Raw genomic sequence first — 114,109 nt, 5'->3', positions numbered from 1 at the left:
CCGAGGAAAATGGCGATATCGCCAGCAAGTTCCACGGCTGGAACCAGGCCATGCTGCAGGTGCGCAACGATGCGGACATGCCGCGCGTGCTGGTCGACGCCTTGCAAAGCAATTTCGACGTGCCCTACGTCAGCCTGCGCCTGTGGCAAGTGCTGCCGGAACATGCCGACGGCTGGTTCACGGAAGATGTGACGGCCGACGTGCGCATGTTCGCCAACAGCCTGCAAACGCCGTACTGCGGCAGCAACCGCGATTTCGAAGCCGTGCACTGGTTGCAAGCGGACAAGATCGAATCGACCGTCATGATCGCCCTGCGCGCCCCGAACACCACGGGCACCTTCGGCTTGCTGGTGCTGGGCTCGCCCGACAGCGAACGCTTTACGTCGAGCATGGGCACGGACTTCCTCGTGCATATCGGCGCCACGGCCAGCGCCGCCCTGGCCGCGCTGCGCGCCGGCTCGCCAGCCTGAGAACGCCGTGGGTGACGCGCGCGGCAAGGCCGAGTGGCTCGATGCCTACCTGGCGCAACTGGCCACGCAGCGCAAGCTGTCGCCGCATACCCTGGACGCCTACGGGCGCGACCTGCGCGCCTTGCTGGAGCTGAGCGGCAATACGCCGTGGACGGCATTGGCGCACAACGAAGTGCGCCGCTACACGGCCAAGCTGCACGCCGGCGGCCTCGACCCGCGCTCGATCGCCCGCAAGCTGTCGTCGTGGCGGGGCTTTTTCAACTGGCTCAGCGGTGAAACGGCGCTCGACGCCAATCCCGTCGACGGCATCCGCGCCCCCAAGCGTGCCAAGACCTTGCCCAAAGCCCTGTCGGTGGACGACGCCGTGCGCCTCGTGGCGCCTGCGCAACACCAGCAAGGCGCCGCCGAGCCGGAGCAGCTATGCAACCGCGCCATGTTCGAGCTGCTGTACTCGAGCGGCTTGCGCGTGTCTGAACTGACCAGCCTGGACACCCATTACTGCAAGGCCGAGAACGGCCGGGACGCCTCGCTGGGCTGGCTCGACATGGCCAGCTTCGAAGTCATCGTCACGGGCAAGGGCAGCAAGATGCGCAAGGTGCCCGTCGGCAAGGCGGCCCTCGTGGCCCTGACCGCCTGGCTGGGCGTGCGCCCGCCGGCTGCCGATGGCAGCGCTGCCTTGTTTTTAAGCACGCGCGGCACGCGCATCTCGCCCCGGGTGCTGCAGCTGCGCCTGAAGGCGCACGCGCTGGCCAGCGAAATTCCCGCCAACGTGCACCCGCACGTGCTGCGCCACTCGTTCGCCTCGCACGTGCTGCAATCGTCGGGCGACTTGCGCGCCGTGCAGGAAATGCTGGGCCATTCCAGCATCACCTCGACCCAGGTCTACACGGCCCTCGATTTCCAGCACTTGGCGCACGTGTATGACCAGGCGCACCCGCGCGCCAAGGTCAAGTAGACAACCGCGCCCCTTGGCCAGCCTGATCCATATCAAGCGGATCGGCCCGCATTTGCAAGCTTTTGCAAAATTCCGGCATAATCGTCCGCATTCTTCCGCTTGCGCGGCGGCACCACCGATTACAGCATAGGCATCCTTCATGGCACTGATTCCAACCACCATCCTCACCGGCTTCCTGGGCGCAGGCAAAACCACCTTGCTCAACCGCATACTGCAGGAAGACCATGGCATGCGCATCGCCGTGATCGAAAACGAGTTTGGCCAGGAAAACATCGACAATGAAATCCTGGTGCAGGATAGCAACGAGCACATCATCGAGATGAACAACGGCTGCATCTGCTGCACCGTGCGTGGCGACTTGATCGTGGGCCTGACGGAACTGGCGCGCAAGCGCGACGCCGGCCTGCTGGCGTTCGACCGCGTCGTCATCGAAACGACGGGCCTGGCCAATCCCGGCCCCGTGGCGCAAACCTTCTTTGTCGACGAAGAAGTGGGCAGCCACTACATGCTCGACGCCATCATCACGGTGGTCGATGCCCGCCATGCCATGAAACAACTCGATGAGTACGAGGAAGCCCAGCGGCAAGTGGGCTTTGCCGACAAGCTGCTGCTGTCGAAAACCGACCTCGTCAGTGAAGACGACGTGGCCACCCTGACCCGCCGCCTGAAACGCATCAACCCCCGCGCCCCGATCGCCAAGGTTGATTTCGGCCGCGCGCCGCTGGCCGAGGTGCTCGACATCCGCGGTTTCAACCTGAATGAAAAGCTGGAACTGGACCCGGATTTCCTGGCCACGGAAACGGCGCACGTGCACGATCATGACCTTGCGCACGACCACGATCACGCACATGAACATGGCCATGAGCACAAGCATGAGCACGCACATGAGCACACCGAAGCCTGCGCCACCGATTGCGGCCACGCCGACCACCACCATGCGCAGCACAGCGACGATATCGCCGCCTTTGTTTTCAAGAGCACGCAACCGTTCGACAGCGCCAAGCTCGACGAGTTCCTCGGCGGCCTGGTGCAAGTGTATGGCCCGCGCATGCTGCGCTACAAGGGCGTGCTGTTGATGCAGGGCGCCGAGCGCAAGGTGGTCTTCCAAGGCGTGCATCAGCTGATGGGCAGCGACCTGGGTGCCAAATGGGGCGAAAACGAAGTACGCGGCAGCAAAATGGTGTTTATTGGCAAAAATCTACCAAAAGACATTTTTATTCGCGGACTCGAACAATGTTTGGTATAAACTAGCCGGGTTTTGCAAAGTATCCGTTGCAAAGCAGAAACAAAAGGGAAAGTTAAGCACGCTTTCCCGCTGTCCGACACCCATCTTGCTGGTATAAACCAACAAGTAGCCGTCTCTGATCGGCTAGTCAACAAATCGGGATGGCAATATAAGGCAAAGCGTGCCAAAATCAGCGACGAAAACGGCCCATGTCGTTCGCCTGTCATGAAATGCTGGCAAACTGCCGCTGGCCGCATGCCAGGCATGCAACCGATCCACCCAACACGCCTGTTGACGCGCGCATAGCGCGACTGGCATAGAGCGGTAAAAAGTTATCAACATGGCACCTTAGCCGGCCGGTAGTCCTGGCTTACACCGGCAAGCCAAGGTCGCACGCAGTACAGCGGGACAGCAATGCCAAGCGGAACCTGTACAGTTGCTCGGTATCGCCGCATCAACTGATCAATTTGAAAACTCTGTCGTATCGAAGGTAAGCGAAGTTATGACCAAAACTAATAAATCGACCCCGGCCGCCAACCAAGACATCCCTCTCATCAGCGAAGATCAAATTCGCGCCATGAGCGAAGATGACTACATGAATCCGGCACAACTGGCATTCTTCAAGGCGCGCCTGCAGCAGCTTGAAAAAGACCTGCTGAAAAACGCCGGTGAAACCACGGAACACTTGCGTGAAACCGTGCTCGTACCGGACCCTGCCGACCGCGCCACCATCGAGGAAGAGCATGCGCTGGAACTGCGCACGCGCGACCGCGAGCGCAAATTGCTGAAGAAAGTGCAGCAATCGATCGCCAGCATCGACGCCGGCGACTATGGCTGGTGCGAAGAAACGGGCGAGCCTATCGGCATCCCGCGCCTGATCGCCCGTCCGACCGCCACCCTGTCGCTGGAAGCCCAGCAACGGCGCGAACTGAAGCAAAAACTCTACGGCGACTGATCGCCCTGCCCCTTGCGCGGCCGCCCCGGCGGCCCCGCGATGGCGAAAAAAAAGCATGCAACCTTCGGTTGCGTGCTTTTTTTTCGTCCCGCGCCGACTACACTGAAGCAGGCACGGCAGCGGCAAGTGCCGCTTGCAATTGCCTTTTCCATCCCCACTTTTGAAGCATGGGCGCGCAATCGCATGGCCTTGCACGCATCGGCACGAATCTTTTGAGGTCACTATGGAACAATTTCACGGCACCACCATCCTCTGCGTCCGGCGCGGCAAGCAAGTCGCCCTGGGCGGCGACGGCCAGGTAACGCTCGGCAACATCGTCATGAAGGGCACGGCCCGCAAAGTGCGTAAGTTGTATCAGGGCAAAGTCCTGGTCGGCTTTGCCGGCGGCACCGCCGACGCTTTTACCCTGCTCGACCGCTTTGAAGGCAAGCTGGAAAAACACCAGGGCAATCTGCTGCGCGCCTCCGTCGAACTGGCCAAGGACTGGCGCACCGACCGCGTGCTGCGCCGCCTGGAAGCGATGCTGCTGGTGGCCGACAGCGAATCGACCCTGGTCATCACGGGCAATGGCGACGTGCTGGAACCGGAAGACGGCATCGGCGCCATCGGCTCGGGCGGCACCTACGCCCAGTCGGCCGCCAAGGCGCTGCAGGAAAACACGGACTTGTCGCCGGCCGACGTGGTCAAGAAATCGCTGACCATCGCCGCCGAACTCTGCATTTATACGAACATGTCGCACATCATCGAGACGCTCGACTAAGCGCGCCCCGAGCACAGAATAGAAAGCCAACTATGATCATGAACATGACCCCGTCGGAAATCGTTACCGAACTCGACAAGCACGTGGTGGGCCAGGCCAAGGCCAAGCGCGCCGTCGCCATCGCCCTGCGCAACCGCTGGCGCCGCCAGCAGGTGGCCGAGCCCCTGCGCCATGAAATCACGCCAAAAAATATCCTCATGATCGGCCCCACGGGCGTCGGCAAGACGGAAATCGCGCGCCGCCTGGCTAAGCTGGCCGAGGCGCCGTTCATCAAGATCGAAGCGACCAAATTCACCGAAGTCGGTTATGTGGGCCGCGACGTCGACACCATCATCCGCGACCTGATCGACATCGGCATCAAGCAGACGCGCGCGCTGGAAATGAAGAAAGTGCGCGCACGCGCCGAAGATGCGGCCGAAGACCGCGTCATCGACATCCTCGTGCCGCCGGCGCGCGACTTCGGCTTCACGCCGAATACGGCCGCGGCCGTGGACACGGGCAGCGGCGACAGCACGCGCCAGACCTTCCGCAAGCGCTTGCGCCAGGGCGAGCTCGATGACAAGGAAATCGAGATCGAACTGGCCGAGGCGGGCCCGCAGATGGAAATCATGGCGCCGCCCGGCATGGAAGAAATGACGGAGCAGATCAAGTCCATGTTCTCGGGCGTGGGCGCGCAGCGCAAGAAGGCGCGCAAGGTCAAGATCAAGGAAGCCTTGAAACTGCTGGTCGAGGAAGAAGCGGCCAAGCTCCTCAACGAAGATGAACTGAAACAGAAGGCCATCCAGAACGTCGAGCAGAACGGCATCGTCTTCCTCGATGAAATCGACAAGATCGCCTCGCGCTCGGAGTCCGGCGGCGCCGACGTCTCGCGCGCGGGCGTGCAGCGCGACCTGCTGCCGCTGGTCGAGGGCACGGCCGTCAACACCAAGTACGGCATGATACGCACGGACCACATCCTGTTCATCGCCTCGGGCGCCTTCCACCTGTCGAAACCGTCGGACCTGATCCCGGAACTGCAGGGACGCTTTCCCATCCGCGTGGAGCTGGAATCGCTGTCGATCTCGGACTTCGAGCGCATCTTGACCAGCACCGACGCCTGCCTGACGATGCAGTACGAAGCCTTGCTGGCAACGGAAAACCTGAAACTGCAGTTCGCGCCGGAAGGCATCACGCGCCTGGCGGAAATCGCCTACTCGGTTAACGAGCGCACGGAAAACATCGGCGCGCGCCGCCTGCACACGGTGATGGAAAAACTGCTGGAAGAAGTGTCGTTTACGGCCAGCGAAGGCAGCAGCAGCACGGAAAACCTGCTGGTGATCGATGCCGCGTACGTCAACGAACGCCTGGAAGCGCTGTCGGTCAACGAGGACCTGTCGCGCTACGTGCTGTAAGAAGGAAGGGGGAAACCGATGGCAAACAAGGCATTGGCGACGCGGCAGAAAATGCAGTTCCGCGTCGAACCCTCGCAAAAACCGCGCAACCCGGTCGCCACTGCAGCCCTGCAGCGCGCCGCCGGGGCGCACGTGAAAACCGTGTCAGGCCAGCGCCAGCAGGAAAAACGCCTGCTGGCGAAACTGCTGTTGAAAGTAGAAACGGACAAATAGGCCGCCCGCGGACACCCCTTTTATAGGGCGTCCGCCATCAGGCCACTCTCTGCCGCAGCAGCATCCCCTTAGAAACGGTAGGACGCGCCCAGCGAAAACATGTCGACCTTGGTCGTTTGCTTGCTGTTGTACTTGACGGGCACGCGGTCCCAGTCGAGGTGCAGCGACCAGTTCTGGTTCAGCGCATACGCCGCGCCAAGGCCGTAGGTCAGGCCGATCTTGCTCTTCTTGTCCGAACCGCCGCCCAGATAATCGACCTTGCCCTGCGTGTAGGCCGCGCCGGCGCGGCCACTCAGTGTAAACGCGTCAAACTGGTAACCGAGCACGCCCTGCATGCCGAGGCCCGTGAACTTGCCGCGGCCAGCGCGCTTGCCCGCGTCCGTGTCGAAGCCGGACTTGACCTCACCGCCCATATACCCCACCAGCTCAATCGAAGGCAGGGCCACGCCGCCCTGAAACGGCAACGCGTCGAAACTGTAACCCAGGTAGGCCTTGCCATTGCGCTTGCTGCTTTTATCGCAATCGCTTTGTCCGGCGATGCAATCGAGGCCCGTGCTGGCGCGAAAGCCATAGCTGGCGCCCGCATAGAAGGGACCTGGTGCAGGCTCGGCTGCGGTGGCATGCAGTGGGGCGATGGTGGCCAGCGCCAGCAGCGCTGCGGGGAAACGGAAAGATGGGAACATGGATAACCTCTACAAGTGGATGGATTGCCTGGTTGTAGCGCGCTGCGCGAGCCACAAGCGGGAGTGTCATCTCTTTTGCAGAAAAGTACTATCAGCTTGTGCAAAGTGCCATTAACGGCTACATTCGGTACCGTCATCCGCTACCAAACTTGTAAAAAAGGATATCCCGTGAGCTCACCTGAACTGGTTTTGCGCGTGCTGCGCACCCAACTGCGCGCCGCCGGCATCACGTACAAGGTACTGGCCGAACGCATCGGCATGAGCGAGTCGAGCGTCAAGCGCATGTTTGGCCAGCACGACATGTCGCTGTCGCGCCTGGCCCTGATCTGCAAGGCCTCGGGCATCGCCATGGAAGACGTGCTGCGCGGCGCGGCCGACATCACGCCGCATGCCGACACGCTCACCCTGGTGCAGGAAAAGTCGCTGGTGGCGCATCCGCGCCTGCTGCTGGTGGCGATCTGCTGCCTCGGTCACTGGAGCCTGGAGCAGGTGGTGGAAACGTATGCGCTGACGCAGGCCGAATGCATCGGCTGCCTGGCCGAACTGGACCGCCTGGGCTTGATCGAACTCAAGCCGCTGAACCGCTACAGCCTGCGCGTCTCGAACGCCTTCCACTGGCTGGCCGACGGCCCGGTGCAGCAGTACTTCCGCGAACACGTGGTGGCCGATTATTTCAGCGGGCATTTCGACGGCGCCGGCGAAACCCTGATGTGCATCCCGGCACGCCTGTCGCTGTCGAGCGCACAGGAGCTGGTGCAGAAGATCCGCCAGCTGGCCGAGGAACTGGCGCGCCTGCACCAGAACGACCGGCGCCTGGCGCCCGCCGAGCGCGATGGCTTTACCCTGCTGCTGGGCTTTCGCTCATGGGAATTTGCCGCCTTCACGGCCCTGCGCCGCAGCTCGGCGGCAGCAGCTCCGGCGGCTCCTTACCAGACCGGTCCCAGGAACAGATAAAACGTGCTCTCGCCACCCTTCGATGCGCCCGAAGCCACGTACACGGGACCGAAGCGCGTATCGACGGAAATGAAAGCGCTGCTGGCCTGCGTGAACTTGGTGGATTTCCAGCGCTCGCTCTGGTCGAAGCCGCCACCCATTTCCAGCGAAAAGCCGGCCCGCACGGCGCCGCCCAGGGTGCTGGGCAGGGAACCGATGCGGCGCGCCATCACGAAGCGCGCCAGGGCCACGCTGCGCCCCGTCACCGATTCGAACTGCGTGCCTGACAGGCGCAGGAAGCCGCCCAGGCTGAGCGGCGCCTCGCCCCGCTGCGAGCGCGCCCATTCGCCATACACGTGACCGGCCCAGTTGCCGCGGCTAAAAGCCTGCATGCCGGTGATGGAAGAGCGGCCCAGGGCCGCTTCGCCCGAACCCGTGCTCGAATCACGCGTCCAGGTGGCGTCCACCAGCATGCCGCGCGTGGGGAAACCCGGCGAATCGAGCGTATCGACGCGCAGCTGCACAAACTGCGTGGTGCCCAGTGCGCGCGACTCCGGCAGCGTAGGGTCGGCCGGAATCGCCAGCCTGCCCTTGACCTCCGTGCGCGTGACGCCAAACCGCAGATCGCCCCAGGTACCGAACTGGCGTCCCAGTACCAGCGCCGCCGTCTGGCCGTTATATGTCACACGGGAGCTGCGCCGGCCCTTGTCGAACAAATCCATCGCCGACGAGCTGTACTGCAGTTCCGGCGCGATATACCACGGGTTGCCGGCCCCAAGCGGCTGCCAGAACTGCACCCCATAGCCGCGCGCATTGCCGATCTGCGCCATGCTGCGCAATTCGCCGCCCCAGCTGTTCAAGTTCGAGCGCACGTGCAGCAGCTTCAGGGCAAAGGTATTGCTGTCCCTGAAATCGCTGGCCATTTCCAGGCCCACGCGCAGGCGGTTGCTGGCCCATGGCGCCTCGACGGCCTTGATATTGACCGTGCGCTGGTCGCCCGCGTCGACCACTTCCGTCTCCACGCGCGCCACGTCGCCGCGGCCATACAGTCTGGCGGCCGCCTTGAGCACATCTTCCTGACTGACCGACTGCCCTTCCACCAAGCCCGATTGGGCCTGCAGGATGCGCGGATTGATTTCGCCTTCGCTCTCCACTGCCAGGCGCGTAAGCGGCAGGGCCACGTCCAGCAGGGCCGGCGCCGCCAGGCGCAGCTGCTCGCGCGCCGCATACTGCTCCGGCGGCAGGGCCAGCGGCGCCAGGCGGGCGGCCAAGGCTTGCGCCGCCTGTTCGCCCGCGCGCATGGCGCGCGCATAGTTTTCAAAGTCGAGGAAACTGACGCCCGTCAGGTCGGGCGCCACCAGGATATCCTGCGGCTGCAGCTCCTTGAGCGAGCGCTGCACGTTCTGCTCCGTGAGGATTTGCAGCATCTGCTGCGCCACACCGATGGCGCTGCCCAGCTCTTTTTCCGGCGCCAGCGGCGTGCCCACGTTGACGGCGATGATGATGTCGGCGCCCATGGCGCGCGCCATGTCAACGGGCAGGTTGCGCACCAGGCCCCCATCGACCACCAGCCGGTTATTCACGCGCACGGGGGCAAACACGCCCGGCACGGCCAGCGAGGCGCGCATCGACAGGAACAAAGGCGTGTCGACCAGTTCCACCAGTTCACCATTGACCAGGTCCGACGCCACCGAGCGGAAAGGCAGCGGCAGCTGGCTGGCGGGACGATCGCGCATGCCGGCCGGCAGCAGCCGGTTCAAGGCCATTTCCAGCGCCGCATTGCTGGCCGCCGCCGGCGGCGTGGAAATGCCATTGCGGCTGGTGCCAAACTCGATGCGCGACGGCAGCAATAAATCTTCCTCGCGGCGGCGGAACGCCAATTCGTCGCGCGGCGGCCGGTCGGCCACCACGCGCGCCCAGTTGGTCTCGCGCGCCATCTTTTCCAGGTCCGCCACGGAAGCGCCGGCCGCATACGCGCCGCCCACCACGCCGCCCATGCTGGTGCCGACCACCATGTCGATCGGCACATGCAGCTCCTGCAGCACTTTCAATACGCCGATATGCGCGAGGCCGCGCGCGCCGCCGCCCGACAGCACGAGGGCGATGCGCGGACGCGCCGGCACGGGCGCGGGAACGGCCACGGTGGAAACAGGGGAAAGCGTGACGGCGGGAACGTCGGCTGCGGCGCCGGCTTGCGGCAAGGCGCACAGCGCCGCCACGCAGCCCGCCAGGACGGCACGGATCGAAAACATGAGGACTCCTGTCGCGATGGCGGCACGGCGCCATCGGCAAAATACGATAAGAACGGCGTTAATTCGACGGCGGCGTGCTGCTGGTCACTTGCGGCGCCGCCGGCATGATGGTGGCCGGACGCTGCTGCTCCATCGGCAGCGGCGGCGGCACCAGGTTCGATGCCGGCGCCGGCGCCGCTGCAGGCGTTGGGGTGGCGGACACTGGTCCCGGCAAGGCCAGCGCCTTGTCGTCGGCCACCAGGTCGATGCGCTTGCTCACGCCGCCATCGCGCAGCAGCACGTGGCGCGCATGCACTTCCAGCACCGTCACGCCGGGCACCACCTCGGCGCCCTCCGGCAAGGCCACGGACGGCTTGCCATCGGTCGAGATGATGGCCACGCTGCCGCGGCCATTGCCGGCGGCGACCACGCCCTTGAGCTGGTAGTTGCTGGCCGTGGCCACGCTGACCTGGCCGCCGAACAGCGAAGCACCCGCCTCCACGCTGGCATCCTGCACCACCGGCACGGCGGGCGGATTGATGGGGCGCTGCGGCGCCTTGAACAGCTGCATGGCCCAATAGGCCAGCGACACGGACAGCGCCACGACGGCGAGCAAACTTGTAAATTGAGGCAAACGCTTCATGGCTTCCTTGGGTTTCTTATCTGACGAGCTGATTGATTTCGATAATCGGCATCAGCACGGCCAGCACGATCAGCAGCACCACCACGCCCATGGCCAGGATCAGGGCCGGCTCCAGCAGGCCGGCGATGGTCAGCGTGCGGCGTTCCAGGTCCTGCTCCTGCGCGCTGGCCGCGCGTTCCAGCATGGCCGGCAGCTCGCCCGTGATTTCACCGGCGCGTATCATGTGGATCAGCATCGGTGGAAAGTGCTTTTGCGCCGACAGCGCGCGCGCCAGGCTGACGCCCTCGCGCACGGCGCCGCTGGCGTCAGTCACCAGTTCCTGCATCGCCACGTTGGTAAGCGTGTCGCGGCTCGTGTCGAGCGCGCGCAGGATCGGCACGCCGGACCCCGTGGTGATGGCCAGGGTGCTGGCAAAGCGCGCCGTATTCAGGCTGCGCTCGAATTTCCCATACAAGGGAGCCGTCAGCAGCCAGGTATGCCAGCGCCGTTTCAGGGCCGGCTGCTGCAGCGCGCGGCGCCAGGCGAACCAGGCGCCGGCCAGGATCACGGCCACGATGAGGCCATAGTTGCGCACGAAGTCCGACAGCGCCAGCATGATCACGGTGAGCATGGGCAGCTTTTGCTTGGTATTGGCGAAAACAGAAACGATCTGCGGCACCACGTAGGTAAGCAGGAAAATTACGATGGAAAACGCCACCACGGTGACGATGGCAGGATACGTAAACGCCAGCTTGACCTTCTGCACCAGCGCATTGCGCCGCTCGATATAGTCGGCCAGGCGCGAGAGCACGCGCGACAGATGGCCGATCTGCTCGCCCGACGCCACCAGCGCCCGATAGATCTCGGCAAAATCGCGCGGATGGCGCGCCAGCACGTCGGAAAACGCGGCGCCGCCGATCACTTCCGAACGGATCGAGGCGATCAGGTCGCGCAGATACGGCCGCTCGGCCTGTTCCAGCAGCGCGGAAAAGGCCTGCTCCAGCGGCAGGCCCGCCTCGAGCAAACTGGCCAGCTGGCGCGTAAACAGGGCCAGCTCGGTGCTCGACAGGCGCTCGCCGAAGCCGCGCCGCTTGGTGACGCCGGCGGCGTCCACCTGCGCGGCGATCGGTTCGACGGCCAGCGGCACCAGGCCTTGCACGCGCAGCTCGGCGCGCGCGGAACGGGGACTGTCGGCATTGAGCACGCCCTTGCGGGTGGCGCCCTGGGCGTCGACGGCTTCATAGCGGAATGCGGGCATGGTGGCGGGCCTAGTCTTTGGTCACGCGCAGCAATTCAGCCTGCGTGGTGGTGCCGTCGCGCAGCCAGCGTTCGCCGTCGTCGCGCATGCTCAGCATGCCGTCCTGCAGAGCCACCGTGCGCACTTCCGCCTCCGACGCGCGGTTGTGGATCTGCGCGCGGATCTGCTCCGTCGTGCGCAGCAGCTCGTACACGCCCACGCGGCCCTGGTAGCCCGTCTGGCCGCAATGCTCGCAGCCGACCGCCTGCCAGTACTGGCCATCGAAGGTTTTGCAGGAGCCGCACAGTTTGCGCACCAGCCGCTGCGCCAGCACACCGAGCAGGGACGACGACAGCAGGAACGGTTCGATGCCCATGTCGAGCAGGCGCGTGACGGCCGCCGAAGCGTCGTTCGTGTGCAGGGTCGCCAGCACCAAGTGGCCCGTCAGGGAGGCCTGCACGGCGATCTGCGCCGTTTCCAGGTCGCGGATCTCGCCGATCATGATCACGTCCGGGTCCTGCCGCAAAATCGCCCGCAGGGCCTTGGCAAACGTCATGTCGATGCGCGGGTTGACCTGCGTCTGGCCCACGCCGGCCAGGTCGTACTCGATCGGGTCTTCCACCGTCAGGATGTTCGTCGTCGTCGCGTTGAGCATCGACAGCGCCGCGTACAAGGTGGTCGTCTTGCCCGAACCGGTGGGGCCCGTGACGAGCACGATGCCGTGCGGCTGCGTGATCAGGCCATCGAACTGCGCCAGCATGGGCGCGCTCATGCCCAGGTGCTGCAGGTCGAGGCGGCCCGCCTCCTTGTCCAGCAAACGCAATACGGCCCGTTCGCCATGCCCCGTGGGCAGGGTCGAGACGCGCACGTCGACGGGTTTTCCGCCCACGCGCAGGGTGATGCGGCCGTCCTGCGGCAAGCGTTTTTCGGCGATGTCGAGCTGCGCCATGATCTTGATCCGCGAAATCAGCGAGCCGTGAATGGCTTTACGGGGGCGCACGACGTCGCGCAGGCTGCCGTCGATGCGGAAGCGCACGACGGAGGTCTGTTCGAACGGCTCGATGTGGATGTCGGACGCGCCTTCGCGCAGCGCCTGCGTGAGCAGCGCGTTGATCATGCGGATGACGGGCGCGTCGTCGGACGATTCGAGCAAATCCTCGATGGCCGGCACGTCCTGCAGCAGCTTGGTCAGATCGAGGTCGGCGTCGAATTCATCGGCCATCTGCGAGGCGTCGCCGCCGCCGCCCGCGTAGGCGCCGGCAATGGCCGCATCGAGTTCGCCGCGCGGCAAGACCGTCAGCTGGATCTGGCCGAAACGGCGCGACACTTCGGCAATGGCCGCCGGCGCCGTCGATGCGGCCACCAGCACGTCGACAGGGGCGCCGTCGACAGCGCCGGGCCGGGCCAGCAAGCCGAAATCGCGCGCATAGGCGTAGGGAAGCAGATTACTCATGGCGACCCGATCACTTCTGCGGCTGTTGCTGTTGTTGATATTGCTGCAGCAGCGGCTGCGGCGGCGTGGCCGCATTGGCCGGCGCGCCTGGCGGCGGCGTCGGCGCCGGCGGCACGGGACGCGTCACCATGCTGCCGCCCACCGGCTGGCCATCCTGCAGGGCCGGCAGCACCGGCGTGCCAAGGTCTTTCAGCATCAAATTGCCCGTGGCTGGCACGGCGGCCGTTTCGGCCGAACGCATGTAGTCGTAGCGGTCGGCCGCCAGGCTGCCGCTTTGCTCCTTGTTGCGCACGATGACGGGGCGCAGGAAGATCATCAGATTGGTTTTCTTGCGCTCGCGCGTCTGGTACTTGAACAGGTTGCCGATCAGGGGAATGTCGCCCAGGCCGCGCACTTTTTCCGCGTTGTCGCCCGTGCTGTCCTCGATCAGGCCGCCGAGCACGATGATCTGGCCATCGTCGGCCAGCACATTGTTTTCGATCACGCGGTTGTTGATGGTGATGCCGCTGACGGCCGACGCCGTGGATTTGTCCACGCTCGACGTCTCGTGATAGATGCCCAGCTTGATGGTGCCGCCCTCGGAAATCTGCGGACGCACCTTCAGGGTCAGGCCCACTTCCTTGCGGTCGATGGTCTGGAACGGGTTCGTGTTGGTGCCGGCCGTGCTGGTGTACTGGCCCGTCAGGATAGGCACGTTCTGGCCCACCTTGATGGTCGCCAGTTCATTGTCCAGGGTAATCAGGTTCGGCGTCGACAGGATATTGGCGTTGCCGTCCGATTCCAGCGCATGCGCCACGGCGCCCAGGCCCAGCGCGCCGTTGATCTGCTTGAAGATGCCGACCGTCAGGCCGCCCGTCGGCAAGACCTTGCCGCCGCCCGTGGCGATGGCGGCGATGTTGTTGCTGGTGCCCGAAGCGAACGACTGCAGCGCGCCCACGCGGTAGTTGCTGGTGCTGTCGCCGGAAAGCCCCAGCCACTGCACGCCGAATTCGGATGCCTTGGCCGACGTCACTTCGACGATCAGCGCCTCGATGTAGACCTGGGCGCGGCGCACGTCAAGCTGGTCGATCACGGCGCGCAGGTTGCGGTAGACGGCTTCGTTGCAGGTCAGGATCAGGGTGTTCGTCGACGCATCGGCCTGGATGAAGCCGGCCGCGCCGCCCGACGACAGCTGCTGCGGCCCGTTGTTCAGCGACGCGCCGCCCGTGGTGCCGCTTTGCGTATTGCCGCCCAGGCCAGTGCTGTTCATGCCGCTGTTGTTCTGGCTGATCTGGTTGTTCGTGCTCTGGTTGCTGGTGCCCTGCTGCGCCGACGCGGCCGTGCCGTCCGACGTCACCACCGAGCGCAGGGTCTGCGCCAGCTTGGTGGCGTCCGCATTTTTCAAGTACACCACGTGCACATTGCCCAGCTGCGTGGTGGGCTGGTCCAGCTTCGAGATCAGCGACTTGGCCAGGTTGGCACGCGCCGCCGATGGCGCGCGCAGCACCAGCGAATTGGTGCGCGGGTCGGCCAGCACGGACACCTTGCCCGCGTCCGCCCCTGCGGCGGCGCCCGCATTGCCGCCTTCCATCAACTTGTTCACCATCGAGGCCAGGTCGGACGCGATGGCGTAACGCACGGGGATCACGTCCAGGTCCGTCGACGCGGGCACGTCGAGCGCGGCGATGATCTTCGCCAGGCGCTTGAGGTTATCCGCGTAATCGGTGATCACCAGCGAGTTGTTGCCCGGGTTGGCGTTGATCGTGTTGTTCGGCGAAATCAGGGGCCGCAGCACGGCCAGCAGATTGGCCGACGATTCGTAGTTCAGGTAAAACACCTGGGTGGCGATCTGGTCGCCCTTCACCTGGCTGGCGCCATTGCCCACCTGGGTCGGCACGGATTGCAGCTTGGCGTCCGCTTCCGGCACCACTTTTGCATAGCCGTCGCCGGAGACCACCGCATAGCCTTGCAGGCGCAGCGCGGAGGCCAGCAGCCCGAACGCCTGGGTCTTGCTGATCGACTTTTCCGACACCAGGGTGATCGTGCCCTTGACGCGCGGGTCGATGACGAAATTGATGTTGGTGTAATGGCCCACCGCCTTGATCACCGACTCGATGTCGGCGCCGACGAAATTGAGCGCCGCTTCATCGCCGGGCGCGGCCCAGACGGGCGCCGGCATGCAGGCCACGGAACAGCACAGCAAGGCGGCGGCCGACAGGCGGCGCAGCGAGAAGGAGGAGGTAATGGGGCTCACGGATGGTTTTTTCATTGTCTGAACTCTAAGGCGATGATGTTTTTTTCGCTATTGCTACGGCGCTGTCCCAGCAAATTCAACAAACTCGCCAAGGTCTCTTCATATCCTGCTGCGGCCTGGGCCTGGCCGGAAAACTGCATGCGCCCCTGTTGCAGGCTGCCGCTGCCGTCAAGCAGCAGCGGTCCCTTGATGGAGCGCAGTGTCAACGTCGCCTGCTGCCCCTGCCAATCGAAATCGAGCTCGTAGCTGCCCAGCGGACGCAAGGACGACAGGCGCGACGCCATGTCCGTCATCTGCAAGGTGGTGCGGCCGACGGCGGAAAACTGCCGCTGCTCCAGGGCCAGCTGCAAGGTGCTCCACGACAGGCGCATGCTGCCCGTCGGCGCCACCGTATTCAATGGCGCACCAAGGCCGCCGAGGCCATCGGCCGGCAGCAGCAGGGCCGCCGGGCTCACTTGCCAGTGCGACCACGAGCCGCGCAGGTTCACCGGCTGCGACAGCGCCTGCGGGTTTTGCAGTTCCACGTCCGCCGATCCCCACAGCACCGAGGGCGAAATGCGCCAGCTGAAACGCCCCGGCAGCAGCGGCGTTACGGCGCCATTCGCGCTGGCCGCCCCGCCGATAAAGGCCGAGCCGCGCCACAGGGTACCTTGCGCGTCGCCCAAGGTCAAACGTCCGCCCGTCTGCTTTTCCACGATGCCAGCGACCCAGCTGGCCGGGAAAAACACCAGCAGGGTGACGCAGACGCTGACGATGATGGCCAGCAGCCAGCCAAGCAGGCGCATCATCGTGCCGCGCCCGGGCTCTGGTGCAGGGTCAGGCTGGCGTCGACCAGCCCCGCCTTGCCCTGCGCCGTGATCTTCGCTTCCTGCACGGCCACGCGGCCTTCGCGGCGCAAGCCGTCCAGCCACAGCATGACGCTGGCGAACGGCACGCCGTTCAGCTGCACGCGCGCATATTCCCCCGTCAGCGACAGCGATTGCGGCGTCAATCCGCGCGCTTTCAGCGAGGCGTCGAGGCTTTCACGGGCCATGGGAGCGACCTGCACGGGCGTCTGGCGCGCCAGTTCGCCCGCTTCACGCGCCAGCGCCTGCAACTGGGCCGCGTTCTGGCGCAGCTCGGGCAAGCTCTTTTGCAAGGCGATGCGGCCTGTCCAGGCAGGCTCGAAGAACACGGCATAGACGAGGGCCAGTCCCGCCACGACACCGCCGATGGTCAAGAGCTTGCGCTCCTGCGGCGTGCGCTCGGCCCAGAAGGCCTGCACGGCCTGCTGTTGTCCCGCCAGCGCGGCGCGCGCCTTGTTGACTGCTGCACTCATGCTTTTGCTCCCGTGGCCGGCGTGATCTTCCACACGCCCGGCGCCGTTTCATTCAAGGCCAGCTTGCGCGCGGCCAGGCCGTCGCGCACCTGTGCCTGGGCGCTGGCGTCGACCATGTCCGGTTTCAGCTTGACGATCAGGCTGCGCTCGCGGTATTCCAGCGACGCCACCACGCCGCGCCCGGCCAGGCCGCCCAGCGCCTCGCCCAGGGCCGCGCTCATGCTCGTGAAATCATCCATGCTGGCTTGCCCGCTTTGCAGGCGGGCGGCGGCGATATTGCGCCGCATCTGTTCCGCTTCCAGGCCGTACACGGGCGCTTCGTTCGGATACGCGGCCTTGAAGGTTTGCTGCATCGAGGTGCGCACGGTGGCGGCTTCGCGCTTCAGCCGCATCCATTCAATATTCATGCCCGCCAGGTTGACGACCACGGCCAGCAGCGCCAGGCGCAGCGGCCAGCGCCAGCGGCGCCATTCGGTGGCCGATCCCGTGGCCGTGCCCAGGGCACTCGCCAGGTCCAGCCCCGCATTTTTGGCGCCGGCGATCCAGTGCGCCCAGTGATCCGGCTCCACCGTCACGCCATCCATGCCGGCGGCCAGCTGTTGATACTGCGCCAGCTCGGCCTGCGCCACATAGACCGTCAGCGGCACGTCGCCGGCAAACGCGCGCGTCGTCAGCAGCGCCTGCTGCGGCTGGGCCGGCAATACGAGGCCCAGGCCCTCTTGCGGCGCCTGGCGCAAGGCCAGTTCCAGGCTGTCGCCGCTGGCCTGCAGGGCAGCCGTCACGCTGCCCGGCTGCAAGGGCAGGCACAGCTGCGACGGCAACAGCGCCACCTTGCGCGCGCCCTGCGCCAGCAAGGCTTTCACGAGTACCTCGGCCCAGGCGCGCTGCGCCACGGCCACCGTGCGCATGCCGGACGCGTCGGGCGCACCGGCGGCCAGCAGGCAATCCTGGGCGTCGCCAAGAATGTGTTCTTCCACCAGGCCCGGCAGGGCCGCGCGCAAGCGGGCGCCAGCAAGAGGCGGCGTTTTCAGGCGCAGCAGGGTCACGTCGGCCGCCGCCAGCAGCAGCACGACGCGCTGCGCGCCGGCGATCAGCTGGCCCAGGCTGCCCAGCGGCGCGCTGCCCTGCTGCAGCAGGGCGCCGCCGTCGCCGGCCAGCACGAAGGAGCAGGCAGGCGCGCTGTCGGTGGACGCCTTGGCCGGGTGACGGATATACAATATTGTCAAAGTGACTCGCTTTCAGCTGTTAATTTTCCCGCAACCAGACCAGGCTGGTGGTGCGCTGCGGATCCGTTTTTCGATTGACGAGCGCCACGGCATCAAGGGCGGCACGGTCCAGCCGCACACGGATCACGGTGAGGAAGTAGCGGCTCTTCACATCAAGCTCGATACCTTCGATCACTTGCTTAGCATCAATATTATTCTTGAAGTTTGCCAAATCAACAAACTTTTTACGCGGATTGCTCAAAGTCAGGGCACTGGCCTCGGACAGCGACATCATGGTCACGGCCGACAGCACCTCGGCCGGCGCCGTATTCACGTTCACGGGTGTGATTTCCGGCAGCACGATGACGAAGTCGCGCAGTTTCTCGATCATCTGCGGCGTATAGCCGGGCACGGCCAGCAAATCCTCGACCTGCGTGAACGCCACCGGCTCGCTGCTGCCGCCCGTGGCGGGCTTGGCAACGGGCGTCTTGCCATCGGCACCGCTGTCGGCGGTGCGTGGTTTCGGCCGCGCGCGCAGCACGGCGTCGGCCGTCGCCTGCGCCAGGGAACTATCGAGCTGCAAGTTGGACAGCAGCCGCTGGTACGCCTGCACGTGGGGCTGGCTGACGATGCCCGTGGCGGTGGCCAGGTTGGTGATGTTAAACCGCGCCTGCGCATCGAGCGCGCGGCCCGAGACGGTGGCGTCGAATTTTTCCGTGTCGACCTTTTCGCGGTCCACATAATCGTCAAGCCGCGCTTCCTCGATGGGCGTGGCCCAGACACCATCGGCCGCCGTCAGCATGGGATTGTCTTGGCGCAACCAGAAACGGGCAAAGTCGACCATGCCGCGCATGGCCCACTGCGTCTGCAGGCGCAAACGCTGGTTTTCCATCGAACGCACTTGCACCTGCTGCTGCCAGAACAGACTGGCGACGACGGTGATGGCCAGCGCCGTCAGCAGCAAGGCCGTGATGACGGCCACGCCGCGCTGACGCGAGGGACGTGTAAAAGTCTTCATCCCGGCCCCAATAAAAAGACCTTGGACAGGCCCGCATCCTGGCCCGGCATCTGCAAGGTCACTTCCAGGCCCGGCACTTGCGTGGAGATGGTGGCGCCCGCCGTCAGCACGTTCCAGGCGCCATTGCTCCAGCCGCGCATGACCATGCTGTCGACGCCGCGCATCAGGGCCACGTCGGCGTTCGAGCTATCGGTATCGTCGCGCGCCGCCTGCCACAGGGTGTCGAGCACGGCCAGGTCGCGCGTGCCGTTCGACTCGCGCCGCGTCAGCACGCCGCCGCGCAGGCGGTAAGTGACCACTTGCAACTGCTGCGGCTCCTGTTCCGACGCGGCCAGGCGCACCAGGGTCAGGCGGTCGTTTTCTGCCGTCAGGTTGGTGCGGCCATTGAGCAGACTGGTATTCTGGCCGGCGCCGGCCAGGTGGTCGCAATCGCTCTGCATCTGGGCAAACGCCAGCTGCATGCCGCGCGCCTGCTCGAGCTGGCTGGTCAACACTTCGCGCGAACGCATGATGCTGTCCAGGCCGCGCCAGCCCAGCACGGCGACCATGGCCAGGATGCCGATCGCCACGAGCAGCTCGATCAGCGTGAAACCGTCGGCAGGGACAGTGCGGCGCGCCATCAGTCGTTAAAGGAAAGTAACACCAGGCGCACGATGCGCCGGGCTGGATATTGCACGTCGTACACGTTCACGCGCACTTGCCGGATGCGGGGATTCGGCGTGGCCACCACTTCCTCTTCACAGATCAGTTTCAGGTCGCCCTGCGGGCAGTCGACCGTGCGCTTGCCCGTCTGCGGGAAGGTTTTTGCAAGGCGCAGGCGCACCAGATGGTTTTCCGCCGACCAGGTGGCCATCATGGCGCTGCGCAAGCCGTCGCTGTTTTGCGTCAGGCTGCCGACGGCGCGCAAGGAGGCGCCCAGGGCCGTGCCGACGATGACGAGGGCGACCAGCACTTCCAGCAAAGTGAAGCCGGATTGCGAGCCGCGCTGGCGGCGGTGAAATGAGCGCCCCATCATTGCTCGACCGTGAAGTGGCCGATGCCGTCGGCGCGGATGGCCACGCTGCGCTCGCCGCTGGCCAGGGTCAGCACGAAAGGCTTGTCGACCGGTTCGCGGCCGAAGATGATGCGCAGCGGCTGGGCCACGCTGTTCGAGGGCTGCACGCTGAGCAGCATAGGCGTGTTGGCAAACGCCCGCTCGCGCAGCAAATCGTCCTGCGTCACGGGTTGCCACAGCTTTTCATTGAGGACCAGGAAACGGTATTGATTTTCGTCCGCCTCGAACGCCACCTGCCGGCTGCGCACGATGGCTTCATCGCGCGCCAGCTGCAGCAGCAGGGCGATGCGCTCCGCTTCCTTCTGCAGCGCTTGCTGGCCATTCGGCATGGCGTTCAGCGACACCAGGCCCAGGGTGACGCCGATGATGACCATCACCACCAGCAATTCGATCAGCGTGAAGCCGCTGGCGCGTGGCCGGGGCAGTGCGCGACCGGTGGTCATGGCAGGCATGCAATGGAAAACTTACAGTTCCCAGGAACCGATATCGGCGTCGTCGCCGCTACCGCCAGGCTGGCCGTCGGCGCCCAGCGAGATGATATCGACTTCACCCTTCACGCCCGGCGACAGGAACTGGTAGGGGTTGCCCCATGGGTCCTTCGGCATCTTTTCCAGGTAGCCGCCCGCTTTCCAGCCATTCGCGGCCGGTCCCGTGGTCGGTTTTTCGATCAGCGCCTGCAAGCCCTGCTCGGTGGTCGGGTAGCGCTGGTTATCCAGGCGATACAGTTTCAACGCTTGCATCACGGTGGCGATGTCGACTTTCGCCGCCGCCACTTTCGACTCGCCCGTGCGGGCAATCAGCTTGGGCACCACCAGCGACGCGAGGATGCCCATGATCACCACCACGACCATGATTTCGATCAAAGTGAAGCCGCGCGCGCGGCGCTGGCGTATCGGATGGTTTGCTGCGTTTTGCATAAGAAAGAGAGAAGAAGGTGAGTAATGAGAGCAGAGTATAAAGCGGAAATATGACAAAGCCTGTCATATAGGGAAAAATTTCTGCGGGGGCTGTCAGGCCGGCAAGACCACTTTGCCGCAAACGGCGCAGCCGGGGTCGCGCGCGACGCGCATGCTGCTCCATTCCATGTGCAAACCATCGAGCAGCAGCAGCCGTCCGGCCAGCGATTCACCCGTACCCATGATCAGTTTCAGCGCCTCGGCCGCCTGCATGGCGCCCACCACGCCCACCAAAGGCGCGAACACGCCCATGGTCGAGCACGCCTCGTCCGTGAACTGCTGCTCCTGCGGAAACAGGCAGGAATAGCACGGCTGGGTGCCCGTGCGCGGGTCGAATACGCTTACTTGCCCGTCGAAACGGATCACGGCGCCCGACACCAGCGGCACCTTGTGCGCCACGCAGGCGCGGTTGACGGCGTGGCGCGTGGCGAAGTTGTCGGTGCAGTCGAGCACCACCGTGGAGGACAAGACCAGTTCGGCCAGGCGCGCGCCGTCGAGACGCTCCTGCAAGGCCACTATTTCAATCTCGGGATTAATACCAGTCAAGGTTTCGCGCGCCGACAGCACTTTCGGCTGGCCCACGCGGGCCGTCGTGTGGGCGATCTGGCGCTGCAGATTGGTCAGATCCACCGTGTCGTCATCGACGAGGGTCAGCTTGCCGACGCCGCTGGCGGCCAGGTACATGGCCGCCGGCGAGCCGAGCCCGCCCGCGCCGATCACCAGCACGTGCGCTTCGAGCAAGGCTTGCTGGCCTTCGATGCCGATCTCGTCTAACAGGATGTGGCGCGAGTAGCGCAGCAGCTGATTGTCGTTCATGGTGGCGGCTATGGCTTCCGCACAGGAATCTTCTTGTCATCGGCCTTGATGTCGGAAGCGATTTCCGGCTTGGCGCCGATTTTTTCAACCTTGGCGTCCGCCTTGGCCAGCTGCACCGGCAAGCCCTGGAAGTGGTTCAAGGCTTGCTGCAGCTGGAAATCGTCCTTGGCGCCGTACTCGAGCGGCTTGCGCTTTTTCGCCGTGGCGATCAGGCGCTGCTCTTCTTCCAGCTGATCCTGCATGCCTTCCATCGTCGGCTTGGCCGCTTCCGGCTTGCCGTCGTTGCTGCTCAAGTGTTTTTCCAGGTCCGCCTCGCGCACGCGCAAGCTGTTCCAACCATCCCCCTCGGCCGTTTCATCGACCAGCAAGTCGGGCACGATGCCGCGCGCCTGGATGGCCCGGCCTTTCGGCGTGTAGTAGCGGGCCGTCGTCAGCTTGACGGCCGTGTCGGCCGTGATCTGGCGCAAGGTTTGCACGGAACCCTTGCCGAACGTCTGCGTGCCGATGACGGTGGCCCGCTGGTAATCCTGCAGGGCGCCGGCGACGATTTCCGAGGCGGACGCGGAACCGGCATTGACCAGCACCACCAGCGGCACGGTTTTCAGCGCGGCCGGCAGCTTGGCCAGCGGGTCGGCCTTGGCGCCCGGCGGCGCATAGAATTCGCGGCGGCCGTAAAACACCTGTTTCGACTCGGGCAACTGGCCCTTGGTCGAGACGATCACGGAGTTACCTGGAAGGAATGCTGTCGCCACGCCGATGGCGCCCGGCACGACGCCGCCGGGATCGTTGCGCAAGTCCAGCACCAGGCCCTTGAGCTTGGGGTCTTGCGCATACAGCGCGTTGATCTTTTTGACCATGTCATCGACGGTCGGTTCCTGGAACTGGGCGATGCGCAGCCAGGCATAGCCGGGTGCGACCATCTTGGCCTTCACGCTTTGCACGCGGATTTCCTCGCGCACGATGGGGAAGACCAGCGGCTTGCTTTCACCCTTGCGCGACATCGTCAGCACCAGCTTGCTGCCGGGCTGGCCGCGCATCTTCTTGATGACTTCTTCCAGCTGCAAGCCTTTCAGCGGGATGTTGTCGAGGCGGGTAATCAGGTCGCCCGCCTGGATGCCGGCCTTGGCGGCGGGGCTGTCCTCGATGGGCGAGACGACTTTCACGTAGCCGTCTTCCATGCTCACTTCGATGCCGATGCCGACGAACTTGCCCTGCACGCTTTCGCGCATTTCCTTGAAGGCATTTTTATCGAGGTAGACGGAGTGTGGGTCCAGCGACGAGACCATGCCGGAAATGGCTTCCGTCAAGAGTTTCTTGTCTTCCACCTTCTCGACGTAATCGGACTTGATCAGGCCGAAGACGTCGGACAGCTGGCGCAGCTCGTCGAGCGGCAGCGGGGCATTCGTAATTTTTTGCGCCACGGCCGGGAACTGCAGCGACATGCCGATGCCGGCCAGGACGCCCAGACCGATCAGGCCGATACTTTTGACTTTGATACCCATGTATTCTTCGCAATCTACAAATTCGCTGCCGCAGCAATGGTGGGAACTTAAAACTTCACCCAGGTGGCTGGATCGAAGGCGCGGCCCTGATGACGCAATTCAAAGTATAGCCCTGATTCCTCGTTGCCGCCGCTGTTGCCCGCGCTGGCAATGGCGTCGCCGCCCTTGACGGCGTCGCCCACCCGTTTCAGCAGGGATTGGTTATTGCCATAAATACTCATGTACTGGCCGCCGTGGTCGACGATGATCAAATTGCCGAAACCGCGCAGCCAGTCGGAAAACACGACGCGGCCGCCGGCGATGGCGTGGACCTCGCTGCCTTCCCCCGTGCGGATGAACACGCCCTTCCAGCTGGGGCCGTCACCACGCTTGCTGCCGAAGCGGGCGGCGATCTTGCCGGCCACGGGCGCGCGCAGCTGCCCTTTCAGGCTGGCAAAGGCGCCGGCCGGCGCGGCCGGGCCCAGGCTCGGGCGTTCCGGCTCCGGTTCCGGCTTGGGTTCCGGTTTCGGCGCCACCTTGGCCACTTGCGGCGGCTCGTCGTCGTCGATCGGCTCCAGTTTCACGGGCGGCGAAGGCGGCGTCTGCGGCTTGATCTTGCCCGATTTGTTTTGTTGCTCTTTCGCAATGCGTTCGCGTTCGGCCTGCGCCTGGGCGGCCTTGGCGCGCGCAGCCAGCAGGCGTTCGCGTTTTTCCGCCGCGATCTTGGCGTCGGCGGCCGCTTTGGCGGCGGCGCGTTGCTCGGCCAACAATTGCTGGCGTTTCTTTTCGGCCGCGGCGGCCGCGGCCTGCTCTTCGATCAGTTTTGCCAGCTTGTCGACCAGGTTGCCCATGCGCTGTTCGTCGCGCTCGACATTGCCCACTTCCTTGCGCTGCGCCACCAGGCGCTGCGACAAGCTCGTCAGCAAGGCGGCGCGGCGCGCCTTCTCCTGCACCAGCAAGGCCTTTTGGTCGCGCTCTTCCTGCGCGATTTCTTCCAGCTCGTCCTTGGCGTTCTGCACGTCCGCCTGGTTTTTCTCCACGGCCAGCAAATTGGCGCGCAAGGCTTCCAGCAGGCGCGCCTGCGCCTGCGACACGTACGCCATCAGTTGCAAATCGCGGTTGATGCGGTTCGGATTGTCGCCCGACAAGAGCAGCTTGATGCGGTCTTCGTTGCCGGCGACATATTGTTCACGCAGCAACTTTGACAGCTGCGTCTTTTGTTTCTCGACGGTGGCCGTCAATTGCTGGTGCTCTTGCCCCAGCGCATTGAGTTTCACGCCCGTCTCGCTTTGCTCCTGCGCCAGGTCGCGCAAGGCGCGGTTGGCGTTGGAAATGGCTTCTTCCGACTCGGCCAGGGTATCGGCCGCGTCGTCCTTGGCGCTTTCCGTACGGCTGATGTCGCGCTTGAGCGCCGTCAGCTTTTGTTGCAATCCAGCACGTTGTGCTTCCGCGACCGCCTTCTGTTTGCTGCGTTCGGTGGGCTTGGCGCCCTGCGCGGCGCCGCTGGAAAGCAGCAGCGCCAGGCACAGCATGGCACCGGCGCGCCACGCCGGCAGGGATCGTTCAGCAGAGGGGGCGATGGCTGTGCCGCGGAAGAAAGACGACAAGTTACTTGGCCTTCCCTTGGTTCGCCACGGCTGCTTGCGCTGCCGCAATCGCTGCCGGGTCGCCCAGGTAGTAGTGACGGATCGGTTTCAGGTCGGCATCCAGTTCATACACGAGCGGCTGGCCGTTCGGAATGTTCAGGCCGACGATGTCGCTGTCGCTGATGCCGTCGAGCATTTTGATCAGCGCGCGCAGGCTGTTGCCGTGGGCCGAAATGATGATTTTCTTGCCAGCGCGGATGGCCGGGGCGATTTCTTCATCCCAGGCCGGCATCACGCGCGCCACGGTGTCTTTCAGGCATTCGGTCAGCGGAATCGACGCTTTCGGCAAGCCGGCATAGCGCGGATCGTTGAACGAGGCGCGGTCGTCGTCTTCCGCCAGCGGCGGCGGCGGCGTGTCGTAGCTGCGGCGCCATACCAATACTTGCTCGTCGCCATACTTGGCAGCCGTTTCGCCCTTGTCCAGGCCTTGCAGGGCGCCGTAGTGACGCTCGTTCAAGCGCCAGTCGTTCTTGATTGGCAAATACATCATGTCCATCTCGTCGAGCGCCAGCCACAGGGTGCGGATGGCGCGCTTCAGGACGGAAGTGTAGGCCACGTCGAACGTAAAACCTTCCTGCTTGAGGATCTGGCCGGCGGCCTTGGCTTCGTTGACGCCCTTTTCCGTCAGATCGACGTCGGTCCAGCCGGTAAAGCGGTTATCGAGATTCCAGGTGGACTCGCCGTGACGCATGAAAACGATTTTGTACATAGTTCTATCTTCTCAAGGGGTTCAAATCAAAAAAGCAAAACGTAAAAAGACCTCGTCCAGCTTCTATTTTATAATGCGCGGATTGACTTAAACCATTGGACCCTACGTGAAATTCATTATCGACCACATTTTTCTGTTTGCCATCGTCATTATTTCCGGCGGCGCCCTCCTCTGGCCACTGCTGTCGATGCGCGGCAAGCGCGCGACCGTGCTGGAAGTCACGCAACTGATCAACCGCGGAAAAACCATCATCGTCGACGTGCGCAGCGCGGAAGAATTCGCCACGGGCCACTTGCCTGATGCAAAAAATATTCCGCTGCCGGAACTGGCAAAACGCCTGGGCGAGCTGGAAAAATTCAAAACGCGCCCCATTGTAGTGGTTTGCCAGAAAGGTTCGCGTTCGGCAACCGCCGTCGGCCTGCTGGGCAAAGCTGGTTTCGCTGAGGCAACGAGCCTGGAAGGCGGCCTCGACGAATGGAAGAAACAAGGTTTGCCATTGAAAACCTTGTCGCTGGCGAAATAAGCCGGCCTTAACTGAAGGAATCATCATGACCGTACCTGTTATTGTTTACAGCACCGCCGTGTGCCCGTATTGCGTGCGCGCCGAGCGCCTGTTGGAATCGAAGGGCGTCGCCGTGCAAAAGATCCGCGTCGACCTCGACCCGGAAGAGCGCATCAAGATGATGGAACGCACGGGCCGCCGCACGGTACCGCAAATCTATGTGGGCGATACCCACGTGGGCGGATTCGACGATTTGTATGCGCTCGATCAAGCTGGCAAGCTCGACCCCTTGTTAAACGGCACGGCAGCCTGATATAAAGCGGGTTCGAGAAATTGCTTGGTTTTTTGTCGTATTGTTTTGATACAATTGCCCTCGCACCTGATCTGGCCGTGCCTATCCGGCACGGTTTGAATACCGCAAGTACCATATTTGAACGGTGTGCCGTTCTTGTCCCTTACAACGAAAGCGTTCCATGTCTGACGAAAATCTGCAACCAGTCTTCCAAATCCAACGCGTCTACCTGAAAGACATGTCGCTGGAACAACCAAATTCCCCAGCTATTTTCCTGGAACAAGAAGCACCAGCGATCGAAGTGGCTCTGGACGTGGGCGCTACGCCTCTGGCCGACGGCATCTTCGAAGCCACCGTCACCATCACCGTGACCGCCAAAGTCGGCGAAAAAGTCGCTTTCCTGGTTGAAGGCAAGCAAGCCGGTATCTTCGAAGCACGCAACATTCCTGCCGATCAACTCGATCCGCTGCTGGGAATCGGCTGCCCGAACATCATCTACCCTTACCTGCGCGCCAACATCGCCGACGTGATCACCCGTGCCGGCTTCCCGCCAGTGCACTTGGCCGAGATCAACTTCGAAGTGTTCTACCAACAACGTCTGCAAGCTATTGCTGACGCCGCTGCCGCAGCACCAGCAGCCAGCGAAACGCACTAAGCTCTTGCAAGACCCCGCTGGCCGTCAAGGCTGGCCTGACACGGCGGCCTGGCCGCCGTGTTTCGTTAAGGTTCAAAATATCATGTTGAAAAGTGCGCTCTTGAGCAAGTTCCGCTGGATGGCCGGCGCCGTGTTGCTGCTGGCGACCACCGCCAGCCACGCCGTCGATTTCAAAACGGTGGGCGCCGCCCCCGTGATCCTGTACGACGCGCCATCCTCCAAGGGCGGCAAGCTGTACGTGGCGCCACGCGGCATGCCGCTGGAAGTCGTGCTCAGCTACGGCGAATGGGTCAAGGTACGCGACGCCAGCGGCGAAATGGCCTGGACGGAAGCCAAGGGACTGTCGGCCAAGCGCAACGTCGTGGCGCGCGCCGCGAACCTCAAGGTTCGCGCCAGCCCCGACGACACCGCCTCCGCCATCCTCCTCGTCGACAAGGGCGTGCTGCTGGAAATGAGCGAGCAAGCGAGTTCCGGCTGGGTCAAGGTGCGCCACAAGGATGGCCAGAGCGGCTACGTCAAGACCAGCGAAGTGTGGGGCCTGTAAGCACCGCGTCCGTTCCCCCTGCCCGTTTGAGGTTGCATGCAAGTTTCTCCTGAAGTCACTCCCGATAGCATTCCCGCCGCCCGCAAGATCACCATCCTGGGCGCCGGCGCCTGGGGCACGGCCGTGGCCATGGCCCTGGCCGGCCGCCACGACGTGCTGCTGTGGGGCCGCAACGGCGAGGCCATGGCCGCCATGGCCGCCAGCGGCGAAAACAGTTATTTGCCGGGCTTCCCATTGCCGCCGCAACTGCGCATCAGCGCCGATTTCGACGCCGCCGTCGCGCATGCCGCGGGCGAACAGGGCCTCCTGATCGCCGCCTGCCCCGTGGCGGGCTTGCGGCCCATGCTGCACCAATTGAAAGACAAAGCCATCGGCAACCTGGTGTGGCTGTGCAAAGGGTTTGAAGGCGGCACGGGCTTGCTGCCGCACCAGATCGTGCAGGAAGTGCTGGGCGACAAGATTCCCGGCGGCGCCCTGTCCGGCCCTTCGTTCGCGCAGGAAGTGGCGCGCGGCTTGCCGTGCGCGCTGACCATCGCCTCGCACTGCCCCGCCTTGCGCGCCGGCGTCGTCTCGGCCTTGCATGGCGGCACCATCCGCGTGTATGCGAGCGACGACCTGGTGGGCGTGGAAGTGGGCGGCGCCGTCAAGAATGTGCTGGCCATTGCCACGGGCGTGGCCGATGGCCTGGGCCTGGGCTTGAATGCGCGCGCCGCGCTGATCACGCGTGGCCTGGCGGAAATCACGCGCCTGGGCACTGCCTTGGGTGGCCAGACGGAAACGTTCATGGGCTTGACGGGCATGGGCGACTTGATTTTGACCTGCACGGGCGACCTGTCGCGCAACCGCCGGGTCGGCCTGGGCTTGGCGCAAGGCAAGGCGCTGGACACCATCGTGGCCGAACTCGGTCACGTGGCCGAAGGCGTCCCCTGCGCCAAGGCCGTGCGCGAACTGGCGCGCCGCATGGGCGTCGACATGCCGATCACCAATGCCGTGGCCGGCGTGCTGTTCGATGGAGATTTGCCGCACGTGATGGTGCAGCAGCTGCTGTCGCGCGACCCGCGCGCCGAGGCGGCCTAAGGCGTCCTGACCAGCCAGGAAAACCTAGCGCCCCGCCTTGTGCATGAGTATGGTGAGCAGCAATAAGCTGTCTTCGCGCGCTTCCAGGGCATGCGCCTGGCCGCCGAGCAGGTACAGCATCTGCCCCGGCCCCAGCACTTGCACGCCGCCATGCGCTTCCACCGCCACCTGCCCTTGCAGGCACAGCAGGGTGATTTCACCGAGCACATGATGCTCGGGCATGGTCTTGCCTTTGGGCATGCACATGCGGATCAGTTCCAGTTCATCCGTCTTGGCCAGCGCAATGGCGGAAAACTGCGACAGGTCGTCGCCGTCCCTGCGCAGCACCTCGATCACCTGTCCTGAACTTGCGTGCTCCAGTGCCATCATGTGCTCCTTCAGCAATTACTCGGTGACTTCCTCCGGCTCTTTCGCGCCGCGCATCCACTCGACCAGCGGCCACGCATCCTTCAAGCCTTCCGCCAGGGTCGGCAGCAGTTTCTCGGGGGCGTTGACGGGCAGCGGCACTTCGGTCCAGACAAAAAAGCTCTTCAGCTTGATGAATTCGATATGTTCGGCGTCCGCGTCAAACCCCTTCGGTGGGCGCTGCAGCTTGCCCTCGTTCTGGATGGTGCCGAAGCGGGCCTTCAAGCGCTTATTCTTCAGCATTTTGGAAAAACCTGGCGCATCGTTGACCATGTGCTCGCGCAACGCCTTCAGGCGGCCAGGCGGCGGCATGTATTCGCCGGCGCCGAACAGCAAGTTGCCCTGGCCATCGATCTGCAGGTAATAGGTGGGGCCGCCCGCCTTGCTGGGTCGGCGCATGTCGTTCGGCGCGATGGCGGCCGAAAAACGCGTCTTATACGGGCTTTTATCATGGGCAAAGCGCACGTCGCGGTTGATGCGGAACAAGGCCTTCTTCGGATTGCAGTATTTCACGGCCGGATCGAACTTGCCCAGCTCACCGATCAGGCTGGTGACCAAGGCGAGGAATTCCTCGCGCAGGATGTCGTAGCGGGGCTTGTTCATCACAAACCAGGGACGGTTGTTGTTGTCGCTCAGTTCACGTAAAAATTGGGTCAAATCACGCACATGCATGTGTCAAATTCCGATCAGCAACTATTTGGAAAGCTCTTTCGGGATGGGGCGCTTGCCCACCATCACGTCGAGTGCCGCTTCGCGATTCTTGCGCAGCACCGTCATTTTAGCTTTTTCGCCGGGCGGCAGTTGGGCGATCAGGTTCAGCATTTCCGTCGTGTCGCCCACGGGCTTGCCTTGCACCGTCAGCAGGATGTCGCCGGGCACGATGCCCGCCTTGTCGGCCGGGCCGTTGCGCACCACGCCGGCGATGATGGCGCCGCTGGTGCGCTGCAAGTTGAAGCTTTGCGCCAGTTCGGGCGTGATGTCCTGCGTTTCCACGCCGATCCAGCCGCGCACCACGTGGCCATCCTTGATGATGGCTTCCATCACCGTCTTGGCCGTCGAGACGGGAATGGCGAAGCCGATGCCGACGGAACCGCCGCTTTGCGAGTAAATCGCCGTATTGATGCCGATCAGATTGCCGCGCGTATCGACCAGGGCGCCGCCCGAGTTGCCGAAGTTGATCGCCGCATCCGTCTGGATGAAGTTTTCAAAACTGTTGATGTGCAGGTTGTTGCGGCCCAGGGCGGAGATGATGCCCATGGTCACCGTCTGGCCCACGCCGAACGGGTTGCCGATGGCCAGCACCACGTCGCCCACGCGCGCCAGTTCCGACTGGCCCAGCACGATGACGGGCAGCTTGTCGAGGTCGATCTTGATGACGGCCAGGTCCGTTTCCGGGTCCAGGCCCACCACCTTGGCCGGCGCCTTGCGGCCATCGGTGAGCACCACTTCGATTTCATCGGCGCCTTCGACCACGTGGTTATTCGTCAGCACATAGCCTTCATGGCTGACGATGACGCCGGAGCCGAGGCTGTTTTTCAAGTCGTCGTCATCCCCGTCGTCCGGGTCGCGGTCGCCGAAGAAACGTTTGAAGAAGGGATCGCGCGCCAGCGGATGGGCGCCACGCTTGGGCACTTGCAGGGTGAGGATGTTGACGACGGCGGGCATGGCGCGCGCCGCCGCGTCGCGGTAGGAGCCGGGCGCCAGGCTGCTCGACGCCGTTTCCACCACGGGCACCGGTTTGGCGGGAGAGCCCAGTTGCTGTACCCGGCTGGCCGGGCGCAGCGCGCCGTACACAAAGTACAGCGCCAACGCGATCGTCACGGTTTGCGCAAACAATAACCAGAATCGTCGCATACAGTTCTCTGCCCAGGTCAGCCGGCCCGTGCCGGAACGACTTATTTTGCCAGATCGTTGCTATTCTGTCCGTTCTTCTGCAGGGAGTCGCGGATTTCACGCAGCAGCACGATGTCTTCCGGCGTGGCCGGTGCTGGCGCCGGCGCGACCGGTTCGCTGCGGCGGGCCTTGTTCATCAGGCGCACCATCTGGAAGATGATGAAAGCGAGAATGACGAAATTGAGCAGAATGGTCAGGAAGTTGCCGTAGGCCAGCACGGCGCCCGCCTTTTTCGCTTCCACCAGGGTCAAAGTGGTAGCTTGGCCATTCAGGGGCAGGTAGTAATTGGCGAAATCGAGGCCGCCGAAAATGCGGCCGATAGGCGGCATGATCACGTCTTGCACCAGCGAATCGACAATCTTGCCGAAGGCGCCACCGATAATGACACCGACCGCCAGATCGACGACGTTACCCTTCATTGCAAATTCTTTAAATTCTTGCATCATTGCCATGAATTTCTCCTTCGGATAGATATAAAAACATGCCGATCATACTATTGATTCCTGGTGACACCAACTTGTGGTTGCCAGCAGGACCAATTCCGGCACAGCCATGCGCATCTAGTTCGAAAGAACTAGCCACCTCCTGCAAAAGTATATAAATTATGGTACAAGCAACGTTTTTGTTTTATTCGTTGTTTGCTTCACTTATAATTTGCGGTTGCCAGAAGTGGCTTTTTCACTTCCGGATAATCAACAAGAAACTGGCACGGGCTGCGCCATTGGCCGAAGTTCCGCAGGGATGTTGCCACGTTACCGTACAAAGATGCGGATCGCGGCAATCAGTGGGATAGAGCTTCGGCGACGGGTTTTTCGCGGCTGCCACTCATAATAAAGATTCGCATTTTGACTGATTGGGGTTTGCATGAGTAACGAAAAGCAGGTCGATTCAGGCCGTCGCGGCTTGCTCGTCGCCACGTGCGCGGCGGGCAGTGTAGTTGGATTGGCAACCGCGGGAGCCTTGGTAAGCACCTTCCAGCCGTCGGAGCGCGCGAAAGCGGCTGGCGCGCCGGTCGAAGTAGACATCACCACCTTGCAACCCGGCGAAATGCGCACCGTCGAATGGCGCGGCAAGCCGGTCTGGATCCTGAAGCGCACGCCGGAAATGATCGCGTCCCTGAAAAAGACCGACGGCAAAGTCGCCGATGCCAATTCCCAACGCAATCCCGCCGAATTCACGCCTGAATACTGCATGAACGAGGCACGCTCGATCAAGCCTGAAATTCTCGTCGCCGTCGGCATCTGCACCCACCTGGGCTGCTCCCCTTCCTCGAAATTTGCCCCCGGCCCGCAACCGTCGCTGCCCGATGACTGGGAAGGCGGCTTCCTGTGCCCTTGCCACGGCTCCACCTTCGACATGGCTGGCCGCGTGTTCAAGAACAAGCCGGCGCCGGACAACCTGCAAGTGCCGCGTCATATGTATCTGAGCGACACCAAATTGCTGATAGGTAAAGACGAGAAAGGCGAGGCTTGATCATGGCTGCTTTCAAAGAAACGAAATTCCCGGCAGACGCTCCCGTCGCCGAAAAAGCGCTGGGCTGGGTCGATGACCGCTTTCCCCTGACCAAGCTGTGGAACGACCAATGGGGCAAGTACTACGCCCCGAAAAACTTCAATTTCTGGTACATCTTCGGCTCGCTGGCCATGCTGGTGCTGGTCTTGCAGATCGTCACCGGCATCTTCCTGACCATGCACTACAAACCGGATGCGGCCCTGGCCTTCAATTCCGTCGAGTACATCATGCGCGAAGTACCGTGGGGCTGGCTGGTGCGCTACATGCACTCGACGGGCGCCTCGGCCTTCTTCATCATCGTCTACCTGCACATGACGCGCGGCCTGCTGTACGGCTCGTACCGCAAGCCACGTGAGCTGATCTGGCTGTTCGGTTTCGCCATCTTCCTGTGCCTGATGGCCGAAGCGTTCTTCGGCTACCTGTTGCCATGGGGCCAGATGTCGTACTGGGGCGCCCAGGTGATCGTCAACCTGTTTGGCGCCATCCCGCTGATCGGCCCTGACCTGTCGCTGTGGATCCGCGGCGACTATGTTGTTTCCGACGCGACCCTGAACCGCTTCTTCGCCTTCCACGTGATCGCCATCCCGCTGGTACTGCTGGGCCTGGTTGCAGCGCACTTGATCGCCCTGCATGAAGTCGGTTCGAGCAATCCGGACGGCATCGAAGTGAAGGAAAACCTGGGCGCCGATGGCCACCCGGTCGATTCGATCCCTTCGCATCCGTACTACACCGTGCATGACCTGTTCGGCGTATCGATCTTCCTCGTCATTTTCAGCGCCGTCGTCTTCTTCGCGCCGGAAATGGGCGGTTACTTCCTGGAATACAATAACTTCCTGCCAGGCGACTCGCTGAAGACCCCGCTGCACATCGCGCCAACCTGGTACTTCACGCCGTTCTACTCGGTGCTGCGCGCCACCACGGCCGACTTCATGTACGTGCTGATGGGTGTCGTGGCTGCCTACGTGGTGTTCATCTGGCTCAAGTCGCGCCTGTCGACGATCGTCAAGTCGGTCATCGCCGGCATCGCCATCGTCGCCATCATCGGCATGCTGCCGCAGGTGCTGGATGCGAAATTCTGGGGCGTGGTGTTCTTTGGCGGCTCCGTCGTGATCCTGGCGTTCCTGCCATGGCTGGACCATTCGCCCGTGAAATCGATCCGCTACCGTCCGACCTGGCACAAATACATCTATGCCATCTTTGGCCTGTCGTTCCTGATCCTCGGCTACCTCGGGACCCAGGCGCCAACGGATACCAAGACCATCGTGTCGCAAGTGTGCACCCTGATTTACTTCAGCTTCTTCCTGCTGATGCCATGGTGGAGTGCCATGGGCAAGTTCAAGACCGTGCCGTCGCGTGTGACGTTTCACCCGCACTAAGCCGCTCTCACGCCACGCTCAAAGGACATACATCATATGAAGATTGCAAAAAAACTGCTCGCCATCCTGGCCCTCGTGCCCGCCATGGCTCTCGCCAGCGAAGGCGGCTTTCCGCTGGACAAGGCGCCTGACCGCCAAACCAACATGGCAGCGCTGCAGCATGGCGCCAAATTGTTCGTCAACTATTGCTTGAATTGCCACTCTGCCGTGTCGATGCGCTACAACCGCCTGCGCGACCTGGGCTTGACGGAAGACCAGATCAAGCAGAACTTGTTGTTTACCAGTGATAAAGTGGGCGACCTGATGACGACAAGCCTGGCAGCGCAGGACGCCAAGGCCTTCTTTGGCGTCGTACCGCCCGATTTGTCGGTAATTTCGCGTGCGAAATCATCTTCCGCTGGCACAGGCGGCGACTACCTGTATACTTACCTGCGTACGTTCTATAAAGACGACACTCGTCCGACCGGCTGGAACAACATGGTCGTGCCGAATGTTGCCATGCCGCATGTATTATGGGAATTGCAAGGTGTCCAGACTGCCAAGTTCGTGGAAGAGAATGATCCGCACGAAGCTGGCAAGAAGATCCACAAATTTACCGGCTTCGAGCAGGTCAAGCCAGGTACGTTGAACAAGATCGAGTATGACAATGCGGTAGCCGACCTGGTCGGCTACATGGAGTGGATGGCCGAACCGGCACAGCAAACACGCAAGCGCTTGGGCGTGTGGGTGCTGCTGTTCCTGTCGGTCTTTGCTCTGCTGGCATGGCGCCTTAACGCGTCGTTCTGGAAGGAAGTCAAATAAGTGAGGCGCCGGCCATAGGCCGGTTTATGCCTGTTTCTGCGTTGTCCGCATGAGTGGACAAGCGACCTGGGGTGAGCCGTTCGCGGCTTCACCCCCTTTGTTTCTAAGGAACTATAAAAAATGATGGTTCTCTATTCGGGTACAACCTGCCCATTTTCGCAACGCTGCCGCCTGGTTCTGTTTGAAAAAGGCATGGACTTCGAAGTGCGCGACGTCGACCTGTTCAACAAACCGGAAGACATTTCGACCATGAACCCGTATGGCCAAGTGCCTATCCTGGTCGAACGCGAACTGATCCTGTATGAATCGAACATCATCAACGAGTACATCGATGAGCGCTTCCCGCATCCGCAACTGATGCCGGCCGATCCGCTGATGCGTGCCCGCGCGCGCCTGATGCTGTTCAATTTCGAAAAAGAACTGTTCGTGCACGTGCACGTGCTGGAAAGCGAACGCGCCAAGAGCAACGACAAGGCCCACGACAAGGCACGCGCGGAAATCCGCGACCGCCTGACGACCCTGGCGCCACTGTTCCTGAAAAACAAGTACATGCTGGGCGACGAATTCTCGATGCTCGACGTGGCTGTCGCGCCGCTGCTGTGGCGCCTGGACCACTATGGCATCGAACTGTCGAAGACGGCTGCACCGCTGATGAAATACGCCGAACGCATCTTCTCGCGTCCAGCATATATCGAAGCGCTGACGCCATCGGAGAAGGTCATGCGTCGTTAAGATATTCCCGGCAAGCCACGCTTGCCGGGACATCTTGGGCCACGTGTTAAAGCCGTTTTTTGCGCGAGCCAAGTCTTTTGAATTACCGGTGCGCCCGCCTTGCGGGGGCGCTCCCGCCTCACAGTGCCTACCATGTCTGAAATCTCAACCAAACCTTATATGCTGCGCGCCATCTACGAGTGGTGCACCGACAGCGGCTACACGCCTTACCTCGCGGTCAAAGTCGATTCGCGCACCACGGTACCGATGGAATACGTGAAAAAGGGCGAAATCGTGCTCAACATCAGCTTCGGCGCCACCAGCGGCCTGAAGATGGACAACGACGCCATCCGCTTCCACGCCCGCTTCGGCGGCGTCTCGCGCGAAATCTACGTGCCGGTCGACAACGTGATGGCCATCTACGCCAACGAAAACGGCCAGGGCATGGCCTTCGAGCCCGTGCTGGGCAACGATGACCCCGACGCGCAACCGACGGACAGCCCGGCGTCCGCCGACGTCCCGCCGCCAGTGCTCGCCCCGACCGCCAGCGCCCCGACCCTGTCGTCCGTGCCGACCAGCTCCCCCGAACAACGCGACAACGCCACGCCCGGCGACGACGAGCCACCAAAAAAAGGCGGCCGCCCGACCCTGACACGCATTAAATAGCGTATAATTCGCAACGCGCAGTTTTTGCCGACTTAGCTCATTTGGTAGAGCAGTTGATTTGTAATCATCAGGTGGCCAGTTCGAAACCGGCAGTCGGCACCAATAAATTCAAGCACTTAGCCCAATCCTCAGGATTGGGCTTTTTGCTTTCTGGATGCCATGTAACCCCTGTGTAACCCGGCTTGATCAATCAAGCCGGACTAACCAGCGGCCTGTCGCACCATGCACAGGTGACCAAAGAGCCCAAAAGGGCTCTTATCGAATAAGTCGCATGCACAGGTGCGACACCCTTGTCTCAAGCACCAAGAACGCGCCGGATACACTCTACCGGCCAGGCCAGCCGGCCGTTCACCCGAACCGGTCGCAGAGGTCCATTTTCGGCGGACGCCCATACCCGCAATGTCTGCGGTTTTCTCCCCAAGTGATAAGCAGCACATGCGGTATCGACATGTGTCCGCCGTTCCAGGTCAAGCGGCATGAAACCCTGCCAAGATTGAGAACCTGCCATCTGGTGTTGTACTGCTCGCGGTTGTTGCTGATCCATCCATCGCCTCGAAATTTGAGCGCTGGACAACAGGCCAACCTCAATGGTCAGCGCCATATTGTCCGGCACATGTCCGACAACGCCAGGGCACTGCCCCAGCCCAAGAATACTGTTCCGTATCGACGCCGCCTCTGATGCGCGGTCAATACGCAAGCGCCTTTCAGCGCTTGTCCCCCACCCGGCTTCAGGCACCGGGAGCAACTGCCATGCGGTCTCCCGCGTCGCGCTACCTGCAAAAGAGACAGGTCATTGGTGGCGCCACACCGATTTTTCAGATTCAGAGATGGGGACGGCAAACGTCGTCCGGCCAATGGCCTGGCTCATGTGTTGGATCGACACACGACCAGTTAAAGCTGATGAGGAGAAGCGCCAGGATGAGAAAAACAGGCGTGCCGGGTGCTGGAGGCAATGCTCCGCTTGTGACACATCGATGGCGTCTGCTATGTGTCGCTCATTGTTCTGCTGGACCGAGGTAGAAAGCAGTTCGTTGGTCAGTCAAGAGACGAAATAGAAATGGTGCGCCATTCAAACTGGCGTTACTTGAAGAGCAATTCCCACCATAGCGGGCATTGTGTGTTGAGGTAGATATTTCAGTTTTCAGGAAGTAAATCCCTGGCCATTCCGCAGAGCGAATCAGCATCATGAAGCAACATATATTGCCTGTCAACAAGTTTCCAATCATGACCTTGAGGCACTGATACCCGTCCTTGCCCCCTGCAGACGCTGCGATCAAAATGATCGTTGCCACAGAGAAATTGGGGTGATATGATTTAAGTGTCGCCATGCGGCCTTATTGTAAATGCAATTTCCTGTAAAAAGTAAGCAACAAAGCAGTTCACAAAATCGTCAGCTTCTGACGCTTCTTCCAGCAAACGCTTGGCGATTGCTCGGCTGAACACGCTCAACATCAGCAACTCTTGGCACATCGGTAATTGCCGTATCCCTGAATCTTCTCGTGTATACGCCTGACGTTTCGTGATCTTCACGATTTGTCATCTTGCTCGACCATCTGCAACGTAGTGCCAACGTCAGCCCGGGCAGGAACTTATACGTCTGTGCTCCACCAACGCTAGCGCGCCCAGCATCGCCATCTTGGGCAATTCCTTTTCCGCCACGCTTTCTCCTCAACTCCTCTGCGTCTGCCTGGACCTTTCGTGATCAGCTTCACGACTAGAGCCATCAGGTCGATCCGTATGCAATGCAGTATCCGGGTGCGACCGGGCAGATGAGAGCAGTTCCTCGTCTATTCGCACACAACCGTGGGTACGTTTTACTCATACCTGTATGCATATTGGATCAAGGAGGATGGCATGTTTTTTAGCACCAACGAAATAGCGCAGCTTGCTATTACGTTCCCCTGGGGACACACGGCCCAAGTCAAAATCAAAGCAGCAAAACACGGCGTGGCACCGGACGACATCATCCAAGAAGGACGCGAAATAATTCTGGAAAAAGCTCCGGTATTTGACCCAGCCAAAGGCACCCTGTGCCAGTTCGTATTTGGCCACCTGGAGAAAAGAATGCTCCGTCAGCTGGGCGCACACACGTTTGCTGTTTCCATCGACAGCGACGAACATTTTGGTGACAGTACACGCAGCATCATCGCCAATCTGGAGGCGCCAGCAGTGTACGACGACAATTTACCTCCACCTTCAGATCAATCCAAAAGTTCTAAGGCCTTGTCAATCGCCAGTTTTGTGAGCGGAAAGTCGACTGCGGATCTTGCACGGGCCCTTGGCGTCACCCCGCGGCGAGTACGACAAATTCTGCAGCAATTTCGTGAGCAGTACGCGACATCGAACCAGTCTGAGCTTTTCTTTGACGAGGTGTGCGAATGACGTCAGGTAATTATCAAAAACATGCGGACTCTCGCGGCCCATCTCGCATAATCATCGCGCTTGACTCTCTCTACGCGCGAAAACTGGGGACAACGACGGCCGTATGGTTGCGTCAGGCTGAATACACTCAAAGAAAAGCTGGGAACGGTTGCTGGTGGTTCAAAAAAATTCTCGCAGATAGGGATGATAATAATCAGATGATTTCACCCCGATGGGAAATCGACCAAAGTTTTGAGTATGAAACGGGCCTGACTCGTTCACACCAGGGGAATGCCCGAAAGGCAGCGAAAAAGCTCGGCGTGCTTCAGGAGCGGCGCTCGCGTAATGGAGGCCGACTTGAATACCGGATCGATCTGGATCTCTTGGCTAAGATCGTGTCCAAGTGGGCCGATGAAGAGCGCAATTTCCAACGTTCAGAAGCGTCGGAAATCACATTCGGCAACGGCAAATCTGGCGCCCTGGAAAGCGAAATTTCGCTTTCTAGTACAGAGAGTATACAGATTAAAAAAAGTAGAACTGCGCCATCAGGCTCGTCAGCCAAGCACGAGAACAGTAGCAAGAAGCGACAACCAAGGGCGAAGATCGCAGGCGTCCATTGCTGGAACGATCTCGACCAGAAACTTGCCAGTTCTATATTGGAAAAATATGGCGAGAAGGCGGTTTGCGACGCCGTATCACAACTTGAAAACGAGGGCGCAAAGCCATTGCCATCAGTCGTCGAAAAAATATTGTCACGCTCAAGCGCCAAGAATATGGTCGAAGAAACGCGCCAGCGGCTTGACAGCTATGACATCAGCGAAAGCGACCGAAAGAGGCGAACAGCAGCACGTGACGCAGTGGACATGTTATCGCCAAGCGAACGCGGCAAGCTCATCAAAAAATTCATTGATGAAAACATCGGCGGGGACGCGACATCATTCGAACCTATCACAGGTGAGTTTCGCAAATTGGATGAAAAATTGCATTGCAAACGCTGGCTGGAGGCACAGTTTATAGGTGAATTTTGATGCCAACGACGAATTGATCCTGGATGCAGACTCTAACTTCCCAATTAAAGCCTTTGAAACCGTTGCTGCACCTAAGGTTACTGGCTATGGGAATAGATCACCGAAAATCGGCAGCTTCGAGCATAAACTATAATAATCCTGACTTGACCTAACTATGACTGTCAGATGAGTTAAAGTCCTCATTGTCCGCTACTGAGAGGAGCGGACGTTGATCATTAGTCTGTGAATGTCCGGTCCAGGCTGGGTCGGGCAAACTTAGCGGAGCGCTAACATCAATTCAACATTATCGCCCTCTTTGAGCGAATTGATTTTTCGTCGACGATTGCTTCACTTGCTGACTCGCTGAAGAAGCGCTTTAAACCAAAGCACGTACCGCTTCAGAGGCGAATCCTTGTGAATGCAGTTGAAGGTCGTCTACCAATTCGGCCAGCTTGATCAAGCGCTTTTGTTCAACCAGCGCACTGCAATGTACATGTAGCTTCGAGCCGCTCCGTATGATCACTCGAGACCGCCCGAGGAATATATACGGAACACCGAGAGAACTCTCGAAATTGCGCGAATACAAAGCTCCTGCCCATCGCCCTTGCACCTGTGCAATTATTTGATGCTCGTCTGGATCCAGAGTCAAGTTCTGCAGACGCCATCTCTGCATGAGCAGATGGACATTGCTACCACCTGGCCCGATAGGTAAAGCTACCGTCTGTACCATACTTGTCGGGTCCGCATCGAAAAGCATAGAGGCACGTCGATTTGCCTCAAGCAGATACAGGGGTTCGGACGATCCCTGCTGACGTTTAATCATCGCCGCCGCGCTATACGCTAACTCCGTAAGCTGCTCTGGATAGAAGCCGATGAATTGCCCATCTGGCGCCGGAAAGCTCAACGTCGTCTGAGCTACGACGCAAGATCCCGACAGCTTCCGCAGACCCGACCAATCCAGATGGAGGACATTTGCTTCTTGGAGCCTACTTGAGGGATTGACCTCATAGAGCCTAAAACACAGTAAATCCGGATAGTCCTCGGCCGCTACGGAAAGTTCGCGCCCGGTGTACTGATCGAAGACATTGCCTCCACTGAGCTCGGACTCCACTGTGAGGCGGTAAATCGAAGCTGGATCGTAGGCACCGAGCTCTTTCAAGAATGTCCGATAGCCATCATGTATGCACTGGGTGATCACCCGACCCATCTTAATGCTCTGCTCCGATTCAAGGATCTGGCCGCGATCGAGAGAGTACTCCATTCCCTGAGGTGAATAAATATTCGCTACAGCATTGCCGACTCGCCATAGATCAATACATATGGTAGATGGTCTCAAGGGCGCAAAAAATCCGCAAACGGCCGTGGTGTACGTTCCCGACGTACGAACGAGTCTCGACATGACCGAGGTGTGTTCATTTAGGCGAAACGTGACGTTTTGCCCTTCCAAACGGTAGACCAGTCCTATGGCGACATCAACGCCTTGGCGTTCTCCTTGCCATTCGAACACATGCAGGCCATCTGCCTCCATTGTGATCATCTTGGGCCCCAGAAGCTGCGTAGCGGTGATGCCGGGAACAGTCGCCGGAATTGCGTCCACGCGCCCGTCAAGGACCAAATCAATAGGCACAGCCGCAGACACCAGAAGATTACGGCACTGCTCGAACGCATCGTCAATGGCAATGTCTTCACTCAGGGACAGTGTTACGGATGTCCCTGGATTCATTGGCCAGTCCCGGAAAACCGTATAGTCTTTGAGTTCATTGAGGGAGACTTCGAAATTAAGTCCGATGCCCTTGGCATTTCCATCTTCGAAAGCCAGAGACCGGATATCCGCCTTAGTCGCGATTGTAAAAACGGACCAAAAACCTGTTCCGAAGCGTGCTATTGGAGCATACGATTTTGTTGCATAAGCAGGCTCCTTAGCCCTGCTGCTCGCTACGCTCAGGAAGTGGTTCAGGATAGTCCTGAGCGACATTCCGCAGCCGTTGTCCGACACAGTAACTCTATGCCTCGCACGATCAAACTCAATCCTGATCTGCGGCTGGTAGTCATCGGCAGGGCTGGAATGATGCCTTCGGAACCGGCACGCCTCCACAGCGTTCTGAACCAATTCGCGAATCGGCGCGCCCGTTGATCTCTTCCAGACCGCGCTCGACGCTATCAAGTCGATTACAGCCCGTTTGCTCATTCTTACGCCCAAGCGCTCGAACGTAGCACCCGGCAAATCTAACCTCCGCACAAAGGGCTCAGGTCGAATTTTCAGCCGGGGGACTTTCGACTGTCGATCGATGTCGCAGTAACCACGAATCCACCCCTCCATATCATCAAACGTCCGATGTGCGAGCGCAAGGACGTCGCCATCGTCGAAGGTTCCACTCACGACCACCTGACCATCATCTGCCACCGCCAAGCTATCACGGATGCAGTCGTGCTTCCTATTCTCCCGGAAAGAGATCGCAGCCGCATTGCCTGAGGTCTGTCGAGCCAGATCGACCACACCATCCAGAACGCGCGTGTCACTGAACTCTATGGCGTCGGCGCTGCACAGAATAGCTGCAAGTTGCCGAACATCCAAGACACGGCCATCCGCAGCGAACGGTTTCCGCAGATTCACTTCCAACTCCGAAACGCTCAGGTTATGCGACTTCATAATCCAGTCCAGGGGGGCGACTAGATTTTCAGGAACCCCCATCGCCAAGGCATTTTCGTGGATATATGAGCCTCCCCGCTTGGAATGTTCTCGACGTAGGTAGTCCGTCAGCGGAACACTGGTTTTCCATCCATCCGTCGGAAGGCCTAACATCGCTCTAAGGGTTGGTTCCTCGTCAGGAAATACGGTCATGCCAAGATCATGAGCATAGGATGCAGCAATTAGGAGAAAAAGTTCAGGGTACCCAAGCGACTTGCTCGCCCCAATTTTTAGGCAACCAATCTGTAGCACGTCTTCCAGACGCCGCACAACTTGGAATCCGTGGTGTGCATCATGGCGGGTGTACAAAGGAAAGTGCTGGATCGTCGTTTCGAGGATAGGCGCGATCGTCTGCACAAAATGGACGGCCCGATCCGCATATTCCGGGCTTTGTAAAGCGAGGTGTGAAAATACTTTTGTACTTTTTAGTTCTTCGATGGGATCTCTCACCAGCACGCTTACCTCCTCGTTTAATTTCTATCTTCCTATTCTTTGGAAATCTGTCAATGAATGCACATTCCCCAGAACTCCCAGCTTGTGCCGGCCAATAGCCGAGTTGGCCCTTCACAGTACCACGTGGCAAGAGCAGACGTGAATTCGATTTTAACCTCGGAAGCAGACTATCTGGGCCACAAGAACAGTGGGTGCAAGATGACCACTTCGGTGCTGCGGGTGCAGTCAACCGGAACCGCTGGATGCGACGGCTCAAGATACCAGAGTAAGCTGCCACTTCGAGGCGAACCCTTCGTTTACTTGACATGTGCTGTCAGGTACCGTAGCGCGCCATCAAGGCAAGCAAATTCAGCGAGCGCAACGCAATAAAGCCTCCTGCGAAGTTCTTTTCTTCAAAGCTCACCACCGTCTTTGTCGGATCGGAGTCGTAGTCGGGGATACAGAACTCGCTGCTGATTTTCGTCCCATTCCCTAGCTTTGATTGCAATTGATGTTCGTAAACGAACTGCTTTCTCACAGAACGATCACGCAAAGCAGCAATGTTCTGTGGATCATACAGATAGCCCGACGTCAAATATTTGAAGTCTACTATTACAGCTTTATTGGTGTCTTCCATGACTAAATCATGCAAATTCTCCAATAAATCCAGAACGGCTGACTGGTGTTTATTGATCTTCATTGCTTTCATCGCCAAATCGTAGCTAACCAGTCGTTTGCGAGCATCGCGGTGATCAACACTTCGCAAAGTATCCTGCTTATCAAATAAAACCTCCCACACCATGCCACATAAAAAATCATCATATAATTCGCGTGTCGGATCGTTTAGCAATTCCTTGGTGAGCTTTTGTCTTGACCATGAATCCGACATCTCCGACTGAGAGCTGGCAGACAATGCCCTTCCCATATGAAAAGCAGTAATGGAATTGGGTATCCTCGCTGCTTGAAGCAATGGTCGTAACTCATCAGCACCTTTGTTTTGAACGTTTCCGTCGCCTGATCGTATTTTTTTCAGCACCGCGACATAGGCAGCCGGAATTGCCACTGCGAGTGTTGCGTCCGCGAGGGTGGCCACGCCATGTCTTTTATAAAACGCATCCTTGATATTCTCTACAGTATTTAATAACACAGCATCTGGAAACATGTCTTTGAATACACCATCTAGCTTCGCTATGCTGCGCAGAGTTATCTTCTGATTTTCAATCAGCATTGTCTTCACGGCGGGTAACAAGGATAGGCTGGTAGCTAATCGCGGCGAAATATTGCTAACATCACAAGCCGCCAGCGTCGACGATTTCCTGCGCAATAAGTCCTCTAGGCATATGGATTCCCACACTGGTGCGAACGTACTAATGCCCCACTGCCATCCTTGGCCGGCTTGCATTAGGCTGCCACGCAAAAATCGATCGAGCACCTCATGGAAATCATGAAAGGCAGGATCTTTGTAAGCAGTGGTGCGTTCAATCGCATCCAATCTATCTAGCATCAGTATACGCGTGGCTTGCCAGCTATCAAAAGCAAACAAGCCATAACCTGGATTCAAGTGCAACTCGGCAAATTGGGTCGCCAGCACTTGGATATCGCGATGCAAGTCTTCATCTTCTCCGAGCCAACGCTTTACTTCCAACAATGCATAGCAATACATCTGCACCAACTCTACTGGCTCGTGATTCACCTCCAAACGAGGCATATTCATCGCATCGACGAAAAAGCTGTGATCTGCTGTAAAGGTTGCGCGCTCTAGCTCCCGATGAAGCCGTGTGACGTCAATGCGCTCACTACGGCCGTAGCGCTGTGCCAATGTCAATATTTCCAGTTCATCGAATCGCTGGAGGATGCCGTCAAGGATATCGAGCCGGCGATAGTAAAGCACTTCACCATGTTCCGCTCCTTGTGCTAACAACTCGGCACCACCATCGGAGCGCTGCGCAGAATCCCGATCATCAGCTAGCAGCGAGTTGCAGGTAACGCGAAATGTTTTCAAGGTGCGATACAACAGAAGAAAAGCTTCTTTCACCAACTGAAATTTCAGTGAGGGTTCGGCGCTATTAATCCGGTCCGCCCATGCCTCGCACCCCTTTGGCAGGTGCAATACCTTGTCACGAATGCCTACAAACGAGTACTTCTTGTCCCTATCATTACCGGCCTCGGCGCGTAAAGATGCAAAGTCGATCACTTGCCACTCCACGCCTGAATACGCTCAACAAACAGTGCAGATTTAGCACTGAAGTCACCAAACGTTTTCAATTCTTTGTTATCGCCAAAAAATTGCTCCAAAAGGCGTTTGTCCCGTATAAATACAGTGTCCCATAGAAAGAACATCAGCTTATTCTGAATCTCGCTGCCAGCCACGACACCTTTTCGGGTACGAATAAAGTAGTAGCCAATTAGCTTGTCCTCCACCTTACGTATTGATGCCGCATGACTCAAGATGAAAGCGTTTAATTTTCTAACAAACGCGCGCCAACTATCTTCATTCAAGTCATCGGGCGGGCTGCATGGATTACCATTGTCGATAGGAACATATTCCCAAGACCAGCGGCGTTTAAATGCGCTGTCCATATAATAAATTGACTCGTCGGATGTATTCATTGTCCCCGCCAAGCGCAAGTTCGGTGGTAGTTTTATTTTCCGTTCAGCCAGGAAGTCCAAATCTCCAGCAAATAACTCATTCAGTTTTTTGCGCCCTTCCTTTTCCGATTCATACATGCTGGGATATCGTATGCATTGATGAACACCCATCATTTGAAGCAGGGCATCATGCTCCATTTCCGAAAGGTCCACGTCGTAGCTGGACCACCCGTCCTCTCTGCGGTCAAGTAACTGAAACGCTGTTCCGAAAATAGCAGCACTGTTGCCACGGTTGATTTCATCGATAACCAGTAATACCTCCTTAGGTGGTACCGGCGGATTAACTTGTATCGCTTCATGATGATAGCTTAGTGCCTTCGCCAACGCACGCATAAAATGCCCAGGATAATAACGATAGCTCACTCGTCCATCCGGCTGACTGAGTGGCATCAACCGCCCCATAAAATCGCCGTGTGTATATTCAGGATGAAAAATTGTCTTAACCACGAACGGTGACGGCACCATCGCTTTGACATGCTCGTCTATTTTATGGCTTTTTCCGGTACCCGGCGAGCCAAAAAGAATCCATTGGTAAGGGTGTACAGTGACTGGGTCCAAAACATTCGTTTACATAAAAGCAATTCCATTGAGAAATAATTGCTTTGATTGTACATCGCAAACATTCATGGTTCAATATCTATTATAGGCTGAGACCTTAAGCTGTCTGATATAGAAAAATTTCCCCCCTTATTTTTAATCACGCACTGATCTTATGATCGCCCCTTACTGAATTGACGTAAACCCTGGGATAGCAGGGTACTCGGATAAGTTTTAAAAATAACCAAGATCGTCCGCTGGACTGACTTATTTAGCAATTGAATCCGCAGGCATACGCGTCGTATCACAGCCAGCAAAGTCGCGCTAGTGAGCATAAATTGATTGATGGCCAGCACTGATTAACTTTAGTCTGCTCTCTTAGCCGCGCTCTGACAGGCTTCAGTGCGGCTTGGAGCGTGTCGCTGCTTCCGGACGCCTCGAATGCTTGGGAGTGAACACAAATTGAAGAAGGCTTCAGGAATCTTCTGCAACAGAGAAGTCGGCGGCCATGGAACTAAATAAAGTACGAGATACATACTTTCTTCTAATCTAAGCCCCCTCCCTCGTCACAGTGAAGCCCATCGCCAGCATGGTGAGCCGTCCTTGGCCATACATACTCAAGCTAAGCCGCAACACACTTTTTTATAAGGGTACACAACTGGCACTAAATTATGCCCGTTGAATTCATCAAAATACTTAAAGTTTTCGATACATTAGACGCGACGGTGCTTGGATAAATGTGGTTTTCCCAGAATCCATTCCGCCGCAATGACGCTTGCTATACAACGGACTTCCCTTTAATCATAGGTATCGGTACCGGCATCAAGCTAATCCAGGGGGCCTATTCCGACTGACTCAACTCAACGCCTCTGGAAACATCGTTGAACGCGAGTTTAGTGACTATGGACGTGGATCACAAAAAAACATCTATCTACTTGGACAAAAAACCATCGGAATCGACACTCTTCCTCAGAACTTAACTCGACTTGCACAAGGACGAACGGGACTTACGATAACTCTTGTCGCGGTCACATATGCCGCTCAACCAACCCTATTAAGGGAGTTATTTGATGAGTACCGATAAAGTCACAAACCTGACCATTTTTACTACCGACTGGGCCAAAGTAGACCCCCGCTCAGTGAAGGCCTATCTCAATGGAAAAGGCGACGGCAGGGTCCTGTGGTGGAACATCAATCGTTGGCTTCACCAACATTTCAGGCCCAAAGCTTCGCTCGAGAAAATTATGTTTTGCTTCCACTCACGCCATCACACTCTCACCTTGTTGAGCCTGGAATATCGAGCCTACGTCCAAGAGGTGGCAAAGGCAATCCAGTCTGAGGGGGTCGTGGTAGGCATTCGAAGCGCAATTTCCTCAGTCCGTAGTAATCCATTTGTCTGAAGGATCCGTTTGCTCACAACTCGCCTGGGATGAGCACGCCAAGCCATGACCGAGGTTGGCGAAGGCCGGAGATAGTGGTTTCACCCTGAACATCATGAAGACAAAAAATGAACAAACTTATTGAGCATATTAAAAAAGTAGCGATCGACGACATCCGCCTTTTTTTCGAACCGTTCACCATAATGACACGCCTGATTCGCCGCTTGGCCACAGCCATGATTTCTCGTTTCAGACGATCCAAAACAAAGGACGAGAAGGAAGGTGATCAATGAGAAGTAGCGCTTTCTACTTGTTACTTTATTTCCATCCGTTAGTGAAAATGCTCCTCACAATTGTGTGTCGGGTTTTCGGCTTCCTCTCGGTCATCATGCTGATCGCGATATTCTTCAACGACTCATGGGCGGACATTCTTGCGATTGCTGCACTATTCTTTGTAGTGTCGATCAGCGCCTCGATTCTTCAGGCAAGGTACACCAGGCTTCTGCTAAAACTCCAACCGGATGAGACTGAATACATTTTCTACGACTGATTGAACAGCCAAGGCCGACCGTCCCGTGATACTCGGCCCTGGTACCTCACATACCTCGGTGAAACACGAGGAGAATCTGCAGCATCTTCCGGCCAACTGTGCGTTATCTCTTCCCTGCTTTATCTGTCCCTCAGCTATTTCTGACACATCCGTTATTCAGATATCTTGACTTTATCTGCATTTCAGATAATATTGATATATCTGAATAACGGATACCACACATGTCCTTCTCGCCCACCACCCACCGTCTCCTCACGGCATCGCAGCTCGGCCAGTTGCTCGCATCGACCCGCAAACTGCATAAGATCACCCAGGCGACTGTAGGTACGCGTGTCGGCTTGAGCCAGAATCGCATCTCCTACCTGGAGAGTCATCCTGACGAAATCAGTGTCAAGCAGTTACTCAGCTGGTGCTCCGCACTCGAGCTGGAGCTGCAGTTGGGCGAGCGCGATACCTCCGCCGCAAGCAATTCGGCCGAGTGGTAATCATGGGCCGCCGCTCACACAGCCAGACGCTCCATCTTTGGGCAAATGGCGACTATGTAGGACGCTGGACGGTCAAGGCCAACGGCGACTCCGAACTCCAGTACGATGCGTCCTGGCAAAGCTCAAGGCTCGGGCGCCCGATCTCGCTGTCGCTGCCGTTCAATCTACGCAATGAACCGCTCAAGGGTGCCAGTGTTGCAAACTACTTTGAGGGCTTACTGCCGGACAGTGACATCATTCGCAAACGCGTTGCGACCCGGTTCAAGACAGGCTCTCTCGAACCGTTCGACCTGCTCGCGGCTATCGGCCGGGACTGCGTCGGCGCCTTGCAGCTGCTGCCCGAAGGCGGCAGACCGGAAGGACTGGCCCATGTCGATGGCATCGCCCTTAACGAGGAAGACATCGAGCGGCACCTGCTCGAAGTGGTTAGCTCAGAGCGGCACGGCGCCGCAGATGACGCGGACGATGATTTCCGCATTTCGCTGGCTGGCGCGCAAGAAAAAGACGCCTTCTTGTGGTGGGATGGGAAATGGATGAAGCCGCGTGGCGCGACGCCCACAACGCACATCTTCAAGCTTCCGATTGGGATGGTAGGCGGAAAAAAAGCCGATTTCACCACGTCGGTCGATAACGAGTGGCTATGCCTGCGGCTGTTCAAGGAGTACGGGCTGCCTACGGCAAATGCCGAGATTGCGACGTTCGGCGAGCAACGGGTGCTCGTCGTCGAGCGTTTTGACCGCGTGCGATCAAACGATGGCAAGCAGCTGTTCCGGCTGGTTCAGGAGGATTTTTGCCAGGCGACGGGAACATCACCGCTGCTGAAATACGAAAATGACGGTGGACCGGGGTTAAAACAGATGTTTACGCTGCTGCAGCAATCGCAGCAAAGCGCTGCCGACATGCACACGCTGATGGCCTCCCAACTTCTGTTCTGGATGCTGCGCGCACCCGATGGCCACGCCAAGAACTTCAGTATCCAGCTACTGGCGGGCGCCGGCCGGTTCAAGCTGACGCCCATCTATGATGTGATGTCCGGCTATCCTGTGATCGGCCCTGGCCCCAACCAGTGGTCCGAACGCAAACTCAAGATGGCGATGGCGCAACTCGGAAGCAACCGGCATTACCTTGCGCATGGCATACAGCGGCGACACTTCAACAGCACTGCAAAAGCGGTCGGCTATGGCGCGGACGCCGAACCGCTCCTGCTCGATTTCATTGCCCGCACACCCGCAATTGTAGATAAGGTCCGCGGCGAACTGCCTGTGGGGTTCTCGGAAAAGGTGGCCGACAAAATTCTGGGCGGCCTGCTTGATGCCGCAGCCGCCCTTCAACGGATGCCGCCAGCCTGACCAGTGCCTCGCAGACGGCACGGCCGCGCACCGGGCACCGGGCACCGGGCACCGGGCACTAACACGAAAATGGCCAGTATTTTAACCTCGGTTAAACATGAGGAAAATCAGCAGCATCTTCTGGCCAGCTATTCCGTTATTCCTCCTCTAAAATCGCACACGCCTCGAACTGCAGCTCAGCCGGATCAATGCACAACTGGTACCGATCGTGTTCGACAAGGAGGTCATGAAACGAGCCATCCGGGGACTGTGCGACAGCTGCCTTGATCTTCTCTTGAACAATCCGTGTTGCCTCACCCAGCAGATCATGCCAGATGAGTGGAATGAATACATTGGCAAGCCAGGACCTGAGGGCTTCTCCACAGCCATCTTCACTGTAAAACGAAATGACTGACCAGTGCTCATTTCCCTCATCACAGGGGAACCTGGCATCATAGTACGGATGGTTGTGGTACAGCCACATGAAAAGGTCTTCCAGTTGCGCGCTTTGCGGGAACGCCAACAAGAGTTCCGTTGGCATGAACTCAAAACGCAACATCGGGGGGCTCTTGTCATCATCGGGATCACTCGGGTTCGACTCCTCGCTCAGCGTCCCCCAAGGAAAAACATACCCCTGCTTATCAAGGTACTCGTCAAGCATGCTGAGTCCCCATCCATCTTTGGATAAATTGCATACCTGCTTGGCAGTAAAAATAGAATATTTGCCGTGCACAAGCTCTCGTATGAGCTTTGCTGGCATCCCAAGTTGTACAGGACACGCGCTGATCAACAAGTTCATCGCCGCGTCGTTCACTACCATATCTCGATTGGTATTCACTCTACTTCTCCTATTAACAGAACAAAAAATCGTTCAACATTGCTTCAGCGCTGATGCGCAGCGCCAAAGGAGTCTCCAGCCCTGGAGACATCCATTCCACCCCGTGACGCCGGGCATGCTTCGCAAACAACATATGTGCCTGGTCTGCAGTCAAGACCAGGCCCGTGTGAGCCATCATTTCCTGAATAAACCGACAGTCCTCCAACCGCGCGGCGGGAACTTCGGGCAGTGCAACAGCGTCAAGAATCCGAAGTGCTTTCTGAATCGTCACGATCCCTTGATCGCTGTCCGGAAAAAGTGCTGAGGACGACTCGAAGGAACCGATGTACGCACTTGTCACAGACTGCCGGTTGTGTCCCAATGCCTGTGCCACCTTCGCCTTCACGACGCCGCTATCGGCGCCATCCAGCTGCCCTGCACCTCCACCCATCGTGGCTGGGATCATCCCGAGCAGCAACGCATGGTTCTCGGCAAATTGAGCGCGCAATCCATGTCCTGTTATGCCGGCATCGGCTTTGGTGAAGCCGAACGACGTCATCAAGTTCTCGTAGCGGCGGATGTTCTGCTCCAGACTGGCTATCTGGCCCGACCGGGAATACTCCCACCCAAGCGCTTTATTTTTCGACACGCGTGCTTTGACGTAGTCGAGCAAATCGCGCTGCGCGTTTGAAACGATAGGAATATTTCGCCAACGACCGCCTTTACCCATCCCCGGAAAAACCTGCAGGTAATGGCCGTAATCCTGAACGTGTGGATTGCATTTCAAGACCTCTTCGCGCCGCAGTCCAAAGCCCAACTCGAGGCGTAACATCAGACCGAGGCACGGGTCGCGCTCGTCAACCTTGCGGAACGTCTCGACCAAATCAATGCCATGTCCGGACCAGGACTTCGTGGTTCGTGCGGCCGAACGCACTTTCAACAATTCAGGATCTACATCCGGCAGATATTTCTGGACGGCGCCGACCATGCCTGGCTTGCCGAGCATTGCGCAGAAAACGCGTAATCGGGACAGGTCGTTCTGGACGGTTTTGGCTTTCTTTCGCTGGCAATACCACCAGTGCTTGACGAGCACTTCGATGTGCCGTTCGCCGAGGTTCTTCGGATCCTGAATCTTGTAGCCGAGTTCATGCAGCCGCCGAATTGATGCATATAAAACATCTTTCGTCAGTGTCTGGGTGCGTTCGGACGCCACCTTGCCATTGACCCGGCGTGTGCCTGCCAATTTCATGATGTCGTTCACTTTTTGCTGCCACATATTTCCTCCACAAGAACCATCGATACCTCTTATCACCAGACGCGGAAGCGCAGCGGGTTCAGCCGGCGGGGGTAAGGCTCCCGTCTTAAATAAACCGGTTTCGCATCAGCGGGCCTTACTGCCAACCACCGATGCGCCGAGCCCTTGCGGTACTCGGTGTCTCTTCCTGGGAAGAGAATTGAACATTGAGCAGTTTCTCGCTGCGCACTCCCGGAACAGGTCCGGGCTTTGAGGGTGCGCGCCTCCAGTTATGGAAAGACCAGTGAAAGCTGGCGTGACGTTCTCAGGCGCCGTGCTTGACGCACATGCGGCCTGAGGGGTGACTAGCCCGATCACGATGTTTGCAGTTGAAGTATTGGAGGCTGGTGCTCTTCAGAGCGAAGAGCGAATGGAGATATGGCTATAGCGTGGCCGTCCGCCCTAACGACTCAAGCAGGAACGCCGATCTGTGATCGAGTTTTCCCTGCCATTGCGCTGAAAAGCCGATGACGACACATTTTGGGGATCACTCTGTACCTGCCTGTAGAGCCTTGCAGACAAGACTAGACCAGATAAGAGCTGATTTTTTGATGGTGATGAGTGCTCGCGATCGGATGAAAGCGAGCGATGCCAAAAGCCTGGCGTTGCGAAAAGCTGTTCTCTCTCAGTGGACAGAACAACTTGAAAATTAATTTATAAAAATGCCGAAGGCCGACGCTGGGTACTTTATCCAAGCGTGGCTAGCGTGTCAAGAAACATTGTTTGCAGGGCCGCTTGTCTGGATTTCCGCACCTGGTGATAGCTAATGACGGCGCATTTTCGAACCTCGATATTCGACACGGACTGCTTTCTGGTTCCGGTTGCGGCTCATGGTCGCGATAGAAACCTGACTTGCGCACGCCGGCTTGCGCTTTACATTAAATCTTTCACCGACACTTGGAGTTCTAAATGGAAAACATCTCAATCGCAATCGATGGCGGCCACTCAATGTTCAAAATACGCGCAGCCTCGCTGGCATCGCCAGACGAGCGTCATTCGTTTCAGATTCCCACTGTCGTGATCCCAGCGATCACGCTGACGAACGAGCAGACACGACAAAAAGCTGAGCTCGAAACTGTCGAGGTGGATGGCCGCAGGTACTTCTTCGGCGATACCGCGTTGCGGCAAGGCCGCTCAGAAGTGTACACGGGACAAAACGCGGATTGGATCGAGAGTCCCCAGCACGATGCACTGGTGCTGGGCGCATGGCGCAAGGCCATGCAGGCATTCGGCAATCCTTCGGCAAGGGTGCATCTGGTGATGGGCTTACCGGCCAAGTTCGTCGGGTCGCAGCGCGACACGCTGCGCGACCGCATCGTAGCTTTGCTGACCCCACGCCTCCTGCCCGGCCAGACACTCAGGGTGATGGTGCAGAGCCAAGCGGATGCACCGCTGCAGTGGCTCTCGATCCAGAATAACGGTTGCCTCCACCCACAGCGAGATCTCGACAGCGAGGCCTGGGGCGTCATCGAAATCGGCCACTACACAACCGACTTCGCGCTGTGCGATCGCGGTTCCATGATGGAGTACGCGGCCATATCGTGCGCAGGCATGCATTTGGTCTACGACGGCATGTCCAGCGCGCTGGCACAGGCCAAGCTGCCAACGTCACTGGACGTGGTCGATGCGGCAGTGCGCAACGGAAGCATCAAACACTTCGGGCAGCAGGTCGACGTCTCTCCCTTGCTCAATCAAGCGAAAGCAGGCTTCGAAGCCGTCGTCATGGATGAAGCCAACCGCGTATTTGGCCAAAAAGCAGCCGTATTGGACGGCATCATCATTGGTGGTGGAGGTGCTGAAATGCTTCTTTATGGACTCAAACAACGATATCCCAATGCTGTCACCAGCGACGAGCCGCGAATGATGGTCGCGGAAGGCTTCTGCCGCCTCGGCCTGCTGTCACTGTTGCAGTCCTGATCCAGGGATCTGCCATGTCGACACCAACGGATAAGCCCCCGAAAATCGGTACCGAAATCACGGTTCGAATCAGCCTGACTTTTCAGGAGGCTCCGGACGTCCACACGCTGCTGGCGATGACGCCAGTGCGCGAACGAGGCAAGCTCGTGCGCCTGGCATTGGAGCGATACATTGCCGAGATCGGTCACCCAGCAGGTGACGTCGAACAGCAGATCCATGCCATCTCGACATGGCTGAGGTCCCGAAGTGGGCGGGGAGAAGCGACGGTGGTTGCTGCACGTACTTCCGAAGCGACCGGCCTGGTCGAGGCTGTGAGCGCAACCCAAGTTCGCGAAACGGAAAAGCCTGTGCCAGCACTAAGTGAACTGGCCCAGAAAGAGACATCCAGTTGCTCGTCACCCATTGCGAGATGGCTTCATACCTAGGCGGATGATCTGATAGGGCGTGTTCACCCGAAGCGACATAGATCCCTTCTAATCAAACCTTCTCAGTTAGTGCGGGATCTGCGAGCAAACGCGAAACGGCAGCTGAGATGTTTCGCTTGCCGCAACATCGCGGTCAAAGTCCGCGCGAGTGTAATCACGCGGATAATAGGAGAAGCTCTTTAATTGGAAATATGCATCTGCATCCATGTAGCGCCGAGACAATTCTAAGCTTGCGGCCTCAGCCGACTTTGCGTCGAAATCGTGGCTGAGGTGAATCATCGATATCCCACTGTCGTTCGCACTACTTGGGTCAACAGCCACAGCACCACTCCTTGACCATTCATCCAAAAGAATGTTTGCAGTTTTCGGCGGTCCATAGGCCATAACTGGGCCCACCGAAACTCCTGAGATCGAATCCTTATGCTCATCAAGAAACGAACGCGTTTCATCAAGAGTCTTAGTCGTTTCCCCTGCATATAGCAAAACATTGACTTTGGCAGCGATACCATGAGCGTTGCATGCTCGAAGCAAACTGGAGGCGCGTTTTAGATAGCGCTCCGGATCTTGAGATTTGCGCATATTTAGAATTTGTGTCGGCGATGCCGTTTCGAGGCCAAGATCGAGCACCTTCATGCCTGCTTCAGCGAGACAAGCAATCGTTTGAGGCGTGAGTGCATCAACGCGGCTTTCTGTCCGCCATGAGACATGGAGGCCGGCAGCCCGGACTGCATTTGCTAGGCCGGTGCCCCATTTCTCATTAGGGGCGAACATCGACGATTGAAAATAGGGACGGATCTCGCTATCGCCATACTGACTAACAACTGCTGCAAGCGTACTGGCAATCTGCTCTGGCGTACGCAGCTTCTCTAGCCGAATATCACGCTCCTCGCAGAAGGCGCATCCCATACCACACCCTCGTGAAGCCTCAATGCTTGGTTGATAGCGTTTGAAGCCAGATACCAATGGATGATTCAGGACGTCATCTGGTGTCGGCGCAGGCAGACGCCGCAAGACCGGTGTGCTCGTGAGCAGACTTGCTATCACCGGTTCTGCCAGCCCTGGTACAAGCAAGTTCGCCTCGGGCAGTTTGGCACGCAACCAATCAGAATCTGGACCAACTACCCACCGTCCGCCGACAATGATCTTGGCATCCGGATCCACGCTGCGCACTAACTGACAAAAGGTCTGCGCCCACGGAAGGGCATAGAAGCTAGGAATCGACAGCATCACCGGCAACCGAGATGGGAGTATGCCTTTCTCGAGCAGTGTGGCTAGTACGTCGGAGGGTTCCCTATGCTCCCCATGAATCAGTAAGGTTTCGGTCCCCATTGAATCTAGGATTGTAGCAAGCGACAATGCGCCATAATTAAGATAGAGTTGCCGGCGCGCGAGCATATGATCGCGCTTCTTGGGTGATAACATGCCGGCGGATACGAATGCAACTATATTTGAGCGCTTCATTAATTAAGATACCATCGTTTGCTTGAATTTTTAGAAAGAAGGATAAACGTGCCATTTATAAGTATCGAGGGTATTGACGGTAGTGGGAAGACAAATCAGGTGAGACTGCTTGTTGAACGCTTAAAAAGTGCAGGACAGGCTGTATTGCAGACAAAGGAACCGGATGGGGGCCATTTGGGTGCGGAGGTGCGAGCGATATTGACTTGCACAGATAGACAACTCGCTCCGGCAGAGCAGCTCTTGTTGGTAAGCGCAGCTCGATTTGATCATGTGCGAAGTGTTATCAGGCCGGCATTGACGAATGGCAAATGGGTTATCTCTGATCGCTTCATCGACTCAACTTACGCGTTTCAGGTCGCGGTATCCGACGCCGACCTCCACCAGCTATTTCAGTCGACTCGCGAGATCGTTGTGGGTACGACGCTCCCAGATTTGACGATCATCCTCGACCTTCCGCTCGATGTCGCACTTAGCCGGAGGGTACTGCGCCGCGATGGTGTTCTCGACCCGGCGGAAGCGACGCGAGATTTTGCATCAATTCGCGAGGCACTACTTACGGTGGCACGCGAGGATAAAAAGCGCTGCCATGTTGTCAATGCGAATCAAACGCTGGACGCGGTGGCGCAGGATATCTGGTGCATCGTTCAACGCTTGCTATGACTCGCAGTTGCGAATAGACAAGCGGAAATCGCAAATAGCCAAAAAATATTAAAACCGGAGCCTTTACATGAACCCGCAGACCCGAAGCTTGCTTACCCAGCGCGTGATCGACTCGCTCGCGATTATGGGCCCTGGTTCGATCTTCGAACGGTTTGGAGTCGTGTTTGTTGAGCGGCTATGTGATGTGAGACTTGTGCAGCGAGGGTCATCGGTTGGGGGCAGTCCTGTCGGCGGCGCGCTAGATGCAGTCTCGGAAGATGGTCGTGTCGTGGCCGAAGCTTCTATAATGAAAGGATATTTCTCCGGTTTGATGTCCAAGCCGTGGGGCGATCTGGATCACACCCTCAAGTTGGCGCCGCTCGCCCAAGACATCTATCTGCTAAGTTCTCAACGCGCGGAAACCGGCGTAATAGAGGCGATGACTAACACCGCCTTGCAGCAGGGACGGATGGCCGGCCGGAGGCTCCATCTCATGGACAGCCGGTCTATCGCAGAGGCGACCATTGATACGCTGATGCTTTATGACGACGCGATCGACGACCTGGCCCAGCATCTACCCGTCTTGGCCGAAATTCGCGATGATCACCCAGCGTCACTAAATGCTCCGCCGCTGAGCGCGCTTTATGTTAAAAACGAGGCGGTTGACACAGAACTGGACCGGTGGCTTGAGAGCAAAGCTTGTGTAGAGATTGTCGGAATTGGTGGTATCGGTAAGTCTCAGGCAGCTGCTGCTTGCCTGCTGCGTAACGAGGCCAACTTTCATTACAGATTCTGGGTAAATGGTCGAGACATCAACGGCATCGAGCAGCTTGCGTCAGTACCGGTCCGACGGGGTGGTGCCGAGCGCAATGTCAGTGCCCTATTACGCAGAAATCGCACGTTTTTGGTTGTGGACGACGCAAGTCCAGGCCTCTCCGTCGACCAACTTGCCAATTTGTGCGGACCAAATTCACGAATACTGATCACACGACAGAATTCTTCATTCGGAGCCTTCGCCATGCCTACAATGGACGCTCAACAAGCCTACACATTACTCAATAGAGGCCTCGATAAGCCGGTGTCCCAAAACGCGTTTCAAACGATCTGGCGCGCTATTGGAGGGCACCCGATGAGCTTGGCGTTGCTTAATACCGCTGCTCGCCAGGGCGTGTCGTGGAGCGACCTTGCCGAGGACTGCGCCAATGTCGCCAAAATGCCAGTTGACGGAGCAACGCTCGCTGACCGTATTCTCGGGCGGCTGAAACCAGCGCTTGAGGAGGAACTGTGCCTGTTCCAGTGGGCTGGCCAGAGCCATTGCGATCGCGCTTTCTTCAAGCATGTCGTTGGATTGATGCGTTTGAGATCCTTCGAACAATATGGTCTAACTGCACCTGAAAGCGCTGCGTCAATTCGCATTCACGATATCGTCTTTACCGCCCTGAAATCGTTGAATTGGCTGACAACCGAGAAAGCGCGAGAGATCGACGATCGACTTGCAGCGTTCATTATCCAGCAGATTCGCGGGAACGGACACGGCCTACAACTGATAGCATCGCAACTGAGAGGGAAAATCGTCAGGAATGTCGAAAATGGTGATAGACGCGCAGCTTTTCTATACGTCTTGTCGATGGTCTGGATGGGTAGCGCCATTCCGACCCATCTGTTACCAGATCCACAAGAAGAGGCCCAGCGGCTCAAGTCGCTGGGCGCTGTCGACAACGACGTGGCCATATTAGTCGTCCTTAAGTCGATCGAAGCGATCGGACGCAGTCTTCGACATGCATCAGGACCTGACGCTGTCATTGCATGGCTACCGACAATCCTTGGAGTATATGACGACCTTGCGGCTATGATAGGCCTCAGTCCCCGGCAGGCCGCCGAGATCAAGCATCATCGTGCTAAGGCGCACAGCACCTTGGGAGAATATACCGAAGCCGAGCGCTTGTTTGAGGAAGTTGTCGCAACCTATCCGTTGAACAAGGCCAAACTTCAGCTAGTCCGCTCTTTCAGTCGCAAGCCGAGAGACCACCAGAAGGCAAAGCAATATGCATCAGAGATCATCGCGGCGAAGCTGGGCGGCAGCAGCATCTCTCCGTCCTTGATGATGGCATTGGGCGATGCCCTCAATGGTGCACGTGCGTCCTGGGCAGGCGAACTCATCGCACAGCATGAGGAACTGTTTCTGTCAGAAGCACTGTACAGTGCCGCCATCGGTATACCGCAAGGCTATCACTCGGTCGCGAACTTCGTCCGCGCGCTGATTTGGTATGCACCGGATCGGGTAGAGGGGGTGCTAGCGCGTCTGCCCGATCCGTCGCCGTGGATGCTAGACGACGATCAAAGCCGCGGTGGCTACGCGGAGATCATGCTACTTGCATCAGACGTCTGCGACGAATCCTTTTATCTGAACCGTGCGCTTGATGCTTATGAGACCCTGAAAGTGCCGGACCACTATCAGAAGCGAAAATGGGGCGAAGCGCTTTACAAGCTTGGTCGCTACCAGGAGGCAGAGACCATATTTGAGACGATTGAAGACAAGAGCGGCCGGATATGGTTGGCTCATAATCTGTCGCAAGTGAAATTCAAGTTGGGCAAGTTCATGGAAGCTCTTAATCTAGTTAACGAGTCCGTAACGGGAGCGACGGGCGTGAACGAAAAATACCGCAGCAGCTTCCTTCTGCAGCGCGTCAAGGTAAAGATCGCGCTATGTCAGGATCCCACAGGCGATATCGCCGAGGGCCGTAGATACACAACCAACCCCGGCCTTCTCGAACAGTTTTCTATTATGGTGCAATGATTTCGGACTCCAACTTTGTAGTGCTCAAGTAAGCTCGGACACGACGATAGTTTTTTTCTGCATGTTCCGCTTGTAGCTGGATGGCGGCATCGCCACCAATGAGTCCTTTAACTCCAACGGATGCTGGCGATAATGGCCACGTTTACTTGGGAGAAGGAAGGCTGTTTATTTGCTCTCAGAATTGACACACTCTGTTTGACCAGCCTTCCACTGCCTGGCAATTTTCACCAACATGTATTTTTTCTCGACCTAATTAATATTCGTCGTCGCGCTCTTCGGAATCAAAAATGCCAAGCTCGACTTGCATCGTCCGCGAACCTGGTGCCAAGCCTATTACCTTAGCCAGCAACTCTTTCGGTGCATCCCGATGGAAGTTCAATATGTAGCAGTAGATCAGTCCATCAGCACTTTCGTTTGTGTCGATGTCAGGTTCGAGCGTATCGAGTTCTTCAGCAGTCAAACCCAAATGTTCGGCCAAGCGCAGATTGCGCTCTTCCTCATAACGTTCTTCCAATTGTCGGCTGCTCATTTTTTTCTCCGTTTAAATTAAGCTGGCATCCGGCCCGCATCGGGCGCCGCAAAGCGCATTTTCTTAGCCGCCATTACAGGCAAGCAATGTCCAACTTGCGGTGATGGGCCACGCGGCGCTGTCAACTATGCCACCAATATAACTAGCTGGTTGAGAAGGGCCTAGCACTGAGAGTGCTGCAGGGTATTCCCAGATAGCCGACGATGCGAGCTATCACTTGTGAATTACGCTTTGACTTTTTCGCCGCAACTTCCCCTTTCTAATCGCTATCTCCTTATCCCGTGCCGAGGTATACAGTTCGCGGTCTAAGGACTCTTCCACGTCGATACCGCGCTTAGCAACAATCTGACTTATGACTTCCAATGCAGGTAATAAAATCGTATTTGGTGTTAGCACGACCTGTCGAGGAATCATTGCGAATTCTCCGAGTCCATAGCCAAATAGACTGATCGAAAGTAAGCTGTATAGGAGCGCTCATTTTTATAACTCCTGCTGCGCCAGCTACTTCCTAGGCGTAAAAACACCCTCACTGCGATTTTAACCCGATCGTACTGGGTCAGCACGCTCGTGGCCTGTAGGCTTTTCTCGGCGTCATCAGCATGAAATATCGAGGCGCTGCTCGGCTGCAGTACAGTTTATTGCGAACTTGATAGTGTAGTCCTCTTTAGGATTGAAAACGATGAAAAACAAAAAATCTACTCCGTTATATAGTGCGGTTATGAACTCGTCAGTTTTTTTCGCTTAGTATTTTTTACTTTCTTGCATACCAAAAAATTGTACTGGCGAATCTTATTCGCTTTCCCCTAGGCATTCCTCTTCGGTGCCGCGCGCCCCGTAACTAACGATGCAATCACAATTCACGAAAGAAAAATGACGAAGCTGCTCTGTTACGTCGGAATAAAATATTAAGTAAGACATATTTAAAATCAATGACTTAATATTTTCATCTACTGTTCGGCATCTATCTACGTTCTCGAATTAAGGCCAGCACGAAAACCATTTCAACAGCTAATTCCAGTATATTCTTGAATAGATTTTCATTGATGCCGTCGCCTGATTAAAATCGGAAACCAATGTGAGGTGTCCGCTAGCCAGAGGATCGTTCTTCGAATTTCATAGCAGCCACTATCAACATGCCAGAGCCCGTCGTACAGCATATGGACACAACGTGGCGGAGTTTCGGGGAGAGCTTGCATGATCATAAAATTGAACGCATCTGATCGCGACAGTCATTATCGGGAGCGCTCAAAGCGAGCATTGGGCACCGAGCTGGGATTGGATATGTAGACCATGTAGCGAATAGCGTCCAACGTTTCCCTCACATGCTCGACTGTAAGTGAGGTAGATTCTATGATATTTTCACCTCGAAGCAGCGCTTGAAAAGAAGAAATACGGGTGATATTGTTAAAATAAGTGAAAAATATAGCAACGACTTCTAAGATTAGGTCATAATGCCTTGGGGCAAAAACAATTCATACTGCAATTACCATTATTGGCGAATACCGATGGGACGTCCTTTTAGTGAAGAAATTGAACACCTTCCTGAGTCGATTACTTGGGCGGCATCCTTACAGATCGACAAGCTAAAACGCGCGGTAGCGACCTCGGCTGGCTCTAACTTGCTCGTGGTCGGCTCTGGAGGCTCTTCAACCGCGGCGGCTTTCATGTCGACGCTGCATGAGCGCTGCTTTGGTGAAGTCTCCCGCGCGCTCACACCTCTGGAGTATTCAACGCTTCCCTTCGGCTTGCGTAACACCTTCGCTGTCTTGTTGTCAGCCGAGGGCAAGAATAAGGATATCTTAGCCGTCGCGTCGCACATCGCCGTCAGTGGAATGGCCGGAATCGCGGTCACGCTCACAGAGTCCAACCCGCTCATCGCCAAGTGCGTCGAGAACGGCGCCCCAACACCGTTCGCTTTCGATATGCCTTGGGCCAAAGACGGCTATCTGGCTACGAATAGCCTGATCGCCATGATGGTGGTCATTGCCAGGGCTTATGCCACCGAGGATACGGCGTTAAATAACACGTTGCTTGGTCTAGATGCTTCTTGGCTCGCGCGGCGCCGTCAATTCTACAGACAAGAATTCACGCTTCGCAATTTGAGTTCTGCCGGCCAAGTCATCGTGCTATACGGCGAGCGCGGAAAAATGGCCGCTATTGATATCGAATCCAAACTGGCTGAGTCCGCGTTGGGCTTTTGCCAGCAAGTAGATTATCGACAGTTTGCTCACGGTCGCCATCTTCAGCTTAAATCCGCCGATAATCCTCCTCTCGTCGTCGCCCTGGTCTCGCCTTGTGATTCGTTGTTGGCCGAATCGACCCTGCAGCTCATACCTGGGCATGTCGAGGTGCTCAAAATTGAGCTGCCGGCCGATCCCGCGTTCGCGGAAATCGTCGGCGTAGTCGAGGCGATGCTTCTGACGGAAGCGATCGCGGAACATTACCAGATTGATCCTGGCCAGCCAGATGTCCCAGAGTTTGGTCGACGGATCCACTCGATCGATTTTTCCACCATGGTCAATTCTGCCGAGTGCACTCTACCGGTATATTTTCACAGAAAACTACCTTGGCTCGTTGCTGGTAAATCGGTGCCTGAGCAATTGACCATCTCACTTGACAGCTTCCTGTCGCGGCTAGAGGTAGCCAGATTTAAGGCGGTGGTATGTGACTTTGATGGAACGTATTGCGATACGCATTTACGGTACGATGGCTTAGATGCCCGACTTGTAGAGCCATTGGAGAGACTACTTGGGGCCGGCGTGACGATCGGGTTCGCGACAGGCCGCGGCGATTCCTTGCAGACCGACCTGCGCAAGAAAATTTCGCCCAAATACTGGTCAAAGATCTTAATCGGCTATTACAGCGGTTCAGAGATCAAAACCCTTAAGGAGCAATTCTCGCCCCCCGACCCCGACCACAGGTTCGTTGCTCTGGAGCGTTGGCTGCGCGCGACCGGGGCCATTCCTGATGACGTTACTCCAAAGGCCCATGGTGGGCAGTTCGGCCTTTCCTGCCCAAGCGTGCAAGTACGTAACGACGTCTTGTCTGCGGTAAATCACTGGATCGATTCGAGCAACTCGACCGGGTGGCGAGTATTCGGATCGGCGCACTCTATCGACGTGGTTACGGAATCGATCGGCAAGGAAAAAGTCATCAATGCCGTCTCCGATTTTGTAGGCTGCAGCGCATTTGAGGTTTTATGCATTGGCGATTCTGGACAATTCACAGGCAACGATTTCGAGCTGCTGAGCGCCCCCTTCGGCTTGAGTGTCGATAAGGTGTCTTTACTCCCCGACGTGTGCTGGAACCTGCTGCCACGTGGGAAAGGCAGCGCATCCGGAACCCTGTACTACCTTTCCCAGCTGGATATAGCAGATGGCATCTCTAAGTTCAGGCCAGATTTTTTTGAAGCCATCAGATCAGATTTACGTTTGAACGCTGGGGGGGGCAAGTGAAACTACAATTGGCTATGAAGGTTCTTGCCGATCTCATGTCGTGGGACGACGAGCGCCTCACTGCAGAGCTTCCTTGGCTCCGTCTGATGGTTAACTACAAATATGACCACTATCACGGTTACGGCCCAGGCGCGCGGTTTTGCGTCAATCTCATTTATTGGCTGAGCCAATTCAGCACGAAAAAGGAACGCGAAACTGCTTTCAAATTCGTCAGGACCAAGCTCATCTACATCAGCTCGCGCGAGATGCTTCATCTCGTTGGATTGTCGATGGCTGAGATAAGGCGATCGATGCGGCGCTCTGTCGCCCAGGCGATGAACATACCGGTGCATAAAACGTGGGACAACAAGGAATGCACCGCTCGACTTTACCAATTGCATATGCGCACGCTGTACGTTGCGCTTAGCGATGGTGCGAAGATTGATTCCTTCCGGCGACTCAACGAAGGCGCGGTCTCTAACGAGCAGATCGTAGCTTCGCCTGAGATATCAGAGAAGAAGTGGCGCGGGTTAATCAAAGATCTACGCAAACGGCTTGATGAAAATGGGTTGAAAGATGTCAATGCGCAGTTCGAGCGTATTTGCCTGATTGATGACTTCACCGCCTCCGGCTCGACGCTGATTCGGCAGGACGAAGGTGGATGGGCAGGGAAGATACCTCGATTTTGCGAGCAAAAATTTCCTGATGACTTTAACCCATTTACGCCAGATTGCATCATTCACGCGCATCACTATATCGCGACCGAAAAGGCCACGCAGACTGTTTTCGATGCAGTTGCTTTGTTCGCCGTTCAGCAGAAAGTATTGATCGAACTTACATTCTCTACTGTGTTTGAAAAGCATGTTGTTCTCACTGAGGACGACGAGGACACCGATCTCGTCGCGTTAATTAAGAAGTGCTATGACAGGGGAATCGAGGATAAGCACACCGGAGAGGGCATCTGGTTCGGATACAAGCAGTGTGGGCTGCCACTTGTTCTCGACCATAACACGCCTAACAATTCGATAGCATTACTCTGGGCCGCTACAGATCCCAAAAACCAGAGAGGTGTAAAAATGAGCCCATTATTTCCCCGCATAAAGCGACATTCAGAGCATGGACAATCCATTTAAAAAGCGCGCGACCGAGTTCATCGATGAGCCGGCGGCCCTGATTTCACTGGTCAGCCACGAGCCTCTCAAAATTTTCTTCGATGATCATGCCGGCGACGCGATCTTTGAAAAACTCGTCACGATCATTGGCACGCCTGGCAGTGGGAAGACTACCATTGCGCGACTCATCGAACTCGATACCTTAATGACATTGATGCGCTCGGCAGGGGACAGTGAGGTACGAGATCTTATCTCAACGCTAAATGACGCCCGGATTATTCAAGAGCTGCAGCCCAATATCTTGGCATACCGAATCCCGGTTGGGTCGAACTTAAGAGACATATGGGAACTTCCCTATTCTGATGCCATCAAATCGTCGCTTCTCCGTTCTTTTTTACAGGCCAAGGGCGTCCTCGGCTGGCTTCGGAAATTGGAAAAAGAAGAGGTTCCTGTTCGCTCTATAAAAATAGATGTCAAAGAAAATATGCAAACTGAGGCGAATATTATTTTCGCCGATAACATCGAAAAATTCTTGGACTTCGCGCGTGGCGTCGAAGAGCAGATTTTCCGCATCATCACGGCCTTGGTACCGCCTTCGGAAGATAAGCTCGCCACTTTGACGAACAATCTGAGGTACAACGCGTTTGATGTCATTGAGACGATATCGGCGCCGCTCTTCGCAGGCAAGCCGCCGGTGAAGCTCAAGCCTTTAATAATCTTGGACGACGCGCATGAATTGCATCAGCAGCAGTTCGCGGATGTGAACAACTGGTTGCGCGGCCGGGAGTTGCGTGTCGCCCGGTGGTTAATGACGCGTGTAGATGCGATCAGTACTGAAAAATTACGAGCGGCCTTAAGTGCGGCCCAAGAAGAAGAAAAGCCAGGAACCACCAAGGGACGTGATGAGATCATCGCCTTGCTTCAACGGACTGGTGGCCGGACCGCGTTTAAAAAAATTGCGAACGACATTTCCCGTCGATACATTGCCCAAATGTCGTCTTTCAGGAGAAAGCCCGGCACGACTCTGGAGACGTTCCTTGATGCGCGTCCAACACCACTGACGGACAATCAGCTCGCCGAGCTCACTCAGTCCGTTGAAAAACTGATCAGCGACAATAAATTCTCGCCACAGCAAATGGGCATCATTGAAAGCTCTATTCCCAAGACCGTCACCGCCGATCAGCGTCTTATGTTGACGCGAATATTGATTAGCAGGGAACGTAAACGAGTACCCCAAACGCAGCTTTTCTTCGACGATCAAAACGACAATGAAGAAGCGGAGGATGATCTGCTCAACGTGAAGCCGTCTCTTGTCACCGGCGCTGATATCCAGCTTATGCACGATTATGGAAGGCCATTCTATTACGGGCTAGATCGCCTAAGCGATGCTAGCGACGACAACATCGAGCAGTTCATCAACCTTGCTGGCGCCTTAATCAATCAGATCGAAACAAAGGTCATACGGGGGCGCACGGCTCAACTGGACGCCCGCACGCAGCACAACGCGCTCACAGAACGTGCCGTAAAGACCATGAAGGAATGGGATTTTCCTCGAAGCCACTTGGTCAAAAAAATGATCGCGTTCATCGCCAAGAAATGTGTCAACAAGACGCTGGCGGCTAACGCGCCGCTTGACGATGGTGCTAACGCCTACGGTGTGCCGCAGTCCGAGATGGAGCATCTAGAGCGCACATACCCAGTACTGCGCCAGGTTTTGCATTATGGGCTTGCTTATAACGCTATATCGCTGCGCGAAAACTACCAGTGTAAGCGCAAGGTCTGGTGCCTAATCAAGCTCGGTGGTCTTCCCATCATCGAGCACAAATTAACCTTCAGTAAAGGTGGCTTTTGCGAAGGTCACTTGGTCGATCTCGCTGAAAGTATTGTCGAATGAACCGATTTTCGTCTAAATATTGCATTAACAACCGTGGTGAGGATGCCGTTCAGTTCGTGAGCGATCACGTGGCCAACTCCGACAGCGTGTTGTTCATTGGAACTGTTGGAATTCAGGGTAGCAGCTTATACTTCGCCCACTTGTTAGCCAAGGCAAAAAATGTCACGTTTAAATTTATTACAGAGTGCCGTCCAGCGGTATCTCCTGACCTAGAAAATCTGGGGAGTTTGCATAAGGCAGAGTTAGAAAGAATGCTCCCAAACGGCAAACTGGAGTTCATTGATGTCGAGATAATTTCGGGGGACGGCGCCACTGTCGCCGGCCGTAATGCGACCAAGGCGGCGCAGCCTTGGCTTAGCCAGCAATACAAGGATATCGTCATCGACGCTACCGGCATGTCGCGTGGTACATGCTTCCCCATCGTGCGCCAAGCCATGGAACTGCACAAAGAAAGCACGACGAATATCCACTTGCTGATGGCCTCTAGCGATCAGCCTGCGGTGAAACTCAAAAGCGAGTCTAATAGTCACGCAGATTGGATGCATGGCTTCCAGGAGGATATGGAAACTTACATCATGCGCGATGCACTGACGCTCTGGGTACCCCAGTTGACGGAAGACTCTCTGCCGTCGATGAATTCGATGTTCAGTGCGCTGATGCCACTGGCGGAGGTATGTCCAATCGTCCCGTTTCCATCGGCCAGGCCAAGACGTGGAGATGAGCTCCTGTTGGAGTACTTCGATGCGTTTGAATCGCAATGGGACGCCACTGCACAGAACGTGATTTACGCGCACGAAGCCGATCCCATGGATGTGTTCAGATCGATTAGCCGCATGCATGATGCGCGGCTCAAGGTTTTCCCTGACAAAAGTCAGTCGGTGACGGTGCTCTCCCCAGCGGGATGGCGACTCGGTAGCCTAGGCATGTTGCTCGCAGCGATCGATTTGAGCCTGCCAGTCTTGTATGTCGAGACGATAGGATATACTACGGATTCGAAGATCCCTGAGAGCGTGACAATTCCCGCTCCGTCGAAACTTTGGCATGTTTGGCTTGCTGGAGTCGCCTACGATGAAATCACCTGTTAGTTTTGCCCATATTTCCTCGCGCCGGCGTGTTGTCGGATCGGGCCTCATAGCGCTGGACGTCCTGCTGAATGAACATAAAAGCACGGTCTCCTCGGCGCTAGGTGGCTCTGCGGGGAACGTCCTGGCAATTCTCGCCCACATGGGGTGGAATAGTGTGCCTGTGGCAAAGGTGGGCACAGATTCGGCGGCAAAGCGCATCCGTGACGAGTTCGAGGCGCTCAATGCAGATGTGCAGTTTCTGGTTGAAGAGGGTCACTTTTGCACGCCTGTCGTTTTTCAATTGCCTGGCGATGCAGAGAAAACACATCGTTTCACCTTTGCCTGCCCTCACTGCGGCCGCAAGAGACATTTTTCCTACGCGCTGGATGATTACCTTGGGGCGCCCGTCCTATCTGCGATCGAGAGCTCCGATGTTTATTATTTTGACCGGGTGACGCCGCTATCATTGAGGCTCGCCGAGGACTACCGTGCGCGAGGTGCAATGGTTGTATTCGAGCCGTCGACGATCGGAAGCGATCATGCATCGTTTGGGCGCGCGCTAAAAGCCGCGCACATGATCAAATACGCCGATGATCGTATCGAGGATCTGCGAACCTTTGACTTAAGTAGCGTGGCCATTGAAATTCAGACGTCGGGCAAGGATGGGCTCAAGTTCCGTTCGCCATCGTCGGGTGATAATTGGGTTTATCTGGCAGCTTATCGCGCGCAGCATGTCGCCGATACTTCTGGATCGGGCGACTGGTGTACTGCAGGAATGCTGTATTCACTGTTCTCCGACAGGGACGCTGGCTCGACCGGTGACCTCACGAATCACGATTTGTCGAAAGCACTGCGTTTTGGACAGGCGCTCGCTGCGCTTAATTGCAGCTACGCCGGAGCACGCGGGCTCGCGCAGCAGCAAGGCCTTGATGTGATTCTCGAAATGGCCAGTGCTGTTCAGGGCATGACCAAAGTTCACTTCTGGCGCGCAGAGCGCCAGTTACGAATGGACACCTCTATTGAAAAGCACCACTTAGCAATAGAGGATCGTGCTTATCAGAGACTATGCTGCGAGGGCCTCGCGTTCTGATTTCTTTCGCGTAGTTTTCTTCTTCGGTTTCTCTGCTTTTGCCTGCTTAGCGTGCAGTTCTTCTCGTACTTCCATCAGAAGCTTTCCAAGCATGTTTTTTCCGACGCCGTTGACCTCGCCCCAGAGCCGATTAACCGCGTTGTCCACGGTCGCGCTTTCTACGAGCCGTGCATCTCCAGTGGAGAGCAACAAGTCATAAAGGTCCTGATGCTGGGTAAATTTAGCCATTAAGACATTTTTCATGCGCTCAAATTTTATCTTAGACCAGTTTGGGCTCACATCCCAGACGTATAGACCGTGCGCAGCCATGGCCAGTAATGCCGGCGATGGCGCCGCCATCAGCCACTCTTTGACAGCCGGCTTACGTGCCTTTCCCGCCTGATAGGCATGCTCCGAAGTGGCAAAATCTTCACCCTCAAAAGTTACTGGGCGCCGAAAGAGATTGCTAAAAGCGCCATATGGTTTCTCGCTTGCTCGGTAGAATCGGATCTCGTCCATTTTTTCTTCCTTAGGCACTGTTTTACTCATTTGCCACACCTCGATTTTGATTTGAGTTCGTATTATCTGATACGTCATGTCACCAATTCTCCACAATTTTCCACACGACCTCGCGCGAAAGCATCGGGAGCATTGAAAGAATCGCTTCAATAGCGACTGGCGCTGCGCAGCCAACACGCATTCATTCTGAGAGCGTACGCTTAGAAACTCCGGCAAGCTTGGCCATTCCTGCGTGCGCAAGCCGCTGATTTGGGGCTCGTTACAGGCCAAAAACCACCATGTTGAGCGTTTCTCGTATTTTTGTATGCTTTTCTATGTCATAAATGCAGAAAATTGTACTTTTAGTGTTCATTTTCATAAAGAAATTTCTCTTAATAGCATAAATATACACCAATATGCTGTGTTTTTATACAGCATATTGGTGTATATTTTCCATAAATTTAATTTCGACTATGGCTTTTGCAGAGCTACGGGTGCGCCCATAAATTGACGCGGAGAGGTCATACCTAAAATAGGGAGAGCATACGGTCTACTACTCGCTAATCGGTCGACTAAGGTAGGTTAAAGGAAGCATTAACAGCAATGGCGAGGCGTGGGCAACTGGTTGGGCGATAGGCTTCCTCATAATGGTCATTTCAGCAATATGTACATATAAGATAGAATTTATTGCATTCAGGCAATATCTCAAGCCACTAACGACTAATAATGCTTAATGACGACAATACTTTAATAGTTTACGATTACCTACGAAGTTACTTAAGCTCCCGTAACGCGCAGTATCGCTGGCAAAGATATAAGCTCCACACCCGCCTGCTCAAGTATCCAAACTTCAATCTTCGCGTGCCAGACACGAAGCAAGTCCAGCGGCCGGCGAATGTAATTTTGCTCGCGCACCCCTTGTGGCGCGTGTCCTTGAATCTGCGCGGCGATACCATTCGGCATTTCGATCCACTCGCTTAATGTGGCAAATGAGCGTCGCAGGCCATGCAGCGTAAGTTGCGGCAAATTCGCCACCGCTACGGCTTCGTTATGCGCAATTCGTGGCTCGGCGATGTGTCCCGATGCGGAAGCGGGACTGGAGAAGACAAAGGCATTCCGGCGCGGCAGGTTGGCCAGGAGCTGAGAAACAAAGGGAGTCAGCGGGACCATCCGAAAATCCTCGACCTTGTCGGACAGTTTGATACTGCCCCACTGGAAATTCACGTCTGCCCACTTCAGTGCCGCGAGCTCCTCGCGCCTGGCGCCGGTGAGCAGAAGAACCTGCAGGTAGGCGGCAATGACCGGGTTTCCAATCTTGCGCACTGCGCTGAACCATGACTGCAGCATCTCGCGTTGGAGAACGTCATGGCGCCGCTTCTCTTTACCCAGGCTCTCGCGCACCCGCGCGCTCTTTGTCGGATTGCTAGTGACCATGCTTAAATACGTCTTGTGCGAAGCGCACCAGTTCATGAAAGCCTTGAGCAGTCGCCATGCCAGCCGTGCGCTGGATGGACGGGTCTTTGCTTCCTCTCGTGCCCAGGCTTCCACGCGCTCGTTTGTCAGGTCGATGAGTCGCAGCGAGGACAAGGACCAGAGCGGACCGGCTTTCGTCAGGGCCGGACTGCGTTTCCGAGGCTGGCCACCATCCTGAATGATCTTTCGATGCGCGGCAATATGATGTTCTGACCAGCCGGCTTCTCGCGTGGCAATGCGATCGGCAATGTATTCAGGCCAGACACGGCCCAGGGTCACGGACTCCCGCAGCTGCTTTTCCTGTTCCGCCACAACGGCAGCTTCCTGCAACGCGCGCGCGTCGCGCTCTGCAGCGAGTGCATCTTCCCGTACCCTTCTTGGATCCTGCCCGTTATCGAGCAGGACCTTGAGGCGCCGTGCTTCGGCCTGGGCCTTGGCAATGTCCCATGTACGAGGATCGCCGATCGTCAGCCGTATGGTGGCGCCGTCCAGCTTACCCTGAAAAATATAGGACTTCGCGCCCTTCGACGTCACCCGCAAACCGAGGCCTGGTGAAGCGGTGTCCCAGAGGAATGACTGACTTTTTCCCCCCTCACAGGCGAACTCTTCTACCCTACCCGCCGCGAACTTTATTTTTTTCACTATTACCTCAAGAAGACGTGCTGTGTAAGCGCCATGTAACCGCCATGTAACCCAAATGGTAGCATAACGATCAACACCCATCTGCATGAAATAAAAATCAAAATCATGTAAGTTTTTGATTTATAAGGATATACTTGAAAATCTCAACACCCTTCAACAGTCCTGAATACCGACTTGCGATGATTTGTAATCATCAGGTGGCCAGTTCGAAACCGGCAGTCGGCACCAGAATTCAGTAGGAAATCAAAGGGTTACCCGCTTCGGCTGGTAGCCCTTTTCATTTGCGACTGTCAATTGTGCCAATGGGTGCAACATTTTGGACTCCTGAAGGTGATCGAGCAACTTTGCAGTATCACGCTAAATGTCGGGTTGATGTCCCCCCCACCCGACAGCTGCATCATTTATGTTGGCGCAATGAGGACGTGCACCGCCTTCATACTCTCTTCTGCCAGCTGTCCAGAGAACGCGAGCGGGTCAACTACGATGATGTGCCGCACATCTTGCTTTCCAAGATCGGGATTTTGCGCGTCGCCAATCTCCATGAGCACAATGATTAAGGGACTTCAGGAAATGGGCGAAATATATATGACCAAAGCAGAGCGAGCTGCTCATGTGGCTCGCATACGAGCCAATTTTGCACTTGAAGGAATGAGGCCGACATCTTGAATCAATACGCCCAAGCTGAATGTGAACTGACGTTGGACGAGATGATTGCTTACACCGAGAGCTTTGCGTTGTCGTGCTCCGCTCAAGAGGCGAAATAGTACTACGTTCAATCTAAAGACCGTCTTCGTGCTGGCAGACCTCAAAAAGAGCGATTTGAGGTCCACAAGGGCCGGAACGAGGCAAAAAAACCCTTTTCGTCGCACGATTCAGGCAGACGCGTTTTTGGCCAGACGTCCCGGCCAGCGACGATGCCAGCCGCTCGCAAAGCTTACAAGTCATAGCGTGGCCCCTGGTGAAAGCGTTCAGTTACCGCGCTTTTCGCCATGATCAAGTTAGGATTTACAGCATTGGTGTATGCTAAGCTACACACTCATAAATTAACCGACAGACATTGATGGCAACCGCTGATCGCACGACGGAACTACCGAGCTACGACAATCCTCCGCTTGACGAGGTAGCATGCGGATGCCAATTCCGTACGTTGGATCGAGTTCGTCTACCTCACTACGGTACGTTCTGGCACAGCTTGCGTAAAGACTTCCCGACGATCGTGCACGTTCCGCCAATGTTCAACGGCGAAGGCATGCCACCGCTGGATTCTGCAACTTCTTTGCCATTGCCGCGTGTGTGGTTTTTGAACGAAGACGAAAGTCGGTTGCTGCAGTTCCAACAGGACAGACTCTATTTCAATTGGAGGAAACGGAACGGCGCGGAGTATCCACGATTCGAGGAAATTTATCGGTCGTTCAATGAGAACTATGCACGTCTCAGTACGTTTTCATCAGACATGCAGTTAGGTCCCATTCAACCGACAGAATTTGAGTTGTCGTATATCAATCATCTTGTGAAGGGTGAAGGATGGAACAAACTCGAAGATTTTACAAAAATTTTTAAGGATTTTCGTCTGCTTCCAGATGACAATCGTTTCTTGAGTATTCCAAGCGGAATTTCCTTCAATGCAACATATCCCTTGCCAAACGAGCAAGGAACGCTTAATGTGAAGGTGACACAAGGAAAACGCTCCATCGATAGTGTTGATATTTATTCTTTTGATCTCTCTGTACGAGGCATAACATCGGATTTGAGCGAATCAGGCATTCGAGCTTGGTTCGATCTAGCACACGAATGGATTGTCCGTGGTTTTACCGACTTAACAACATCGGAAATTCAGTACAGTACTTGGGGACGAAAAAAATGACACATGCCGCTACTGCTGACTACCTGAGCCCGCGAATGGGTTTTTTTTCCCACGACTATAGTACTGACGCTACGACTAATTTGGATGTTAAGCCAGCCGCAACAGCTGCGGTCAAATCGACGGCTATCGTAAATATTGCTAGACTCTGTGCTCAAGGATCCATGGCACTTACTCGTCTCGTCGCCCCTAGTATTGCGACTCAGCCTTCGGCTCGAACTTATCAGCTTGTGTTTCAACACGCCTTCTTTGATTCATTCCCTAGCGCGTTTGCTGAGTTAGACGCGATACGGGCGGATGACACCGAAATTCAAGGGTTGATAAGCAATTTCACTGCAGCTTCGAATTTGCCTTACAAGGCGAGATTGGCAGCGAGGTTGTCCGAATTGGTAGATGCTTACAAAGATGATTTCGAGGGGCGAGTCTTCTCAACAGATTCTCTTAAAAGTCTCATAGAGTTCTTGGAATCTTCTCCGCAACTAAAGTATCCAACTCTTACAGTTACACCTAGCGGATGCTTATACGCAAGTTGGAAGCAGGGTCGGGACCATATCTTCAGTGTTCAGTTTCTTGAAACCTACGAAGCTCGTTTTGTCGTATTGCGTCCGAACCCAAGGCATGCTGGCAGAGTTCTTCAGTTATCCGGTAAAACAACTACTGACGGCATTCTTGAAGCTGTACGTACCTATTCTGTATCGGACTGGGCCTTTGCGTGAGTGACGGTCCCGTTCCGGACAGTGATTATATCGTTCGACTCTGCAAAGGCACGCAAGTCGCTGAAGGGGAGCCGCAAGCGACAGCTTTTATGCTGCGCGGTGGAGAGTCGGCACTCTCTGTAAACTGGTTAGAGAAATTAGCACTTCCCACACGTGATGAAGAGATTGCAGAGGTGCAGCGGCTATTCTCTACTTTTACCATTCGTGCCACTCACCGGCTTGCTGTGCTGAATGTAGGTGAGGGGCGTGCAGCCGTCGCAACCGGTACGGCTGACCAACGAGATATCCCGATTCTCCATGCCCCGATTGAAGCGCCCCCAGACCCATCACACAGCGAAATCTACAACCTTCCACTCACAGAAGACGATATGACTGCCGCAGAAAAATTAGCATCGGTTGTGTGTGAGATATATCCAGCAAAAGCCGGCCAATGAGGCATTAACCTGCCAACGCATTGTCAACGGTGCTGTCATGTAGTGATCGATATTGTGATGTCAAAAACCACTAAGGTATTGAGTCGTTAGATGTTATAAAGCAGAGTTAGGACAAGAAAGGTATTTTCAATCACCAAATGGCCAGTTCTAAACCGGCAGTTGGCACCAGAATTCTCTAGAAAATCAAAGGGTTACCCACCTCGGCTGGTAGCTTTTTTTCTTTTCCCGCTTGCACGACGCATTGCTGCACCGCGCAATGACTGTCAGCGCATTTAAGCGCACTATAGACACTTGCTGGCGAAGAACAAACTCCGATGTCTGGCTTGCCTACCTGGGGAAATATCATGTCCGCACACACTTACAAGCTGATCGAACTGGTGGGAACTTCGACCGAGAGCAGCGATCAGGCGATACGCGATGCCATTGCCAAGGCGGCGCTGACGGTCAAGCACATGGACTGGTATGAAGTGACCGAGTCGCGCGGGCATATCGTCGATGGCAAGGTGGCGCACTTCCAGGTCACGCTCAAGGTCGGCTTCCGGCTCGAATAAAGGGATCGAGCAAGGCGGCGCGCTCAGCGCCGCCCAGGTACTTCCCGGCTCTCCAGCCACTCCCGGCCGCCGCTGTCCAGCGCGGTCTCGATGACCTTTTCCGGCAAGCTGTAGACGGTCGCCCAGCTGGCGCGGCCGTCCTGCGTGTTGGCGGGAAAGCTGTGCGTCTCGATCGGCCAGTGGTATTTGCGTTTCAGCGCTTTCACGATGGCGGCCAGCGAGACGCGGCCTTGCAGCGGTTCGGCGCCGGACTGGTCGCGGTTCGACAGCAGCACGGCCAGGACCTGGCCGCGGCCCGTGCGTGCGCCGGGGAAAGTGGGGGGTTTGTTTGCCATGGCCTATTTTACCGGGCAACTATCGGCGAGAGGCAGTGTGCCGCACCTTTGATCTGGCGCAAACGCCGTAGCGGCTTTGCGGCCACGATGGGCGTTCCGCCAGGCTGCCGGCGCCCCTCCGGCAGCCTGGGCTTGATACAAGGGGCAAAGGAGGACATCATGCACAGCCTGAACATCCACGCCATGCAATGGCAGCCCGTTGCCGATATTTCCGCCGTTAATCCGCTGCTACCTGAGGACCTCGCCTGCTTTCGCGAACTGCGCGACGTGCTGCAGCGTTATGGCGCGCTCGACCGCTTCGGCATTTCCCTGATCCACCGCCATTTCGACATTGCCGATGACGAGGAATTGATGGAGTACACGGATGCGGAAGCACGCACCCTGACGGTAAAGCCTGTCAAGAAAAGCGACATCGACTGGCAGCACACGACGATTACCAACTGGAAACTGACAGAAGACGAGGAAGTGGCACGCATCGGCTGCGGCTGTGCGCGCAATTCCGGTGGCCACCTGGGCTATCACCGCGGTACTTGAACCCTCCCTGAAAGGTCCTGCCATGGATGATCCCAAACTCAGCAAGTCGCGCCGCAGCTTTGTCGAAGGCATGGCCGGCGGCGCGCTGGCCGCCTTGGCCGTGCCCGCGGCCGCACAACCGGCGGAGGCACCGGTGCCCGCCGGACCCAGGCCGCTGGCGCCCGGCTATCCGCGTCCGCCGTTTCCCGTCCAGCAGCAGACGTGGCCGGGCCTGGCCAGCCGCATGCAGCCCCGGCCCGACCATGGCGAAACCAGTTACAAGGGATCGGGGCGCCTGATGGGGCGCAAGGCCTTGATCACGGGCGGCGATTCCGGCATCGGACGGGCGGCGGCCATCGCCTTTGCGCGCGAAGGCGCCGACGTGGCCATCAACTACCTGCCGGCCGAAGAGCCCGATGCGCAGGAAGTGCTGCAGCTGATCCGCGCGGCAGGACGCAAGGCCGTCGCCATCCCTGGCGACATCAAAAGCGAGGCGTTTTGCCAGCGCCTGGTCAGCGAAGCGGCCCGCCAGCTGGGTGGCCTGGACATTCTGGTCAACAATGCGGGACGACAATTCTCGTGCGACTCCATCCTCGACATCAGCACGGCGCAGTTTGACGAAACCTTCAAGACGAATGTCTATGCCATGTTCTGGATCACGAAAGCGGCCGTGCCCCTGCTGCCAGCCGGCGCCAGCATCATCAATACCGCCTCCGTGAATGCTTACGATCCCGGCGAGAACATCATCGATTACGCCGCCACCAAGGGCGCGATCATGATTTTTACCAAGGGGCTGGCCAAGCAGCTGGCGAAACAGAATATCCGCGTCAATGCCGTCGCGCCCGGCCCCTTCTGGACCGCCTTGCAAGTGACGGGCGGGCAATCACCGGACAAGATTCCCACGTTCGGCCAGGATACGCCCATGGGACGTCCGGGGCAGCCAGCGGAACTGGCGGCCGTGTATGTATTGCTGGCCTCGCCGGAATCGAGTTACGCCACGGGCCAGGTGTATGGCGCCGTCGGCGGACGCGGCGGGCCCTAGCGCGCCGTGACGTCGGCGCCACCGCCACGCGCCAGGCGGCGTCGGCCTTTCTTACACTTTGCTTCCGTCGGCTCAGTCCGTTTTACGCAAGCCCTTGATTCAATATGCTTTTTTTGTATGGCACGCAAGCTGCTTATCACTGTCTACGAGATGAATCCAGGCAAGCCATTCTGGATTTTTTATCCCCCGGATTTTCCGAGACTGACTACGATAAGAGGCTGCGATGAACGTCGATCACACACGAAGCAAGACCCTGGGTTGGCTGGGTGCACTGGCGGCGGCAAGCTTGCTTGCCAGCGGCCAGGCACAGGCCGGCGCGTACGGCCTGGCCGTCAACGAATTGAACTCTTTCCGCATCACCACCAGCGCCGGTGCGCTGTCGCTGGCCGGCGCCAACCGCAATGCCAGCGACAGCGCCTTCTTCGAGGGCGGCGTGGCCGTCAATCCGCGCGCCGTCAATACGGGCCCGGCCGCCAACGCCGACGTGCTGCAAGTATGTTCGGGCGGCGGCTGCGGCGGCTTGCCGCAAAATAACTACGCACCCAGCCCCAGTTCCACCCTGGAGTTCGCACGCGGCGACGCGCATGCCTTTGGCAATATGCTCACGGCCGCCGGCTCCACCGTGCGCGCCGTTGCGGAAGCACAGCGCGACACGGTCGGCGCCGCCACGGCCACGGCAGGCGATACGCTCACCGGCTCCGTCAACCTGACCCTGTCGAGCGCCGGCTTCATCACCTTCAACTTCATGGGACGGCGCGACCTGCGCACCAGCGTGACGACGATGGGTGACAAGTCGAGCGTGTCGATCATGGATATCTTCAATATCTCGTGCAATACTTCCAGTCCCGTGGGCTGCCTGTCGAACGCGAATGCCGATGGCGTGATCTTCCAGTTCGCGCCCGATGGCGACGCCAACAATGGCAGCGACGTCAATGGCAACCATACGGTCGGCAGCCTCGATCCCTTCAGCCTGAACATGACGGCCGGCACCAACGACCCGGCCACCGGGCGCGCCTTCACGAATGGCTTTGCGATGTTTTCGCTGACGTCGAATTTCGCCCTGCCCGCCGGCAGCTACACCTTGAACTTTTCCAAGTCCACGCGCACCGACATCGTCGTCATTGAACCCTTGCAAGTACCGGAGCCGGGCACCCTGTTCCTGCTGGGCACGGGATTGGCAGCCCTGGCTTTTACGCGTCGCCGGCAGCCGAAATAATCCGCAGCATGAAAAACACGCGGCGCCCGCAAAGGCGCCGCTTTTTTTATGCCGGCAGAGATGTGTTAGCCGAGCCGCGCCAGCGCCCGGCGCGCCAGTTGCAATTGCTGCAGATAATAGCGGTGCAGCATGGCGGGGTCGCTCAGGTCGCGCCCCAGTACCAGGCGCAGCTCGCTGGCAGGGCAGTCGGCAGCCTGGATCTGCACCTGGGTACGCATCTGTGCGCCAAGCTGGCGGGCCAGCTGACGCGCCGCCTGCTCCTGCGCGGGCCGGTATTCGACGCGCGTGCGCGCCACCTGGAAGCTGGTTTCATTGGCCAGGCGCACCACCTGCACGGGCGCACCGGCCAAGCTGCGCGCCAGCGCGGCGGCCAGGCCGGGCACGCCGTTGCCATTCACAATTTCCAGGCGCGGATGCGGCGCGCCGGCTGCCGATGCAGGCGCCACAGACACCGACGCGGCAGCGGGCACGCTGCGCACGACGGCCGACGGCACGCGTCGCAGGCGGGCCATGCCATCGCTCTGCGTGATCTCCACGCGCGCCATGGCGGGCGCATCCGGCACCGGCGCGGGCACTGACACAACCTTCGGCGACGTCTCGCCGCGCAACAAGGCCATGTCGCGCCGCACATCGTGTTCCTGCAAGCTGGTCGCCTGGCGCCGCATGACGGCCGCGCGCGCGTGCTGTCCCAGCCGTTCCAGCACCTGCGCCAGGTGCCGCCAGGCCAGCGCATTGAGCGGGTCGAGCAGGCAGGCCTGTTCCAGCGCAGTCAACGCTTGCGCATCGCGTCCGCTTAAATAATAGGCATGACCGAGATTGCTGAACAGATAGGCCTGCCGCGGCTGCGGCGTGCCCGCCTCCTGCGTCAAGGCCAGCCAATGGGCGATCGCCGCGCCATGTTCGCCCCGCTGCGCATGCAGCACGGCCAGGCCGTTGCGCGCATTCATGTGGAGCGGCGCCGCGCGCAAGGCTTGCTCATACGCAGCTTGCGCGGCGGGCAGGTCGCCCGCGTCAAAATGCTGGCGCCCCGCGGCATAGGCCGCATCGGCATCGGCAAAGGGCGGCGCGTGCGCCGTGTGGCTGGCGCAGGCGCCCAGGCCCAGACAGGCGCAGGCGGCGGCCAGGCGGGATATCGTCAAGCGCATGGTGACTCCTTTCAGCGGCTGGCCATGGCCGGCACCAGCACGCGATAGACTTCGATCACGGCCGGCCCCATGAGCACCAGCATCAGGGTGGGAAAGACGCAAAAGATCAGCGGGAACAGCAGTTTCAGGGCGATCTTCGCTGCCGCCTCCTCGGCCAGCAGGCTGCGCTTGCCGCGCAGGTTTTCCGAATGCACGCGCAGCGAATCGCCCATGCTCGTGCCGAAGCGTTCCGATTGAATCAGCATGGCGACCAAGGTGTCGACGTCTTCCACGCCGCTGCGCAGGGCCAGGTTACGCAGCGCCTTTTCCTTGGAAAAGCCGGCGCGCATTTCCATCAACACCAGCTGCAATTCCTGCGCCAGCACCATGCTCTTGATATGGATTTCGCCCGACACCTTCACCAGCGCACGCTCCAGGCTCAGGCCCGCTTCCACGCACACGGTCAGCAAGTCGAGTGCGTCGGGGATGTTTTCAAAGATGTCGCGCTGGCGCCGCTTGGCCGTGCTGGCCAGCACCAGGTTCGGCAGGTAATAGCCGATGGTGGCGCTGACGCACAGCAGCAACAGCAGCACGCTGCGCAGCTGCGCCGCCATGGCGCTGGCCGCATACAATCCCAGCACGGTGGGAAACAGCAGGGCCAGCACGCTTTTTGCCGCAAAATATAAAGCCGGCGCGCTGGCCTGGCGCCAGCCCGCGTTCATGAAGCGCGTGCGCAGCGGCGAGCGCTCCCACCCTTCTTCCGGCAGCGACAGCTTGCTGAACGGCTGCGCCACGCGCGCCACGCGCTCCACCCAGCCGTTTTCCACCACCGCCTCGCTGGCGGCCGGCGCCGTGGCGCCAAACAGGCGCTGGCGCAGGGTACCGGGAAAGAAGATCACCCACGCCAAGAGAGCCAGCGCCACCACCACGGCAAAGACAATCACGAGAAACAGCAGTTGTGCACCGCTCATACCGCCCCCTGTTTTAGATGCGGATGCGGATCACGTTGCGCATCCAGACCACGCCCAGCGCCACCATGCCGGCCGCGTACCACAGCAGTTTGATGCCGCTGGGATCGGTCCACAGCAGGCGGATGTATTGCGGGTTGACCAGCGCCATGACGCCGATCATCACCACCGGCATCAGCCCCAGCACCCAGGCCGACATGCGCCCCTCGGCCGACAGCACGCGCACCTGCCCCAATAGCTTTAGCCGGGCGCGGATGATGCGGGCGATGCTGACCAGCACCTCGGCCAGGTTGCCGCCCGATTCACGCTGCACCAACACGGCGATGACGAGGTAGCGCAAGTCCGTCAGCGGAATGCGCGCGGCCAGGTTTTGCAGCGCCTCGTTCATCGGCACGCCGTAATTGATCTCTTCATGCGCCATCTTGAATTCGCCGCTGATCGGCTCATTGAGTTCATCGCCCACCATCTGCAGCACGTTCGAAAACGAGTGCCCGGCGCGCAGTGCGCGGGCCAGGAAATCGGCCGCTTCCGGCAGTTGCGCCTCGATCTTTTTCAGCCGCGCCGCACGCGCGCGCAGCACGCACAAGCACGGTGCGCTCACGGCGCAAGCCAGCAGCAGCACAGCGCCGGGCAAGGGCATGGAGCATGCCGCCAACAGCAGCAAGGCCGCCAGCAGCAAGGCGCCGGTGCCGCCCAGGAATTGCGCCACCGACCAGGACAAGCCCGATTGCAGCAGCAAACGATCGAGCCGCGCCGCCTGCGGCGCGCGCCGCAGCAAGCGCTCCAGGCCGGGCGAACGCGCATAGCGGCGCTGCTTGAGGATGGAGACCCGTTCGCCGCCCCCCTCGCCGCGCGCCGCCATCAGCCGCAGGCGCCGGTTGATGCGCCGCGCCGCGCTGCCGTGCGTGCCCGACCACCACAGCCAGGCGCCCTCCACCATCAGGATGCAGGCGGCGAACAGCAGCACGGCAAAGCCGTAGAAGACCAGGTCCATGATCCCTCTCCTTATTCATAAATTCGGTCGGGATCGAACACGCTGTCGGGCACGGGCGCGCCGAACATGCGCAAACGCTCCGTAAAGCGGGGTCGCACGCCCGTGGCGCAGAAGTGGCCCTGCACCTTGCCGTCGGCATCGACGCCCGTCTGCTCGAAGCGGAAGATTTCATGCATGGCGATGATGTCGCCTTCCATGCCCGTCACTTCCTGCAGGCTGACCAGCTTGCGCGCGCCGTCCGTCAGGCGCGACACTTGCATCACCACCGTCACGGCCGAACAGATCTGCTGGCGCGTGGCGCGCGGCGTCAGGTTCACATTGGCCATGCCGACCATGTTTTCCAGCCGCGCCAGCGCGTCGCGCGCCGTGTTCGAGTGGATGGTCGCCAGCGAACCTTCATGGCCCGTGTTCATCGCCTGCAGCATGTCGAGCGCCTCGGCGCCGCGCACCTCGCCCAGGATGATGCGGTCGGGCCGCATGCGCAGCGCATTGCGCACCAGCGCGCGCTGGCTCACCTCGCCCTTGCCCTCGATATTCGGCGGGCGCGTTTCCAGGCGCACCACGTGCGGCTGGCGCAGCGCCAGTTCGGCCGCATCCTCGATGGTGACGATGCGCTCGCTGCCGGGAATGAAGCCGGACAGCACGTTGAGCAGGGTCGTCTTGCCACTGCCCGTGCCGCCCGAGATCAGGATGTTGACCTTGGCCTGGCCCAGCGCCTGCAGCACCTGCACCATGGGCGGCGTCAGGCTTTTGTAGTCGAGCAGGTTGGCGATGGTGAGCGGCTGCACGGCAAAGCGCCGGATCGACAGGATCGGTCCGTCGACGGCCAGCGGCGGAATGATGGCATTCACGCGCGAACCGTCGGGCAGGCGCGCGTCGACCATCGGGCTCGATTCATCGACCCGCCGTCCCACGCGCGAGACGATCTTTTCGATGATCTTCATCAGGTGCGCATTGTCGTGGAACGTCACGTCCGTCAGCTGCAGCCGCCCGCCCCTCTCGACATACACCTTGTCGCAGGTATTGACGAGGATGTCGGACACGCTGGCATCGGCCAGCAAGGGTTCGAGCGGACCGAATCCCAGCATCTCGTGCTGGATGTCGAGCACCAGGCTATGCCGTTCGTGCTGGTTCAGCACGATGCGCTCTTCCTCGATCACGCGCTGCACCAGCAGAGCCAGCTCGTGCTTGAACTGCTCGGCCGTCAGGCGTTTCAGGCGTTCCAGATCGATACGGTCGAGTATCGTCTGGTGCATGGTTTTTTTCAGTTCCTGGTAGGCGTGCAGCGCCAGCGCGCCTTGTCCGTTCGTGGCGGGGCGCACCGTTTCATTCGCCGCCAGGCGTTCGCGTAAAGTCATCTCGGCTCCCATGATGGCCCCCGGCGGGAGCCTTGACATCTATTCCTGTCCTAGGCTTCGCTGCGGCTGAACAGGCGGTCGAACAGGCCGCGACTTTCCGTCACGCGGCGCGCCGTCACCAGTTCCACCAGTTCGGCCAGGCTGCGCGCCACGGCGCTGGTGCGCGACAGCTGCAGCAGCGGAATGCCCTGATTGACGGAATCGGTGGCGGCGATGTAATCGTTGGGCACCGTGTGCACCACTTCCGCACCCAGCGCCTGCTCCAGGTCCGCCAGGCGCAGGCGCCCGCCCTTTTCATAGCGGTTGACGATCAGGCGCAAGCGCTCGCCCGGATAGCCGAGCGAGCGGAAAATGTCGAGCAGGCGGCGCCCGTCGCGGATGTCGGGCAAGGCCAGCTGCAGCACCGGATAGATGGCGTCGGCGTTGTCGAGCGCGCGCAGCGACAGCGCATCGATCTGGCGTCCCACGTCGAGCACGATATAGTCGTAGTGCTGGCGCGCCACGGCCAGGATGCGGTCCATGTGCTCGGGCTGCATGTCGACCTTGTGCGACGGGTCGTCGGCCGCCGCCAGCACGCCGAAGTTCGGCGTCACGTGCACCAGGCACGAGGCGAGGAAGGCGCCGTCCATGCGTGCGATCTGGGCGCAGATGTCGGACAGGGTCATGGCCGGCTTCTGGTCCGATACATACAAGGTGGCGTCGCCGAACTGGCCGTGCAGGTCGATCAGCAGCACCTTGCAGCCGGCCAGGCTGGCCAGCGCGTAGGAAAAATTCGTCGACAAAAAGGTGGCGCCGCTGCCGCCCTTGCACGAGATGAAGGCGAGCACCTTGCCGTCGCGCATCTGCGTCACGCCGGCCTGGATATCGACCCTGTCCATCGCCTCGTGAAAGGCCTTGTGCACCAGCGGCAGCTGCAGCACTTCGCGCATGCCGGCGCGCATGGCGCGAATCAGCACATCCTGCTGCTGGCCGCGCGTGAGCAGCATCAGGACGGCCAGCGGATACTGGCGCGCCAGGCGCTCGAGCAGGTCGGCTTCATCGGCATCGATGCCGCTGGCGTCGACGATCACCAGTTCCGGCGCTTCCGGCAGCATGCGCTCGACGGCGTCGCGCAGGCCGCTGCGCCGTTCCAGCAGCCGCAGCACGGGCATGCGGGCCGCCCCCTGCGCGGCAATTTCATCGTGCAAGCTGGCGTCGCGGCTAATCATCAAGGCTTTCATCGCACTTCCTCGCTTCTTTCAGGTCTACACATTCGGCTGCGCCCAAGTGGCGCTCAAGGACAAAAACCGGGATTGTCCGGATAGCCCAGCGACTCGGCCACCGCCATGGTGGCGCCGCTGGGCAGGCGCACGGCGCCTGCGCCGGAGGGAAACATCGCTCCCAGCAAGGGCAGGATGGGCCGGTACGGCACGCTCTCGCAGCGCCCGCCATCTGCGGGCACGCACAGGCGCGCGCGCACGAAACGGATGCAGCTGGCGCCGTTCGGATCTTCCAGGCAATTGATGCGGTTACGCTGCGGACAACCGGGCATCACCGTCACCGGCACTGCCGCCAGCGCGGCGGCGCCGGCCAGCGACAGATAATCGATGCGCACATACGCATCGCTGATGCCGCCACCGAGCGGCAGCACGCCCGGCGCGGCGCGCAGCACGGCGTGCGTGCGCACGGCCTGCAGCGCACTTGCATTGCTGAAATCGGTGACGGCCGCGCCGCGCGCGGCACGCCGGGTGATTTCATGCACCATGTTCCATAAATACACGGCGCGCGCCACTTCCAGCAAAGCAAACAGGAACAGGAAGAACAACAGCGCCAGCATGCCGAACTCGACAGCGAAGACGCCGTCCTGACGCTGCCGCCGGGGGCGCAGGTTAATTAACATAGCGCAATGTCGCATTGGCACGCAGCGGGATCGGCGCCAGCTGCGGCAGCCACTTGCGCGTCAGCTCGGGCAAGATATCGACGGGCATGTCCACGGACACCTTGATGCGTACCTGCAGCGGCGCCGTCGGGTAGTTGCCGCAGCTATAAAAGTCATCGTTATAGATGCAATCCACGTTGACTTTGCCGCTGCTCATGCTGGGCCAGGATTCCAGCATCGCCTGCCGCACCATCTGCCGGGCAAACACGGCGCCCTGCTCCGCCGCATCGGCATTGGCCATCTGCGGCAACGGCATGGTCGCCAGGTAGCGCGCCGCATCGTGCGCACTTTTTTGCAGGGCCGTGTACGCCAGCAGCGCGCGGCCGAACAGCAATACGAAGGGCAACAGGCCCATGAAAAACAGCATGATCAGCGCCAGCTCGATGGCGGCGACACCCTGCTGGCGGCGTGGCGGCCTCATTGCAGCAGCTCCGCCGGGCCCACCAGCGTACCCTCGGCCACCAGGCCGTCAAATTCGGCGCTCAGCACGCCATTGCTGGCCGGCGCCGTCATGAAGAAACGGCCGATGCCGCGCACCTGCGCCAGCACGTCGCTGCCGGCCGGCAGCGGACAGGCCAGCAGGGGAATATGCAACAGGCGCCGCTGCGCCACGCCCGTGTTGCCGGTCGGCGCCGTCTGGTACGCGAGCGTCTGATATGGCGGCGTGGCCGGATAGCCGGACTTGGCGGCCGGCGCGGCAGGGCTGGCCGGATACAGCTTGGGCCAGTCGCTGGTGGCAAACGGCAGGTAGCCGTCGGCCGGCTTCACACTGCTGTACCTGGCCCCCTTGGCGAACGACCACAGCGGTCCATAACTGCCGACCGCGGGCGGCGTCGCATTCGACTCCGAATCGGCCACGGACAGCAGCGGATTGCCGGTGCTCAGGGCGCTCGGCGCGTCGGGCGTGTTCGTCATCCACCAGTTCGTGGCCGTATTCGGATAGGGGCGGATATTCGTGTCGGGCGGCGCCGTGACCGTATGGCAGCCACTGCCCGCATGCTGGTTGAAGCGCGCGTTGAAGGCCGGCCACAAAGTGGCGGGAAACGGCCGGTGCACGTGCACCTGGGCGCTGCCGATGCGCGGGTACAGCACCGTGCCACTGCACACAAACGGCAATACGCTGGACTCGCCGACCTGCTGCGACGGTCCCACCACACCCGGCTGGCCCAGTGGATTGAGGACAAAATGTTCGGCCGCCGGGCCATGCGGATTGAGTTTCAACAGGTTGTACGCCACGCCGCGGCGAAAGCCGTATTCCAGCAGCTCGACGGCCGGCAGCAGCGCCGCATTCGTGCGCGGGCTGGCCGCGCTGGCCGACAGCGCGCAGACGGCCAGCGGCGTCAGGTGCAAGCTGGTACGCCCCGCCACGGCGCGCGCCCCCGTGTCCAGAGTGCGCAGCGCCGGCGACCAGGCGCCCAGGAACGCCGTCGCCACCCGCCCCAGCGACGGTGTATTGGCCTGCGTATCGACGCGCACGAACAGCGCCGTGGCGGCATCGGGCACGGCGCCCGCCGCATGCCACCCGCTGGCGGGGGCATCGGGTGCGCTGGCGAAACGGATGCTGGCGTCCGACAGGATGGCGCCCTGCATGCGGCGGCGCCACGCGCTCTTGTCGGCCGCGCTGCTCTTGGCCTTCGTCACGGCCGCAAGCAAGCCTTCGGGCGTGCCCACCAGTTCCGCGGCGGCCGCCAGCGCCGCGTTGTCGGCCAGGTTCTGCAATTCCGTCTTGCGGCCGATGACTTGCCCCACGTCGAGCGCCAGGCCGATAAAGCCCAGCACCAGAATAAGCAGGATGGAAAAGGCGATCAGCATCGCCCCGCGCTGGCCCTGGCATCTATTTGCCATTGCCGCCTCCCAGCATGAATTGCACCGGCTGCGGCGCCTGGCCGTTCGGTTCGACGAACGAGGCGCGGTAGCGCTGCATGACGGCATGCGCGCTGGGGCCGTCCAGCCCGTCGGCAGGCTGGCGGTTGCCCGCGCTGGCCGGATAACGCACCTGCTGCGCCATGGCCAGGCGCACGGCGTCGCCGAAGCGCGGGTCCAGCTGCGGCGTGCTGCTGTGCGCGCAGGCGGCCAGCTGCAAGGCCAGGGCCAGGGCGGCCAGGCGCCGCAGCGACGTCAAGAGCGAGTTCGGCATGGCGTATCTCCCCGTCTCATTTCAACTCGAAACCGTTGGCCGCGCGCGGTGGCGGCACGGACGGCGGCGCCAGCGGCAAGGTGGTTTCCATCTTGCCGCGCAACATCAAGTCCGTGCGCGAGGGCGGCGCCAGCTGCGCCGTCGGCAGCACGGCGTCGGCCGGCAACGGTTTGACCAGGTGCGCGGTAATGACGAACAACAATTCCGTGCGGTCATGCTGGAAGTCCGTGCTGCGAAACAGCGCGCCGAGAATCGGCAGCTCGCTCAGCCACGGCACGCCCGTGATGTTGCTCACCTGGTTGTTCTTGATCAAGCCGCCGATGGCGTAACTCTGGCCGTCGTACAGCTGCACCGTGGTCGAGGCGCGCCGCGTGGTGATGACGGGCAGAATCGAACGTCCGCTGACGCCGGCGGCGGAAATGCCCACCCCTTCGCGCGACAGTTCCGACACTTCCGGCGCCACCTTCAGATTGATGCGCCCGCCCGACAGCACGGTGGGCGTAAAACGCAGGCCGACTCCATACTCGCGCTCTTCCAGGGTGATCTTGTTGTTGTCCTGGCCGACGGGAATGAAGATCTTGCCGCCCGCCAGAAAACTGCCCTCCTGCCCGCTGATCGCCATCACCGTCGGCTCGGCCAGGATGCGCACCAGGCCATCCTGTTTCTGCGCCTCGATGGTCAGTTGCTGGCCATTCGACTTGCGCACGTCGAGCAAGCCATTGGCCGTGCCGCTCAAGAAATTCGACAGCAAGGTGGTGGCCCAGCTGCCGGACGCGAAGCGCAGGGTCGCGCCCACTTCCAGCCGTTCCAGCAGCGACTTCGACACTTCGGCGATCTGCACGGCCAGCATCACCTGCTGCGGCGCGCTGACGTCGAGCATATTGATGATGCGGCTGTTCGCCCCGCCAGCGCCGCCAGCGGGCGCCATGGCCGCCACCGGCATGGCGGCGCCATCGGCAGGCTTGGGCAGCGCCAGCGGTGCGGTTGCGCGACGCACATAGGCATGCGCCAGCTCGGTGGCGCGCAGCACGGCGCCCGCGTCCTGCACCGTGCCCGACAGCACCAGGGTGTCGGCCACGGCCGTTACGCGAATGGCTTTTTCTTCCGGCATCAGGGCCGCCAGGGTCGTTTGCAGGCCAGACGGATCCATGCTGACGCTGACGTTCACCACGCTGCACACGCCGCTCCTGCCCTGGATGATCATGTTCGTGCTGCCCACGTCGACGCCGACCACATATAAAGTGTCGGGCGCGACCAGCATGGCTTGCAGCATGGCCGGATTGCCGACGCTGCGGGCCAGCACGGCCTCGGGCAGGCGCAGCATGCTCGACTTGCCCACCTGCAGCTGCAAGTTGCCGGGCGTCGCCGCTTCGCCGCCGCAGCGGGGACCAGGATCGGCTGCCGCGCCGGCAAGCGGCAACAGCAGGCAGCACAGTGTCAGCAGGGCGCGGTTCATGAGCGTGTCCATGGTTGGCTAAAAACATTCGCGCGACTGGCGCGTCCCGTCGATGACGGCGCTGCACTGGCGCTGAGGCTCCGGCGGCGCCTTCGCCACGCGCATGGGACGCGGCGCCGCGGCGGCCACGGGCACGGCGGTGGCAGGCGCGGGAGCAGGCTCGGCGTCGTGCGGCCCGCCCAGCAAGGTCAGCTTGGTGGCGCCCGCCGTCACGCCCGGCTGCGGATCGACCTGGTTGCGCAGCACCAGCGACAGGCTGCCCACGCTGCGCGCCAGGTCCAGGTTTTCCGCCTGTTCCGGCGTCACTTCCAGGGTCACCGCATTGACCACGCGCGGCTTGGTCTCGTCGCGCCCCACTTCCTGCGCCACGGCCAGCACGAGGATGCGTTCGAGCACGATCTTGGAAATATTGCGGCTTTGCGGAAACGCGCGGTCGCCGGCATCCTGCTGGGTACTGACGATGATGTCGACATAGTTGCCCGGCAAGGCGAAGCCGGCCACGCCGATCACGTCATTGACGCGCACGGTGATGGCGCGCCGCCCTTCCGTGATCAGGGCCGACAGGCCGCCCAGGGTGCCGGCCGGCGCCAGCTTGGCTTCGCTCAGCGGCTCGCCGCGCAGCACGCTGGTTTTCAGCACCCGTCCCGCCAGTTTTGCCGGGTCTTGCAGTGCGCCTTGCGGCAAGCTTTCCGCCGGCCATTCGGCCAGGCGCAGCATCTCGGGCGTCAGGCGCTGTCCCAGGTTGACATCGGTGGAAGCGACGACGATCTTGCCCTTGCCGGCCGGCGTCTGGCGCAGCAGCCAGTGCGAGGCCAGCAGCACGGCCAGCAGACCCAGCACCACGGCCAGGGCCATCATCAGGAGGGCGCGCCGGTTTTTCATGCGATACGCTCGCACAGGCTGGCGGTCGGCATGTCGCAGCTGGCAAACAGGCTGCTCCATGCCTGCTCCAGGGCGGCTACCGTCAGGCGCGCGTCGCAGCCGGCAAAGCCGGCGAAGTCGCCCATGCGCGCCAGCAATTCCTGCGGATAGCTGGCCAGCAAGGGCCGGCCCTGCGCGCCATGCAGCTGCAGCAAATGGTTCACGGCCAGCTCGTCGATGGCCATGCCGGCCAGCCGGCATTGCTGGCGGAACAGGGCGCGATAGGCGTTCTCGGCCAGCGGCCCCACCTGCACCTTGTAGCCGATGCGGCGCAGCAAGGCGGCGTCAAACAGCTCGACCGGCGGCACGTTCGTGGCCAGCACGAGGGCATTGTCGAACGGCACGCTGATCTGCACGCCGCCGGGCAAGGCCAGCTGGTCACTGCCGCGCGCCAGCGGCTGCATCAGCCGCGTCAGCAGTTCTTGCGCGCCCAGGCGCTGGCGGCCCAGGTCGTCGATGATCAGCATGCCGTTGTTCGCCCGCACATGGGGCGGCGCCTGGTAGCAGCCGCCGCTGGCGTCGTGGCGCAGCTCCAGCATGCCGGCATCGAGCTCGGCGCCCACGTGGATCACGGGGCGCTGGCACAGCACCCAGCGGATATCCGTGCTGCGCCGTTCCAGCGCCTGGCGCGCGTGACTGACGTGCTGCGGCGCGGGCGGCAGGTGCTGGGCCGGATCATACAACTGGATGATGTCGTGGCCAACGACGATGGCGTGCGGCACGGCGACGAGACCGTGCAGCAATTGGCCCAGCTGCAGCGCCAGGGTCGACTTGCCGCTGCCGGGCGGACCGTACAGCAGCAGCGAGCGTCCCGAATGCAGGGCCGCGCCGACCACGTCGAGCATGCCTGGCCCCGCATGGGCGCCACCGAGCACAGCTGCCAGGTCATCGCTGCCGACACGCTGTTCCTGCGCCAGCCACGACTGGCGCGCCACCATCGCGCGGTACGCTTCCAGGGTGACGGGAGCGGTGCCGATATACGCGCAGCGTTCGAGGAAGGCGCCGGCGCGCTGCTTGCCGGCGCTCGTCAGCTGGTACTGCACGTCGATATCGGATTCGCCGCGCCAGGCCACTTCGGCCATCTGCTCCGTCACCATGAAATCGAGCACTTCGCGCAAGACATTGATCGACAGGCGCAAGCGCGTCGTCAGCGCGGACAGGTGCGTCTTGCCGCCGACAAACATCAGCTTGGCGATCAGTTCGACGACCAGCGGCCGCTCCAGTCCCGTTTCGCGCAAGCTCTTCGGCTGCGGCGGCAAGGGCGGCATCAGGTTCGCATCGGCAGGACGCGGCGTGCTGTCGGTGCTCATGGAATAGTCGACCTCGGTCATGCTGCGTCTCCTAGCCGGTTAAGACTGCATTGAACAGAATTCATTCTAGCGAGCGGGCACTGGCGCCCATTGATTCAGAGCAATGAATGCCGATCAGAAATAATGCCGCCCTTGCACCACCAGGCAGCCTAGGGCAATGGCCAGTCCGTACGGCATATTGCCCACGCTGGTGCCGCTGCCCAATGCGGTTGGCGCCAGCGGAATGCCGGCCATGCGCGCGATCATCGGCCACAGCAGCTGGCGCAGATTGCCCAGGCAAACGCGCCACTTGCCCTGGTACGTGATCATCAGCACGGCCATCACGCCACCCAGGACAAACGTGGCAAAACAGATCTGCAGCACGGGCCAGGGACCGGCAAAGGCGCCCGCCATGGCGATCAGCTTGACGTCGCCGGCGGCCATGCCGCGCAGCACATATAAAGGCAGGAACAGGAAGAAGCCCGTCGCCATGCCGCCCAGCACCAGTTGCGGCACGCGGTGCGGCCACAACCACAAATGCAGCGCCAGCGCGGCAAGCATGCCGGCCAGCACCAGCCAATTCGGAATCTTGCGTTGGATCAAATCACTGACGGCGGCCCCCGTCACGAAGCACAGCAACAGCAGGTCGCACAAGGCAGTTGCAGGCATGGCACACCTCCCGAAAAAACCCGCCACTGGCCGGCCAGCGGCGGGCACCCGCTTAGGGCGTCAACACCAGGTTCGATGAAATGTCGGTGAGGACGGCCAGCAAGTTGGTCTTGATCAGCAAGAAACCGGCCGTGATGGCGGTAGCCATCAACGCCGCAATCAGGCCGTATTCGATTGCCGTAATGCCATCCTCATCCTTGACAAACTGCTGTACTGCCGACAGGAAGGTATGCATGACAAGCTCCCAAAAGTGAATCACAAGTCCCTGGCGCAATCGGGTGTGAAACATTGCCCTTTCCTGCTAATATGTTTCCTGCCGTAAATTTCTGCGCCATTACATTGACTATAAAGCGTCCACGTTTTGGCAAATTGACGCGCCACAAGTTTCCACATGGAAATTATCAAACTCTGGTGAAATGGCGGCTGGCGCAAACAAATGTTGCGATCCGGATTGAAAGCCTGCGTCAGGGCAAGTTTTTTGCAATGCGGTGCATGAATCTCATGTATTTACATGAAATATTGCATACGTTAATTGCCTATTAGGCAAAAAGACATTATCCTGCTTAGCTCTTCTTTGGAAAGGCCTCTCGCCCGGCGGTACAGAGCGTCATGCCACCAAATAAATCTTGGCTTCTTGTAGACGGACGCGAACATGCTCTTGCTTGATGCAATGCTGGTATGACGACACTTGTGTGACTACTTTCCAGAGATCGACAATGGATTCCCTACTGAAACACATGGTGGACATGACCGGGCACCGCGACCACACGATGCTCGACATCTCCGTGATCTCGGCCGTCCAGGAACTCGCTGCCGCGTCGCAGACCCGTGTGCTGGCCCTGACCACCGTGCGTGGCCAGGTGTTCGTGCGGTCGCGGGCCATCATCGTGGCGGGCAGCGTGGCCCGCATGGAAGAGCATAACGACCCTACCTTGCCCGGCGAACCGCTGTCCGACTATCCGGCCCTGGCCGCCTGCATCAAGCGCCATGAAGCGAGCGCCGACACCTTGTGCGCCGACGGCCGCCACCTGCTGTGGCTGCCCATCTGGATCGGCGACCAGGTCACCACCTGCCTGGAAATCACCAATCCCACGCCGTACACGGGCGCCACCATCCAGGTGATCGGCGGCATCGTCAGCGTGTACCGCAATTTCCAGAACCTGCTCGACTACAGCGAACGCGATTCGCTCACCGGCTTGTTGAACCGCAAGACCTTCGACGACCAGCTGGCGAAAATCCTGCACAGCCGCGGCGAACCGGAAGCGGAAAAGCCCCGTCCCATCGATGAAGAACGGCGCCACCATACGGACACGGAACGGCAATGGCTGGCCGTGATCGATGTCGATCATTTCAAACTGGTCAACGATAAATTTGGCCACCTGTATGGCGATGAAGTGCTGATCCTGATCGCCAACCAGCTGCAATCGTCGTTCCGCTCGCAAGACCGCATCTTCCGCTTCGGCGGCGAGGAATTCGTCGTGCTGCTGCGCTCGATTACCCTGGACAATGCGCAGAAAATCATCGACCGCTTCCGCACCAATGTCGAGGCGCACGACTTCCCGCAAGTGGGCAGAGTGACCGTCAGCGTGGGCTTCGTCAGCATCAACGCCTACGAGGCGCCCGTCATCATCCTCGGCCGCGCCGACCAGGCCCTGTATTACGCCAAGAGCCATGGCCGCAACTTGGCGTGCCACTACGATGAACTGGTGGCAAAAGGCTTGCTGACAACTATCACCTCGAACGATACGGCAGAGTTTTTCTAAGCGTCTGCAAGGGAAAGAAAACGCATGGGATCGACTTGCCACTTGGCGGCCGACTCATGGCCGACGATCTTGTCGGCGCCGCCAAAGCCGAAGCCACGCGACAAATCGACCGTTTCCGGCTTGATGTAGGTCTTGCTCTTCGTACTGAAAAACACATTCACTTTCGGCGCCAGCAGATTGCTTTCGTGCGCCTCGATGACGACGGCCAGGCGGCCCGATTCCAGCATCACCATGGTGCCTACCGGATAGATACCCACGCAGCGCATGAAATCCTGCGCAAACACGGGATTGAAGTGGAATTTGCTCCACTCATAAATCTTGCGCAGGGCTTCGGCGGCGGGAATACCCTTGTGATAGCTGCGGTCCGACGTCAGCGCGTCATACACGTCGACGATGGCGGCCATCTGCGCCAGCTCGCTGATGGCGTCGCCAGCCAGCTGGTCCGGATAGCCGCTGCCGTCGCGCCGTTCATGGTGGTGCAAGGTGATATCGAGGGGAATCGCGCCCACTTCGGGCGACTGGCGCAGGATCTCGTAGCCGTCGCGTGGATGGCGCTTGATCTGGGCAAATTCTTCCGAGCTCAGGGGGCCTGGCTTGTTCAGTACGCTGTCGGGCACCAGCGCCTTGCCCGTGTCGTGCAGCAAGCCACCGAGGCCGGCCTGGTGCGTGGTGGCCGCATCGATGCCGCGCGAGCGGCAAAACGCCACCAGCAGCGCGCATACGCTGACGGAATGCAGGAAGGTGTAGTCATCCTTGTTCTTGATGCGCAACAAGCCGACGAGGGCGCCGGGATTGCGCAGGATCGACTCCGTAATGTCTTGCACCGTGTGCTGCACACGGTCGAGCTCGACAGCCTTGCCCAGGCGTACGTCGGCCATCACCGTGCGCACCAGGCTCGTCGCCTGCCGCCGCACCTGCGTGGCGCGCGCCAGTTCCATGCCCAGCGACACGCGCGTGACCACTTGCGGCGCCGCGGCGATCTGCACCAGCTCGCGTTCCGTGTCAGCCTGGGCCTGCACCACGGTGGGCGCGTCCTGCACGTCGAGGCCCTTGCCGCTGTCGATCACCACGTCGTGGATGCCCGCCTGCATGATCTTGCGGATTTCATCGTCGCTGCGCAACAGGAAGCGGTTGCGCACGAATGGATGCGTCATCCAGTCGCAGCTGAGGTCATGAATGTACATGCCCACTTTTAATTGAGACGAATCAACTTTCTTGAGCATGCTGTCATCCCACAAATACGCGGCTGGAGCACCGAAGGCGCTAGAATGAGTATAACAAAATTGTTATTCTGCTGGCCGCGTTCGGCGCTGCGGCGCAACACCCTGTTTTTTCCGCTCAACGCACCGCTTTTGGGACCCATGGAACTGCGCCAATTACGCTACTTTGTTGCCATCGTCGACCACGGCTCGCTGTCGCGTGCGGCCCTGATCCTGCACGTGGCGCAGCCGGCCCTGACGCAGCAGCTGCGCCAGCTGGAAGAGGAGCTGGGCGTGCAGCTGCTGCACCGCTCGGCCCAAGGCGTGCTCAGCACGGACGCGGGCAAGGTGTTTTACGAACATGCGCAGGCGATCCTGAAACAGGTGGCCGACGCCCGCTCGGCCGTCACGCAAAGCGCCACGCGACCGTCCGGCAACGTCACCCTGGGCTTGCCGCACAGCATATCGGGCGCGCTGGCCCTGCCCCTGCTGCTGGCCGCGCGCGAACGCTATCCCGAAATCACCCTGCAACTGACAGAAGAAATCACGGGCAACCTCAATGAACAACTGAAATCGGGCCGCATCAACCTGGCCGTGCTGTTCGACGATGGCCAGCTGACCCCGTTTGCCTGCTGCCCCCTGGTGGAGGAAGAGATGCGTTTCATCTGCCGCAGCGATTCGCCGTTCGCGCCCCCGGGCTCGGCGCTGTCGTTCCCGCAGGCATTGAGCGCCACCCTGATCCTGCCGGGTCTGCAGCATGGCGTGCGCCCGCGCATCGACAGCCGCGCCCGCGAACTGGGCCTGGAGACGGCGAACGTGATCGAAATCAATTCGATCGCCATCCTGAAATCGGCCATCCTGGCCGGCATGGGCGCCACCATCCTGCCGGCCGCGCCCCTGCTGGCCGAACTGGACAGCGGCGCCATGCGCAGCTACGCCATCCACAGCCCCGTCCTGTCGCGCACGGTGGCCCTGTGCGCCTCAAAAAACATTCCCCTGACGAACGCAGGCAACGCCGTGAAAAACCTCGTGCTGCAAGTGGCCGCCGAGCTGTGCGGCAGCGGGCGCTGGGTGGGGGCGAACGTGCTCTCGCCCATGACATAAGTATTTCTTATACCCCCATCGGCAAACCATATTTGCCCCTCTCCCCCGCTCGTTCTACACTGACCACATTAACTATTTTAAATTTAAAATAGTTATGTGCCGCCCACACGCGGCCATCCCGTCTGCACAGCGCGCGCCTTACCGGGCGCGCTCCTTGTACAGCCGTCATCTGAAACACCCTTTTGGAGACAGCCATGTCCGTGACCACGGAAAACGGCTCCGCAGCGTTCGCTAGAAACGCCGGTGCCGCGCCATCTACCCCTCTTGAGCCTTCCCGTTTGACCACCGTCAGCCTCGACGACAAATACACGGCCACTTCCGGCGCCATCTTCCTGTCCGGCATCCAGGCCCTCGTGCGCCTGCCCATGATGCAGCGCCTGCGCGACCAGGCTGCCGGACTGAACACGGCCGGTTTCATCTCCGGCTACCGCGGTTCGCCCTTGGGCGGCCTCGACGAGAACCTGTGGAAAGCCAAGAAACAGCTGGAAGCGCACCACGTGCAGTTCGTGCCCGGCGTCAACGAAGACTTGGCCGCCACGGCCGTCTGGGGTTCGCAGCAAGTCGACCTGATCGGCCCGGCCAAGTACGACGGCGTGTTCGCCATGTGGTACGGCAAGGGCCCTGGCGTGGATCGCTGCGGCGATGTCTTCAAGCACATGAACCATGCGGGCACAGCGAAACTGGGCGGCGTGCTGCTGGTGGCCGGCGACGACCATGGCGCGTATTCGTCGACCCTGCCGCACCAGTCCGACCATTTGTTCTCCGCCTCGATGATCCCCGTCCTGTATCCATGCAATGTGCAGGAATACCTGGACCTGGGCATCCACGGCTGGGCCATGTCGCGCTTTTCCGGCTGCACGGTGGCCTTCAAGGCGCTGGCCGACACGGTCGAATCGTCTGCCTCCATCGATGCCGATCCGTTCCGCGTGGAAGTAAAAATTCCGCAGGATTTCCAGATGCCCGAAGGCGGCCTGAACGCGCGCCTGTCGAGCATCCCGCTGGGCCAGCAGGCGCGCAACCAGGAAGCGCTGATGCAGGATTACAAGATCTATGCAGCCCTCGCTTACGCGCGCGAAAACAAGCTCAACCACACCACCATCGACAGCCCGAACGCCAAGCTGGGCATCATCGCTTCCGGCAAGTCCTATCTGGACGTCCTGGAAGCGCTGGAAGAGCTGGGCATCGACGAGCAGATGGCAGCCGATGTCGGCATGCGGCTGTTCAAGGTGGCCATGCCGTGGCCGCTGGAACCGGACAGCGTGCGCGAATTCGCGCAAGGCCTCGATGAAATTCTCGTCGTCGAAGAAAAACGCCAGATCGTCGAATACCAATTAAAAGAGCAGCTGTACAACTGGCGCGACGACGTGCGTCCACGCGTCATCGGCAAGTTCGACGAAAAAGGCGAATGGGTGGCGCCGCGCGGCGAATGGCTGCTGACCTCGAAGGCGGATTTTTCCGTCTCGCAAGTGGCACGGGTCATCGCCAGCCGCATCGCGCGCCTGATTTCCGATCCCGTCACGTGCGACCTGATCAAGGCGAGACTCAGTTTCCTCGACGCCAAGGATGCGGTATTAAAGAAAGCCGTGAACACGCCGTTCCGCCCCGCGTTTTACTGCTCCGGCTGCCCGCACAACACTTCGACCAAGATACCCGACGGCAGCCTGGCCCTGGCCGGCATCGGCTGCCACGTGATGGCCACGTCGATCTATCCGGAAATGAACAAGCTGACCACGCACATGGGTGGCGAAGGCGCGCCGTGGATCGGGCAAGCCGCGTTTTCGGAACTGCCGCACGTGTTCCAGAACCTCGGTGACGGCACATACTTTCATTCCGGCTATTTGGCCATCCGCGCCGCGCAGGCGGCCAAGGTCAACATCACCTACAAGATTCTGTACAACGACGCCGTCGCCATGACGGGCGGCCAGCCCGTTGACGGCCTGATCACCGTTCCCATGATGGCGCAGCAGGTGGCGGCCGAAGGCATCGCCCGCATCGCCCTCGTCACGGAAGATCTGTCGCGCTATAGCGACCGCAGCAACCTGCCCGCCCACCTGACCTTGCACGACCGCAAGGACATGGATGCCGTGCAGCGCGAATTGCGCGAAGTAGCCGGCGTATCCGTGCTGATCTATGACCAGACCTGCGCGGCAGAGAAACGCCGGCGCCGCAAGAAAGGCGAGTATCCGGACATAGCCAAACGCATGGTCATCAACGACGCCGTCTGCGAAGGCTGCGGCGATTGCGGCGTGCAATCGAACTGCGTGTCGATCTTGCCGAAAGAAACGGAATTTGGCCGCAAGCGCACCATCGACCAATCCTCGTGCAACAAGGATTACTCGTGCGCCAAGGGCTTTTGCCCCAGCTTCGTCACCGTCGAAGGCGGCAGCCTGAAGAAGACCAAGACGGGCGCCAGCAAGACGGGCGAGACGGACAACTTCGGCCCCTTGCCGGAACCTGTATTGCCCGCTTGCGACGCGCCCTACAACATCCTCATCAACGGCATCGGCGGCACCGGTGTCATCACCGTGGGTGCACTGATGGGCATGGCGGCGCACCTGGAAGGCAAGGGCGCGTCCGTGCTGGACATGACGGGCATGTCGCAAAAGAACGGTTCCGTCACCTCCCACGTGAAAATCGCCAGGTCGCCCGCGCACATCCGCGCCCAGCGCATCGCCACGGGTGAAGCGGACCTGATTCTGGGCTGCGACATGCTGACGGCCGGCGCGCAGGATGCCGTGTCGAAAATGCGTCCGGGCCGCAGCCTGGCCGTCGTCAACCTGCACGAGCAGCCGCCGGGCACGTTTGCGCAGAATGCGGACTGGCAATATCCAACGGCCGAAGTGCGCCAGCTGATCGAGGAATCCGTCGGCGGCGCCGATGCGGCCGACTTCATCGACGCGACAAAACTGGCCACCGCGCTGATGGGCGACTCGATTGCCGCCAACCTGTTCATGCTCGGTTACGCCTGGCAAAAGGGCCGCATCCCGCTGACGGAAGCGGCTTTGCTGCGCGCCATTGAATTGAATGGCGTGGGCATCGAATCGAACAAGAAGAGTTTCCTGTGGGGCCGCCGCGCCGCCGTCGACGTGCGCAAGGTGACGCAAATCGCCACGCCGTCGCAAGCGATCATCGTGCAAATGCCGCAAAGCCTCGACAGCGTCATCAAGAAGCGCGTGGAATTCCTCACGGCCTACCAGAACGCCGCGTATGCGGATGGTTATGCGACCTTGGTGAAACAGGTTCGCGACCGCGAAAACACCCTGGGGCTGGGACAGAAACTGTCAACCGCCGTGGCGAAAAGCTATTTCAAATTGCTGGCCTACAAGGACGAATACGAAGTGGCGCGCCTGTACACGGATGGCCGTTTCGTCGAGCAATTGCAGCAACAGTTCGAGGGCAACTTCACCGTGAAATTCAACCTGGCGCCGCCGCTGTTCGCCAAGAAAGATGCCAAGGGCCACCTTGTGAAAGCGGAATTCGGTTCCTGGATGTGGCGCGCCTTCAAGCTGCTGGCGAAAGCCAAAGGACTGCGGGGCGGCACCTTCGACCTCTTCGGTTATACGGCCGAGCGCAAGATGGAACGCGCGCTGATCGTCGAATACCGCGAACTGCTGGCCGGCTTGCTGGTCAACCTGACGGCGGACAACCTGGCCACCTGCGTGGAACTGGCATCCCTGCCCGAGAAAATCCGCGGCTTCGGCCACGTCAAGGAAGCGGCCGTCGATACTTACCGCAAGGACAAGGCGAGATTGCTGGCGAAGCTGGCGGATGGCAGCAAGCACGCGGCATAAAAGACAACGCAGAGCCTTGGCTCTGCGTTTTTTTTGTCAATCCGGGCAACGTCCCACGGTGGCCCCCGGCAACAACACCGGCTGCCAAATTTCCTGCAGCCGCTCCGGCGGCGTGCCGGCCAGCAAGGATTGCAACATTTCAACCATCTTGGCGCCGGCGCGGCGCAGGTCGGGCTGGTCGATGGTGGTGACGTTGATGCCGATCAAGGTGTCTTCCACATTACCCCAGACGATGACGGAGATTTCCTTGCCGATCTCGATGCCCGCATCCATCAGCGCGCGCACCACGCCCACGCCGGACAGATGGTTGTCGACGATAACGGCCGTGGGACGGGGCGAACAGGCCAGCAACTGCTGCATGGCCTGGTAGCCGCTGCGGCGATCAAAAGTATTGTCGAGCAGATAGTGCGGGTCCAGCGGCAAGCCTGCTTGTGCCATGCAGCGGATAAAGCTTTCCTTGCGCTCATAAGCAAAATGCAGATCCAGCGGTGCGCTCAGCAGTGCGATGCGCTGGTGGCCGTGTGCCGCCAGGAAAGACACGGCCAGGTCGATACCCGTGTCGTTGTCGTAATCAAAATAGGCGTACGGCGCGTCGATGCGCGTGCGGCCATTCGCGACAAAGGGAAAGCCCACTTTCGTCAGGTAGGCGATGCGCTCGTCGACCACCTTGGTGCGGCCCACCACCAGGCCATCGACCTGGCGTCCGCGCACCATGTTTTCATACGAAGGCTGTTCGTTCTGCGGCGACACGGGGGCGATGATCAAACTCATCTTCGACGCTTCGACGGCGTCGGACATGCCATTGACCACGGAAAGAAAGACGCTGTCGCCCAGGTCGCTGGGCAGCAGGGGATAGATCATGCCCAGCACATTGGTGCGGCCGACGGCCAGGCTGCGCGCGAGCGGGTTGGGCCGGTAGCCGACTTTCTTGGCGGCGGCCAGGACGATTTCACGGGTGCGGGAATTGACTTCCGGATAGCCGTTCAACGCCCTGCTGACTGTCGTTTTCGACATGCCGAGGGCAATCGCGAGGCTCTTGAGATTCATGTTAACTACCTGTCTGTATGGCAAAAGAAACCAACTCTGACCGTCCATTATAGCCCAGAGCGCCAAACAGGCCGCGCATTAGCGGGCGCAGACATGGTATAAAAACAACAATACATTGACTATCTAAAAAGCAACGTTTTAAATGTGAGCACTCGTGCCTCTCTACGGCACGGCGTCACCGATGGCTGATAAACAATGCGCGGAGGCGACAGCATGTGCTCACTTCGACAATCATGCCCTCCCCTTCGGCATGCCGCTTCGGCAACACAGGGCGCGCGCGATAGCATTATCAAGAAAACATAATTGACTGGAACTGTGCGAGAATTTGTCCTACTCTTGATTCAGGTAAAGGTTACCGTCGGGCATGTTGCGTCTGGTGCAGCACTTCGGCCCGGACCCTTTTCTTTCCTGTACGCCTGGACATACTTTCAAAGGTGAACAATGTGGTCACGCTAACGTCCGTCAACAACTTGCAAGCCTCGCTGGCCACGGCGCAGCGCAGGGTTGAACAAGGCCGGAACCAGGTACAGCGCGACAGCGAACAGCTGGCGCAAAGCCGCCAGCTGCTGGCGCGGGAACAGGAATCGCTGAGCCAGACGCAACGCAGCAGCCAGCAAGCGCAGGCCGACGCCCCGGCCGCTGTCAAGGCGCCGCAGCTGGACCAGGCGATCAAGGTGGCCGTGCCGCAGCAAGCCATCCCCGTCGCACCGAAAAGCACGCCCCAGCTGAACGGCTATGGCCAGACCCTGGGACGCCTGATCGACGTAATGGCGTAAATTACCGCACCATCTCCTCTTCCAGCATCGCCAGCCACCATTTTTCACCCTTCTTCGGCTGCGCCAGGTCGACCGCCTCGCCCATCTGCGGCGTGGCCAGGTTCACGCCCTGCTTGGCTGCCAGCCCCGTGATGCGGTCGAACGGTTCATGCCACGCGTGCAACCCCAGGTCAAAGGTGCCGTTGTGCACGGGCATGAGCCACTTGCCGCGCAAGTCCAGGTGGGCTTGCAGGGTTTCTTCCGGCTGCATGTGCACGTCCGGCCACAGCTTGTCGTAGGCGCCCGTTTCGATCATGGTCACGTCGAAGGGGCCGAATTTGTCGCCGATCTGCTTGAAGCCGTCGAAATAGCCGGAGTCGCCGCTGAAAAACACGCGCACGTCCGGTGCGTCGATAACCCACGACGCCCACAGGGTTTGATTGCTGTCAAACAAGCCGCGCCCCGAAAAATGCTGCGATGGCGTGGCCACCAATTTCACGCCGGCAATCGTCGTGCCTTGCCACCAGTCGAACTGCTGCACCTTTTCCTTCGGCACGCCCCATTCGACGAGAGTATCGCCCACGCCCAGCGGCGCGACGAAGTGTTCCGTCTTGGCGGCCAGTTGCAGTACGGCGGCATAGTCGAGGTGGTCGTAATGGTTGTGCGACAGGATAATGGCCTTGATCGGCGGCAAGTCAGCGATGCTGATGGGCGGCTGGTGGAAACGTTTCGGTCCCGCCCACTGCACCGGCGAGGCGCGCTCGGAAAACACGGGGTCGGTGAGGAAGAATTCATTGTTCAGTTTCAGCAGCAGGGTCGAATGCCCGAGGCGAAACAGGCTGTTGTCAGGCGCGGCCAGCAGTTGCGCCCGGGTCAAGGCTTGCACGGGCACGGTAGCGGCCGGCACGGTGCTGTCCGGCTTGTCAAAGACGAATGTCCACAGCAGCTTGAGCGTCGCGGTCGTGCCCAGCTTGTACATTTCCACGGGATTACGGAACTTGCCTTCGTGGCGTTGGGGTGATTCAGCGGGCGCGACAGGCGCGGCGCGCAAGGTGCAAGAACTCATGATGATCAGGACTCCCAGAAAGAAGAGACGACGTGCGGCTCGGTGCAAGTGCATATATGGCCCGGCAAGGAATTAACAAGGATTAAATTACACTACACAGTGTAGTTCCTATTTCTGGCAAAGTAAACCAGGAGGTGTAAAATATTGTTTTCAAAGGAGATTTTCAGCCATGGCCGCACCGCAACGCCTCACCGACCGCAAGCGCGTCGCCATCGTCGATGCCGCCATCGCCGAGTTCCGCGATCACGGTTTTGATGCGACCAGCATGGACAGGATCGCTGCCACGGCCGCCGTTTCCAAGCGCACCGTGTACAACCATTTCCCCAGCAAGGACGAGTTGTTCGCGGAAATCCTGCAGCGCATGTGGGAAAGCAGCATGGCTCAGCCAGCCGTGCCCTATGTTGCCGACCAGCCCCTGCGCCCGCAAGTGCTGGCCCTGGTCGAGCAGAAAATGGAATTACTGTCCGACGCGGCCTTCATCGACCTGGCGCGCGTGATCTTTGGCGAAACCATCCATTCGCCCGAGCGGGCGCAAGCCATGGTGGCGCGCCTGAATGAGAAGGAAACGGGCCTGAATATCTGGATCCGCGCGGCGCAGCAAGACGGGCGCATCAAGGCGGGCGAGACAGTGCAAGTGGCGCACCTGCTGATGTCGCCTTTAAAAACCTTTGCCTTCTGGCCGCAGATCACCATGGGTGAGCCCCTGCTGGGCCCGGCACGCCGGCGCGAAGTGACGGAACTGGCCGTCGATATCTTCCTGTGCTACTACGGCGTGGCAAAACAGACGGCATAAACGGGCGGCAAGTGAGCAGAGAGGGTCTGCCAATACTCGCCCTCGTCGCCCGAATACCAGGCGCCGCCCGTCGTCGACGCCATCAATAAACTGCGCCCATCGTCGGCCAGCGCCATCCCGTGGCGGTAGATGAGGTCGTAGCAATGCTGCTGCGGCAATCCCGCGCGCAACACTTCGAAGGTTTTCCCGCCATCGCGCGTGCGCGTGACGGCCAGCGCGCCGTCGATGGGAATGCGTAGCGCATCCGCCTGCGCCGGCACGAACCAGGCCGTGCCGCCATCGCGCGGATGCACGGCCACGGCAAAGCCGAAATGCGACAGCGGCGCCGTCGTCACTTCCTGCCAGTGCCAGCCGGCATCGTCCGAGCGCCAGATGCCGTTATGGTGCTGGCACCACAGCGCGTCCGGCGCGCCGGCGCTGCGCACGATGCGGTGCGGGTCTTGCACGGCTTCGTTTTCATCGAGCTCGGGCGGCATGTAGTCGGCCCGCATGCCCGTCGCGCTCAAGGCCCAGCTGGCGCCGCCATCGAGCGTTTGCCACACGCCGCCGCAGGACACGCCGACCAGCACTTTGTTGCTGTCGCGCGGGTCGACGCAGATGCTGTGGATGCCGGGCACGTCATAGCCACCGCCAAACCACTGCGCCCGCTGCGGCACGTTCCACAACGATTCCACCAGCTGCCAGCTGTCGCCGCGGTCGCTTGAACGGAACAGCCCGCCAGGAAGGGTGCCCGCCCACAGCACGCCGGGCTGGTCCGCGCCGCCGGCCGCCAGCGACCAGATCTGCCGCAGAGTCCAGTCCACGCTATCCGTGCTGTCTTCCGGCTTGGCGGGATAGGCGGGCACGGCGACTTCCTGCCACGCGCTGGCGCCCGCATCGAGGCGGTGCAGCTTCGCGCCGAAGTGCCCCAGGTTCAGGGCCGCGTACACGGCGCCGTCGCGGCCATCGTGCAGCAGCATGGAGACGGGATCGCCGGCGAACTGCACCAGCGCCAGCTGCGAGGCACCGGCCGCATCGACATCGAACTGGAACAGCCCCTTGCGGGTGCCGAGATAAGCGCGTTGCGGGACTGCTGTCATGGCGTCAACCTCCGGAAAGTGCCTGCAAGATATAGACCTGGCTGTCGGGCCGCAAGGCGTCATCGAGCACGCGGCGCTCGCGGCAGCGTACCCCGTCGATGAAGATCACCACGTTCGGGCGCAGCGCGCCCTGCTCGTCGAGCACATAACCGCGCAGGCGCGGCTGCTGCGCAAACGCGGCATCGAGGGCGGCGCGCAGGCGTGGTGCATCGACGTCCACCGTGGGAACGTCGAGGTAGCGTGCCAGTTGTTGCGTAAAATGCAGATGCGCCATGCTGCCCTTCGACGTCGTCGGCCTCGACTCATTCTAGTCCGCTTTGCGGCCAATACAATTAAAATAGCGGCAAGCACACAAGGAGGCCAGGCATGACAATTACCCCGGAAGAACTAGCGGTGCTGATGCAGGAAGTGGAGGTGGCCGATCCCATCGACTTTGCCGACCTTCCCTTCAACGAGCAGGAATTGCGCGGACTGATCGCCAACCACCTGTGCGAGATGGCCGACGCCATGGAAAGTTTCAGCCCGGAAGACCGCAATCTGGCCTTGCTGGCCGTGGCGGCCAAGCTGGTGCTGGAAAACCTCGTCTTGCACGTGCAGCTGCTGCGCCGCCACGGCTTGCCCGTCAGCGACAGCGTGGATGCGCTGCTGCAGCGGCTCAAGAGCCCGGGCAAGCCCTAGCCGCCGTGCGGCAAACCGCTACTGCAGGTTGATGGCCGTCACCCGCGACATGGCGTTGCCGTTGTCGCTCACAGAACGAATGTAGAGCACGCCATTGCGCGACAACGCCAGCTTGCCGGTAAGCCGGAAAGACCAGACGGATTTCTGACTGGCCAGGTCCAGCGCATACGTCCCCTTCTGGCCGGCAACAAACAGCAGCTTGTTGGTAACGATCAGGTCGCCGCCAAAGCGTTCTTCCTTGACTGCGGACAGGGGCCAGCTCCACAGCACGGCGCCCGTCGCCAGGCTGCGCGCTTCGAGCGACGCCGTGGCCTGATTGCCCACATACAACACGCCCTGCGCCGCTACCGGCTGCGTGGTGAACTGGCCATTGACGCTCCAGCGTACCTGGCGGCTGTCCGTGTCGACCAGGGTCAGGCTGTTGTCGAGCCCATACCCGATGGAAAGACGCTGGTTCAGCAGCAGCACGCTGTGGGCATCGGCCAGCACGGGTGCCTGATACAAGCTGCTCCTGCTCAAGCCTGCCACCACCTGTCCCGGCACGGCCACGCTCCATTGCTGCGTGCCATCGGCACGATTGAACGCGCGCAAGGTGCCCGCCGTATTGCTGTACACCGTGCTGGCATTCACGGCAGGCGTCCACTCGTCGACATTGCCCAGCCTCGACAATCCCAGGCTGGTGGACCATAGATTCCGGGCCGTCGTCGACTCCGCGCCGATCACGTCGTTATTGCCGCCGACATAGACGTTGGCGCCAGCCAGGGTCGGCGCGGTCAACGGCGAGGTCGCCGTCAGGATGCCGTTCGTCTGCGGCTGCGTGGCGGTGGCCAGTTTCACGCCGCTCACGGCGTCAAACGTATGCACGCTGGCCACCCCCGCCATCGCCAGCCGCGTGCCCGACACGCCAGGTGCGCTCAGTGCGCCATCGAGCGTCTGCGGCGTGCGCCACTGCTCGCCGCTGTCGTGCTCCGACAGGGCCATCAAGGTATTGGTATAGATGATTTTCTTCGCATCCTGGCTATCGGCCGCGGATTGCTCCAGCGAAAAATAGACGAGACCATTCGCGGCCACGGGCGGGCTCACACGATAAGCTTTCTCTCCACCCGCGTATTCCCACGTCCAGCGGCGCGAAAATTTGCCGGCATCGAGATCGACGGGCACCAGACCCGTGTGTACCGCGTTGCCATTCGTGCCTTCCCAATCTGCCGCACCGGGCAACGCGGCCAGGGCCGGCATATTGCCTTTGAGTGGCGCCACCACCACCTTGTATGGCATGCTTTCAGGCAAATTGTTGTATTCGAATTCGAACACATTCAGGGGGGACAGCGTAATCCTTCCCGTGTAGGTGCCGGGCGCCAGGCCAGGTACGGGCTTGAAGGTAATGCGCCAGCTGTTGTCCGACAGCTTCTGATGATCCGATATCTGGAAAACGGTCACACCGTTCGCGTCGGTAGCGCTCCACAGCGGACGCTCGGCCAAATCGCTGCGCACCACCACGCTCACGTCGGAACAGGTTTCACCGGGCGCCATGTTGCAGTTGCTGCTCACTTCAGACAGTTTCAGCACGTGACGGTCTTTGAATCCAAAAATTCCACCGCCACCGCCACCGCAGCCGGCGATGGACAGCAGCGCCAGCATCAGGGCGGGCAGCGCGGCAGCGCGATATGGTCCTTGCATCGTTATAGTCATGTATCTTCCATGTTCGAGCTTTCCAATCCGCCACCATGGCAAGACTTAAAGCCCATCGACTCTTTTAACATGAAAAATTATAAAAAATGTCACACATTCTCACCAGCGCAAGGCAACCTCAAGTGGAACGTACGGCCCGCGCCTGCACCGTGAGGTCGCTTTCGGCCACGGCCACGCAGGGCAGGATATAGCCGTCGAGCCGTTCATCGGGGCTGATGCCGGGCCAGTCCACCGTGTAGCGCACCTGGCCCGCCGGCATGTGGCACAGACACGTGCGGCACGTGCCATTGCGGCAGGAACTGAGCAGGCGGATGCCGGCCAGCTCGGCGGCGGCCAGGATGGTCGTGCCCGCCTCGGCCGGGAATTGCCAGCCTTGCGGGACGATAGTGATGGTAAAGGAGCGCATGGCTCCAGTGTAACAGTCAGCTTGCCAAGGCCGTCCAGCTGGCGCCATCCGCATGGCTGCGCAGCACGGCTTCCGCAAAGGCCAGGCCCGCCACGCCATCGGTGACAGTCGGTAACCAGCCCGCATCCCTGGGCGCAGGCAAGCCCGATTGCAACGCGCGAATGCGCAAAGCCGCATCCAGGTACAGCTGGGCAAACGCTTCCAGATACCCCTCCGGATGGCCGGCCGGCACGCGCGTGGCGTGGCGCGCGGCGGCGCTGTCGACCCGTCCCGGACGCAGCAGCTGGCGGTTGCCGCCCTGCGGCGTACACCACAATTCGTTCGGTTGTTCCTGGTCGAAGTCCAGCTGCGCCTTGCTGCCGAACAGGCGCAGGCGCACCGTGTTTTCGCAACCGGTTGCCACCTGGCTGGCCCACAACGTACCCTTCGCCCCATTCGCATAGCGCAGCATCACCTGCACGTGGTCGTCCAAGGTACGGTTCGGAACAAACGTCGACAGTTCCGCCAGCACGGCCTGCGGCGTCAATCCGCTGACAAATTGCGCCAGGTGATACGCGTGCAGCCCCACGTCGAGCAGGGTGCCGCCCGGGCCAGCTTTCTGCGGGTCGTTATGCCAGTTGCCCTCGTTCATGCCGCCCGCCGCGATGGCATCGGCCAGCCAATCCTGCGAATACTCGACTTGCACGAGGCGCAGCTCGCCGATCTCGCCCGCCTCGACCATCGCTTTCGCGTGGCGCAGCAGCGGGTAGCCGCTGTAGGTATGCGTGAGTGCAAACAGCAGATTTTTACGTTGCGCCAGCGCCGCCAGCGCCTGCCCTTCCGCCAAGGAAATCCCCAACGGCTTGTCGCAGATCACATGGATGCCCGCTTCCATGAACGCCGTGGCGACCGGTGCATGCAAATGGTTGGGCGTGACGATGGCCACGGCCTCAATGCCGTCCGCCCTGGCGGCCTCCGCCTGCGCCATGGCGCGGTAATCGCAATAGCTGCGGTCCGGCGCCAGGTGCAGCGCGGCGCCGCTGTCGCGCGCGCGGTCCGGATCGGACGACAAGGCGCCCGCCACCAGTTCGTACTGGTCGTCGATGCGCGCCGCGATACGGTGCACGGCGCCGATGAATGCGCCCTGCCCGCCCCCTACCATACCCAGCCGTAAGCGTCGCTGCATGTCGTCTCCTTATTTCAAGCCAAGCAAGTGATGAATTTGATCCTGGTCGACAGCGCTGCCCGCGAAATCATCGAACGCGCGTTCAGCCACATGGATGATGTGCTCGCGGATGAAACGCGCCCCTTCGGCCGCCCCGTCCTCGGGATGCTTCAGGCAGCATTCCCATTCCAGCACGGCCCAGCCCGGAAAATCGTACTGCGCCATCTTGGAAAAGATCGCCTTGAAATCGATTTGCCCGTCGCCCAGCGAGCGGAAGCGCCCGGCCCGGTCTTGCCAGTCGGCATAGCCGCCATACACGCCCTGGCGCCCGTTCGGCCTGAATTCCGCATCCTTGACATGGAAGGCCTTGATGCGCGCGTGATAGATGTCGATGAAGGCAAGGTAGTCGAGCTGCTGCAGCACGAAGTGGCTGGGGTCGTACAGAATCGACGCGCGCGGGTGGTCATTGACGGCGGCCAGAAAGCGCTCGAAGGTCACGCCGTCGTGCAAATCTTCGCCCGGATGCAGTTCATAACAAAGGTCCACGCCGGCCGCGTCAAACGCGTCGAGGATGGGCAGCCAGCGCTTCGCCAGTTCGGCAAATGCCGTCTCCACCAGGCCGGCCGGGCGCTGCGGCCACGGATACAGATACGGCCAGGCCAGTGCGCCGGAAAACGTCACGTGCGCCCTGAGACCCAGGCGCTGCGAGGCGCTGGCCGCCCACAGCAGTTGCTGCGTGGCCCAGGCCGTGCGCGCAGCCGGATCGCCACGCACATGTTCGGGCGCAAAGCCGTCGAACAGCGCGTCGTAGGCGGGATGCACGGCGATCAGCTGGCCCTGCAAATGCGTCGACAATTCCGTCACCTGCAAGCCATGGCGCGCCAGCAGGGCTTTCACGTCGTCGCAGTACTGCTGGCTGCCGGCTGCCTGCTCCAGGTCGAACAGGCGCGGCGCCGTCGGCAGCTGCAAGCCCTTGTAACCCAGGCCGGCCGCCCATTGCGCCAGGTGCTCGAGCGAGTCGAACGGCGGCTCGTCGCCGAGAAACTGGGCCAGGAAAATGGCCGGGCCCTGGATGGTTTTCATATCAATGTCCTGTTAGATAAAGCCGGGGCAGACCCTCAATGCCGCTAGCGCAAAGGTCATTGCTAACGGGCGAGGGGGTCTGACCCCAGAATTTAAAAAGGCGAGTTCGGAAAGTAGAACTGCTTGGCGTTCTCGCGCGTGATCAGCACCGATGGGATGATGGTGTTGGCCGGCAATTTATCACCTTTCAGGCGCGCTTCCGTCGTCAGCTTGATGGCGTCGTACATGAACTTGGGCGAGTAGGACACGTCGGCCACGATCAGCGGGTCGGAACCGTCCATGATCTTTTTCACGGCGCCCTTCGCACCCGCGCCGCCGAACACTTGCTTGATGTCCGTGCGCTTGGCTTGCGCGATGGCTTTCTGCACGCCGATGGCCATGTCGTCATCGGCGGCCCAGACGGCGTCGATCTGCTTGAAGCGGGTCAGATAATCCTGCATGACCTTGAAGGCATCGTCGCGGTTCCAGTTGCCATACTTGGCGTCCAGCACCTTGATCTCGGGATGGCCCTTCATGACGGCACTGAAGGCATCGTAGCGCTCGTTGTCCAGGGTGGTCGGCATGCCGCGCAGCACGACGATATTACCCTTGCCGTTCAGGCTTTTCGCCAGATACTCGGCCGGCAGCTTGCCGAACGCCGTGTTGTCGCCGGCGATGTAGGCATCCTGCGACTGCGTGTTCGTCAAGCCACGGTCGACCACGGTGACGTAGACGCCCTTGTTTTTCACTTGCGCCACGGGCTGCGTCAGCGAGGCCGATTCGATGGGGAAGATCACCAGGGTGTTGATCTTGTTCACCGTCAACATGTCCTGCAACTGGTTCGCCTGCTCGGGCGCCGTGGCGGCCGTCTTGACGATGATTTTCAGCCCCGGATGGGCTTTCTCAAGTTCCGCCTTGGCCTGGTTCGCCCACCACACGATGCCCGAGGTAAAACTATGCGTGGCCGTGGGGATGGCCACGCCGACCACCAATTTCTCGGCAGCCTGCGCACTCGGCAGCGCCCACGCCTGCATCACCAGCACTGCCATCCCTGCTACCCGTATAAAGCTCTTCATGCTGCTCTCCTCCAAGGTTGTGGGCGCCCATTGGCTGCCCATTCAGAACGCCGCCATGTTTTTATTTGCGGCCTCGCTGCAGGAAGGCGACGGCGATGATCACCACGCCTTGCACTGCGGCATTCAGGTAGACACTGATGATGCTGGTCAAATTCAGGATATTGCTGATTACGGACAAGAGGATGGCGCCGATCACGGTGCCGACGATGCGCCCTTCTCCCCCTTTCAGCGCGGTGCCGCCGACAACAACGGCGGCGATGGCTTCGAGTTCCCACAGCAAGCCCGTCGTCGGCGTGGCCGAGCCCAGCCGCGGCACGTACAGCACCGTGGCGATGCCTACGCAGACGCCCAGCAGCATGTAGGTGGCTATCTTGACTCTATCGACATTGATGGCCGCATAGCGCGCCACTTGCTCGTTGGAACCAATCGCCTGCACGTGGCGGCCAAAGGTCGTGCGGTTGAGGATGATGGCGCCGGTCGCGGCAACGAATAAAAAGATCCAGATCGGTATCGGCGCGCCCAGCACGCTCGTGTAGTAGACGGGGCTGTACAGCTCGGACAAGGTGGCGTCCAGGGTCAGCGCGCCGCCATCGGCCAGGTACGTCAGCACGGCGCGGAAGATGCCCAAGGTGCCCAGGGTCACGATGAAGGGCTCGATATTGCCCTTGCTGATCAACAAGCCATGCATCAGGCCAAAGCCGGCGCCCAGGACCAGGGCCATGGCGATGCCCAGCACCAGCATGGTGATCGGCGCCAGGTCGCCGCCCGCGCCTTGCGCCAGCGCATTCATGAAATAGATCATGCAGCCGGCAATCAGGGCCGCCATGGAGCCGACCGATAAATCGATGCCGCCGGAAATAATCACGAAGGTCATGCCGACGGCGATGATGCCGATGAAGGCCGTGCGCGTGAGCACGTTCATCAGGTTGTCCAGGGTGGCGAAGTCGCCATTGAGCAAGGTGCCCGCGATGCACAGGGCCAGCAGGCCCAGCACGGGGCCAAAGCCCTTGATGCGCGCGCCAAATTGGGCCAGGGGGGATACGCTCGTATCAGTGCGTGCCGGTTGCATGGGCAATCAACTCCTCTTCAGTCAGGTGGTCAGCAGACAGGGTGGCTTGCAAGGTGCCGGCGCGCATCACGGCGACCCGGTGGCACAGGCCAATCAATTCGATCAGTTCGGATGAAATCACGATCACGGCGCGCCCTTCGGCGGCCAGGCGGTGTATCAGGAAATAAATGTCGCGCTTGGCGCCCACGTCCACGCCGCGGCTCGGCTCGTCGAGCACGACGACCCGCGGGTCCGAATGCAGGTATTTCGCCAGCGCCAGCTTTTGCTGGTTGCCGCCGGACAGCATGCGCGCGCGGCTGTCCAGGTCGCCCGTGCGGATATTGAAATCCTCAACGGCCTTGGCCAGCGCCGCTTTTTCCCCGGCCACATCGAGCCATGGCCGCGCATAGCGCTCCATCGTCATCATCGTGAGGTTTTCGCGCAAGCCCAGGTTCACGTGCAAGCCCTTGCCCTTGCGGTCTTCGCTCAGGTAGGTCATGCCGTGCTGCATGGCTTGCTTGGGGGTACGGATGTCCACCGGCTGGCCATTGAGTTCGATCGTCCCCGCGCTGCGCGGACGCAAGCCCAGCAGCGCCTCGAACGATTCCGTGCGCCCCGCGCCCACCAGGCCCGCAAAACCCAGCACTTCACCGGCGCGCACCTCGAACGACAGCTCTTTTGACCAGCCGGGCACGCACAAGCCGTCGACTTTCAGGAGCACGGGCGCGTCCGGCGCCAGCGCCACCTTGACCGGGAACATATCCGACAATTCGCGCCCCACCATCAGGTTCGCCATCTGCTGGCGCGTGAGGCTGGCCGTCGGTTCGCGCGTGACGAAACGCCCGTCGCGCATGACGATGACCTCGTCCGTGTTGCGCTCGACTTCATCGAGCTTGTGGGAAATGTAGAGGATGGTCACGCCATCCGCTTTCAGCTGGGCCATGACGGCAAACAGGCGCTGCGTTTCCGACGACGTCAGGGTGGCGGTCGGTTCATCCATGATCAGAAAGCGGGCGCGGCGCGACAGGGCCTTGGCGATTTCCACCAGCTGTTTCTCGGCGACGATCAGGTCGCGGATTTTCGTGTCGGGCGACACGTCCAGGCCCACCTGTTTCAGGTAGCGCGACGCTTCTTCCTTCATGGCGGTCTCGTCGAGCAGCCAGCCGCGCGTTTTTTCGTGGCCCAAAAACATGTTTTGCGCCACCGTCAGGTGTTCGGCCAGGTTGAATTCCTGGTGGATCAACACGATGCCGGCGGACTCCGCCGCGCGCGAACTGGCAAAACGCTGAGGCTGGCCATCGATCAGCAACTGCCCTTCGCTGACGGCTTCATAGCCAGCGAGGATTTTCATCAGGGTCGACTTGCCGGCGCCATTTTCGCCCAGCAAACCATACACGCGCCCCGGCGACAAGGTAAAACTGACGCCATGCAAGACACGCACGGGGCCGAAATCCTTGCAAACCCCCTCGAAACCGACGGCAACGCTCACTATGCACTCCCTCGCAGAATTAATTGGTGTTGCAGCAGCACGCCCGGCACCTGGGCAGCCGGGTCCGCCAAGCGTTGCAGCAATAATCGCGCCGCCGTCTCGCCCAGCTCGCGCATCGGTTGCGCAATGGTGGTCAAGCCCGGGGCGATCTGCGCGGCGATGGCAATATCGTCGAAGCCGATGACGGCCACGTCTTCTGGCACGCGCTTGTTCAGCTGGCGCAGCGCGCTCAGCACGCCAATGGCCAGGGTGTCGGACACGGCAAAGATCGCCGTCGGCGCGTCGGGTTGCGCCATCATCCGCAAGGTGGCGGCCGTGCCCGCTTCGTAATCGAGGCTTTGCACCGTGTGCACCCACTGCGGCTGCACGGGCAGGCCGGCCCCCGCCAGGGTGTCCAGGTAGCCTTGCTGGCGTTGCCGCGCGTACAGATAGCGCTCATCCGAATTGATCAGGCCGATGCGCGTGTGGCCGCGTGACAGCAGATGCGCGACGGCGTCGGAGGCGGCCCGGTGGTTGTCGATGCCGACATAGGGCACGGCCACGGCGGGGTCGAACTCGCAGCACGCCACCCACGGCAGGGTGACGGATTCATGCGACAGGGCATGCTGCACCGTGTCCGGGTCGAGGCAGATGGCGCCATCGGCGCGGTGCATGCGCAGCAAGTCGAAATACGAGCGCTCGCGGCCCGCATCGGCGCCCGTGTCGCACAGCAAGACAAAATAGCCGTGTTCGCGCGCCACCGTGTCGATGCCGCGCACGATCTGCGCATAAAACGGGTTGCCCACATCGGGCACCATGGTCAGCAGCATGCGGCTCTCGGCCGTGCGCAGGCTGCGCGCCAGATGGTTCATGCGGTAGCCGAGCGCGGCCACGGAAGCGAGCACCTTGTCGCGCGTGGGCGCCCGCACCCCCGCCTGCTCGTTCATCACGCGCGAGACGGTGGCCACCGACACGCCCGCATGCGCGGCGACGGCGCTGATGGAGACGGTTTCTGTCGGCAAAGGAGAAGGAAGGGCTGCTGGCATGGCGCTTTTCAACAAAATGTAATCGATTACATTTATAAGCCAGTCGCGCGCGCGATGCAAACATTATCGATGCTGCGGTGCGCAAAAAATGAGCAAAAAACAGCCCTGTGCGGGCCGTTGGAAAAGCTATTTCTGGGGCTGCAAGGCGTTCTGCTGCACGGCAAAACCGGCACGCACGGCGGAGAGGGCCGCCACCCACAAGATCAGCCCGGCACCGAGGCAGCCGGCGGGATCGAGGGGGCCCTGGCGCAGGCTCAGCGGATAACCGACGGCCCACACGCACAGGGCCATGCCGATGGCCAGGTGGCGGCGCGCCTTGAACAGCCAGGCCAGCGGAAAGAAATGCAGGCCCACGATCAAAATGACGGCAGGGATGAACCACGCCTGCAAGCCCATGTTTTTCAGGACGTTGCCGACGATGAAGATGGCGATCCACTGCCCCGCGTTGACGACATTGAACAGCCGGCCCGTGCGCTTGGCCTGCGGCGATTGTTCCGCCGCCGCGTGCGCGGCCCGGTGGCGCCGGAACTGGCGCCACGCCAGCATGAGCAGCAAGACGGTGATTGCGGCCACCGGCAGCAGCGCCAGGGGGTGTGCGCCGTACGTCTGCACGCACCAGCCGGCCACCCACAGGCCGCCGAACAGGGAAAAGAACATGGCGCCGATGGCGCTGCCGGCAAGGTTGGCGGGGGTCGATGGTGGCATGGTCATGGCAGCACTGGGTGAGTGAAAAAACTTACTTCATCATCGCACAAAACGTCTCGGGATTACCGTCAAGAATGACGCCGCTGGGCAGGCGGTGGCTGCGCTGCTGGGCGCGCAACAGCGAGGCGGCCAGGGCCGAGTCGCCATCGACGGCATACACGAAGACGGGCATGTTCAGGCTGGCGGCATCCATCAGCAAATTCGGATTGGCGTCCAGGCTGCGCGCGTCCACGTGCACGCCCGTGGGCATGCCTATCTGCTGCTGCACGCGCTGCAGCCACGGTTTGTCCAGCTTGGGCGGACGGGCATTTTTCGCGATGTAGCGGCTGACCCGGTTCGTACCGGCCGCCTGCGCATTGCGCGCGTCGAACACGAGCAAGCCCAGATAGCCCTGCGGATCGGCGCGGCGCGCGCAAGCGAGGTTGTTCGGCACGCCTGACGTCAAGAACCAGTTGCCGTGCTTGATGTTCGCGCGCAACTGCCCCACCAGGGTGGCGATCGGCGCGCACGAGGACACGACATCCTTGATTTCCGCGTTCAGGGTTTTACTCGGGAACGCTGTCGCCAGGTCGGCGACATCGCTGACGAACGGCGGCGTTTCCGCCGTGGCCACACCACGGTTTTTCATGCTGGCGGCGCGCCAGTCATCGGCCGTCAGCTGTTTCACGGTACGGGGCGAGCCCGTGTCGACGACCCTGCCAGTCAACAAATCGTGGTGCACCACCCAGCTGCCGTCGCCGAGCAGCTGCAAATCCGTCTCGACACCGTCCCAGGTGCCGAAATACGTGTTGCGCAGCGCGCTCAGCGAATTTTCCGGCGCATTGCCGGCGCCACGGTGGGCGTGCACCTTCATGCCCAGGCAGTCCGCTTGCACAGCCGTGCTGGCCATGGAAAGCAGCAAGGCCAGCGCGGCCGCCTTATTTTTGTCCCGGATGATAGCCATAGTGAATTCCCTGCAAAACGTGGATGCGGATCGCTTCGTTGACGGGGTAGCTGTAGCCCTGCCCCACCGCCACGACGTGCGTGATATTGGCCAGCAAGCCCTTGCCGGCGATTTGCCAGCGCGTGCTGTCATCGGCCGCCTGGCGGTTCCAGTCCAGCATCTGGCGGAACAGCTCGCTCTTCGTGACATTATTGTCCGAGAGGGTAAAAATGCCCCAGGTTCCCAGGAAGGCGCCGGCCAGCACGCCTGTGGCGATCCAGGCGGA

The 114,109-nt window shown here is 59.7% G+C and carries 108 protein-coding genes, 1 tRNA gene and 1 pseudogene (1 of these 110 only partly in view); 47 read left to right on the top strand and 63 right to left on the bottom strand.

The window, feature by feature from the left end; all coding sequences use genetic code 11:
* The 7 genes from VM94_RS02520 to VM94_RS02490 all read left to right on the top strand — a co-directional run.
* Positions 1-470, top strand: partial view of a DUF484 family protein gene (locus VM94_RS02520; protein WP_035823876.1) — the 3' portion only. Its footprint begins 208 nt before the window's first position; the window shows 470 of its 678 coding nt (coding positions 209-678); its start codon lies beyond the left edge, outside the window; the stop codon is at positions 468-470.
* Between the two features lie 7 nt (positions 471-477).
* Positions 478-1,425, top strand: coding sequence for a tyrosine recombinase XerC (locus VM94_RS02515; protein WP_046682011.1), 948 nt, complete (start codon positions 478-480; stop codon positions 1,423-1,425).
* 139 nt (positions 1,426-1,564) lie between these two features.
* The gene (locus VM94_RS02510; protein ID WP_046682010.1) at positions 1,565-2,671 is read left to right on the top strand and encodes a CobW family GTP-binding protein; all 1,107 of its coding nucleotides are present in this window, start codon (positions 1,565-1,567) and stop codon (positions 2,669-2,671) included.
* A gap of 481 nt (positions 2,672-3,152) precedes the next feature.
* Entirely contained in the window at positions 3,153-3,605 is a 453-nt protein-coding gene (gene dksA, locus VM94_RS02505; RefSeq protein WP_034753066.1) for an RNA polymerase-binding protein DksA, read from the top strand.
* Between the two features lie 223 nt (positions 3,606-3,828).
* Positions 3,829-4,365: an ATP-dependent protease subunit HslV gene (hslV, locus tag VM94_RS02500; RefSeq protein WP_034753065.1), complete on the top strand. Its 537-nt coding sequence runs from the start codon at positions 3,829-3,831 to the stop codon at positions 4,363-4,365.
* A gap of 38 nt (positions 4,366-4,403) precedes the next feature.
* Entirely contained in the window at positions 4,404-5,756 is a 1,353-nt protein-coding gene (hslU, locus tag VM94_RS02495) for an ATP-dependent protease ATPase subunit HslU (RefSeq protein ID WP_046682077.1), read from the top strand.
* Positions 5,757-5,774: 18 nt separating this feature from the next.
* On the top strand, positions 5,775-5,969 hold the full coding sequence (locus VM94_RS02490; protein WP_034753063.1) for a hypothetical protein: 195 nt from the start codon (positions 5,775-5,777) through the stop codon (positions 5,967-5,969).
* 68 nt (positions 5,970-6,037) lie between these two features.
* Here the strand turns inward: VM94_RS02490 and VM94_RS02485 are convergent, their stop codons facing one another.
* Positions 6,038-6,652, bottom strand: coding sequence for an outer membrane protein (locus tag VM94_RS02485; RefSeq protein WP_046682009.1), 615 nt, complete (start codon positions 6,650-6,652; stop codon positions 6,038-6,040).
* Between the two features lie 168 nt (positions 6,653-6,820).
* Here VM94_RS02485 and VM94_RS02480 point away from each other — a divergent pair, with 168 nt between their 5' ends.
* Positions 6,821-7,606 carry a helix-turn-helix domain-containing protein gene (locus tag VM94_RS02480; protein WP_046682008.1) on the top strand — a complete coding sequence of 262 codons (786 nt, stop codon included), beginning with the start codon at positions 6,821-6,823 and terminating at the stop codon, positions 7,604-7,606.
* Here the strand turns inward: VM94_RS02480 and VM94_RS02475 are convergent.
* The 17 genes from VM94_RS02475 to gpmA form a co-directional block, all read right to left on the bottom strand.
* Positions 7,579-9,837: a patatin-like phospholipase family protein gene (locus VM94_RS02475; RefSeq protein ID WP_046682007.1), complete on the bottom strand. Its 2,259-nt coding sequence runs from the start codon at positions 9,835-9,837 to the stop codon at positions 7,579-7,581. The two genes, VM94_RS02480 and VM94_RS02475, sit on opposite strands and share 28 nt — an antisense overlap.
* 58 nt (positions 9,838-9,895) lie before the next feature.
* Positions 9,896-10,459: a type II secretion system protein N gene (locus tag VM94_RS02470; RefSeq protein ID WP_082127514.1), complete on the bottom strand. Its 564-nt coding sequence runs from the start codon at positions 10,457-10,459 to the stop codon at positions 9,896-9,898.
* A 16-nt stretch (positions 10,460-10,475) separates the two neighbouring features.
* Positions 10,476-11,696, bottom strand: a complete 1,221-nt coding sequence (gene gspF / locus VM94_RS02465; protein WP_046682006.1) for a type II secretion system inner membrane protein GspF — start codon at positions 11,694-11,696, stop codon at positions 10,476-10,478.
* 10 nt (positions 11,697-11,706) lie between these two features.
* The gene (gspE, locus tag VM94_RS02460; protein ID WP_046682005.1) at positions 11,707-13,128 is read right to left on the bottom strand and encodes a type II secretion system ATPase GspE; all 1,422 of its coding nucleotides are present in this window, start codon (positions 13,126-13,128) and stop codon (positions 11,707-11,709) included.
* Between the two features lie 10 nt (positions 13,129-13,138).
* Positions 13,139-15,376 carry a type II secretion system secretin GspD gene (gene gspD / locus VM94_RS02455; protein ID WP_046682004.1) on the bottom strand — a complete coding sequence of 746 codons (2,238 nt, stop codon included), beginning with the start codon at positions 15,374-15,376 and terminating at the stop codon, positions 13,139-13,141.
* Positions 15,373-16,149 (bottom strand): type II secretion system protein N, encoded by a 777-nt coding sequence (locus VM94_RS02450; protein ID WP_034753051.1) that lies wholly within the window; start codon positions 16,147-16,149, stop codon positions 15,373-15,375. The genes gspD and VM94_RS02450 overlap by 4 nt, the downstream gene beginning before the upstream one ends.
* Positions 16,146-16,679, bottom strand: a complete 534-nt coding sequence (gspM, locus tag VM94_RS02445) for a type II secretion system protein GspM (RefSeq protein ID WP_046682003.1) — start codon at positions 16,677-16,679, stop codon at positions 16,146-16,148. Before gspM ends, VM94_RS02450 begins: the two co-directional genes overlap by 4 nt.
* Positions 16,676-17,905 carry a type II secretion system protein GspL gene (gene gspL, locus VM94_RS02440; protein WP_046682002.1) on the bottom strand — a complete coding sequence of 410 codons (1,230 nt, stop codon included), beginning with the start codon at positions 17,903-17,905 and terminating at the stop codon, positions 16,676-16,678. The genes gspM and gspL overlap by 4 nt, the downstream gene beginning before the upstream one ends.
* 19 nt (positions 17,906-17,924) lie before the next feature.
* A complete protein-coding gene (gene gspK, locus VM94_RS02435; protein WP_046682001.1) occupies positions 17,925-18,902 on the bottom strand; it encodes a type II secretion system minor pseudopilin GspK in 978 nt (325 codons plus the stop codon).
* On the bottom strand, positions 18,899-19,522 hold the full coding sequence (locus VM94_RS02430; protein ID WP_046682000.1) for a PulJ/GspJ family protein: 624 nt from the start codon (positions 19,520-19,522) through the stop codon (positions 18,899-18,901). The genes gspK and VM94_RS02430 overlap by 4 nt, the downstream gene beginning before the upstream one ends.
* Positions 19,522-19,917, bottom strand: a complete 396-nt coding sequence (gene gspI, locus VM94_RS02425) for a type II secretion system minor pseudopilin GspI (protein ID WP_046681999.1) — start codon at positions 19,915-19,917, stop codon at positions 19,522-19,524. The genes VM94_RS02430 and gspI overlap by 1 nt, the downstream gene beginning before the upstream one ends.
* Positions 19,914-20,408, bottom strand: a complete 495-nt coding sequence (locus tag VM94_RS02420; RefSeq protein WP_046681998.1) for a GspH/FimT family pseudopilin — start codon at positions 20,406-20,408, stop codon at positions 19,914-19,916. Before VM94_RS02420 ends, gspI begins: the two co-directional genes overlap by 4 nt.
* 12 nt (positions 20,409-20,420) lie before the next feature.
* Positions 20,421-20,873 (bottom strand): type II secretion system major pseudopilin GspG, encoded by a 453-nt coding sequence (gene gspG, locus VM94_RS02415; RefSeq protein WP_035823835.1) that lies wholly within the window; start codon positions 20,871-20,873, stop codon positions 20,421-20,423.
* 93 nt (positions 20,874-20,966) lie between these two features.
* Complete coding sequence (locus VM94_RS02410; RefSeq protein WP_046681997.1) at positions 20,967-21,728, bottom strand: HesA/MoeB/ThiF family protein; 762 nt, start codon at positions 21,726-21,728, stop codon at positions 20,967-20,969.
* An 8-nt stretch (positions 21,729-21,736) separates the two neighbouring features.
* Complete coding sequence (locus tag VM94_RS02405) at positions 21,737-23,230, bottom strand: S41 family peptidase (protein ID WP_046681996.1); 1,494 nt, start codon at positions 23,228-23,230, stop codon at positions 21,737-21,739.
* Positions 23,231-23,277: 47 nt separating this feature from the next.
* The gene (locus tag VM94_RS02400) at positions 23,278-24,741 is read right to left on the bottom strand and encodes a murein hydrolase activator EnvC family protein (RefSeq protein ID WP_046681995.1); all 1,464 of its coding nucleotides are present in this window, start codon (positions 24,739-24,741) and stop codon (positions 23,278-23,280) included.
* A gap of 76 nt (positions 24,742-24,817) precedes the next feature.
* A complete protein-coding gene (gpmA, locus tag VM94_RS02395) occupies positions 24,818-25,564 on the bottom strand; it encodes a 2,3-diphosphoglycerate-dependent phosphoglycerate mutase (protein ID WP_034753030.1) in 747 nt (248 codons plus the stop codon).
* Between the two features lie 106 nt (positions 25,565-25,670).
* On the opposite strand from gpmA, the gene VM94_RS02390 reads away from it, so the two are divergent.
* The 5 genes from VM94_RS02390 (at position 25,671) to VM94_RS02370 (ending at position 28,634) form a co-directional block, all read left to right on the top strand.
* A complete protein-coding gene (locus VM94_RS02390; protein WP_046681994.1) occupies positions 25,671-26,087 on the top strand; it encodes a rhodanese-like domain-containing protein in 417 nt (138 codons plus the stop codon).
* Between the two features lie 25 nt (positions 26,088-26,112).
* A complete protein-coding gene (gene grxC / locus VM94_RS02385) occupies positions 26,113-26,379 on the top strand; it encodes a glutaredoxin 3 (RefSeq protein ID WP_034753025.1) in 267 nt (88 codons plus the stop codon).
* Between the two features lie 160 nt (positions 26,380-26,539).
* Positions 26,540-27,013 carry a protein-export chaperone SecB gene (gene secB, locus VM94_RS02380; RefSeq protein WP_046681993.1) on the top strand — a complete coding sequence of 158 codons (474 nt, stop codon included), beginning with the start codon at positions 26,540-26,542 and terminating at the stop codon, positions 27,011-27,013.
* A gap of 82 nt (positions 27,014-27,095) precedes the next feature.
* Positions 27,096-27,557 (top strand): SH3 domain-containing protein, encoded by a 462-nt coding sequence (locus tag VM94_RS02375; protein WP_046681992.1) that lies wholly within the window; start codon positions 27,096-27,098, stop codon positions 27,555-27,557.
* 36 nt (positions 27,558-27,593) lie between these two features.
* Complete coding sequence (locus VM94_RS02370) at positions 27,594-28,634, top strand: NAD(P)H-dependent glycerol-3-phosphate dehydrogenase (protein WP_046681991.1); 1,041 nt, start codon at positions 27,594-27,596, stop codon at positions 28,632-28,634.
* 24 nt (positions 28,635-28,658) lie between these two features.
* On the opposite strand, the gene VM94_RS02365 is transcribed toward VM94_RS02370, so the two are convergent.
* From VM94_RS02365 to mscL, 4 genes are read right to left on the bottom strand one after another with little or no spacing between them, the layout of a single operon-like run.
* Positions 28,659-29,003 carry a hypothetical protein gene (locus tag VM94_RS02365; protein WP_235432792.1) on the bottom strand — a complete coding sequence of 115 codons (345 nt, stop codon included), beginning with the start codon at positions 29,001-29,003 and terminating at the stop codon, positions 28,659-28,661.
* 15 nt (positions 29,004-29,018) lie between these two features.
* Positions 29,019-29,711 carry a DUF2461 domain-containing protein gene (locus VM94_RS02360; RefSeq protein ID WP_046681990.1) on the bottom strand — a complete coding sequence of 231 codons (693 nt, stop codon included), beginning with the start codon at positions 29,709-29,711 and terminating at the stop codon, positions 29,019-29,021.
* 21 nt (positions 29,712-29,732) lie between these two features.
* Complete coding sequence (locus VM94_RS02355) at positions 29,733-30,893, bottom strand: Do family serine endopeptidase (RefSeq protein WP_072455825.1); 1,161 nt, start codon at positions 30,891-30,893, stop codon at positions 29,733-29,735.
* Positions 30,894-30,934: 41 nt separating this feature from the next.
* Positions 30,935-31,384 carry a large conductance mechanosensitive channel protein MscL gene (mscL, locus tag VM94_RS02350; protein WP_046681989.1) on the bottom strand — a complete coding sequence of 150 codons (450 nt, stop codon included), beginning with the start codon at positions 31,382-31,384 and terminating at the stop codon, positions 30,935-30,937.
* A gap of 412 nt (positions 31,385-31,796) precedes the next feature.
* Between mscL and petA the strand changes: the two genes are divergently transcribed.
* The 6 genes from petA (at position 31,797) to VM94_RS02320 (ending at position 36,100) form a co-directional block, all read left to right on the top strand.
* Complete coding sequence (petA, locus tag VM94_RS02345; RefSeq protein ID WP_034753009.1) at positions 31,797-32,405, top strand: ubiquinol-cytochrome c reductase iron-sulfur subunit; 609 nt, start codon at positions 31,797-31,799, stop codon at positions 32,403-32,405.
* 2 nt (positions 32,406-32,407) lie between these two features.
* Positions 32,408-33,820: a cytochrome b gene (locus VM94_RS02340; RefSeq protein WP_046681988.1), complete on the top strand. Its 1,413-nt coding sequence runs from the start codon at positions 32,408-32,410 to the stop codon at positions 33,818-33,820.
* 36 nt (positions 33,821-33,856) lie between these two features.
* The gene (locus VM94_RS02335) at positions 33,857-34,621 is read left to right on the top strand and encodes a cytochrome c1 (protein WP_034753006.1); all 765 of its coding nucleotides are present in this window, start codon (positions 33,857-33,859) and stop codon (positions 34,619-34,621) included.
* 120 nt (positions 34,622-34,741) lie between these two features.
* The gene (locus VM94_RS02330) at positions 34,742-35,353 is read left to right on the top strand and encodes a glutathione S-transferase N-terminal domain-containing protein (RefSeq protein WP_010394154.1); all 612 of its coding nucleotides are present in this window, start codon (positions 34,742-34,744) and stop codon (positions 35,351-35,353) included.
* Positions 35,354-35,485: 132 nt separating this feature from the next.
* Entirely contained in the window at positions 35,486-35,998 is a 513-nt protein-coding gene (locus tag VM94_RS02325) for a ClpXP protease specificity-enhancing factor (RefSeq protein ID WP_046681987.1), read from the top strand.
* Between the two features lie 26 nt (positions 35,999-36,024).
* A tRNA-Thr gene (locus VM94_RS02320) sits at positions 36,025-36,100 on the top strand.
* 1,212 nt (positions 36,101-37,312) lie between these two features.
* Here VM94_RS02320 and VM94_RS28045 read toward each other — a convergent pair.
* Entirely contained in the window at positions 37,313-37,528 is a 216-nt protein-coding gene (locus VM94_RS28045) for a hypothetical protein (protein WP_138828936.1), read from the bottom strand.
* Positions 37,529-37,852: 324 nt separating this feature from the next.
* Here VM94_RS28045 and VM94_RS02315 point away from each other — a divergent pair, with 324 nt between their 5' ends.
* Positions 37,853-38,380 carry a sigma-70 family RNA polymerase sigma factor gene (locus tag VM94_RS02315; RefSeq protein ID WP_046681986.1) on the top strand — a complete coding sequence of 176 codons (528 nt, stop codon included), beginning with the start codon at positions 37,853-37,855 and terminating at the stop codon, positions 38,378-38,380.
* Positions 38,377-39,387, top strand: coding sequence for a hypothetical protein (locus VM94_RS02310; RefSeq protein WP_138828937.1), 1,011 nt, complete (start codon positions 38,377-38,379; stop codon positions 39,385-39,387). Before VM94_RS02315 ends, VM94_RS02310 begins: the two co-directional genes overlap by 4 nt.
* Before the next feature lie 355 nt (positions 39,388-39,742).
* Here the strand turns inward: VM94_RS02310 and VM94_RS02305 are convergent, their stop codons facing one another.
* From VM94_RS02305 to VM94_RS02295, 3 genes are all read right to left on the bottom strand, one after another.
* On the bottom strand, positions 39,743-42,511 hold the full coding sequence (locus VM94_RS02305; protein WP_138828938.1) for an HD domain-containing protein: 2,769 nt from the start codon (positions 42,509-42,511) through the stop codon (positions 39,743-39,745).
* A 310-nt stretch (positions 42,512-42,821) separates the two neighbouring features.
* A complete protein-coding gene (locus tag VM94_RS02300; RefSeq protein ID WP_035823805.1) occupies positions 42,822-44,681 on the bottom strand; it encodes a hypothetical protein in 1,860 nt (619 codons plus the stop codon).
* On the bottom strand, positions 44,678-45,694 hold the full coding sequence (locus tag VM94_RS02295) for an AAA family ATPase (RefSeq protein WP_046681984.1): 1,017 nt from the start codon (positions 45,692-45,694) through the stop codon (positions 44,678-44,680). Before VM94_RS02295 ends, VM94_RS02300 begins: the two co-directional genes overlap by 4 nt.
* Before the next feature lie 1,049 nt (positions 45,695-46,743).
* On the opposite strand from VM94_RS02295, the gene VM94_RS28040 reads away from it, so the two are divergent.
* The 4 genes from VM94_RS28040 to VM94_RS02280 all read left to right on the top strand — a co-directional run bounded on the left by VM94_RS28040 (position 46,744) and on the right by VM94_RS02280 (position 49,436).
* Positions 46,744-47,073 (top strand): hypothetical protein, encoded by a 330-nt coding sequence (locus VM94_RS28040; protein ID WP_138828939.1) that lies wholly within the window; start codon positions 46,744-46,746, stop codon positions 47,071-47,073.
* 107 nt (positions 47,074-47,180) lie between these two features.
* A complete protein-coding gene (locus VM94_RS28450) occupies positions 47,181-47,345 on the top strand; it encodes a hypothetical protein (RefSeq protein ID WP_160309267.1) in 165 nt (54 codons plus the stop codon).
* A gap of 478 nt (positions 47,346-47,823) precedes the next feature.
* On the top strand, positions 47,824-48,087 hold the full coding sequence (locus VM94_RS02285) for a helix-turn-helix domain-containing protein (RefSeq protein WP_046681982.1): 264 nt from the start codon (positions 47,824-47,826) through the stop codon (positions 48,085-48,087).
* A 2-nt stretch (positions 48,088-48,089) separates the two neighbouring features.
* On the top strand, positions 48,090-49,436 hold the full coding sequence (locus VM94_RS02280) for a type II toxin-antitoxin system HipA family toxin (protein WP_046681981.1): 1,347 nt from the start codon (positions 48,090-48,092) through the stop codon (positions 49,434-49,436).
* Positions 49,437-49,572: 136 nt separating this feature from the next.
* Here VM94_RS02280 and VM94_RS02275 read toward each other — a convergent pair whose 3' ends face one another.
* Together VM94_RS02275 and VM94_RS02270 are read right to left on the bottom strand one after the other, a co-directional pair.
* Positions 49,573-50,253 carry a hypothetical protein gene (locus VM94_RS02275; protein ID WP_138828940.1) on the bottom strand — a complete coding sequence of 227 codons (681 nt, stop codon included), beginning with the start codon at positions 50,251-50,253 and terminating at the stop codon, positions 49,573-49,575.
* A gap of 13 nt (positions 50,254-50,266) precedes the next feature.
* A complete protein-coding gene (locus VM94_RS02270; RefSeq protein WP_046681979.1) occupies positions 50,267-51,508 on the bottom strand; it encodes a site-specific integrase in 1,242 nt (413 codons plus the stop codon).
* 927 nt (positions 51,509-52,435) lie between these two features.
* Here VM94_RS02270 and VM94_RS02265 point away from each other — a divergent pair.
* The gene (locus VM94_RS02265) at positions 52,436-53,443 is read left to right on the top strand and encodes a ParM/StbA family protein (RefSeq protein ID WP_035823785.1); all 1,008 of its coding nucleotides are present in this window, start codon (positions 52,436-52,438) and stop codon (positions 53,441-53,443) included.
* 14 nt (positions 53,444-53,457) lie between these two features.
* Positions 53,458-53,868: a hypothetical protein gene (locus VM94_RS28035; RefSeq protein ID WP_138828941.1), complete on the top strand. Its 411-nt coding sequence runs from the start codon at positions 53,458-53,460 to the stop codon at positions 53,866-53,868.
* Between the two features lie 66 nt (positions 53,869-53,934).
* On the opposite strand, the gene VM94_RS27630 is transcribed toward VM94_RS28035, so the two are convergent.
* Positions 53,935-55,095: a B12-binding domain-containing radical SAM protein gene (locus VM94_RS27630; RefSeq protein ID WP_200899191.1), complete on the bottom strand. Its 1,161-nt coding sequence runs from the start codon at positions 55,093-55,095 to the stop codon at positions 53,935-53,937.
* Between the two features lie 252 nt (positions 55,096-55,347).
* Between VM94_RS27630 and tmk the strand changes: the two genes are divergently transcribed.
* Both tmk and VM94_RS02255 read left to right on the top strand, forming a co-directional pair.
* Entirely contained in the window at positions 55,348-55,989 is a 642-nt protein-coding gene (gene tmk / locus VM94_RS02260) for a dTMP kinase (protein ID WP_200880300.1), read from the top strand.
* Positions 55,990-56,056: 67 nt separating this feature from the next.
* Complete coding sequence (locus tag VM94_RS02255; RefSeq protein WP_046681977.1) at positions 56,057-58,765, top strand: tetratricopeptide repeat protein; 2,709 nt, start codon at positions 56,057-56,059, stop codon at positions 58,763-58,765.
* Positions 58,766-59,018: 253 nt separating this feature from the next.
* Here the strand turns inward: VM94_RS02255 and VM94_RS02250 are convergent, their stop codons facing one another.
* On the bottom strand, positions 59,019-59,294 hold the full coding sequence (locus tag VM94_RS02250; protein ID WP_035823777.1) for a hypothetical protein: 276 nt from the start codon (positions 59,292-59,294) through the stop codon (positions 59,019-59,021).
* Between the two features lie 1,505 nt (positions 59,295-60,799).
* On the opposite strand from VM94_RS02250, the gene VM94_RS02245 reads away from it, so the two are divergent.
* Genes VM94_RS02245 through VM94_RS02225 form a run of 5 tightly spaced genes read left to right on the top strand, consistent with a single transcriptional unit; the run spans position 60,800 to position 67,888 of the window.
* Positions 60,800-62,749 (top strand): hypothetical protein, encoded by a 1,950-nt coding sequence (locus VM94_RS02245; protein WP_035823774.1) that lies wholly within the window; start codon positions 60,800-60,802, stop codon positions 62,747-62,749.
* Positions 62,746-63,861 (top strand): phosphoribosyltransferase-like protein, encoded by a 1,116-nt coding sequence (locus VM94_RS02240; RefSeq protein WP_138828942.1) that lies wholly within the window; start codon positions 62,746-62,748, stop codon positions 63,859-63,861. Before VM94_RS02245 ends, VM94_RS02240 begins: the two co-directional genes overlap by 4 nt.
* A complete protein-coding gene (locus VM94_RS02235; RefSeq protein WP_046681974.1) occupies positions 63,845-65,734 on the top strand; it encodes an ORC-CDC6 family AAA ATPase in 1,890 nt (629 codons plus the stop codon). The genes VM94_RS02240 and VM94_RS02235 overlap by 17 nt, the downstream gene beginning before the upstream one ends.
* Positions 65,731-66,819: a hypothetical protein gene (locus VM94_RS02230; RefSeq protein WP_035823771.1), complete on the top strand. Its 1,089-nt coding sequence runs from the start codon at positions 65,731-65,733 to the stop codon at positions 66,817-66,819. Before VM94_RS02235 ends, VM94_RS02230 begins: the two co-directional genes overlap by 4 nt.
* Entirely contained in the window at positions 66,803-67,888 is a 1,086-nt protein-coding gene (locus VM94_RS02225; protein ID WP_160309266.1) for a PfkB family carbohydrate kinase, read from the top strand. Before VM94_RS02230 ends, VM94_RS02225 begins: the two co-directional genes overlap by 17 nt.
* Here VM94_RS02225 and VM94_RS02220 read toward each other — a convergent pair.
* Together VM94_RS02220 and VM94_RS02215 are read right to left on the bottom strand one after the other, a co-directional pair.
* Positions 67,862-68,464, bottom strand: a complete 603-nt coding sequence (locus tag VM94_RS02220) for an NADAR family protein (protein ID WP_200880299.1) — start codon at positions 68,462-68,464, stop codon at positions 67,862-67,864. The genes VM94_RS02225 and VM94_RS02220 overlap by 27 nt on opposite strands.
* A 678-nt stretch (positions 68,465-69,142) precedes the next feature.
* The gene (locus VM94_RS02215; protein ID WP_035828513.1) at positions 69,143-70,480 is read right to left on the bottom strand and encodes a tyrosine-type recombinase/integrase; all 1,338 of its coding nucleotides are present in this window, start codon (positions 70,478-70,480) and stop codon (positions 69,143-69,145) included.
* 1,060 nt (positions 70,481-71,540) lie between these two features.
* Between VM94_RS02215 and VM94_RS27625 the strand changes: the two genes are divergently transcribed.
* The 4 genes from VM94_RS27625 to VM94_RS02210 all read left to right on the top strand — a co-directional run bounded on the left by VM94_RS27625 (position 71,541) and on the right by VM94_RS02210 (position 74,042).
* Entirely contained in the window at positions 71,541-72,344 is an 804-nt protein-coding gene (locus VM94_RS27625; RefSeq protein WP_082127510.1) for a TIGR04255 family protein, read from the top strand.
* Positions 72,341-73,057, top strand: a complete 717-nt coding sequence (locus VM94_RS28030; protein WP_138828943.1) for a hypothetical protein — start codon at positions 72,341-72,343, stop codon at positions 73,055-73,057. The genes VM94_RS27625 and VM94_RS28030 overlap by 4 nt, the downstream gene beginning before the upstream one ends.
* On the top strand, positions 73,054-73,491 hold the full coding sequence (locus tag VM94_RS28025) for a hypothetical protein (RefSeq protein WP_138828944.1): 438 nt from the start codon (positions 73,054-73,056) through the stop codon (positions 73,489-73,491). The genes VM94_RS28030 and VM94_RS28025 overlap by 4 nt, the downstream gene beginning before the upstream one ends.
* A gap of 344 nt (positions 73,492-73,835) precedes the next feature.
* Positions 73,836-74,042, top strand: a complete 207-nt coding sequence (locus tag VM94_RS02210) for a dodecin (protein WP_034753599.1) — start codon at positions 73,836-73,838, stop codon at positions 74,040-74,042.
* Positions 74,043-74,065: 23 nt separating this feature from the next.
* Here the strand turns inward: VM94_RS02210 and VM94_RS02205 are convergent, their stop codons facing one another.
* Complete coding sequence (locus VM94_RS02205) at positions 74,066-74,377, bottom strand: hypothetical protein (protein ID WP_046681971.1); 312 nt, start codon at positions 74,375-74,377, stop codon at positions 74,066-74,068.
* A gap of 159 nt (positions 74,378-74,536) precedes the next feature.
* Between VM94_RS02205 and VM94_RS02200 the strand changes: the two genes are divergently transcribed.
* The 3 genes from VM94_RS02200 (at position 74,537) to VM94_RS02190 (ending at position 77,148) form a co-directional block, all read left to right on the top strand.
* Positions 74,537-74,911, top strand: coding sequence for a hypothetical protein (locus VM94_RS02200; RefSeq protein ID WP_052755468.1), 375 nt, complete (start codon positions 74,537-74,539; stop codon positions 74,909-74,911).
* A gap of 22 nt (positions 74,912-74,933) precedes the next feature.
* Positions 74,934-75,932 (top strand): SDR family oxidoreductase, encoded by a 999-nt coding sequence (locus VM94_RS02195; protein WP_046681970.1) that lies wholly within the window; start codon positions 74,934-74,936, stop codon positions 75,930-75,932.
* Between the two features lie 223 nt (positions 75,933-76,155).
* Positions 76,156-77,148, top strand: a complete 993-nt coding sequence (locus VM94_RS02190; protein ID WP_082127509.1) for an EDSAP-1 family PEP-CTERM protein — start codon at positions 76,156-76,158, stop codon at positions 77,146-77,148.
* A gap of 65 nt (positions 77,149-77,213) precedes the next feature.
* Here the strand turns inward: VM94_RS02190 and VM94_RS02185 are convergent, their stop codons facing one another.
* The 14 genes from VM94_RS02185 to VM94_RS02120 all read right to left on the bottom strand — a co-directional run bounded on the left by VM94_RS02185 (position 77,214) and on the right by VM94_RS02120 (position 90,217).
* Positions 77,214-78,293 carry a tetratricopeptide repeat protein gene (locus VM94_RS02185; protein WP_046681968.1) on the bottom strand — a complete coding sequence of 360 codons (1,080 nt, stop codon included), beginning with the start codon at positions 78,291-78,293 and terminating at the stop codon, positions 77,214-77,216.
* An 11-nt stretch (positions 78,294-78,304) separates the two neighbouring features.
* Positions 78,305-79,243 carry a type II secretion system F family protein gene (locus VM94_RS02180; protein WP_046681967.1) on the bottom strand — a complete coding sequence of 313 codons (939 nt, stop codon included), beginning with the start codon at positions 79,241-79,243 and terminating at the stop codon, positions 78,305-78,307.
* Between the two features lie 13 nt (positions 79,244-79,256).
* Positions 79,257-80,234, bottom strand: a complete 978-nt coding sequence (locus VM94_RS02175; protein WP_046681966.1) for a type II secretion system F family protein — start codon at positions 80,232-80,234, stop codon at positions 79,257-79,259.
* 11 nt (positions 80,235-80,245) lie between these two features.
* Complete coding sequence (locus VM94_RS02170) at positions 80,246-81,592, bottom strand: CpaF family protein (protein ID WP_080698639.1); 1,347 nt, start codon at positions 81,590-81,592, stop codon at positions 80,246-80,248.
* Positions 81,593-81,642: 50 nt separating this feature from the next.
* A complete protein-coding gene (locus tag VM94_RS02165) occupies positions 81,643-82,812 on the bottom strand; it encodes an AAA family ATPase (protein ID WP_034752983.1) in 1,170 nt (389 codons plus the stop codon).
* A 53-nt stretch (positions 82,813-82,865) separates the two neighbouring features.
* The gene (locus VM94_RS02160) at positions 82,866-83,471 is read right to left on the bottom strand and encodes a TadE/TadG family type IV pilus assembly protein (RefSeq protein ID WP_046681965.1); all 606 of its coding nucleotides are present in this window, start codon (positions 83,469-83,471) and stop codon (positions 82,866-82,868) included.
* Positions 83,461-83,931 carry a TadE/TadG family type IV pilus assembly protein gene (locus tag VM94_RS02155; protein ID WP_046681964.1) on the bottom strand — a complete coding sequence of 157 codons (471 nt, stop codon included), beginning with the start codon at positions 83,929-83,931 and terminating at the stop codon, positions 83,461-83,463. Before VM94_RS02155 ends, VM94_RS02160 begins: the two co-directional genes overlap by 11 nt.
* Positions 83,928-85,355, bottom strand: coding sequence for a pilus assembly protein TadG-related protein (locus VM94_RS02150; protein ID WP_046681963.1), 1,428 nt, complete (start codon positions 85,353-85,355; stop codon positions 83,928-83,930). Before VM94_RS02150 ends, VM94_RS02155 begins: the two co-directional genes overlap by 4 nt.
* Positions 85,345-85,647 (bottom strand): hypothetical protein, encoded by a 303-nt coding sequence (locus tag VM94_RS02145; RefSeq protein ID WP_046681962.1) that lies wholly within the window; start codon positions 85,645-85,647, stop codon positions 85,345-85,347. The genes VM94_RS02150 and VM94_RS02145 overlap by 11 nt, the downstream gene beginning before the upstream one ends.
* Positions 85,648-85,663: 16 nt before the next feature.
* Positions 85,664-87,103, bottom strand: coding sequence for a type II and III secretion system protein family protein (locus tag VM94_RS02140; RefSeq protein ID WP_046681961.1), 1,440 nt, complete (start codon positions 87,101-87,103; stop codon positions 85,664-85,666).
* 18 nt (positions 87,104-87,121) lie between these two features.
* A complete protein-coding gene (gene cpaB / locus VM94_RS02135) occupies positions 87,122-87,985 on the bottom strand; it encodes a Flp pilus assembly protein CpaB (RefSeq protein ID WP_046681960.1) in 864 nt (287 codons plus the stop codon).
* Entirely contained in the window at positions 87,982-89,355 is a 1,374-nt protein-coding gene (locus VM94_RS02130) for an ATP-binding protein (RefSeq protein WP_046681959.1), read from the bottom strand. The genes cpaB and VM94_RS02130 overlap by 4 nt, the downstream gene beginning before the upstream one ends.
* Before the next feature lie 93 nt (positions 89,356-89,448).
* The gene (locus VM94_RS02125; RefSeq protein WP_046681958.1) at positions 89,449-89,982 is read right to left on the bottom strand and encodes an A24 family peptidase; all 534 of its coding nucleotides are present in this window, start codon (positions 89,980-89,982) and stop codon (positions 89,449-89,451) included.
* A 52-nt stretch (positions 89,983-90,034) separates the two neighbouring features.
* Complete coding sequence (locus VM94_RS02120) at positions 90,035-90,217, bottom strand: Flp family type IVb pilin (RefSeq protein ID WP_034752975.1); 183 nt, start codon at positions 90,215-90,217, stop codon at positions 90,035-90,037.
* Positions 90,218-90,698: 481 nt separating this feature from the next.
* On the opposite strand from VM94_RS02120, the gene VM94_RS02115 reads away from it, so the two are divergent.
* Positions 90,699-91,745, top strand: a complete 1,047-nt coding sequence (locus VM94_RS02115) for a GGDEF domain-containing protein (protein WP_046681957.1) — start codon at positions 90,699-90,701, stop codon at positions 91,743-91,745.
* Here the strand turns inward: VM94_RS02115 and VM94_RS02110 are convergent.
* Positions 91,742-92,968 carry an HD-GYP domain-containing protein gene (locus tag VM94_RS02110; RefSeq protein ID WP_046682074.1) on the bottom strand — a complete coding sequence of 409 codons (1,227 nt, stop codon included), beginning with the start codon at positions 92,966-92,968 and terminating at the stop codon, positions 91,742-91,744. The genes VM94_RS02115 and VM94_RS02110 overlap by 4 nt on opposite strands.
* Before the next feature lie 138 nt (positions 92,969-93,106).
* Here VM94_RS02110 and VM94_RS02105 point away from each other — a divergent pair, with 138 nt between their 5' ends.
* Both VM94_RS02105 and VM94_RS02100 read left to right on the top strand, forming a co-directional pair.
* Positions 93,107-94,048, top strand: coding sequence for a LysR substrate-binding domain-containing protein (locus VM94_RS02105; protein ID WP_046682073.1), 942 nt, complete (start codon positions 93,107-93,109; stop codon positions 94,046-94,048).
* A 194-nt stretch (positions 94,049-94,242) separates the two neighbouring features.
* Positions 94,243-97,839 (top strand): indolepyruvate ferredoxin oxidoreductase family protein, encoded by a 3,597-nt coding sequence (locus VM94_RS02100; protein ID WP_082127507.1) that lies wholly within the window; start codon positions 94,243-94,245, stop codon positions 97,837-97,839.
* Between the two features lie 36 nt (positions 97,840-97,875).
* Here VM94_RS02100 and VM94_RS02095 read toward each other — a convergent pair whose 3' ends face one another.
* Complete coding sequence (locus VM94_RS02095) at positions 97,876-98,886, bottom strand: substrate-binding domain-containing protein (protein WP_046681955.1); 1,011 nt, start codon at positions 98,884-98,886, stop codon at positions 97,876-97,878.
* A 443-nt stretch (positions 98,887-99,329) separates the two neighbouring features.
* Here VM94_RS02095 and VM94_RS02090 point away from each other — a divergent pair, with 443 nt between their 5' ends.
* On the top strand, positions 99,330-99,662 hold the full coding sequence (locus tag VM94_RS02090; protein ID WP_046682072.1) for a hypothetical protein: 333 nt from the start codon (positions 99,330-99,332) through the stop codon (positions 99,660-99,662).
* Between the two features lies 1 nt (position 99,663).
* On the opposite strand, the gene VM94_RS02085 is transcribed toward VM94_RS02090, so the two are convergent.
* Complete coding sequence (locus tag VM94_RS02085; RefSeq protein ID WP_046681954.1) at positions 99,664-100,707, bottom strand: MBL fold metallo-hydrolase; 1,044 nt, start codon at positions 100,705-100,707, stop codon at positions 99,664-99,666.
* Between the two features lie 169 nt (positions 100,708-100,876).
* Here VM94_RS02085 and VM94_RS02080 point away from each other — a divergent pair, with 169 nt between their 5' ends.
* Entirely contained in the window at positions 100,877-101,500 is a 624-nt protein-coding gene (locus VM94_RS02080; RefSeq protein ID WP_046681953.1) for a TetR/AcrR family transcriptional regulator, read from the top strand.
* On the opposite strand, the gene VM94_RS02075 is transcribed toward VM94_RS02080, so the two are convergent.
* Both VM94_RS02075 and VM94_RS02070 read right to left on the bottom strand, forming a co-directional pair.
* Positions 101,473-102,579, bottom strand: a complete 1,107-nt coding sequence (locus VM94_RS02075; RefSeq protein WP_046681952.1) for a WD40/YVTN/BNR-like repeat-containing protein — start codon at positions 102,577-102,579, stop codon at positions 101,473-101,475. The two genes, VM94_RS02080 and VM94_RS02075, sit on opposite strands and share 28 nt — an antisense overlap.
* A gap of 4 nt (positions 102,580-102,583) precedes the next feature.
* Positions 102,584-102,853 (bottom strand): MoaD/ThiS family protein, encoded by a 270-nt coding sequence (locus VM94_RS02070; protein ID WP_046681951.1) that lies wholly within the window; start codon positions 102,851-102,853, stop codon positions 102,584-102,586.
* A gap of 92 nt (positions 102,854-102,945) precedes the next feature.
* Between VM94_RS02070 and VM94_RS02065 the strand changes: the two genes are divergently transcribed.
* The gene (locus VM94_RS02065) at positions 102,946-103,257 is read left to right on the top strand and encodes a hypothetical protein (RefSeq protein WP_046681950.1); all 312 of its coding nucleotides are present in this window, start codon (positions 102,946-102,948) and stop codon (positions 103,255-103,257) included.
* Between the two features lie 18 nt (positions 103,258-103,275).
* Here VM94_RS02065 and VM94_RS02060 read toward each other — a convergent pair whose 3' ends face one another.
* From VM94_RS02060 to VM94_RS28445, 11 genes and pseudogenes are all read right to left on the bottom strand, one after another.
* The gene (locus tag VM94_RS02060; protein ID WP_082127506.1) at positions 103,276-104,946 is read right to left on the bottom strand and encodes an outer membrane protein assembly factor BamB family protein; all 1,671 of its coding nucleotides are present in this window, start codon (positions 104,944-104,946) and stop codon (positions 103,276-103,278) included.
* A 118-nt stretch (positions 104,947-105,064) separates the two neighbouring features.
* Positions 105,065-105,352 carry a 2Fe-2S iron-sulfur cluster-binding protein gene (locus VM94_RS02055; RefSeq protein WP_046681948.1) on the bottom strand — a complete coding sequence of 96 codons (288 nt, stop codon included), beginning with the start codon at positions 105,350-105,352 and terminating at the stop codon, positions 105,065-105,067.
* Positions 105,353-105,368: 16 nt separating this feature from the next.
* On the bottom strand, positions 105,369-106,517 hold the full coding sequence (locus tag VM94_RS02050; RefSeq protein ID WP_046681947.1) for a Gfo/Idh/MocA family protein: 1,149 nt from the start codon (positions 106,515-106,517) through the stop codon (positions 105,369-105,371).
* Between the two features lie 9 nt (positions 106,518-106,526).
* The gene (locus tag VM94_RS02045) at positions 106,527-107,579 is read right to left on the bottom strand and encodes a sugar phosphate isomerase/epimerase family protein (protein ID WP_046681946.1); all 1,053 of its coding nucleotides are present in this window, start codon (positions 107,577-107,579) and stop codon (positions 106,527-106,529) included.
* A 92-nt stretch (positions 107,580-107,671) separates the two neighbouring features.
* Complete coding sequence (locus VM94_RS02040; RefSeq protein WP_235194259.1) at positions 107,672-108,607, bottom strand: substrate-binding domain-containing protein; 936 nt, start codon at positions 108,605-108,607, stop codon at positions 107,672-107,674.
* A gap of 88 nt (positions 108,608-108,695) precedes the next feature.
* Complete coding sequence (locus VM94_RS02035; protein ID WP_046681945.1) at positions 108,696-109,703, bottom strand: ABC transporter permease; 1,008 nt, start codon at positions 109,701-109,703, stop codon at positions 108,696-108,698.
* Positions 109,684-111,171: a sugar ABC transporter ATP-binding protein gene (locus VM94_RS02030; RefSeq protein ID WP_046681944.1), complete on the bottom strand. Its 1,488-nt coding sequence runs from the start codon at positions 111,169-111,171 to the stop codon at positions 109,684-109,686. Before VM94_RS02030 ends, VM94_RS02035 begins: the two co-directional genes overlap by 20 nt.
* Positions 111,171-112,196 carry a LacI family DNA-binding transcriptional regulator gene (locus VM94_RS02025; protein ID WP_082127505.1) on the bottom strand — a complete coding sequence of 342 codons (1,026 nt, stop codon included), beginning with the start codon at positions 112,194-112,196 and terminating at the stop codon, positions 111,171-111,173. The genes VM94_RS02030 and VM94_RS02025 overlap by 1 nt, the downstream gene beginning before the upstream one ends.
* A 126-nt stretch (positions 112,197-112,322) precedes the next feature.
* On the bottom strand, positions 112,323-112,901 hold the full coding sequence (locus VM94_RS02020) for a DUF7010 family protein (RefSeq protein ID WP_138828945.1): 579 nt from the start codon (positions 112,899-112,901) through the stop codon (positions 112,323-112,325).
* A gap of 31 nt (positions 112,902-112,932) precedes the next feature.
* Positions 112,933-113,844 (bottom strand): glycerophosphodiester phosphodiesterase, encoded by a 912-nt coding sequence (locus VM94_RS02015; RefSeq protein ID WP_046682069.1) that lies wholly within the window; start codon positions 113,842-113,844, stop codon positions 112,933-112,935.
* A pseudogene (locus tag VM94_RS28445) lies at positions 113,819-114,109 on the bottom strand (hypothetical protein); the annotation flags it as partial. The pseudogene VM94_RS28445 and the gene VM94_RS02015, both read right to left, overlap by 26 nt.

Source organism: Janthinobacterium sp. KBS0711 (assembly GCF_000988085.1).
In the GTDB taxonomy this organism is placed as follows: domain Bacteria; phylum Pseudomonadota; class Gammaproteobacteria; order Burkholderiales; family Burkholderiaceae_D; genus Janthinobacterium; species Janthinobacterium lividum_E.
Note: the sequence above shows the minus strand (reverse complement) of the source record. Positions and strands in the feature narration are given on the sequence as shown.

What these genes read in the sequence shown, in the direction of transcription:
- VM94_RS02510 (WP_046682010.1), top strand. Translation starts at nt 1,565, where the DNA reads ATGGCACTGATTCCAACCACCATCCTCACCGGCTTCCTGGGCGCAGGC.
- dksA (WP_034753066.1), top strand. Translation starts at nt 3,153, where the DNA reads ATGACCAAAACTAATAAATCGACCCCGGCCGCCAACCAAGACATCCCT.
- hslV (WP_034753065.1), top strand. Translation starts at nt 3,829, where the DNA reads ATGGAACAATTTCACGGCACCACCATCCTCTGCGTCCGGCGCGGCAAG.
- hslU (WP_046682077.1), top strand. Translation starts at nt 4,404, where the DNA reads ATGAACATGACCCCGTCGGAAATCGTTACCGAACTCGACAAGCACGTG.
- VM94_RS02490 (WP_034753063.1), top strand. Translation starts at nt 5,775, where the DNA reads ATGGCAAACAAGGCATTGGCGACGCGGCAGAAAATGCAGTTCCGCGTC.
- VM94_RS02485 (WP_046682009.1), bottom strand. Translation starts at nt 6,652, where the DNA reads ATGTTCCCATCTTTCCGTTTCCCCGCAGCGCTGCTGGCGCTGGCCACC.
- VM94_RS02475 (WP_046682007.1), bottom strand. Translation starts at nt 9,837, where the DNA reads ATGTTTTCGATCCGTGCCGTCCTGGCGGGCTGCGTGGCGGCGCTGTGC.
- VM94_RS02470 (WP_082127514.1), bottom strand. Translation starts at nt 10,459, where the DNA reads ATGAAGCGTTTGCCTCAATTTACAAGTTTGCTCGCCGTCGTGGCGCTG.
- gspF (WP_046682006.1), bottom strand. Translation starts at nt 11,696, where the DNA reads ATGCCCGCATTCCGCTATGAAGCCGTCGACGCCCAGGGCGCCACCCGC.
- gspE (WP_046682005.1), bottom strand. Translation starts at nt 13,128, where the DNA reads ATGAGTAATCTGCTTCCCTACGCCTATGCGCGCGATTTCGGCTTGCTG.
- gspD (WP_046682004.1), bottom strand. Translation starts at nt 15,376, where the DNA reads ATGAAAAAACCATCCGTGAGCCCCATTACCTCCTCCTTCTCGCTGCGC.
- VM94_RS02450 (WP_034753051.1), bottom strand. Translation starts at nt 16,149, where the DNA reads ATGATGCGCCTGCTTGGCTGGCTGCTGGCCATCATCGTCAGCGTCTGC.
- gspM (WP_046682003.1), bottom strand. Translation starts at nt 16,679, where the DNA reads ATGAGTGCAGCAGTCAACAAGGCGCGCGCCGCGCTGGCGGGACAACAG.
- gspK (WP_046682001.1), bottom strand. Translation starts at nt 18,902, where the DNA reads ATGAAGACTTTTACACGTCCCTCGCGTCAGCGCGGCGTGGCCGTCATC.
- VM94_RS02430 (WP_046682000.1), bottom strand. Translation starts at nt 19,522, where the DNA reads ATGGCGCGCCGCACTGTCCCTGCCGACGGTTTCACGCTGATCGAGCTG.
- gspI (WP_046681999.1), bottom strand. Translation starts at nt 19,917, where the DNA reads ATGATGGGGCGCTCATTTCACCGCCGCCAGCGCGGCTCGCAATCCGGC.
- VM94_RS02420 (WP_046681998.1), bottom strand. Translation starts at nt 20,408, where the DNA reads ATGCCTGCCATGACCACCGGTCGCGCACTGCCCCGGCCACGCGCCAGC.
- gspG (WP_035823835.1), bottom strand. Translation starts at nt 20,873, where the DNA reads ATGCAAAACGCAGCAAACCATCCGATACGCCAGCGCCGCGCGCGCGGC.
- VM94_RS02410 (WP_046681997.1), bottom strand. Translation starts at nt 21,728, where the DNA reads ATGAACGACAATCAGCTGCTGCGCTACTCGCGCCACATCCTGTTAGAC.
- VM94_RS02405 (WP_046681996.1), bottom strand. Translation starts at nt 23,230, where the DNA reads ATGGGTATCAAAGTCAAAAGTATCGGCCTGATCGGTCTGGGCGTCCTG.
- VM94_RS02400 (WP_046681995.1), bottom strand. Translation starts at nt 24,741, where the DNA reads ATGCTGTGCCTGGCGCTGCTGCTTTCCAGCGGCGCCGCGCAGGGCGCC.
- gpmA (WP_034753030.1), bottom strand. Translation starts at nt 25,564, where the DNA reads ATGTACAAAATCGTTTTCATGCGTCACGGCGAGTCCACCTGGAATCTC.
- grxC (WP_034753025.1), top strand. Translation starts at nt 26,113, where the DNA reads ATGACCGTACCTGTTATTGTTTACAGCACCGCCGTGTGCCCGTATTGC.
- secB (WP_046681993.1), top strand. Translation starts at nt 26,540, where the DNA reads ATGTCTGACGAAAATCTGCAACCAGTCTTCCAAATCCAACGCGTCTAC.
- VM94_RS02375 (WP_046681992.1), top strand. Translation starts at nt 27,096, where the DNA reads ATGTTGAAAAGTGCGCTCTTGAGCAAGTTCCGCTGGATGGCCGGCGCC.
- VM94_RS02370 (WP_046681991.1), top strand. Translation starts at nt 27,594, where the DNA reads ATGCAAGTTTCTCCTGAAGTCACTCCCGATAGCATTCCCGCCGCCCGC.
- VM94_RS02365 (WP_235432792.1), bottom strand. Translation starts at nt 29,003, where the DNA reads ATGATGGCACTGGAGCACGCAAGTTCAGGACAGGTGATCGAGGTGCTG.
- VM94_RS02360 (WP_046681990.1), bottom strand. Translation starts at nt 29,711, where the DNA reads ATGCATGTGCGTGATTTGACCCAATTTTTACGTGAACTGAGCGACAAC.
- VM94_RS02355 (WP_072455825.1), bottom strand. Translation starts at nt 30,893, where the DNA reads ATGCGACGATTCTGGTTATTGTTTGCGCAAACCGTGACGATCGCGTTG.
- mscL (WP_046681989.1), bottom strand. Translation starts at nt 31,384, where the DNA reads ATGGCAATGATGCAAGAATTTAAAGAATTTGCAATGAAGGGTAACGTC.
- petA (WP_034753009.1), top strand. Translation starts at nt 31,797, where the DNA reads ATGAGTAACGAAAAGCAGGTCGATTCAGGCCGTCGCGGCTTGCTCGTC.
- VM94_RS02340 (WP_046681988.1), top strand. Translation starts at nt 32,408, where the DNA reads ATGGCTGCTTTCAAAGAAACGAAATTCCCGGCAGACGCTCCCGTCGCC.
- VM94_RS02335 (WP_034753006.1), top strand. Translation starts at nt 33,857, where the DNA reads ATGAAGATTGCAAAAAAACTGCTCGCCATCCTGGCCCTCGTGCCCGCC.
- VM94_RS02330 (WP_010394154.1), top strand. Translation starts at nt 34,742, where the DNA reads ATGATGGTTCTCTATTCGGGTACAACCTGCCCATTTTCGCAACGCTGC.
- VM94_RS02325 (WP_046681987.1), top strand. Translation starts at nt 35,486, where the DNA reads ATGTCTGAAATCTCAACCAAACCTTATATGCTGCGCGCCATCTACGAG.
- VM94_RS02315 (WP_046681986.1), top strand. Translation starts at nt 37,853, where the DNA reads ATGTTTTTTAGCACCAACGAAATAGCGCAGCTTGCTATTACGTTCCCC.
- VM94_RS02310 (WP_138828937.1), top strand. Translation starts at nt 38,377, where the DNA reads ATGACGTCAGGTAATTATCAAAAACATGCGGACTCTCGCGGCCCATCT.
- VM94_RS28040 (WP_138828939.1), top strand. Translation starts at nt 46,744, where the DNA reads ATGAGTACCGATAAAGTCACAAACCTGACCATTTTTACTACCGACTGG.
- VM94_RS28450 (WP_160309267.1), top strand. Translation starts at nt 47,181, where the DNA reads ATGAACAAACTTATTGAGCATATTAAAAAAGTAGCGATCGACGACATC.
- VM94_RS02285 (WP_046681982.1), top strand. Translation starts at nt 47,824, where the DNA reads ATGTCCTTCTCGCCCACCACCCACCGTCTCCTCACGGCATCGCAGCTC.
- VM94_RS02280 (WP_046681981.1), top strand. Translation starts at nt 48,090, where the DNA reads ATGGGCCGCCGCTCACACAGCCAGACGCTCCATCTTTGGGCAAATGGC.
- VM94_RS02270 (WP_046681979.1), bottom strand. Translation starts at nt 51,508, where the DNA reads ATGTGGCAGCAAAAAGTGAACGACATCATGAAATTGGCAGGCACACGC.
- VM94_RS02265 (WP_035823785.1), top strand. Translation starts at nt 52,436, where the DNA reads ATGGAAAACATCTCAATCGCAATCGATGGCGGCCACTCAATGTTCAAA.
- VM94_RS28035 (WP_138828941.1), top strand. Translation starts at nt 53,458, where the DNA reads ATGTCGACACCAACGGATAAGCCCCCGAAAATCGGTACCGAAATCACG.
- VM94_RS27630 (WP_200899191.1), bottom strand. Translation starts at nt 55,095, where the DNA reads ATGCTGTCGATTCCTAGCTTCTATGCCCTTCCGTGGGCGCAGACCTTT.
- VM94_RS02255 (WP_046681977.1), top strand. Translation starts at nt 56,057, where the DNA reads ATGAACCCGCAGACCCGAAGCTTGCTTACCCAGCGCGTGATCGACTCG.
- VM94_RS02250 (WP_035823777.1), bottom strand. Translation starts at nt 59,294, where the DNA reads ATGAGCAGCCGACAATTGGAAGAACGTTATGAGGAAGAGCGCAATCTG.
- VM94_RS02245 (WP_035823774.1), top strand. Translation starts at nt 60,800, where the DNA reads ATGGGACGTCCTTTTAGTGAAGAAATTGAACACCTTCCTGAGTCGATT.
- VM94_RS02235 (WP_046681974.1), top strand. Translation starts at nt 63,845, where the DNA reads ATGGACAATCCATTTAAAAAGCGCGCGACCGAGTTCATCGATGAGCCG.
- VM94_RS02230 (WP_035823771.1), top strand. Translation starts at nt 65,731, where the DNA reads ATGAACCGATTTTCGTCTAAATATTGCATTAACAACCGTGGTGAGGAT.
- VM94_RS02225 (WP_160309266.1), top strand. Translation starts at nt 66,803, where the DNA reads ATGAAATCACCTGTTAGTTTTGCCCATATTTCCTCGCGCCGGCGTGTT.
- VM94_RS02220 (WP_200880299.1), bottom strand. Translation starts at nt 68,464, where the DNA reads ATGACGTATCAGATAATACGAACTCAAATCAAAATCGAGGTGTGGCAA.
- VM94_RS27625 (WP_082127510.1), top strand. Translation starts at nt 71,541, where the DNA reads ATGGCAACCGCTGATCGCACGACGGAACTACCGAGCTACGACAATCCT.
- VM94_RS28030 (WP_138828943.1), top strand. Translation starts at nt 72,341, where the DNA reads ATGACACATGCCGCTACTGCTGACTACCTGAGCCCGCGAATGGGTTTT.
- VM94_RS02210 (WP_034753599.1), top strand. Translation starts at nt 73,836, where the DNA reads ATGTCCGCACACACTTACAAGCTGATCGAACTGGTGGGAACTTCGACC.
- VM94_RS02205 (WP_046681971.1), bottom strand. Translation starts at nt 74,377, where the DNA reads ATGGCAAACAAACCCCCCACTTTCCCCGGCGCACGCACGGGCCGCGGC.
- VM94_RS02200 (WP_052755468.1), top strand. Translation starts at nt 74,537, where the DNA reads ATGCACAGCCTGAACATCCACGCCATGCAATGGCAGCCCGTTGCCGAT.
- VM94_RS02195 (WP_046681970.1), top strand. Translation starts at nt 74,934, where the DNA reads ATGGATGATCCCAAACTCAGCAAGTCGCGCCGCAGCTTTGTCGAAGGC.
- VM94_RS02190 (WP_082127509.1), top strand. Translation starts at nt 76,156, where the DNA reads ATGAACGTCGATCACACACGAAGCAAGACCCTGGGTTGGCTGGGTGCA.
- VM94_RS02185 (WP_046681968.1), bottom strand. Translation starts at nt 78,293, where the DNA reads ATGCGCTTGACGATATCCCGCCTGGCCGCCGCCTGCGCCTGTCTGGGC.
- VM94_RS02180 (WP_046681967.1), bottom strand. Translation starts at nt 79,243, where the DNA reads ATGAGCGGTGCACAACTGCTGTTTCTCGTGATTGTCTTTGCCGTGGTG.
- VM94_RS02175 (WP_046681966.1), bottom strand. Translation starts at nt 80,234, where the DNA reads ATGGACCTGGTCTTCTACGGCTTTGCCGTGCTGCTGTTCGCCGCCTGC.
- VM94_RS02170 (WP_080698639.1), bottom strand. Translation starts at nt 81,592, where the DNA reads ATGACTTTACGCGAACGCCTGGCGGCGAATGAAACGGTGCGCCCCGCC.
- VM94_RS02165 (WP_034752983.1), bottom strand. Translation starts at nt 82,812, where the DNA reads ATGAAAGCCTTGATGATTAGCCGCGACGCCAGCTTGCACGATGAAATT.
- VM94_RS02160 (WP_046681965.1), bottom strand. Translation starts at nt 83,471, where the DNA reads ATGTTAATTAACCTGCGCCCCCGGCGGCAGCGTCAGGACGGCGTCTTC.
- VM94_RS02155 (WP_046681964.1), bottom strand. Translation starts at nt 83,931, where the DNA reads ATGAGGCCGCCACGCCGCCAGCAGGGTGTCGCCGCCATCGAGCTGGCG.
- VM94_RS02150 (WP_046681963.1), bottom strand. Translation starts at nt 85,355, where the DNA reads ATGGCAAATAGATGCCAGGGCCAGCGCGGGGCGATGCTGATCGCCTTT.
- VM94_RS02145 (WP_046681962.1), bottom strand. Translation starts at nt 85,647, where the DNA reads ATGCCGAACTCGCTCTTGACGTCGCTGCGGCGCCTGGCCGCCCTGGCC.
- VM94_RS02140 (WP_046681961.1), bottom strand. Translation starts at nt 87,103, where the DNA reads ATGAACCGCGCCCTGCTGACACTGTGCTGCCTGCTGTTGCCGCTTGCC.
- cpaB (WP_046681960.1), bottom strand. Translation starts at nt 87,985, where the DNA reads ATGAAAAACCGGCGCGCCCTCCTGATGATGGCCCTGGCCGTGGTGCTG.
- VM94_RS02130 (WP_046681959.1), bottom strand. Translation starts at nt 89,355, where the DNA reads ATGACCGAGGTCGACTATTCCATGAGCACCGACAGCACGCCGCGTCCT.
- VM94_RS02125 (WP_046681958.1), bottom strand. Translation starts at nt 89,982, where the DNA reads ATGCCTGCAACTGCCTTGTGCGACCTGCTGTTGCTGTGCTTCGTGACG.
- VM94_RS02120 (WP_034752975.1), bottom strand. Translation starts at nt 90,217, where the DNA reads ATGCATACCTTCCTGTCGGCAGTACAGCAGTTTGTCAAGGATGAGGAT.
- VM94_RS02115 (WP_046681957.1), top strand. Translation starts at nt 90,699, where the DNA reads ATGGATTCCCTACTGAAACACATGGTGGACATGACCGGGCACCGCGAC.
- VM94_RS02110 (WP_046682074.1), bottom strand. Translation starts at nt 92,968, where the DNA reads ATGCTCAAGAAAGTTGATTCGTCTCAATTAAAAGTGGGCATGTACATT.
- VM94_RS02105 (WP_046682073.1), top strand. Translation starts at nt 93,107, where the DNA reads ATGGAACTGCGCCAATTACGCTACTTTGTTGCCATCGTCGACCACGGC.
- VM94_RS02100 (WP_082127507.1), top strand. Translation starts at nt 94,243, where the DNA reads ATGTCCGTGACCACGGAAAACGGCTCCGCAGCGTTCGCTAGAAACGCC.
- VM94_RS02095 (WP_046681955.1), bottom strand. Translation starts at nt 98,886, where the DNA reads ATGAATCTCAAGAGCCTCGCGATTGCCCTCGGCATGTCGAAAACGACA.
- VM94_RS02085 (WP_046681954.1), bottom strand. Translation starts at nt 100,707, where the DNA reads ATGAGTTCTTGCACCTTGCGCGCCGCGCCTGTCGCGCCCGCTGAATCA.
- VM94_RS02080 (WP_046681953.1), top strand. Translation starts at nt 100,877, where the DNA reads ATGGCCGCACCGCAACGCCTCACCGACCGCAAGCGCGTCGCCATCGTC.
- VM94_RS02075 (WP_046681952.1), bottom strand. Translation starts at nt 102,579, where the DNA reads ATGACAGCAGTCCCGCAACGCGCTTATCTCGGCACCCGCAAGGGGCTG.
- VM94_RS02070 (WP_046681951.1), bottom strand. Translation starts at nt 102,853, where the DNA reads ATGGCGCATCTGCATTTTACGCAACAACTGGCACGCTACCTCGACGTT.
- VM94_RS02065 (WP_046681950.1), top strand. Translation starts at nt 102,946, where the DNA reads ATGACAATTACCCCGGAAGAACTAGCGGTGCTGATGCAGGAAGTGGAG.
- VM94_RS02060 (WP_082127506.1), bottom strand. Translation starts at nt 104,946, where the DNA reads ATGACTATAACGATGCAAGGACCATATCGCGCTGCCGCGCTGCCCGCC.
- VM94_RS02055 (WP_046681948.1), bottom strand. Translation starts at nt 105,352, where the DNA reads ATGCGCTCCTTTACCATCACTATCGTCCCGCAAGGCTGGCAATTCCCG.
- VM94_RS02050 (WP_046681947.1), bottom strand. Translation starts at nt 106,517, where the DNA reads ATGCAGCGACGCTTACGGCTGGGTATGGTAGGGGGCGGGCAGGGCGCA.
- VM94_RS02045 (WP_046681946.1), bottom strand. Translation starts at nt 107,579, where the DNA reads ATGAAAACCATCCAGGGCCCGGCCATTTTCCTGGCCCAGTTTCTCGGC.
- VM94_RS02040 (WP_235194259.1), bottom strand. Translation starts at nt 108,607, where the DNA reads ATGGCAGTGCTGGTGATGCAGGCGTGGGCGCTGCCGAGTGCGCAGGCT.
- VM94_RS02035 (WP_046681945.1), bottom strand. Translation starts at nt 109,703, where the DNA reads ATGCAACCGGCACGCACTGATACGAGCGTATCCCCCCTGGCCCAATTT.
- VM94_RS02025 (WP_082127505.1), bottom strand. Translation starts at nt 112,196, where the DNA reads ATGCCAGCAGCCCTTCCTTCTCCTTTGCCGACAGAAACCGTCTCCATC.
- VM94_RS02020 (WP_138828945.1), bottom strand. Translation starts at nt 112,901, where the DNA reads ATGCCACCATCGACCCCCGCCAACCTTGCCGGCAGCGCCATCGGCGCC.
- VM94_RS02015 (WP_046682069.1), bottom strand. Translation starts at nt 113,844, where the DNA reads ATGGCTATCATCCGGGACAAAAATAAGGCGGCCGCGCTGGCCTTGCTG.